81 protein-coding genes, 1 tRNA gene, 1 pseudogene and 1 riboswitch (2 of these 84 cut by a window edge) are annotated in these 115,343 nt (G+C 58.9%); of the genes and pseudogenes, 64 read left to right on the forward strand and 19 right to left on the reverse strand.

The genetic code is table 11. The annotated features are described in order from the left end of the window. The 11 genes from VQ071_RS17645 to VQ071_RS17695 form a co-directional block, all read left to right on the forward strand. Positions 1–999: the 3' portion of a Gfo/Idh/MocA family protein gene (locus tag VQ071_RS17645; RefSeq protein WP_340515423.1), read on the forward strand. The gene continues 54 nt to the left of window position 1, outside the view; only the last 999 of its 1,053 coding nucleotides appear in the window; the start codon falls outside the window, past its left edge; the stop codon is at positions 997–999. Between the two features lie 291 nt (positions 1,000–1,290). Next, entirely contained in the window at positions 1,291–2,625 is a 1,335-nt protein-coding gene (locus VQ071_RS17650; protein WP_340515424.1) for an extracellular solute-binding protein, read from the forward strand. Between the two features lie 303 nt (positions 2,626–2,928). Next, complete coding sequence (locus tag VQ071_RS17655; protein WP_340515425.1) at positions 2,929–4,407, forward strand: extracellular solute-binding protein; 1,479 nt, start codon at positions 2,929–2,931, stop codon at positions 4,405–4,407. 75 nt (positions 4,408–4,482) lie between these two features. Further along, complete coding sequence (locus tag VQ071_RS17660) at positions 4,483–5,430, forward strand: carbohydrate ABC transporter permease (protein WP_340515426.1); 948 nt, start codon at positions 4,483–4,485, stop codon at positions 5,428–5,430. 12 nt (positions 5,431–5,442) lie between these two features. Further along, complete coding sequence (locus VQ071_RS17665; protein ID WP_340515427.1) at positions 5,443–6,279, forward strand: carbohydrate ABC transporter permease; 837 nt, start codon at positions 5,443–5,445, stop codon at positions 6,277–6,279. 19 nt (positions 6,280–6,298) lie between these two features. Then, positions 6,299–8,335, forward strand: a complete 2,037-nt coding sequence (locus VQ071_RS17670; RefSeq protein ID WP_340515428.1) for a hypothetical protein — start codon at positions 6,299–6,301, stop codon at positions 8,333–8,335. Positions 8,336–8,367: 32 nt separating this feature from the next. Continuing rightward, positions 8,368–9,348 (forward strand): Gfo/Idh/MocA family protein, encoded by a 981-nt coding sequence (locus VQ071_RS17675; protein WP_340515430.1) that lies wholly within the window; start codon positions 8,368–8,370, stop codon positions 9,346–9,348. A 12-nt stretch (positions 9,349–9,360) separates the two neighbouring features. Next, positions 9,361–12,012, forward strand: a complete 2,652-nt coding sequence (locus tag VQ071_RS17680) for a hypothetical protein (protein WP_340515432.1) — start codon at positions 9,361–9,363, stop codon at positions 12,010–12,012. A 75-nt stretch (positions 12,013–12,087) separates the two neighbouring features. Then, positions 12,088–13,089, forward strand: a complete 1,002-nt coding sequence (locus tag VQ071_RS17685; protein WP_340515433.1) for a Gfo/Idh/MocA family protein — start codon at positions 12,088–12,090, stop codon at positions 13,087–13,089. Positions 13,090–13,137: 48 nt separating this feature from the next. After that, a complete protein-coding gene (locus VQ071_RS17690; RefSeq protein ID WP_340515434.1) occupies positions 13,138–14,070 on the forward strand; it encodes a carbon-nitrogen hydrolase family protein in 933 nt (310 codons plus the stop codon). 132 nt (positions 14,071–14,202) lie between these two features. Then, a complete protein-coding gene (locus tag VQ071_RS17695; protein ID WP_340515436.1) occupies positions 14,203–15,090 on the forward strand; it encodes an SMP-30/gluconolactonase/LRE family protein in 888 nt (295 codons plus the stop codon). Positions 15,091–15,283: 193 nt separating this feature from the next. On the opposite strand, the gene VQ071_RS17700 is transcribed toward VQ071_RS17695, so the two are convergent. After that, positions 15,284–15,601, reverse strand: coding sequence for a hypothetical protein (locus tag VQ071_RS17700; protein WP_445293306.1), 318 nt, complete (start codon positions 15,599–15,601; stop codon positions 15,284–15,286). Between the two features lie 258 nt (positions 15,602–15,859). Here VQ071_RS17700 and VQ071_RS17705 point away from each other — a divergent pair, with 258 nt between their 5' ends. Both VQ071_RS17705 and VQ071_RS17710 read left to right on the forward strand, forming a co-directional pair. After that, positions 15,860–16,651, forward strand: coding sequence for a hypothetical protein (locus VQ071_RS17705; RefSeq protein ID WP_340515437.1), 792 nt, complete (start codon positions 15,860–15,862; stop codon positions 16,649–16,651). 616 nt (positions 16,652–17,267) lie between these two features. Then, a complete protein-coding gene (locus VQ071_RS17710; RefSeq protein ID WP_340515438.1) occupies positions 17,268–18,653 on the forward strand; it encodes a catalase in 1,386 nt (461 codons plus the stop codon). Positions 18,654–19,007: 354 nt separating this feature from the next. Here the strand turns inward: VQ071_RS17710 and VQ071_RS17715 are convergent, their stop codons facing one another. Together VQ071_RS17715 and VQ071_RS17720 are read right to left on the reverse strand one after the other, a co-directional pair. Then, positions 19,008–19,730, reverse strand: a complete 723-nt coding sequence (locus VQ071_RS17715; protein ID WP_340515439.1) for an amino acid ABC transporter ATP-binding protein — start codon at positions 19,728–19,730, stop codon at positions 19,008–19,010. Next, positions 19,723–21,255 carry an ABC transporter substrate-binding protein/permease gene (locus VQ071_RS17720; protein WP_340515440.1) on the reverse strand — a complete coding sequence of 511 codons (1,533 nt, stop codon included), beginning with the start codon at positions 21,253–21,255 and terminating at the stop codon, positions 19,723–19,725. Before VQ071_RS17720 ends, VQ071_RS17715 begins: the two co-directional genes overlap by 8 nt. 267 nt (positions 21,256–21,522) lie before the next feature. On the opposite strand from VQ071_RS17720, the gene VQ071_RS17725 reads away from it, so the two are divergent. The 9 genes from VQ071_RS17725 (at position 21,523) to VQ071_RS17765 (ending at position 33,756) form a co-directional block, all read left to right on the forward strand. Continuing rightward, complete coding sequence (locus VQ071_RS17725) at positions 21,523–22,167, forward strand: YkoP family protein (RefSeq protein WP_340515441.1); 645 nt, start codon at positions 21,523–21,525, stop codon at positions 22,165–22,167. A gap of 181 nt (positions 22,168–22,348) precedes the next feature. Then, on the forward strand, positions 22,349–23,404 hold the full coding sequence (locus VQ071_RS17730; RefSeq protein ID WP_340515442.1) for a GGDEF domain-containing protein: 1,056 nt from the start codon (positions 22,349–22,351) through the stop codon (positions 23,402–23,404). 91 nt (positions 23,405–23,495) lie between these two features. Further along, a tRNA-Leu gene (locus VQ071_RS17735) sits at positions 23,496–23,582 on the forward strand. Between the two features lie 378 nt (positions 23,583–23,960). Next, entirely contained in the window at positions 23,961–24,995 is a 1,035-nt protein-coding gene (locus VQ071_RS17740; protein ID WP_340515443.1) for a substrate-binding domain-containing protein, read from the forward strand. A gap of 182 nt (positions 24,996–25,177) precedes the next feature. Continuing rightward, positions 25,178–26,491, forward strand: a complete 1,314-nt coding sequence (locus VQ071_RS17745) for an ABC transporter substrate-binding protein (RefSeq protein ID WP_340515444.1) — start codon at positions 25,178–25,180, stop codon at positions 26,489–26,491. A gap of 61 nt (positions 26,492–26,552) precedes the next feature. Beyond that, positions 26,553–27,440 (forward strand): carbohydrate ABC transporter permease, encoded by an 888-nt coding sequence (locus tag VQ071_RS17750; RefSeq protein ID WP_340515445.1) that lies wholly within the window; start codon positions 26,553–26,555, stop codon positions 27,438–27,440. Then, positions 27,437–28,261 (forward strand): carbohydrate ABC transporter permease, encoded by an 825-nt coding sequence (locus VQ071_RS17755; protein WP_340515446.1) that lies wholly within the window; start codon positions 27,437–27,439, stop codon positions 28,259–28,261. The genes VQ071_RS17750 and VQ071_RS17755 overlap by 4 nt, the downstream gene beginning before the upstream one ends. 17 nt (positions 28,262–28,278) lie before the next feature. Further along, entirely contained in the window at positions 28,279–30,942 is a 2,664-nt protein-coding gene (locus VQ071_RS17760) for a glycoside hydrolase family 2 protein (RefSeq protein WP_340515447.1), read from the forward strand. A 21-nt stretch (positions 30,943–30,963) separates the two neighbouring features. Beyond that, complete coding sequence (locus VQ071_RS17765) at positions 30,964–33,756, forward strand: alpha-mannosidase (RefSeq protein WP_340515448.1); 2,793 nt, start codon at positions 30,964–30,966, stop codon at positions 33,754–33,756. 326 nt (positions 33,757–34,082) lie between these two features. On the opposite strand, the gene VQ071_RS17770 is transcribed toward VQ071_RS17765, so the two are convergent. Continuing rightward, a complete protein-coding gene (locus VQ071_RS17770; protein WP_340515449.1) occupies positions 34,083–34,577 on the reverse strand; it encodes a hypothetical protein in 495 nt (164 codons plus the stop codon). A 143-nt stretch (positions 34,578–34,720) separates the two neighbouring features. On the opposite strand from VQ071_RS17770, the gene VQ071_RS17775 reads away from it, so the two are divergent. The 26 genes from VQ071_RS17775 to VQ071_RS17900 all read left to right on the forward strand — a co-directional run bounded on the left by VQ071_RS17775 (position 34,721) and on the right by VQ071_RS17900 (position 68,181). Beyond that, entirely contained in the window at positions 34,721–35,077 is a 357-nt protein-coding gene (locus VQ071_RS17775) for a hypothetical protein (RefSeq protein ID WP_340515451.1), read from the forward strand. Between the two features lie 24 nt (positions 35,078–35,101). Next, positions 35,102–35,638 (forward strand): cyclophilin-like fold protein, encoded by a 537-nt coding sequence (locus VQ071_RS17780; RefSeq protein WP_340515452.1) that lies wholly within the window; start codon positions 35,102–35,104, stop codon positions 35,636–35,638. Positions 35,639–36,096: 458 nt separating this feature from the next. Next, entirely contained in the window at positions 36,097–36,354 is a 258-nt protein-coding gene (locus tag VQ071_RS17785) for a hypothetical protein (protein WP_340515453.1), read from the forward strand. Beyond that, complete coding sequence (locus VQ071_RS17790) at positions 36,351–36,752, forward strand: retropepsin-like aspartic protease (RefSeq protein WP_340515454.1); 402 nt, start codon at positions 36,351–36,353, stop codon at positions 36,750–36,752. The genes VQ071_RS17785 and VQ071_RS17790 overlap by 4 nt, the downstream gene beginning before the upstream one ends. A gap of 508 nt (positions 36,753–37,260) precedes the next feature. After that, positions 37,261–39,603 carry a helix-turn-helix domain-containing protein gene (locus VQ071_RS17795; RefSeq protein ID WP_340515455.1) on the forward strand — a complete coding sequence of 781 codons (2,343 nt, stop codon included), beginning with the start codon at positions 37,261–37,263 and terminating at the stop codon, positions 39,601–39,603. A 537-nt stretch (positions 39,604–40,140) separates the two neighbouring features. Next, on the forward strand, positions 40,141–41,148 hold the full coding sequence (locus VQ071_RS17800; RefSeq protein ID WP_340515456.1) for an ABC transporter permease: 1,008 nt from the start codon (positions 40,141–40,143) through the stop codon (positions 41,146–41,148). 19 nt (positions 41,149–41,167) lie between these two features. Beyond that, on the forward strand, positions 41,168–42,064 hold the full coding sequence (locus tag VQ071_RS17805) for a carbohydrate ABC transporter permease (protein WP_340515457.1): 897 nt from the start codon (positions 41,168–41,170) through the stop codon (positions 42,062–42,064). 172 nt (positions 42,065–42,236) lie between these two features. Next, the gene (locus tag VQ071_RS17810) at positions 42,237–43,934 is read left to right on the forward strand and encodes an extracellular solute-binding protein (RefSeq protein WP_340515458.1); all 1,698 of its coding nucleotides are present in this window, start codon (positions 42,237–42,239) and stop codon (positions 43,932–43,934) included. 94 nt (positions 43,935–44,028) lie between these two features. Next, a complete protein-coding gene (locus tag VQ071_RS17815; RefSeq protein WP_340515459.1) occupies positions 44,029–45,354 on the forward strand; it encodes an alpha-L-fucosidase in 1,326 nt (441 codons plus the stop codon). 47 nt (positions 45,355–45,401) lie between these two features. Next, on the forward strand, positions 45,402–49,547 hold the full coding sequence (locus VQ071_RS17820; protein ID WP_340515460.1) for a GxGYxYP domain-containing protein: 4,146 nt from the start codon (positions 45,402–45,404) through the stop codon (positions 49,545–49,547). 24 nt (positions 49,548–49,571) lie between these two features. After that, positions 49,572–51,599 (forward strand): alpha-amylase family protein, encoded by a 2,028-nt coding sequence (locus tag VQ071_RS17825; RefSeq protein WP_340515461.1) that lies wholly within the window; start codon positions 49,572–49,574, stop codon positions 51,597–51,599. 583 nt (positions 51,600–52,182) lie between these two features. Next, positions 52,183–52,341, forward strand: coding sequence for a hypothetical protein (locus VQ071_RS17830; protein ID WP_340515463.1), 159 nt, complete (start codon positions 52,183–52,185; stop codon positions 52,339–52,341). 22 nt (positions 52,342–52,363) lie between these two features. After that, a riboswitch (cyclic di-AMP (ydaO/yuaA leader) is annotated at positions 52,364–52,507 on the forward strand. 206 nt (positions 52,508–52,713) lie between these two features. Then, entirely contained in the window at positions 52,714–53,196 is a 483-nt protein-coding gene (locus VQ071_RS17835; protein ID WP_340515464.1) for a hypothetical protein, read from the forward strand. A 138-nt stretch (positions 53,197–53,334) separates the two neighbouring features. After that, complete coding sequence (locus tag VQ071_RS17840; protein ID WP_340515465.1) at positions 53,335–54,615, forward strand: mechanosensitive ion channel family protein; 1,281 nt, start codon at positions 53,335–53,337, stop codon at positions 54,613–54,615. A gap of 70 nt (positions 54,616–54,685) precedes the next feature. Continuing rightward, positions 54,686–54,832: a hypothetical protein gene (locus tag VQ071_RS17845; protein ID WP_340515466.1), complete on the forward strand. Its 147-nt coding sequence runs from the start codon at positions 54,686–54,688 to the stop codon at positions 54,830–54,832. A gap of 319 nt (positions 54,833–55,151) precedes the next feature. Then, positions 55,152–56,483, forward strand: a complete 1,332-nt coding sequence (locus VQ071_RS17850) for an ABC transporter substrate-binding protein (protein ID WP_340515467.1) — start codon at positions 55,152–55,154, stop codon at positions 56,481–56,483. 115 nt (positions 56,484–56,598) lie between these two features. Then, positions 56,599–57,486: a carbohydrate ABC transporter permease gene (locus tag VQ071_RS17855; protein WP_340515468.1), complete on the forward strand. Its 888-nt coding sequence runs from the start codon at positions 56,599–56,601 to the stop codon at positions 57,484–57,486. Beyond that, positions 57,483–58,316 (forward strand): carbohydrate ABC transporter permease, encoded by an 834-nt coding sequence (locus tag VQ071_RS17860; RefSeq protein WP_340515469.1) that lies wholly within the window; start codon positions 57,483–57,485, stop codon positions 58,314–58,316. Before VQ071_RS17855 ends, VQ071_RS17860 begins: the two co-directional genes overlap by 4 nt. Before the next feature lie 36 nt (positions 58,317–58,352). Continuing rightward, a complete protein-coding gene (locus VQ071_RS17865; RefSeq protein WP_340515470.1) occupies positions 58,353–60,182 on the forward strand; it encodes a cache domain-containing sensor histidine kinase in 1,830 nt (609 codons plus the stop codon). Then, the gene (locus VQ071_RS17870) at positions 60,176–61,006 is read left to right on the forward strand and encodes a response regulator transcription factor (RefSeq protein ID WP_340515471.1); all 831 of its coding nucleotides are present in this window, start codon (positions 60,176–60,178) and stop codon (positions 61,004–61,006) included. The genes VQ071_RS17865 and VQ071_RS17870 overlap by 7 nt, the downstream gene beginning before the upstream one ends. Positions 61,007–61,020: 14 nt before the next feature. Then, positions 61,021–62,784, forward strand: a complete 1,764-nt coding sequence (locus VQ071_RS17875; RefSeq protein WP_340515472.1) for a glycoside hydrolase family 35 protein — start codon at positions 61,021–61,023, stop codon at positions 62,782–62,784. A 24-nt stretch (positions 62,785–62,808) separates the two neighbouring features. Further along, on the forward strand, positions 62,809–63,978 hold the full coding sequence (locus tag VQ071_RS17880; RefSeq protein ID WP_340515473.1) for a Gfo/Idh/MocA family protein: 1,170 nt from the start codon (positions 62,809–62,811) through the stop codon (positions 63,976–63,978). After that, on the forward strand, positions 63,975–65,183 hold the full coding sequence (locus VQ071_RS17885) for a trans-sulfuration enzyme family protein (protein ID WP_340515474.1): 1,209 nt from the start codon (positions 63,975–63,977) through the stop codon (positions 65,181–65,183). The genes VQ071_RS17880 and VQ071_RS17885 overlap by 4 nt, the downstream gene beginning before the upstream one ends. Positions 65,184–65,338: 155 nt before the next feature. Then, positions 65,339–66,361, forward strand: coding sequence for a D-alanyl-D-alanine carboxypeptidase family protein (locus tag VQ071_RS17890; RefSeq protein WP_340515475.1), 1,023 nt, complete (start codon positions 65,339–65,341; stop codon positions 66,359–66,361). A gap of 40 nt (positions 66,362–66,401) precedes the next feature. Further along, positions 66,402–67,100 (forward strand): response regulator transcription factor, encoded by a 699-nt coding sequence (locus tag VQ071_RS17895; protein WP_340515476.1) that lies wholly within the window; start codon positions 66,402–66,404, stop codon positions 67,098–67,100. Beyond that, positions 67,093–68,181: a HAMP domain-containing sensor histidine kinase gene (locus VQ071_RS17900; protein ID WP_340515477.1), complete on the forward strand. Its 1,089-nt coding sequence runs from the start codon at positions 67,093–67,095 to the stop codon at positions 68,179–68,181. The genes VQ071_RS17895 and VQ071_RS17900 overlap by 8 nt, the downstream gene beginning before the upstream one ends. A gap of 17 nt (positions 68,182–68,198) precedes the next feature. Here the strand turns inward: VQ071_RS17900 and VQ071_RS17905 are convergent, their stop codons facing one another. From VQ071_RS17905 to VQ071_RS17930, 6 genes are all read right to left on the reverse strand, one after another. Then, positions 68,199–69,020 carry an alpha/beta hydrolase gene (locus tag VQ071_RS17905; RefSeq protein ID WP_340515478.1) on the reverse strand — a complete coding sequence of 274 codons (822 nt, stop codon included), beginning with the start codon at positions 69,018–69,020 and terminating at the stop codon, positions 68,199–68,201. Continuing rightward, positions 69,017–70,078, reverse strand: coding sequence for an ABC transporter substrate-binding protein (locus VQ071_RS17910; RefSeq protein WP_340515479.1), 1,062 nt, complete (start codon positions 70,076–70,078; stop codon positions 69,017–69,019). Before VQ071_RS17910 ends, VQ071_RS17905 begins: the two co-directional genes overlap by 4 nt. A gap of 56 nt (positions 70,079–70,134) precedes the next feature. Beyond that, positions 70,135–71,322 carry an AraC family transcriptional regulator gene (locus tag VQ071_RS17915; RefSeq protein ID WP_340515480.1) on the reverse strand — a complete coding sequence of 396 codons (1,188 nt, stop codon included), beginning with the start codon at positions 71,320–71,322 and terminating at the stop codon, positions 70,135–70,137. A 117-nt stretch (positions 71,323–71,439) separates the two neighbouring features. Next, on the reverse strand, positions 71,440–72,738 hold the full coding sequence (locus VQ071_RS17920; protein WP_340515482.1) for a serpin family protein: 1,299 nt from the start codon (positions 72,736–72,738) through the stop codon (positions 71,440–71,442). A 150-nt stretch (positions 72,739–72,888) separates the two neighbouring features. After that, a complete protein-coding gene (locus tag VQ071_RS17925; RefSeq protein WP_340515483.1) occupies positions 72,889–75,957 on the reverse strand; it encodes a peptidase domain-containing ABC transporter in 3,069 nt (1,022 codons plus the stop codon). After that, positions 75,954–76,739: a peptidylprolyl isomerase gene (locus tag VQ071_RS17930; RefSeq protein WP_340515484.1), complete on the reverse strand. Its 786-nt coding sequence runs from the start codon at positions 76,737–76,739 to the stop codon at positions 75,954–75,956. The genes VQ071_RS17925 and VQ071_RS17930 overlap by 4 nt, the downstream gene beginning before the upstream one ends. 175 nt (positions 76,740–76,914) lie before the next feature. Here VQ071_RS17930 and VQ071_RS17935 point away from each other — a divergent pair, with 175 nt between their 5' ends. Then, positions 76,915–77,073: a hypothetical protein gene (locus VQ071_RS17935; RefSeq protein ID WP_340515485.1), complete on the forward strand. Its 159-nt coding sequence runs from the start codon at positions 76,915–76,917 to the stop codon at positions 77,071–77,073. A 646-nt stretch (positions 77,074–77,719) separates the two neighbouring features. On the opposite strand, the gene VQ071_RS17940 is transcribed toward VQ071_RS17935, so the two are convergent. Further along, the gene (locus VQ071_RS17940) at positions 77,720–78,415 is read right to left on the reverse strand and encodes a response regulator transcription factor (RefSeq protein WP_340515486.1); all 696 of its coding nucleotides are present in this window, start codon (positions 78,413–78,415) and stop codon (positions 77,720–77,722) included. Continuing rightward, the gene (locus tag VQ071_RS17945) at positions 78,390–80,495 is read right to left on the reverse strand and encodes a sensor histidine kinase (protein ID WP_340515487.1); all 2,106 of its coding nucleotides are present in this window, start codon (positions 80,493–80,495) and stop codon (positions 78,390–78,392) included. The genes VQ071_RS17940 and VQ071_RS17945 overlap by 26 nt, the downstream gene beginning before the upstream one ends. Before the next feature lie 326 nt (positions 80,496–80,821). Here VQ071_RS17945 and VQ071_RS17950 point away from each other — a divergent pair, with 326 nt between their 5' ends. The 10 genes from VQ071_RS17950 to VQ071_RS17995 all read left to right on the forward strand — a co-directional run bounded on the left by VQ071_RS17950 (position 80,822) and on the right by VQ071_RS17995 (position 96,492). Beyond that, complete coding sequence (locus VQ071_RS17950; RefSeq protein WP_340515488.1) at positions 80,822–81,625, forward strand: hypothetical protein; 804 nt, start codon at positions 80,822–80,824, stop codon at positions 81,623–81,625. 139 nt (positions 81,626–81,764) lie between these two features. Next, a complete protein-coding gene (locus VQ071_RS17955; protein ID WP_340515489.1) occupies positions 81,765–82,976 on the forward strand; it encodes a GTP-binding protein in 1,212 nt (403 codons plus the stop codon). A 215-nt stretch (positions 82,977–83,191) separates the two neighbouring features. Continuing rightward, complete coding sequence (locus VQ071_RS17960; RefSeq protein ID WP_340515490.1) at positions 83,192–84,097, forward strand: LysR family transcriptional regulator; 906 nt, start codon at positions 83,192–83,194, stop codon at positions 84,095–84,097. 170 nt (positions 84,098–84,267) lie between these two features. Then, positions 84,268–86,556: a 5-methyltetrahydropteroyltriglutamate--homocysteine S-methyltransferase gene (gene metE, locus VQ071_RS17965; protein ID WP_340515491.1), complete on the forward strand. Its 2,289-nt coding sequence runs from the start codon at positions 84,268–84,270 to the stop codon at positions 86,554–86,556. A gap of 673 nt (positions 86,557–87,229) precedes the next feature. Then, a complete protein-coding gene (crcB, locus tag VQ071_RS17970; protein WP_340515492.1) occupies positions 87,230–87,637 on the forward strand; it encodes a fluoride efflux transporter CrcB in 408 nt (135 codons plus the stop codon). After that, positions 87,634–87,996, forward strand: coding sequence for a fluoride efflux transporter CrcB (gene crcB, locus VQ071_RS17975; protein ID WP_340515493.1), 363 nt, complete (start codon positions 87,634–87,636; stop codon positions 87,994–87,996). The genes crcB (VQ071_RS17970) and crcB (VQ071_RS17975) overlap by 4 nt, the downstream gene beginning before the upstream one ends. A 143-nt stretch (positions 87,997–88,139) precedes the next feature. Beyond that, positions 88,140–90,668: a hypothetical protein gene (locus VQ071_RS17980; protein WP_340515494.1), complete on the forward strand. Its 2,529-nt coding sequence runs from the start codon at positions 88,140–88,142 to the stop codon at positions 90,666–90,668. Between the two features lie 15 nt (positions 90,669–90,683). Then, the gene (locus VQ071_RS17985; RefSeq protein WP_340515495.1) at positions 90,684–92,750 is read left to right on the forward strand and encodes a beta-galactosidase; all 2,067 of its coding nucleotides are present in this window, start codon (positions 90,684–90,686) and stop codon (positions 92,748–92,750) included. A 221-nt stretch (positions 92,751–92,971) separates the two neighbouring features. Continuing rightward, positions 92,972–95,326 carry an AraC family transcriptional regulator gene (locus tag VQ071_RS17990; RefSeq protein ID WP_340515592.1) on the forward strand — a complete coding sequence of 785 codons (2,355 nt, stop codon included), beginning with the start codon at positions 92,972–92,974 and terminating at the stop codon, positions 95,324–95,326. A gap of 482 nt (positions 95,327–95,808) precedes the next feature. Further along, a complete protein-coding gene (locus tag VQ071_RS17995) occupies positions 95,809–96,492 on the forward strand; it encodes a DNA-binding response regulator (RefSeq protein ID WP_340515496.1) in 684 nt (227 codons plus the stop codon). Positions 96,493–96,751: 259 nt separating this feature from the next. Here VQ071_RS17995 and VQ071_RS18000 read toward each other — a convergent pair whose 3' ends face one another. From VQ071_RS18000 to VQ071_RS18020, 5 genes are all read right to left on the reverse strand, one after another. Next, positions 96,752–98,320 (reverse strand): ABC transporter substrate-binding protein, encoded by a 1,569-nt coding sequence (locus tag VQ071_RS18000; RefSeq protein WP_340515497.1) that lies wholly within the window; start codon positions 98,318–98,320, stop codon positions 96,752–96,754. 123 nt (positions 98,321–98,443) lie between these two features. Then, positions 98,444–99,322, reverse strand: a complete 879-nt coding sequence (locus tag VQ071_RS18005) for a carbohydrate ABC transporter permease (RefSeq protein ID WP_340515499.1) — start codon at positions 99,320–99,322, stop codon at positions 98,444–98,446. Between the two features lie 17 nt (positions 99,323–99,339). Continuing rightward, positions 99,340–100,332, reverse strand: a complete 993-nt coding sequence (locus VQ071_RS18010) for an ABC transporter permease (protein WP_340515500.1) — start codon at positions 100,330–100,332, stop codon at positions 99,340–99,342. A 116-nt stretch (positions 100,333–100,448) separates the two neighbouring features. Further along, a complete protein-coding gene (locus tag VQ071_RS18015) occupies positions 100,449–101,435 on the reverse strand; it encodes a hypothetical protein (RefSeq protein WP_340515501.1) in 987 nt (328 codons plus the stop codon). A 70-nt stretch (positions 101,436–101,505) separates the two neighbouring features. Further along, a complete protein-coding gene (locus VQ071_RS18020; RefSeq protein ID WP_340515502.1) occupies positions 101,506–103,860 on the reverse strand; it encodes a helix-turn-helix domain-containing protein in 2,355 nt (784 codons plus the stop codon). Positions 103,861–104,297: 437 nt separating this feature from the next. On the opposite strand from VQ071_RS18020, the pseudogene VQ071_RS18025 reads away from it, so the two are divergent. From VQ071_RS18025 to VQ071_RS18040, 4 genes and pseudogenes are all read left to right on the forward strand, one after another. Further along, positions 104,298–107,648 (forward strand): annotated as a pseudogene (locus tag VQ071_RS18025) (fibronectin type III domain-containing protein); the annotation flags it as partial. Positions 107,649–107,765: 117 nt separating this feature from the next. Beyond that, positions 107,766–109,991, forward strand: a complete 2,226-nt coding sequence (locus tag VQ071_RS18030) for a right-handed parallel beta-helix repeat-containing protein (RefSeq protein ID WP_340515504.1) — start codon at positions 107,766–107,768, stop codon at positions 109,989–109,991. A gap of 127 nt (positions 109,992–110,118) precedes the next feature. Then, positions 110,119–112,566, forward strand: a complete 2,448-nt coding sequence (nirB, locus tag VQ071_RS18035; protein ID WP_340515505.1) for a nitrite reductase large subunit NirB — start codon at positions 110,119–110,121, stop codon at positions 112,564–112,566. 14 nt (positions 112,567–112,580) lie between these two features. Further along, positions 112,581–112,943 carry a nitrite reductase (NAD(P)H) small subunit gene (locus VQ071_RS18040; protein WP_340515506.1) on the forward strand — a complete coding sequence of 121 codons (363 nt, stop codon included), beginning with the start codon at positions 112,581–112,583 and terminating at the stop codon, positions 112,941–112,943. A 76-nt stretch (positions 112,944–113,019) separates the two neighbouring features. On the opposite strand, the gene VQ071_RS18045 is transcribed toward VQ071_RS18040, so the two are convergent. Beyond that, a complete protein-coding gene (locus tag VQ071_RS18045; protein WP_340515507.1) occupies positions 113,020–114,192 on the reverse strand; it encodes an oxalate decarboxylase family bicupin in 1,173 nt (390 codons plus the stop codon). A gap of 294 nt (positions 114,193–114,486) precedes the next feature. After that, the gene (locus VQ071_RS18050; protein WP_340515508.1) at positions 114,487–114,615 is read right to left on the reverse strand and encodes a hypothetical protein; all 129 of its coding nucleotides are present in this window, start codon (positions 114,613–114,615) and stop codon (positions 114,487–114,489) included. 258 nt (positions 114,616–114,873) lie between these two features. Here VQ071_RS18050 and glpX point away from each other — a divergent pair, with 258 nt between their 5' ends. Then, on the forward strand, positions 114,874–115,343 hold the start of the coding sequence (glpX, locus tag VQ071_RS18055) for a class II fructose-bisphosphatase (protein ID WP_340515509.1). Its footprint extends 550 nt past the window's final position; only the first 470 of its 1,020 coding nucleotides appear in the window; the start codon lies at positions 114,874–114,876; its stop codon lies off the right edge, out of view.

Here is a 115,343-nt window from a genome sequence, read left to right on the forward strand (position 1 = left end):
GCAACGTTCAAGCAGGTGGACGACGCCGTAGTCGCAGGCATTGCCGACGCTCATCTGCCGCTCGCGCAGAAGGCTGCCGCCCAGTTGGGCATCGAACGCGTCTTCGACTCGGCCGAGCAGATGATCGCGAGCGACGAGATCGACGCCGTAGTCGTAGGCGTCCCCAACAAATGGCATGCCGATCTGGCCATTCAGGCGCTTGAAGCCGGCAAGCATGTGCTGCTCGAGAAGCCGATGGGCATCAATGCGGAGGCGGCCGCCCGTATTCAGGAGGCGCATCGCAAGTCCGGCAAGACGCTGATGATTGCCCATCAGCTTAGATGGGTGTGGCCGGTGAGGCAAATCAAGAAGCTGATCGAGGAAGGCAAGCTGGGCACGATCTACTATGTCAAAGCCAACTGGCTGCGCCGCAAAAATATTCCCGGCTGGGGCTCGTGGTTTACGCGGATGGAGGATTCCGGCGGCGGACCGCTCATTGATGTCGGCATCCATCTGCTCGATCTGGCGTTGTATCTGATGGGCAATCCGACGCCGGCGAGCGTATCGGGCTCTACCTATGCGAACTTCGGCCCCCGCAAGCTCGGCATCGGCAACTGGGGAACCCACAACTGGGACGGCTTCTTCGACGTGGAGGACCTCGCTACGGCGTTCGTGAAGATGGACAACGGCGCTACGCTGTTGTTTGACGTGAGCTGGGCCAGTCATAACGGCAACGAGGACGGCATGCTGCTGCAGCTTATGGGAACCGAAGGCGGGGCCACGATCAAGCTGGATTCCGGCACGCTGCACGCCGAGCTTTTCGATCGCAAGGTCGATATCGAGATGACGCCTGACGAGAAGATCGACGAGCGGCTGCTGTTAAGCAAGCACTTCGTAGCGTGCGTCCGCGAAGGGAAGGAGCCGCTGGCCTCTGCCGGCACCGGATACCTCAACAATTTGATTATCGACGCCATCTACGAGTCCTCCAGGTCAGGCCGTGAAGTACGGATGGAGAGCTAGGGCAATTACCGCAGGAAAATAGTAAAAAAGTACAGCAGTCCGATTAAAAAGCCGTCGTGGCGTAGGGGAGATACATCTCTGCGCCGCTCCGGCTTGTTTGCGTTGCGCCGAAAAGTAAGAAGTTATACAGCAGATTGCTTTACTTTGACGGTTTTTTCGTTTAGATTTAAGAAAAATGCTTTTAATGCGTAGCAAAAAATAAAACATGCGTCTGGAAAGCTGGTGGCTCATATCCATATGGAAAATCAAAATAAATCGGGTCGCACCAAATTCCGGTCCCGGTTGAAATTTATGATTGAAAAGCTGCGCGACCGGATTTTGGACGGCACCTACAAGCCGGGTGAATTTCTTCCTTCGGAGTCCGAGCTGGTACAGCAGTACGGATTGAGCAACAAGTCCGTCAGGAAAGGGCTCGACGAGCTGGTGGCCGAAGGTCTGATCGTCAAGGTGAACCGGGTCGGAAGTAAAGTAACGGAAAAAAGCCACGAGTCCACCGTCGTCACGCTGGGCGTCAGCTCTTCGATCGAGAAGGACATCCTTCTCTCGAAGTTGCTGGACGACTTCAGCGAGCTGTACCCGCATATACGCGTGAAGATCATGACGATCACGATGACCAACTACACGAGCCAGATCAAGAGCTATCTGGACAACGGATTAATCGATGTGTTCACGCAGAACAGCCTCCACTTCCAGGAGCTGGCGGAGAGCGGCGCGCTGGACATGCTCGAGCCGCTGAAGGCGGAGAAGGACATCTATCCGTTTTTAAACGACGTGTTCAGCTACCGATCTCTGCAGTATGCCGTCCCTGTCGTATTTTCCCCGATCGTGCTCGCGTACAACCGGACTCATTTCAGCGAAGCGCAAGTGCCCGAACCGGACGGGAGCTGGACATGGGAGGACGCGCTGGCGCATGCCGGGACGCTGTCGAGAGCGGCGGCCGGGCGGCTGGGACTGTACTTCATTATGGTTTCCTCGCTGCGCTGGCCGGTGTTCCTCATGCAGAGCGGAGAAAACATCGAGCCGCATCCGAGCGGCGGGTTCCGGCTCGAAGGCAGCAAGCTGCTCGAGAGCATACGATTGTGCAAGCGGATCATCAAGGCGCAGGACAACTACCTCGGATTTCTGATCGAGGACAACAAAGACGTCATGGATCTGTTCCGCCAGGGCAAAGTATCGATGATGCTGGCGAGCTACATGGCGTTGAACGAGCTGAAGGATTCGGCTATCGACTTCGATCTGTCGCCGGCCCCGTTCATCGAGGCGCCCGCGACGATGCTCCACACGATCGGGGTCTCGATGCGCAAGACGGATCATGTGGCGGCCCGTCTGCTGGTCGATTATATGGCTTCTCCGAGAGCGCAGGGCATGATCCGCAAGTGGTCGAACAGCATACCCGCAGTCAGAACGGTGAACGAATCGCGATTGGAGGAGCGGGACGCGATCAACCGACCGCCCCGCTATCCGCTCTATCGCGAGATTATGGCTACGTACAGCACGCGCAGCCGGTTGAACATATCGGCCGAAGCGTTCCACCAGCTAGGCAGGCTGCTGAAGCGGTATTGGTCGGACCTTATCACCGAGGAAGAGCTGTGCGCCAAGGTGAATGAACTGCTTGTCCAAGGATAGGGGGGAGGGAGCGATCCCTCCTTTTTGCTGTACATTTTCTTTGTAAATTCCTTTTTTAAGTCAATCTGCTGTACATGATGAGAAATTTAATTTGACATTCGAGCGACATTTGCTTAAGATTGACCTAGGAAAAGTAAATCAAATATACAGCAGTTTGCGCGAGGCGCAATCGGTTCCGAGCTGGAGGGAGCCTACACGGGAGGTGAGCCGCGCGTCGAGTACGCGGAGTACGTGTAAGAACAAGCATTTATACGAACGCTATTTCAGCTAGACCATTGCTTCTTACTTCCAAGGAGGGTCCACATGAAATCGGTTTTGAAAGCGACTTCAGTATCACTTGCGTCGATCGTCGTTCTTACTTCCCTAGCAGCTTGCGGCGGCAATTCTTCGAATAACACCGCCAGTCCTTCCGCCACGGCCGGTGCCTCGGCCGGCGCATCCGCCGGCGCTTCCGACGCGGCCGCCCAGGTTTATCCGGAGAATGGCCTGCCGAAGGACGAGAAGGTAAAGCTCAAGGTCGGCTTTTTTGAAGGCGGCATGGGCCGCGAATGGTTCGATACGGCGTTAGCGTCCTTCAAAGAGAAATTTCCTAACGTATCGTTCGACGTCACGTACTCCCCGACGATCTCGCAGGTCACGCAGACGAAGATTGCGGCGAACGACGACAAAGACATGTTCGACCTGTTCTCGGGAAGCATACCGGGAGGCATCGCCAGCTATGTCGAAGCGGGCAAGCTTGAATCCGAAGAGGACCTGTGGGATCACAAAGCTTACGACGGCAGCGGCAAGACGCTGAAGGAAGTTTCCTTCGAAGGAAGCTTCGACTCGTCTCCCCGCACGAAGGGCAATACGTATGCCTTCCCGATCTCGGCCAGCGGCTCCGGTCTGATGTATAACAAAGCGTTATTTGAGAAAAATGGCTGGAATGAGAATCCGAAAACGTGGAGCGAGTTCATGAAGCTCTGCGAAGATATCAAAGCGGCCGGCCTCTATCCGATTACGTTCCCCGGCGTCTATCCGGACTACATCACCAATGCGTTCGGTCAGCCCAAAGTATACGAGCTGGCGGAGGAGAGCGGTACGCTCGACAAGGTGTTCGAGGATTATCACAAGTTCAATCTGCCTTACTTCCTCGCTCCCGAAAACCTCGAGCGCTGGAACCGGATTTACGACATGGGCAAAAAGGGTTACTTCCCGAGCGGTCTGGCGGCGCTGAACCATACGCAGTCGCAAATGCAGGTCGTACAAGGCAAAGCGGCGATGGTGGCGACAGGCACCTGGGTCGAGAATGAGATGAAGCAGTCGACGCCGGAAGGCTTCAAGTGGGGTTATATGACGGTCCCTATGGCGGAGAAGCCCGACAACACGAAGTGGATCACATTCACGCCGGGTTCCGGCTTCCTGATCTGGGCGGCCAAGCCTGACCTGAACAAGAAGTGGTCCAAAGAATTTATCGCCTGGCTGTGGAATCTGGACAATCAACTGCAAATCGCGGAGAAGGGCGGCATGATCCCGCTGAGAGCGGACTTTGCCGACGATGCGTCCCGCCTGGCCAAGCTTCAGAGTCTGCCGAGCGCATTCCTCGCTTATATGAAGGACAACAAAGTGAAGATGGACTCCGGCGCCGCAGACGTCACCTTGACGGACCCCGCATTCGAGCAGGCGAACAAGGTCATGTCCGAATCGATCACGCAGATCGCGACGGGCAAGCAGGATCCGCAGCCGAAGCTGCAGGAAGCTGAAAATTACCTCAAAAAAGCGATCGAGGCACAGGGCAAGTAAAAATTTATCCGCCGAGGAGGGGGGACGCTCCCCCTCCTTTCTTATCGGCTGATCTCAGGAAAGGAGCGCTGAACCTTGACTACGCTTCGAAGCGATCGCGACCGGAATGGACAGAAACGAAGCAGTGTGCTGCAAAAAGCGAATGTTCAGAAGTGGATATTTCTTGCTTTTGCCGTAGTGCCGACCTTTGGCGGTTATTTGCTGTTTGCGCTGTATCCCAATGTGCTGTCGATCTATTACTCGCTGCTGGATTGGAACGGCATTACAAAACCGAAGTTCATTTACTTTGAAAATTACGTTCGCCTGTTCAAGGATCACTACGTATGGCGGGCGCTTGGTCACAATTTGTTTTATATGGCGACCGTGCCGATTTGCGTCATCCTGATTTCCCTCGTGCTCTCCTACCTGCTTACGAACAAGGGGTACAAGGGAACGCCCGTCTTTAAAGTGCTTTTCTTCTTTCCGAACGTACTGTCCACCGTGGTCGTCTCCTTGCTGTGGGCGTTTATCTACGACGGCAGCTTCGGCCTGCTGAATGCGTTCCTGAAGCTGTTCGGCATCGACATGGACGGATTTTATTGGCTCGGGGACACCCGGACTGCGTTGTATGCGGTTCTGCCTCCGTACGTATGGGCGGGCGTCGGGCTGTATATCGTCATTTTCATGAATGCGATGACTACGATTCCCAAGTCGCTGTACGAGTCCGCCATCCTGGAGGGCGCGGGGCATATGACCCGGCTGTTCCGCATTACGATCCCGCTCATTACGCCTTTGATCCGGGTGAGCGCCATTTTCCTCGTGCTCGGCACGCTGAAGAGTCTCGATCTGGTCCTCATCCTCACGCGCGGCGGTCCGGCGGGCTCTACCGACGTCATCGGCCTGTATATGTTCAATATGGCCTTCGGGGAGCAGGTCCAGAACTACGGCTACGCTTCTGCGATCGGCATGTTCTTGTTCGTCATTCTTGTCGGAGCCAAGCTGATCGTCGACAAGCTGTTGCCGGACCGCGGTTACGAATATTAAAGGTGGTGGACCATGAAGGAGCGGCGCAATTTTATCGACCTGATCTGGTGGATCGTACTCATCGTCTGGTCGTTAACCATTCTTTTTCCGATTGTATGGGATTTTTATGAATCGCTGAAGACGAATCCGGAGTTTTTCCAAAACGTATGGGCTTTGCCGGATCAGCTCCAGTGGGCGAATTACAAGAAGGCTTGGCTTAACTATCATCTGCTGAACGCGATGCTCAATACGCTGTATTACGTCGGAGCGAGCCTGTTGATCGGCACGTTCCTGACCGCCCTGAACGCCTACGCGCTCACCCGCATCGAGTTTAAGGGCAGGAAGTTCATCTGGGGCATGATTATGCTCTCGTTGTTCCTTCCGGGCATCAACGCCCTCATCCCGCAGTATATTCTCATGCGCGATCTGCATTTGACCAACAGTCTTACGGGCCTTATTGTGCTCAACTGCCTGGGAGAGAGCGTCTTTTTCCTCATGCTGCTCGGCGGGTTCATGCGGGCGTTGCCGCGTGAGTTGGAGGAGAGCGGGACGATCGACGGCGCGTCGATTTTTAAAATGTTCATTCGCATCATTATGCCGCTCGCCATGCCGGGTGTCGTCACGGTAGCGATCTTCAAGTTTATCGGACTGTACAATTCCTTTTTGGAGCCTTTCATCTATTTGAGCGATTCGAGCAAGTATACGATCGGCGTCAACATTTATCATGCCAACATGCTGATGCAGTACACCAACGATTGGGTGACGTTGTTCGCCGGCGTCATCATTACGATGATTCCTTCCGTATTGATCTTCATGTTTTTCCAGAGATGGATTATGGAAGGGGCCACGCTCGGCTCCGTCAAGGGGTAAGCGGTCAGGAGGAATCCCGATGTTCGAAAATCAAGCAAACGAACGTGCCGGCGGCGGAGCCGGACAGAACTTCCGCGAACGCACGCAGCAATTCATGGCGCAGGCGGTCCAGGCCGCAGGCCAGTGGTACGACCGCGAAGGAGCGTGGCTGGCCGACACTACGCCGCCCCACACAAGGGAGCGATACTGGCTGGCCGGCGCCATGTACGCAGCGGGCGAAGCGAAGTGGGCGGATGCCATCGTTGCAAGAGGCGAGACGGAAAGCTACGGCTCGATCCGCTTCAATATTTTCAACACCAACATCGCCGCCAGTCTGTTAGTCTCTCACCGCGACAAGATGTCGGCAGCCGTTCGCGGCCGGCTCGAGTCTCTCGTACGGGACGGCTTTTCTTTCAAGCCGGGCAACCGCCAGCCGGATTTTCAGTTCCACGGCTACAACGACAACATGCCTGCCAAGGCGACGGCGGGGCTGATTCTGGGCGGAGAATTGCTCGGCTGCCGTGAAGCGGTCGACTACGGCCTATGGAACCTGCGGCAATTCAGGGCGATGCTGGTGCGGGACGGCATCAATAGCGAGTTCAACTCGCCGACGTATTCGGGCCTGACGATCCGCTCCATGGGAGACATCGCCGCGCATGCGCAGGACGAGGAAGCGCGTATGATAGCGGCCGGGATCGAGCAGCGGCTATGGATCGACCTGGCCGCCCGCTTCCACCCGGAGATGGGCGTGCTTGCGGGGCCATACTCGCGCGCCTATACCGTGGACACCGCAGCGCATGCCAGTTGCATCTCCAGCCTGCTGTGGTTCTGTCTGGGCGACCTTGTCCATCCGTCTCCGCTGCTGCTGTTCGACAAGCCGGACGATCTCGTCCTTCACCATATGGGCGACGTTCCGTTTAACGTCGCGCAGTTCTGCTGGTTCGCCGGCGGCGAGTACCATATCCCGGACACGGCCTGGCGGCTGTTCGACGCCAAGTCCTATCCGTTCAGCGCGGTTGCCTCCTGTGAATTGGGGGCGGGCGAAGGCACGGACTTCCTGGCGCGGACCAGCCGGATCGAGACGGCGCTGTTCCCCGACTTCGCGCTCGGCACGTCCAGCGCGCCGTTCGGCAGCATGGATCAGAACAACAGCTACTTTGTCGCCTACAAGCGGCAAGAGCAGGTCGCGTCCTATCGGGATATCGGCACGATCTTCACGAAGCTTGCGGTTAACGGCGACAAGCCGGGAACGGTAGTCCGGGCGAAGGACGGAGATCGCGAATATTCGAACGTCGGAGAAGTCGACATTGTCGGCTCCTGCGCCAATACGCTGACGATCCAGTCCGGATCGACGGCTCTGGTGCTCACGCATCCGCATCCGTCGTTCGACGAGGCGGCGGCGCGCAAGCCTCTGTCGGCGATCAGCGAGCAGATCATCCTGTCGACGCACGGCGGAGACGTGGAGGAGCTGATCGTCGGCGGCGTCCCGAGGCAGGACTGGTCGGGAGAGGTGAGGCATGGGGAATGGATCGTCTGCCGCACCGGACGATTGCTGTCGGCCTTCCGTCCGCTGGTCTACACGCGAAGCGGGCAGCCGGTATCGATCAGCCTGGAATCGAACGCGAACTACAAATTCATATGCTCCCGCTTGTACGAGGGGGAAGCACGATGCTTCACCCGTGACGAGCTTCGATATTTATTCGGCGGATTCGTAGCCGAGCATGCCGGCGTCTCGGATTATGCCTCCCTCGCAGCGTTCGCGCAGGAGCTTGAAGCGGCGCAATTCACCGACTATTACTGGACTACGCGCCGTGTGCGGTACAGACGCCCTGCCGGGCAAGGCGGACAGCCGCTGGAGCTGGAGACATCCTGGAGTCCGGGAGCGATGTCGCCGCGATATGCGACGATTAACGGCGCCCGCATCGAGCAGCCTCTTGTGGCCATTGACGGTGTGAGCAGTGAGGAGCTGCCGTTTCTGAACGAGCCTTTTACGTCGATTCCGTCCTTTTTCCCTTGGGAGGATCTGTCGGTTGCGTGGGGAGAATGTCCTTCCGCCATCGGCGATCGCGAGGAATGAGGCGAAGCGACAAGTTATTTTGGAGGTGAACGATGTACAAGGCGGCCATTATCGGAGCCGGAGCCATCAGTTCGTTGCACTTGCAGGCTCTGGCGGAGATGAAAGAGATCGAGGCGGTTGCGATCGCCGACATCGACGAGAAGCGGGCCACAGACGCCTCCGCACAGCATCATATTCGCGCGTATACCGATTACCGGCATATGGTCGACATCGAGCGGCCGGATATCGTCGTTATTACGCTGCCGCATAATTTGCACAAAGATTGTGCGATCTGGTGCGCGCGCAGCGGCTGCCATATTTTGCTGGAGAAGCCGATGGCCATCTATGCCTACGAATGCGATGACATATTACAGGCGGCAAACGACAGTCGAGTCAAGCTGATGGTCGGTCACACCCAGCATTATTTTGCCGAAAATATGATCGCGAAGAAAATCGTGCAAAGCGGTCAGCTCGGCAAACTGGTCATGATTAACGATGTGCGGCATGTCGATTATTACGCCGCGAGCCGGCCGAACTGGTTTTTCGAGAGCGCCAGGTCGGGAGGCGGGATCGCGATGAACCTCGGGTCGCATGCCGTCGATAAGATTCAGTGGCTGACGGACAGCAAAGTTGCGCAAGTCAAAGCTTCGGTCAGCCATTACGGCGCCAAGGGAGACGTTGAAGGCAGCGTGACGGCATTCGTCAAAACGGATCAAGGCGTACCGTGTACGATCAGCCAGAGCGGGTACGGCGGCGTGCACAGGGACGAGACGGAAATCATTTTTACGCAAGGCATGCTGAAGCTGCGTACCGGGGTGGGGCTATGGATTAGCGAAGCCGGCGAATACCGGCAACTGGAGGCTGTGCAGGCGGCTCCTCCGTTTGTCCTTCAATACCGCGATTTGCTCGGCAGCATCCGTACGGACACCATTCCCGAATGCTCCGGTGAATACAGCAAAAGCGTCATTGCTGCGGTACAAGCGATGTATGCGTCGCACCGCAGCGGGCAGGAAGTTGTTGTACAACAGCAGTAAGGGGGATTTAGCGTGCTTAACAGCGATTTGATCGCATATTTGCAGCCGTCTCCGAACCGGTTCAACGGAACGGAGTGGCGCGACGTGACCGGCCGGATCACGGATATCGAAGCGGACGCCGATATGCTGCTTCTGAGCGTATCCTTGCCGCCGGGTCTCTATCGATGCAGGCTGCAGACGCTGGACGGCGCTTTTGACATGAATACGGCGATGATCCCGATGGTGCGGGTGCCCGACGGCAAGCTCGAGCCCGTCGGGCCTTGGGACTTCGATCATCTGAGCGGCGTCATGGCGATGCCGATGGCCAGAACGTACGTGAACGGCCGATTGGTAGGCGGCATGTGGTTCGACATGCCCGGACCGGAGGATATCGCGAATAGCCGGCTCAATGCCGACTTCGGCTTCGAGGCCGGCAGCGGCGAGACCGAATTAAGGCTTGAATTCGTCGAGCGCGATCGTACGCGGATCGACTGGCAGCGCATCAAGTTCATCGAGATCAGGACGGACGACCGTATGCCGCTGGAGCTGAAGCCTGTAGGCGCAGGCCATCCGCGGGTGTATCTGAATTCGGACGAAGCGGATCGGCTGCACCGCAGACTGGCAGGCGATCCCGCCTTCGCTGCGATCGTGGAGCGAATCAAAAACAGCCCGCCGGGCAGCGTCGAGTTCGATCTCGTCTGCCTCGCATACCTGGTGACGAAGGATCGGGACATCGGGGAGTCCGTAAAGTCGAAAATCGATGAACTGTGCCGCATGCCTACCTGGTCGGGAAAAGCGGACCCGCTCGTCATGGGCGGAGAGAACGACCGCGGCATCGCCCTGAAGCTGTATGCGATCGGGCTCGCCCGGGATTGGTGCTCCGATCTGTTCGACGCGGACGAGCAGTCGCGGATGAAGGAAAAGGTCGGAACGTATATCCGGAAACTGTACGACTTCACAGTTTTGCAGCGAGCTTATATGGGCTGTCCGACGCCGGAGCCTCATTCGCTCGGCACATGGAACGGCACGGCGATCGCATGTATGGCGTTTTACGACGATCTCGCGGAAGCCCGCGCGGCCCTTCCGTTTTTCCACGGGCTGTTTGTCCAGAGCCTCCGCTTGTTCCCGCAGGACGGCAAAAACGTATGGGTCACTTATTTTCCTTTTCATCTGATTCGTTATTTGGCGGCGGCGCATACGTTTGGCGGGCAGCGTCCCGAGCTTGGACAGAGCTCCTTCCTGGATCGTCTCGGCCACGCGATGCTCGCTTGCTTCAACGCGCCCAACAGCCAGGAATTGCAGCGGGGCTTGCGCACGCGGGAGCATCGCTACCTGGCGGCGTATTTGAACCGGTTCCATCCGACGGCGGGCATCGATTCGATCTATCGGACGTTCGCGGACCAGGAACGTACAGCGGCTGGGGACGTCGAGCTTGGCCTGTTCGATCTGTTGTATGCGCCGCAGCAGCAAGGAGCGGCTGCGCCGTATCCGAAGCGGCCCTTCTACGCCAAAGATATCGGCGTAATTACATTTGCGTCCGGCGGACGGATCGCCGGCACGTTTGTCGCCGGGCTTAAGGCGGGCCGCTCCGTAAGCTTCAACATCCAGACCCATAACCGCGAATTCCCGCCGGCGATGGGAGGCATCCAGCTCAATGCGGACGGCGGTCCCGTGCTGGTCGACATCGGCTCCTACGGATTGGACAGCTCCCTTTGCAATGCGATGTGCTTTGACGACGGGGGCTGCTACACGCAAGGACAATACTTGAACGGCAACGTCGGACCGGAAAAAAGCTCGTACATTCGCCGCTGTCTGGTCGGCGAGCGGTTCATCTATGCGCATGCCGTCATTACGAGCGAGCTTCATCCCCGGCATCAGGTGAAGCGCGCGGAGCGGATCATCGTTGTCGATCAGCATACCGGCGCCATCGTCGTCTCCGATTCGTTCGAGGGCGACCGCCCGCTCCATTTTGCGACGCATCTGCATTGCTCGGGCTCCGTGACGGATCTCGGAGCGGGACAATATCGTCTTACGGGCGGGCAAGCCAACCTTATCGCAGGCATCAAGGACGGCGACAAAGGTCTGAGCGACGACGAGAAGGGCGAAGTGTTCGTCAGCGTCCTGGACGGACCGGACGACCGGAGCGTCCGGATCGAGGAGCCGGTATGGCATCCGACTTATATATACGGCTTGAACGGCAACGCCGGCGAGCAGGATATCGAATACGGCCGCTTTCCGCATTACCGGCGCTGGCGTCTTGCTTATCCGTCGCAGGTCAAGCAAGGAACGTTCCTGTTTGCCATCACGGCGGCTCCCGGTCAGATCGCGCTGCAAGACGGCGTCATTTCATTTGAAGGCGGTGCCGGTCTGCAATTCGGAGCGGAGCGGCTCATGCGGCTGCAAGGCTGCGAGCTTCGGTCCGAAGCGGTCATATCGGACGCGGCGCATCGGCGCTTGACTGCGCTCGGCTTGCGCGAATTGCGGATGGGAGAACGCGCGGCGGTCTTCAAGTCCCCGGTGGACATCGAGCTGGAGCTTGGCGATGACGGGCTGCGGGGGATGATATTTGCTTCAACGAGCCGCTGCATGGAGTCGGCTATGGGACTGGAGGCGAGCGAGTGGACGCATGATCCGTTGAACGCCCGCAGCCATAGCCCGTGGCAAGCCTTTCTTCGAAGCGTCTGATTGTGTCCAGGTTGTCAGAGTCGGGGTCGAACAGCTGCGGAATATTACATGCTCTGAAAATGGGAGAGATCAACGTTGCGAACTTTTAGAGCCGGACTCATCGGTTGCGGACAAAACGGTAAAATTCATACGGAATACGTCCGCCAGTTGGACGGCATGGATATGGTCGCTTTTTGCGACGTAAACGAGGATCACGCCCGGAACTTGCTCGAGGAGTTCGGCGGCGACTATGCGACCGGCGATGCGGAACGGTTGTTCGCCGACGAATCGATCGATGCGATTTATATATCCACCATGCACAATACGCATGCCGATTATTGCATCAGGGCACTGGACGCGGGCAAACATGTGATGGTGGAGAAGCCGCTGGCCATGAATGTGGAAGACTGCCTGCGCATCGACGATGCCGTCAAGCGAAGCGGCAAAAAGGTGATGACGGCGTTCAAGATGCGTTATTATGATATGCTGTTAAAAGCGAAAGAACTGATCCCCGAGCCGCTGCTCGTCAGCATGCAGATGATGGACGACAAGTGGCCGGCGGATATATGGGCCAACGATCCGACGTTCGGGGGCGGCAATGTGTTGTCCCAAGGCTGCCACTCGGCCGATATTATGCGGTTTATGGTCGGCAAGGACCCGATCGACGTCTACGCGGCCGGAGCGAACTATTATCAGCAAAATGCGAAAGTGGACAATATGGCCGCGATATTCCGCTTCGACGACAATGTCGTCGGCAATTTGATCCAGGGCGATTGCAAGTGTCCGCCCTTCACGAGCAAGTTTTTTATGCAGCTATTCGCAGAGAACAAAACCGTGACGATTTCCGATAGATTGACGACTTTGACCTACAGCGAGGATGGCAAGGACCCGGTCGTCTATCACGGCAAGGAAACCGGCATTCTCGAAGAAAATAAAGCATTTATCGAAAGCCTGAGACAGAATACGGAACCGCCGATCAACCATTTGGACGGTCTGTATGCGACGTTGATGATGCTGCAGGCGGTAAAATCGGTGAAGAGCGGGAAGCCCGAGCCGATCCGATCTCTGATTCAAAGAGAGCAAGCCGTCCTGCGCTAACCGGTCAATGCGTCAGCATGAAGCCCGGGCAAGAAGGGAGCTTGGATCATGAGCAATTATGTCAAGATCAGCACGATCGGCAGCCGCGAGTTCAACGTCGACGAGCAACTGGCGGCTGAGGAGATCGTAGATCGGATGATTGAGCATCTGCGGCAGAAGCTGAGTCAGGTGCTTCCCGAGCAGCCCGATATTATCGTGCTGCCTGAATTTTGCGACATTCCCTTCAATGTCTTTTTGTCGCCTGCCCGCACGCACGACTACTGCCAAGTACGCGGAGAGCGGATTTTGCGTTTTTTATCCGATATTGCGAGCGAGCACGGCTGCTATATTGCGTATCCGACATTGCGGCTGCAACAAGATCAGTCCTGGCGCAATTCAATCGCGCTGCTGGATCGAAGCGGCGAGATCGTGGGCGAATATGCCAAAAACCATCTGACGCTGGGGGAAATCGAGGATTACGGCGTCGCTCGCGGCACCGAGGCCCCGATCATCGCTTGCGATTTCGGGCGGATCGCCTGCGCGATTTGTTTCGATCTGAACTTTGACCGGCTGAGACTGCAATATGCAGAGGCGAAGCCCGATTTGATTATATTTTCCTCGATGTACCACGGCGGGATTATGCAGCCTTATTGGGCTTATTCCTGCCGGTCTCATTTTGTGGGCGCCATCGGGGGCGGCCAGCCGAGCGCGGTGCTGTCCCCGGTCGGCGAGGTGCTGGCCACGAGCACCAACTATTTTGATTATGTCACGACAACCGTCAATCTCGACTGCGCGGTTGTGCACCTCGACTACAACATGGAGCGGCTGAGCCGGCTCAAGGCCAAGTACGGGGCCAAAGTCAAAATCGCCGATCCCGGCTATTTGGGTTCCGTCCTCATCTCCTGCGAGACGGACGAATGCACGATCGAGGACATCATTCAACAGTTCGATATCGAACTGTTGGACGATTATTTGAAGCGGGCATCCGCATGTCGTCCCTGAGGGGGCATGACTTTAATCGCCAGTCACAGACAGTTGGTTTAGATTCGCGCTTTGGCAAGAGCTGAATAAGGTTGCGCATTCCCCGAGCCGCAAGGTACGATGTACACACAATAGGCGGGGGAGATGAGGCGCATGAAGCAGCAGGCAGAGGCGATTGACGTAGAAAAGTCGGTGCTTGGCGAAGGACCGTTGTGGCTTCCGGAGAGCGGGCAGCTCGTGTGGGTGGACATCGAAGGAATGAAGGTTCGGATGTGGAATCCGAACACGCGCGAGGAAAAGAGCGTTGCCGTCGGGCAGCGCATCGGCGCGATCGTGCGGGCGACGGACGGGCGAATGGTGTGCGCGCTGGAGCACGGATTTCATTATCTTGATCTGACGACGGGCGAGCTGGAGCCGATCGTCGATCCGGAGGCGCATTTGCCGGGCAATCGGTTCAACGATGGCAAATGCGATCCGGCCGGTCGGTTCTGGGCCGGTACGATGCCGATGTCCGGCGGAGAGCCGGTCGGAGCGCTGTATCGGCTGGACGCGGACGGCTCTGCGCATCGGATGGTCGGCGAGGTCGGTTGCTCGAACGGCTTGGGCTGGAGCCTTGACGGCAGTACGATGTATTACATCGATACAGGGACAAGGCGAGTTGACCGGTTTGATTATGACGCTGTCAGCGGCAGCATCTCCAACCGCCGCGCCCTCGCGGTTATCCCCGCCGATCAGGGCCACCCCGACGGCATGACCGTCGACGCCGAGGGCAAGCTGTGGGTCGCGCACTGGGACGGCTATGCCGTCAGCCGCTTCGATCCCGACACCGGCGCATGCCTGGAACGTATCGAGCTGCCCGTATCCCGAGTCACCTCCTGCTGCTTCGGCGGTGACAATCTGGACGAGCTGTACATCACTTCCGCCAGCATCGGACTGAGCGAAGAGCAGCTCCGGCAGGAGCCGCTGGCCGGAAGCCTGTTTGTGTACAAGCCCGGCGTGAAGGGGCGGCTCTCCTACGACTTTAAGGTTCGGAGCGAGTAGGAGCCGACGATCGGCGACGATAAGCGTTACGCATTAATAAAAAACAGATGCCAGACGACATTCTGAACTGTGAGCCAGTTTGTGGACAGGCTTAAGCTGTAAGCAAGTGACTCCTGAATTCATCATACATCAGGGGTCATTTGCTTTAATGTCCATTGATAACGTTCTGAATGGTAGTCAGCAACGCGGGCCTTCACCTCATCGATGGTTCGGCTCGGCAGTCCAGAAGCTGCACATCATCTCTGAGGTGGCCGAAGAATGATTCCATGGACGCACTGTCCCAACAGTTCCCGTTTCTCGACATCGACTGTTTGAACCCGGCTTTCTGAATTGGCAGCCGGACATTAGGATGGGTGTAGTGCATGCCTTGATTGGAGTGTAGCACGGCTTCCGGATGCAGGTTGCCGTTCAGGCGCTCAAGTAAACGATCTAGTGTCCGTTCAACGAGGGTGAGCTCGAGCGTCGAACTCACGCACTCCGATAAGATTTGACGGACTGCACCATCCTTCACACAAGACAGATAGGCCCATTGGCCGTTGCCGTAACGCAGGCAGGTAATATCGGTCAGAAATGGATGTTGTCATTATATTTGACACACTGGATGTTTTTCAAAATCCATCATCCAAAAGTGCGATTACTTCTAATACTCGATTGGATACTGCTGGCAAAAGAGCAACACATAACATTTTCTTTAATATTTAAAGATAGCATTTAAGGGGGAAGCATCCTCATGCTTCCCTTTCCGACTATTATCACGGAGGGAATTCATGTGATTGGAAAGAAAATGATAACTGCACTTGCAGTTGTGTTGCTTCTAAGCGGTTGTTCAACTACCTTAAAAAGCAATAATCCTACTCATTCAGTAGGGATGAACGCGGGTCATTCAGAAATCTCCCCAAACATTAGTTTAGACAGCGCAAAAAAAGCTTTCAGTGAATATATAAATTATCGTTTATGGTGGTATCCCAATGAAACAGATAATCAAATTAATTTTGAAGCCTATATCGGAAAAGAAATAGAAGCTGAAGTGCGGATATATGAATCGGATCCCCAATCAGCCTATATTCATACAACGTTAGGAGATTGGTTGGCCAAGATAGTTTACAAGGACGGATTCGTTTACTGTGATGGGTTTGTAAGACAGGAAGAAAACATTTATCCACAAGGAGACTATAAGAAGGTTGATACTTTAAATATAATAGTGGAGACCCCGCATAAGCCGAATTACGGCTCTTCACCTCGTAAAAATAAAATGATTCAAGCTGTAGAAAAATATGTGGATTTTAGATGTAAGGATTTTGCTGCCGGGACAGATGCGGACTTATGGAAGGGCGTTAAAGTATATATCGCAGATTTTTATGAATACGAGGAGGTTGTCAGTGTTTGGTTCGTCAGACAAGACGGATATGCCGCGAATATGCCTGTCCAATTAACTGAAAAAAATAACGAATTTGAAACACAGGGAGACAAGGGGACTCACATACAGGATATTAAAAAAGAAAAGGACTTCAATTTTCAGAGAGAAATCGATGATGCAGTTAAGCAATTCGAGTGTGATTAATTGTACATGCGTGACCGCTCAATGAGGCCTGTAAGGCGGCCAAGATCGACGGTGCGGGCAAGCTGAAGCAGATCCGGACGATCACGCTGCCGCTTCTATAGCCTACCGTGAAGGACTTGGCCGAATGGCTTGTTCCGTCGCAAGCGGGCTTCCCGAGAAGTTTGTCGACGCCAGATAGCCGTTCGTTAATCTGTAGCAAAAGGCACCCGCTTGGGTGCCTTTTGCTTGTCGATGCGTCCGCCGTAGCGGGTCTCTCGACTGCGCTAGGCTTTGGTAACTGGAGACTCCCCCACATCGGGCACGGTAGTGCCTAATTGTTTGGAAAGCTCTGCGCCAATTTCACGGCTTATACGGGCGAGCGTCGGGCCTGCTGGTGAATAATACGCCGTATATGGTTCCGGGCACGCAGGGCGGGTTTGTCACTTATCCATCGGCCGTAGATGGACATCAGCAACAGCTTGCCGATCTTGCGCCAAGGAAAGTCTTCTTCCGGCTAAAAGGCCCGAAGTGACAAGCAGATATCCAGGCCGATAGCGTGCCGATATTGGACGCGCATTCATAACAACGTCCGGCTATTCATATATATGATGAGAATATGGCACGGGGAGGTAGAGGAATGGACGAACAGAACGCTCGTGGTCCGATAAACAACCCAAATGGGCAAGGCGCCGCTCCTTCGCAAGGGATAGGCGGCTCGCAGCCCTCGCGTTACTCGCAGACGGTCGGGGAGCGCGGTCCGATTGTGGAGCAAGACACGATGCTGCACGAGAAAAACGAAACCTTTATCCATGGGACGATAAGAGAACGCCCGTTGCACGTGAAGGGCTTCGGGGCATTCGGCTATTTCGAGACGGTGAACGCCATGACGGCTTATACGAAGCTTTGTTTCCTGCAGCGTCCGGGCCAGCAGGTCCCCGTTGCCGTCCGCTTCTCGCTGGCGGCCAGCAACAGGGGGACGCCGGATACTTCGCGCAATGTGCGCGGCTTCTCCACCAAGTTTTATACCGAGCAAGGTATCTTCGACCTGATATGCAACCATCTGCCCGTATTTACGGTGCGGGACCCGATGCGGTTCGTAGAGACGGTCAGCGCCTTTAATCCGTCGCCGGTCAACAACCTGATGGATCCCAACCGGTTCTGGAGCTTCTACGCGAACAATCCGGAGGCGACGCATTTTGTACTGCAGCTATACTCGGACCTGGGGACGGTCAAGAGCTTCCGCCACATTCCGGGCTACAGCGTGAGCACGTATGTATGGAAGAATGAGCAGGGCGTCCGTACATATGTGAAATACAATTGGATCCCGCTGGCCGGCGCGCAGTACATCGATAGCCAGGAGGCAGCGCGGCTCGCCTGCGAGAATCCGGATTATGCGGGCAAGGATCTCTATGACACGATTGCGCAAGGGAAGACGGTGGAGTACGGACTGTATGTGCAGCTCATGAATCCGCAGGACGAAGCTGCGCTGCCGTTCGATCCGCTGGACGATACGAAGGTATGGGATATGAGGCAGTACCCGCTGCTGCTGGTCGGCAGGATGGTGCTGAACCGCAATCCCGACAATTATCGAGACCAGGTGGAGAAGCTGGCCTTCTCCCCGTCCAATATGCTGGAAGGCGCCGAGTTTTCATTCGACCGCGTGCTGCAAGGCCGAGCCAATATTTATACGGATTCGCAGCGGTTCCGATTGGGACCGGAGTTCCGCAGCATCCCGATCAATCAACAGGCGAACTGGAAGCCGTCGGACGAGGTGACAAGCGGCACCGGCAGCTATGTGGCAGGGCGGCTTGAGCGCACTGCACCCACTAAAGGCGATGATTTCACGCAGCCGGGGCAATTTTACCGCTCGCTGGCGCCCGTACATCAGGAGCAATTGGTCCGCAACATTGCCTCCGATCTTGGCGCTGCCGTGCCGGAGCTGCAGCGGATTGTGATCGGCTATCTAAGCCAGGCTTGCCCTGAGCTGGGACAGGGCGTAGCAAAGCAGATCGGGGTATCCTAGAATTGAACAATGACAGCGACGGGCAGGATAGCCGCCTATCTGGCATCGGGCCGCAGCCATGCGCCGTTGCTGAATATGCCGTTGGCCGCTCTGGCGGCTGCCGAACGGGGCGGCGGCCTCGTTCAACAATTTTTACGCCGGCATTTAAGCCTCTGTAAAGTTAAAGACTCTTACCGGAAACGACTTATTTCCGGTAAGAGTCTTATTTTTGACCAGGCTCCCGCTCTGGCTGCATGGCCTGAATTCGATCGTGGCGTTCGCATTCGGCAGTGCATATCCAAGCTCGATTGCGGATACTCCTGCCGACCTCGCGCTCGGGCCATGCCGAACCGGATAAGCGCATGCCGCGCCGGGCTACAGCACCTGCTCGAGGAAGCGGGCGGCGCGCTCGCTCTGCGGCCGGACAAAAAACTGATCGGGCGTCGACTTCTCCACCAGCCTGCCGTCGTCCATGAAGTAGATGGTGTCGGCGGCTTCGCGCGCGAACTTCATCTCATGTGTCACGATCAGCATCGTCATGCCGGAGCTCGCCAGCCCCTGAATGACGGCCAGCACTTCCTTGACCATCTCCGGATCGAGCGCCGAGGTCGGCTCGTCGAACAGCATGATGTCCGGCTCCATCGCCAGGCTGCGGGCGATCGCCACCCGCTGCTTCTGTCCGCCCGACAGCCGGGATGGATAGCTGTCCGCCTTGTCGGCGAGTCCGACGCGCTCGAGCAGCGCCATCGCTTTGTCGCGGGCCGCGTCCATGGACAGCTTCTTGACCTTGCGCTGCGCAAACGTAATGTTGTCCATGACCGTCATGTGCGGGAACAGATGGAAATGCTGGAACACCATGCCGATCCGCTGCCGGACCGTCTCGATCCGCACATGCTTGCCGGTCAGCTCCACATCGCCGATCGTAATGATGCCCGACGTCGGCCGCTCCAGCAGATTGAGGCAGCGCAGGAAGGTGGACTTGCCGGAGCCCGAAGGGCCGATCAGCGCGACGACCTCGCCCTGTGCGACCGAGGTGGTGATGCCCTTCAGCACTTGATGCTTGCCGTACGTTTTTGTGAGCTCGGTGACATTAATCACTGCGGCGCAGCCTCCTTTCCAGCAGTCGTGCGAGCGATGTCAGGACAAGCACCAGCACGTAGTAGATCGCCCCGGCGAACAGCAGCGGCTCCAGCGCATGGAACTCCGTAGCCTGCACGACGCTCGCCCGGCGCATGATGTCCTGCACGCCGATGACCGAGACGAGCGAGGATTCCTTGATCAGCGCGACGCATTCGTTCACGAGCGCCGGCAGAATCGACTTCACCGCCTGCGGCAGGATGATGTAGAACATCATCACCGGATACGAGATGCCGAGCGCCATCGCCGCTTCGCGCTGTCCCTTGTCCACGGCCATGATGCCGCCGCGGATCGTCTCCGACAGGTAGGCGGCGGAGTTGAGGCCGAACGCGAGGCCGGCCGCCATCAGCGCCGATATTTTATATTGGAACAACTGCGGTACCGAGTAATAAATCAGGATCAATTGCAGCAGCAGCGGCGTGCCGCGGAACACCGACGTATAAGCGGTGGCGAACCACTCCAGCGGCTTGATGCCGGACAGCTTGAACAGCGACAGAATCGTGCCCCATATGAACCCGAACAGCGCCGACACGAGCGTGAACAGCAAGGTCACGTACACACCCTTGAGCATATAAGGCACGTACGCCTTCATAATGCCGAAGTCCAGGTTGAGGAACTTCCCTTCCTTCTGATCGCCGTTCTCCTCGAACCACTTCTTCGTTATCGCTTCCAGCTGTCCGTTCTCCTTCATCTCCCGGAGCGCCGCATCGAACGATGCGACCAATGAAGAGCCCTTGGGGAACGCGATCGCGTAGCCATCCTCGGCGTTGCCTGCCGGCAGGAAGTTCATGACGAGATCCGGATTGGCGGCCGTCATGTCCAAGGCCACTGCGTCTTCGACGACGGCCGCGTCGATGCGGCTCGACTTCAATTCCTGAATGATATCGGGAACGCGGTTCAGCTTTTTAAGCGTCACATTCGCGAGCGTCTGGGCGTACTGATCCTGCGTGGAGCCCAGCTGCGTGCCGACCGTCTTGCCGGATAGCGATTCCGCCGTCGTCAGCGGCGCGTTCTTGCGGGAGACGATCGTATTGCGCGCCGTGTAATAGCTGGATGAGAAGTCGACGCTCTGCTTGCGCTCGTCGGTCACCGACATGGCGGACATGACGAAGTCGACGCGCTTGGTCTGCAGCGCGGCGATCAGTCCGCTGAAGTCCATGCCGGAGATCTCCAGCTTGTAGCCGAGCTTGTCGGCGATCGCCTTCGCGATGTCGACGTCCAGGCCGACGATGTCGCCGCCGCTTTTGGCGTCGATATTTTCGTAAGGCGGATAGTCCGGCGAAGTACCCATGATCAGGGTACCCTTTACGCCCGGCAGCGGAGCGGGGGCTTCGCCCGAAGCGGCGGACAAGGCGTCCGTTCCTTGCGGGGCCGCCGCGGCGGCCTGCTGCCCGAGGCCGCCCGGAACCGCGATGATGGCGAACAGGAACAAGGCAAGCAGCGCGAGCGCCGTCCGTTTAGATTTTCTGAGCATGGAATTTCGCATGTTGACCTCTTTCGTATGACATGGGATCAGTTGTCGAAAGAAAAGTATATAGGAAAGTTCGGGAAGCACGCAATGTCCAAAAAACAACAGGTCCGACACTGCATTGCGGCTGCGCTGCGCATGCGTGCACCCGACTGCGGTCCAGTTCGGTTCACGACCAAAGCAGGGCTTGAGTTCACGACGCGGGACGATGGGAGGCAAAGGCGGCCTGGGCTACAATCATAGAGACAGACAAAAGACAGAGTCGAAGCATGGGAGGGAATTCATATGGGCGGCAGCAAGGTGGAATTCGCGATCGGCGGCTTGGCCGATACGGTCCAGCGGGCGGGAGCACGATATTCGATGCGGCAGCGGACGTGGCTCGCATGGGAGCGAATCGTGTGGCTCGGGATGGAATGGCGCAGCGAGGGCAAGCTGGATTACGGCATCTGCAAGCTGCTGATCAAAAAACACGCAGGCGCGCCTATCGTATGCGCGGACGGCACGCGGATCGAGCGCGGCGACCGGGTCGGAGAGCTGCATCTGGACAATCGCGTCATGCTGGAGCTGGCGCAGTCGGTCGGCTCCGACCGGGCCGCGCTGAAGACGGCCAGGCTGGCCCGCGCCGCGCTCAGGCGAATCGCCGAAGCGATGGAGGACGATCCGAGGCTGGCCGGGGTGAAGGGTCTGCTCGGCACGACGCTGCTGCACCGCGGGCTCGTGCACGGTCTCGGCTTCGAGTGCCGGGCGATGAGCTCCCGCCGGCTGGAACGGTTGACGACCGTTTATTTGCAGCTGCTGTTGAGCTTCCTTCACCCGGACGGGCGCTCGCGGACGAGAGAGAGCAAGGACAAGCTCGTGCCGATGCAACTTATTCATTCGCGCCAGTCGCTCAGGCAGTCGATGAGGATCGACAAGCCCGCGGCGATGTGAGAGAGGGACTCATTCTTGCAAAAAAAAAGTTGGCCGAAAGGAAGGGGGTATATATTCTTTGTCGAAGTATGTATAGTTCGATACATACAACAAGAAACGGTAAGCGTGGTGGAAAATGAGGAACAGATTTCTTTCCAGCCCTTCATTTGCGGCAATCGAGAAGCGGCGGCAGGTCCAGTATGTGCGCGGATTCATTTTTACCTATTGGACCGTCATCGCCGGACACTTCTTTGCGCAGCTGTTTTCCTTTTTATTCCTCGACTACAAGACGAGCGCGCCCTTTTTTTATTCGCACATTCTGATTTTTCCCACGCTGCTGATGTGCTCGGTTACAGCCGTCGCCCACCTGGTTCTGTACAGAGCAGAGCGGTACTCGTTTTATTCGTTGTTCGCGGCGGGGACGATCATCGCGATGGTCATTATCCATTTGAACATGGACATTCATATTATTGCCGCCGTCATGCTGCTGCCGATTTTTGCGTCCACGATTTTTTACCGGCTGAGCTTGACCTGGTTCACGTCGCTGCTGCAGATCGTCGCTTTCGGCTGCATGTATCAATGGGATCACTGGTTCCGCTCGTTTATGGGTTCGTTCGACCTGGTCGCGATCATTTTGTTTTTTGCACTCAGTACGTTTGCCGCCAGCGCGGTGATCGTCAGCGGACGCGATCTTGTGCATGATCTGGAGTCGGCCATGAGGAGCCAGCAGCAGCTGCTGGTCGAGAATACGGTCATGTCGCTGCGGTCCAAGACCGACGCTTTGACGAGTTTGTACAATCATATGTCCTTTCACGAATTTTACGACAAAGCGCTGGAGTTTGCGGATCGAGGCGCTCTTTTCCACCTGGCGCTCATCGACATCGACAATTTCAAGACGATCAACGATACGTTCGGGCACCGGGTCGGAGACACCGTGCTGTCCGAGGTGGCGCGCGTCATCAAGGAACGAATATCGCCCGCGGACATTGCCGCCCGCTACGGAGGAGAAGAATTCGCGCTGCTGCTGTTCGAGCAGACGTTCGAAGATGCCTACAACCTGGTGGACCGTATACGCGCGGAGATCGCCGAGACAGGCCACGCCGAGCTTCAAGGCAGGAACGTCACCATCAGCGCCGGCATCAAAAGCTACTCCAGCGCATCGAGCAAAGAAAGCTTGTTCGAGCGGGTGGATGCGCTGCTGTACGAAGCCAAGCGAACCGGCAAAAACAAGGTCGTATCCGCCATGCAGCACGTTTGAAGAAATAACGAAAAAGAGCTTTACTTTGTGGCGGATAGCCTGTATAATCTGATTTATCGTCTTGAGAGAGCAATCGAACGAGACAGCATATGCGGTCGTGGCGGAATTGGCAGACGCGCTGGATTCAGGTTCCAGTGGTAGCAATACCGTGGAGGTTCGAGTCCTCTCGACCGCACCACCTTAACAAAAACTGGCTCTTGATTTCGTCATTGCGACGATTCAGGAGCTTTTTGCATTAAAAGATGATCTATTCTTCGCCCAGTTTTCTGGAGATGCAAAATTTTTCCGTTTTCCAACAAGAGCCGGACCAGGTTTATCTCGACACTGGAATTACGACAGCGAAGATCTACGTGAATGTCGGGCAAATGAGCTTTGCGGTGACAAACAATAAAGGTGTTCCCGATGTATGGCTGAACATACAAAAGTAATGCTCATATTTCAATAAAAGTCCAAAACGGTTTCCGCCGTTTTGGACTTTTGTTGAAATATTTGTTGAATTATAGTTCCATTAGCGTGTATGATGCGATTATATACATGATGTAAAAGGAGAACTATTATGGCCAAGAAAGTTACGATGCAATCGATAGCGGATGAGCTGCTGCTATCCAAATCATTGGTATCCAAGGCGCTGTCGAACCAACCGGGTGTGAGCGAGGACACGAGGGAACGAGTGCGGCTGACGGCAATGAAATTAGGCTATCCGATTAACTCTTCCATTTTGTCCGTCCCCTCCGCGAAAACGGGGAACATTGCTGTGCTGTTACCGCGAGAAGATTTGAAGGATTTCGAATACTGGGGGAAAATCTTGCATGGAATCGAAAAAGAGCTGAGCGAGAAGCAGTTAAGCATGATTGTAGGCGGACTCGATGCCTCACTGCCTACGAATGAAGGGATGCCCAGTTGTATTGCGGACCGAAGAGTGGATGGAGCACTTATTCTTGGGCTTGTTCCTCTCGGCTATATACTGGCGATCAAAGCAAGCGGGATACCGATCGTACTGGTCGATTCGCAAAATTATCAGTTAAAGCTCGATCATGTGTTTGCGGAAAACTATATTGGAGGATACGAAGCGACACGCTTCCTATTGGAAAAAAAACACCGAAAAATAGGTTTTCTAGGGGATGTACAATATTCCGCGAGCTTTACCGAGAGATTCCGCGGGTTTACCGCGGCGATTCAGGACTATCGTGCTGACAACCGGACAGAGATCGAGGAATTTCATTTAACAGCTTCCAAGCGCGAAAATTTCTTTCCTTACTCCATCCGGCAATTAGAAGAGATACTGGAGAAAGGCCAACGTCCAACCGCCCTCTTCTGCGGCAACGATCCGGTTGCCTTCGACGTTCTTCAACAATTGGAGAAGCGGGGGATGGCAAGTCCGATCGATATTTCCTTAATTGGCTTCGACAACGTACAAAAATGCGAATGGACGACTCCCAAGTTAACTTCGGTAGACGCCTGCAAGGAGACGATGGGGGTCAGAGCGGTACAACTGCTACTGCGAAGAATGGAGAATCCGGACGAAAGGTCTGAACACGTAAGGATTACGACGGATATTATTGAACGCAATTCCGTATTGGGATTGATTTGATCCAGGCGGGGATGCAATTGAAAAGACAGATCGGACTTATGGTTCCGTCTGTCTTTTTTTGTCCAATAAAACGTACACAATTTTAAAGAAACAAATTTCCAAAAACGTGTTGACATCTAAAGTTGTTGAAGTCATAATTACGAATGTAAACGTTTTATTATTGAATTTAGGGGGATCGTTCAGTGAGAAAAAAAGGATGGTTAGCTTCATTTTGTTTGTTTTTGGCATTTGCATCGGTTGCTTCTGGCTGCGCAAAATCCAGTGACAACACGCCTGCGTCGTCGGAAAGCAGCCCCGCCCAGTCGGCCTCGGCCAGTGAGACAAACAGTACTCCTGCGGAGAAAGACGTCGATTTAAAGATCATTAATTTCCGTGTAGAAGACAAAGCGTTTTACGATCAAATCAATCAAGCTTTCCAAGAGAAATATCCGCACATTCATGTGAAATATGATGTTGTGGCTACAAAAGATTATCAGCAGCTCAAAACGGCCCGCACCGCAGCGGACGATGTTGATCTAATTGCCAGCGGCGGCGAATCCGAATTAGCCGATCCAAATCATCGCGACCTCTTGGCGGATATGAACGGGCAGCCTTTTCTGGAGCATTACATCCCGGATGCTTTGACAGCCGGACAGTATGAAGGCAAACAGCTTTTCCTGCCGACCAGTTCTACCACTCTGGTTACCTTCTATAACAAAAAGGTATTTAACGATCTGGGTTTGCAAGTGCCGACGACCTGGGACGATTTCGTCAAGGTTTTAGAGCAAATAAAAGCAGCCGGCATCGATCCGATTATGTTTGGCGGCAAAGACCAATGGCCGGTCAATATGATTTTGGATGAATTGGAAGCAGGCATCGTGCGGAGCCAAGACAAAGATTTCTATCTCAAAATGCGTACTGAAGAAACGAAATTCGATCCCGCTTGGGTAGAGGTGTATCAGAAGCTCGGCGTTCTAGGCAAGTTTTTCATCAAAAACGCCGTCGGTCTGGATTATGGTCAGGCACCTGGTTTGTTCGCGCAAGGCAAAGCAGCCATCATGATCGATGGATCTTGGAGTCTGGCGCAGATCGAAGACGCCAAACCTGAATTTGAAGTGGGCGCATTTTTGCTTCCTGGCAGCAACGATCCGGCCGCAAATGGCATTGCGACAACCAAATTCGGTTTCGGCTGGACTGTATACAAAAATTCGAAAAACAAGGATGCCGCCATGAAATATCTTGAGTTCCTGTCGGAGACGGAAAACTACAAGAAATATAACGACATGGTAAGAATGCTCCCGACACAAAAAGATATACAGAATGCTTCACCGATTGCGCAAGAAATTTCCGTATTGCTCGCCAAACAGATGCCGATTTGGGAAAACCTCATTATTCCGGGGGCGAAGTACAATTATACCCAATATGGTATGGAAGTGATCCTGGGGTCACTCACTCCAGAGGAAGCCGCGAAGAAAATGCAGGCTGATCTCATCGGAAGCAAAGATTCTTGGAAGTAAGCCGGAAGACGGGTCCAAGCTTTTGGCTTGGACTCGTATTCTTCTAAGAAGGGGACATCTCATGCTCAATAGCAACCGAATTTCGCGAATATGGCCTGTCTTAGTCGTTCTGCCAGCGCTATTCCTGTACATTTTGTTCGTTCTGCTCCCCACTTTAAGCAACTTATTTCTGTCCTTCACTGACTTTACGGGGAATCTGCATAAACCTTTGCATTATATCGGCATCAATAATTATTCAAGAGCATTCCATTCGGATTTCCAAAGTATCGGCGGCGCGATCCGGAATACGCTTATTTTCTCGGTTCTGGTCACGCTGGTCCAGAATATGGCGGCAGTGCTGCTTGCGGTGCTGGTAAACTTGAAGTTAAAGCTGCGCAACATTTATAGAGCCATCCTGTTTATGCCGAATGTGCTAGGGGTCGTCATCATCGGCTTGGTTTGGACGCTCATTTTCGACCCTATTTCTGGGCCGATCGTCAAAGGGTTTGAGAGAATGGGGATCGATACGGCCCTGCTTGGGGATCCGGGGTGGGCGTTATACCTTGTTGTTTTCGTGACCATATGGGCTAATTTAGGTTATGCCATGGTTATCTATATTGCAGGACTGCAAAGCATCCCGGAGGAGATGTACGAGGCTGCAAGGATCGACGGGGCAACGACAACCGATACGTTCATGAAAATTACACTGCCGCTCCTGCAGCCCGCGATTACGATCAACATTTTGATCAGTCTGATCGGCACGCTCAGCACTTACGACTTTATCATGGTATTGACCAACGGCGGGCCGGGAACTGCAACAATGACGCTAAGCTTGTTCGTTTTTAAGAACTTGTACAACGGCGAGTCCCAAGGGTATTTGGCCGCTCTTTCGATGATCCAGTTTGCGTTTATTTTCATTATCGTAGTGGTAGTCCAACATTTCCTGCGCAAACGGGAGGCGGAGTTATGAGTATGAGACGAAAATGGGGGCACGGCTTGGCGAACTTACTGCTGGCTGCAGCCTCTCTTTGCATACTGGCACCTGTCTTGCTAATCGTGAACGTGGCGTTAAAAAGCAACAACGAATTTCTGAATCGGCCGTCTTCGTTTGTGGAGTCATGGGAGTGGGAGAATTTCGGAGAAGCTTGGAAGCAGGCGGAAATGGGGCTGTATTTTAAGAACAGCGTCCTGTTCACCGTAGTCGTAGCGCTAGGCACTTGTATCATCGCGACGATGGCTGCTTACCCTATCGCGAGAAAACACTTTCGGGGCACCAATGTGTTGTATTTGATGTTTTTGTCCGCATTGTTCTTGCCGGTTGCATTGGTGCCGCAGGTCATGCTCATGAAGTATTTGGGCTTCCTTAACACGTACCACGGCTTTATAATGCTGAAAATCGGCGGATCGCTCGCCATCGCTATCTTTATTTTGACCGGGTTCATCAAAGGACTGCCGAAGGAGCTTGACGAGGCAGCGGTGGTCGATGGCTGCGGGTATCTGAGGTATATTTTTACGTTCGTGTTTCCGCTGACCAAATCGGCCTTATCCACCGTTGCCATGTTGACCGGGATCGGTACTTGGAACGACTTTATCAATCCCTTTCTTTTTTTAACGGATAAGGATATGAGACCTTTAACGGCGGGGCTGTATATGTTTTTTGGACAATATTCCACGAATTGGACCATTATGGCGGCGGGGATTATCGTGGTGGCTTCACCACTGATGGCCGCTTACTTCCTGTTGCAACGCTATATTATATCCGGGGTGACGAGTGGTGCGGTCAAAGGTTGAACCGGTCGGAGTGGCAAATGGAATTGGATTGGGAGGAACCGGAGTTGGATATATTGTTATCGCGCCAGAGTTGGCAAGTCAAAGGTTATTATCCGTACGTTCCATTGCTGTCGAAAAGTCAGGAAACAGGTCTGGTTTTGAATGGGGTAACGGGTTGGATTCCTGCATCCGTGCCAGGCGGAATCCATTATGATTTATATCGGGCTGGGTACATCCCTCATCCTTATAGAGACCAGAACAGCATTTCATGCGAATGGGTGGAGAATCGTTGGTGGATGTACAAGACAGTAGTTCACAAGCCCGAACATACGGGACGAAAACTGGAATTACTGTTCAAGGGATTGGATTATAAAGCAAGGGTCTACATGGACGGGTGTTTGCTAGGAAATCACGAAGGGATGTTTCATCCTGCCGTTTTTGACGTGACGGAGCACTTTCGGAATCAAGAAATGGCTACTTTGGAAGTGCTGTTGGAGCATTCTCCGGACGAAATGCACCAAATCGGCATCACATCGCGTACGGTAACCCAAAAAAGCCGCTTCAATTATAAATGGGACTTCAGTACGCGGCTTGTCAACATTGGGATTTGGGACGATATAATACTTCGCGTACGGGACGAGTATGCTCTGGATGACATCCGGATTGTCACTGACGCAGCGGACGGCAAGGGAACGATTGATGTACGTACCGTTGTTGGTCAAGTTGAAGCAGGCCAAGCCTGTTTGATGCAGGAAGGATACGAATTGATCGCGGAATGTTACGATCCCGACGGCATTCTGGTCGAACGGCAATCCCGGCCGGTGAATGGTGCAGGCGATTTCCGTTTTCTGTTCCAACTCGACCGTCCTTTGCTCTGGCACCCGAACGGACACGGCGAGCAGCCCCTGTATGGATTGGAACTGCAAATCGTTCGTCAAAATATGAGCATCGACAAGCGTTCGCTCAAGACTGGCGTCAGGCGCCTCGCCTACGCGATGAATCGGAACAGCCCAGAGGGGGCGTTCCCGTACACTATTGTCATCAATGGAAAAAAGATATACATCAGAGGAGTAAATCTGCCCCCGCTTGATTTAATGTATGGGAACGTTAGCGAAGGCAGCTATGAATGGCTGATTTATTGTCTGAAGAAAGCTCATATCAATTTGGTGCGAGTTTGGGGCGGCGGCATTATTGAGAAGGAAGTTTTTTACCAGCTTTGCGACCGTTATGGCATTATGGTTTGGCAGGAATTTATCCAATCCAGTTCCGGTCTGGACAATGAACCGTCCAAGGTGCCTTCCTTCCTGGATTTGTTGGAAAAGTCTGCTGTACATGCGATCAAGTCACGACGCAATCACGTTTCCTTGGCGGTATGGAGCGGCGGCAATGAGTTGACCAGCGCGTTCAACAAGCCTTCAACGTTGGAAGACCCGAACTTATCGATGCTGCAGGATCTAGTTCGTTTGCACGATCCCGAGCGAATGTTTTTACCGACTTCAGCATCCGGACCAGTAGAGTTCATTACGAAAGAAAAAGGAATTAGCCACGATGTACACGGGAATTGGAAGTACATGGGCCAAGATGAGCATTATGAATTATACGGCGAAGCCGATCATCTCTTTCACAGCGAGTTTGGCGTAGATGGCATGAGTTCCGTGAAGAGCATCCGTAAATTTTTCTCCGAATCGCACCTGGCTCCGTTTTCGATGGATGACAATCTGGTTTGGCGGCATCATGGGGAATGGTGGGACACCTATGAGCGGGACAAATCCTTTTTCGGTGAGCCGCAAAACCTGTCGGTATATTCGGAATGCAGCCAGTGGATTCAGGCGGAAGGGTTGCGTTTTATTCTCGAAGCCAATCAGAGACGAAAATTCGAAAACAGCGGCAGCATCATTTGGCAGGCCAACGAGCCATGGCCGAATGTGTCCTGCACCAACTTGATCGACTATTTCGGGGAAGGCAAAATGGCTTATTATTGGGCGCGCAAAGCTTTTTCACCGCTTCATGCTTCGCTCGACTATCGACAGTTGAATTATGGAATCGGTGAGTCCTTTGCCGGAGGCGTGTATGTGTACTCTAATGATATAACCGGGCCTGTGACGGTTACGGCGGAGGTGCTGAATCCACAGGGGCTTGTGCTGCACAGACAGCAGTTTACAGGAGACATTCCCGAGGAAGAAGCTTTGATGATTGGAGAACTTCGGTTTAAGCCCGATGATAGCTATATGGATATTTATTTTATCCGGCTGCGTGCCGAGACGGTTGGGTGTGTGTCGGAAGAAAACGTTTATTTCTTCACCACACGGAATCGGTTATGGTATGAACCTGCACTTACGCTTGAAGGAGTCGTTCTGCGCATACATGCCATGGGGTCTTGGCATGAGCAATCGGAAGCAGACGGAGAGAATGGCGGGTTTGTACGCTTGGTGAAAACATTCGAAGTCGAAAACACAGGCACGACGGTAGCTCTTCATGTTAGACCGGAGGAGACCACGAACGGCTTTTGGATGGAAGCCGAAGGGGCCTTTGAAACGATTTTCCCTGGAGAATCAAGAAGGATGACGATCGCCTGTGTCCGCAAGAGCGGTGGAGGGTTTCTGGAGGAGGATCGGCCGCAGGTTGATCCGGCGGAACCGGCTGTTGTTTTCAGCCATTTTGCCGCCAATGTGCAATCGGGAGCAATGGCCATGAGCAAATAGCAGAGGGAAGGGACGAGCAGATTGGACAACGGAAAAGACAGAACAGGAGCGAAATCGCTGCATACCGTCAATGTCGTCTCTCATACGCATTGGGACAGGGAATGGTATCAGGATTTTCAAGGCTACCGTGCAAGGCTAGTCTACATGATGGACGAATTGATCGATACGATGGAGAAGGAACCGCGCTACCGCTATTTTTTCCTAGATGGGCAGACGATTATGGTGGAAGATTACCTGGAGATCCGACCCGATCGTCGAGATCGGCTGATGGCGCTGATCGTGGCCGGAAGAATACAGGTTGGTCCCTGGTACGTGATGCCGGACGAGTTTCTGGTAAGCGGGGAATCGCTCATACGCAACTTGATGCGAGGTTTTCGGATGGCCCGTGCGTGGGGGACGGAGGCTGTAAAATCGGGATACATCCCCGATGTTTTCGGCCATAACAGCCAATTCCCTCAAATTTTACATGGATTCGGAATAGACAACGCAGTGTTGTTTCGCGGTTTCCATGGAGACGGAGATCCGTTCGAGATTATTTGGGAGGCAGCGGACGGCAGTCGTGTACTCGGTTTAAAACTTGACGAGGATCGTTCCTATAGCGACTTTTATTTCTTTTTCCGCTGGCCGTTCGTCGATCGGGACTTCCAGTACGAGTCCGAGGAATTAATCGCACGTGCGCGAACTATGCTCGACTACAAGCAGAGGCGCTCAATCACAGGCGTATTGCTCGGGCTGGACGGAGTTGATCATGGTGAAATTGAACCTCAGCTGCCATGGATGCTGGAGCAGTTGAATCAGGCTGCGGAATTAACGGGCGTTCGGTTTGAACATACGCATTTGGAGGATTACTTGGGCAAGCTTCGTTCAGCCGTCAGCGGATCGACAAGCGGTTTGTTGCCCGTGTTTCGCGGGGAACAGCGGAAAGCTGGCTATAATGGGGTCAACAATTTCGTTCTGGCCAATGTACTTTCTTCCCGTATTTATCTTAAGCAGCGTAATCAACAAGGCGAGAAGCTGCTGGAACAGTGGGCTGAGCCTTGGGGCGTGTTTGCGGCGATCGAGGGACGGGAATATCCGCAAGGCTTCCTGGATAAAGCGTGGGAATATCTGTTGCAGAATCACCCTCACGATTCCATCTGCGGATGCTCAATCGATCAGGTGCATCGAGACATGCTGTATCGGTTCGATCAAAGTCGTCTGATCGCGGAACGAATGATTGAGGAACAGCTCGCTTTCATTGCTGGTCATATTTCCGCAGATCATATTGGGGGCAAGCTAAGCATTATTGTCTTTAATCCTTCCCAGGTTGCGGAACGGGGGGTCGTTACGCTGGACATTCCGTTGCCCGTCGGTACGGACGCTGCGGTTACCCTGCCTTTGCTTGGAGGTACAAGCTTTCGTCTGTTTGACGATGCGGGCTGCGAAGTACCTTACCAGACCATTCGTTTACAGCGGAACGCTACGGAAAAATGGCGCCCGTACCGGGATATTCCACATGGCCGTCAGGTCGACCGTTTCACGGTAGCCCTGATGACCGATCTGCCTCCATGTGGCTACCGGACCTATACTGTCCAGCCATATACGATCGACATGCCGAAGGACGGGGATTATGCTTCTTCTTCTTGGCAGGCACCGGTCCGCAGCAGGGGAAGCATGCAGGTCGCGGCGAATGTCTGGGATAACGGACGAATTCGGGTGACCATCCGGGAGAATGGAACTTTTGATCTTACAGACCAACAGACAGGCAGGGAGTTCCCGAGTTTACTGCTCTTCGAGGACGAAGCTGATATCGGCGACGGATGGAAGCATATCGCTCCTATCAGCAATGAGGTCGTTCGGTCCGCTATAAGCGCGGCAACCCTATCCGTACTATGCGACGGGCCGATGCTGACACGGATCCGGATTTGTTTGCGACTCACGGTGCCGGCGAGGATAGACGCAGATCAAACCCGTCGCAGCGAAGAAAAAACGGAGATCACGATTGACACCATTCTGGAGTTGCGAAAAGGAGATCCGCTGCTACGCGTCACGACTACTGTGGGAAATACGGCTCGTGATCACAGGCTTCGGGTGCTTCTGCCGACTGGTCTTGGGGCGGAATATTACCAGACGAGTACGCCCTTCGATCTGGTGAGCAGGCTGGTTTCGCCACCGGACTATTCAACGCATCTCGAGAACGATTCGGGAGTTGCTCCGCATAATGGTATCATTGCCGTGGAGGACGAAGGCCAAGGTATTGCCGTATACAGCAAAGGACTGTACGAGATGGCCATGAGAGAAGCGAACCATACGATTGCGCTGACACTCTTCCGCAGTACTCGCAACGAAGTATTGACAGATGGCGGTGACGGAGGACAACTTCTGGGCGACTTGGTTTTCGAATATGCCATTCGTCCATTTGCAAGTCACGAAGCGTCTGCTTCAGAACGATGGATGGACTTGCAACGCTTTAACGGCGGCATCCGCTCTGCGGTGCGACAACCGGGACGCTTCATGTACGAGACGCCGCATCGCAGGCAGTCCGATTTGTCAGCTTCGAGGAGCTACTTAGAAGTGGAGGGAAGATTGATTCTCTCTGCGCTGAAGCAGGCGGAAGACCTGAAAGATGCCGTGATCGTCCGTCTGTTCAATCCTGAGGATACCGAGACGACAGGTATGTTGAAGTTCGCGCAGAGCATTGCGGCAGCTCAGCTTGTCGGCCTGAACGAGCAGCCTTTGGAACACATACAGGATTCGTCTTCAATTGAGAACGGCAGGGTTGTCCTGAGGGTGGGACCTAAGCGGATTGTGACGTTGCTCTTGCGTTTCGGATAGCAGAATAAAGTGAGGATAATTTCGCTTGGAGAAGGCATGCTGGGGCCGCAAGCTCGTCGATGCGGAAATGAAGCACATTGACTCTTTAGATTGCGGTTTATTAGAAGAGACCAAAAGCAAAAGGGAAGCGGTGGGTTGTTTAATAGCTGATAATCTTACAGGTTTGGCTGTTTATCATCCTGCACTCTGTGCATTCTTCAGATGATCGAGACTATAGCCGGATATTGATTCGTGTATGGAAGCGAGCGGTTTTTTAATCAGCTACTCAAAACGTATGAGGTCTCGGCCTCGACAGTCTGCAGATGAACAAACCGCTGCGAGGCCAGTCATGACAAAGCTTTCGGCGGTTGTGGATGATTTCGTGTAGTGCTCCAGATTTCAAGGGTCAAATCGGTGAAATGCCCCATAATACCGCAGGGTTGACCTGTAAAACGATTGCAAGATGTTGCTCCTCTGAAATTTGACGATGGCAGTGGAGCAGGGCTGCTTCGAGTGGCTTTCACTCCGAGTTCTCTCAAACGTCCAATTTTGGCCGCTTTCGATGATTTCCCGAGATGCCTTGTGGCACCAGGGGAAGGCGATGGGGAAACGCCGAAATCCCTTGGTTTTATAGGATTTTCTCGGTTACTGGTTCCTCTAAAGGGATATGATTTCCGTTGGGTTCCCTTTAGTGCGCTGGATTCAGGTTCCAGTGGTAGCAATACCGTGGAGGTTCGAGTCCTCTCGACCGCACCACCTTCATCAACAATAGGTTTCTGTTCTGCATATTTTTGCAGATCGGAGCCTTTTTTATTTGTCAGGATATTCAGAATTTCATTCATCACCTGCGCGGAGGTAATCTTAACCGTTTATTCATTATCCATTGTGCTGATGTCGATTACAAAACGATACCGAACATCTAAACTTGTTAATTAACTTATAGAAGATTTGGTGGGATAGATGGTGGCTAAGGTGGATCGGAGAATTGTTAATCGGGCTGCTGCTCGCTTTTGTCACGACCACCGTCATCCTCATTGTTGTTTTGTCGCATGGACCGTTCTTTGCTTTGTTTCTGGCCATCTTCATGTTTGCGGCATCGATCGGCATTATCGGTCCGATTTCCTTTACGCTGGCGATGGAATCGCAAGGACATATTGCAGGGAGCGCTGCCGCTATATTAGGCTCGCTACAATTTGCACTGGGGGCTGTCACTTCTCCGCTCGTTGGACTTGCCGGGGAAAATTCCGCAGTACCTTTTGGAATTACGATTTTTATGACCAGTGTATTGGCTGTAATCTCTTACGTATTGCTGGTTAAAAAGCGGGCCCCAGCTTCACAGTAACTGTCTTAATTGAGGAGGACAGTAATGAAAAAAACAGTTGCTGCAATGCTGCTCGCATTCCCTTTAATCACGATTGTCGGTTGCAATAAGGAATCCGAATCGACCGTGGCGCCAACCGTGGTGCCAAGTTCAACAAAAAATAATGAGACAACCGCTTCGACTAAACCGTCATCCTCAGCAGAACCAACTCCAACAGAAGATCAAACATCGGGTAAGAGGATTCAGATTATCGCAGGCGAGCATGTTGTCACCTTTCAGCTTAACGACTCGACAGCCGCCCAAAATCTCTATGCGCAATTGCCTCTGTCCTTGAAGATTGAAAACTATAGCAGCAACGAAAAAATCTTTTACCCGCCGCAACCGCTGGACATTAGCGATGCGCCTCAGGCCGGCGGCGGTTTTGGTGTCCTGGCGTATTATGCCCCCTGGGGCGATGTCATTCTGTTTTACGATGACTTTAGTCCCAATGGCAGTTTATACGAGTTGGGGCAGGCGGTATCCGGCAGCGAGCATATTCAGTCGATAGAGGAGGGCACGATTACGATAGAATCAGTTCCCTGAAAGACATTGCATACGAGGAGATGAAATGATTTCCCCCCTGTTTCTTTAAACATATTGCCTTTAACAAATAGATTTTTATTGCGTTGGCTGTACCTGACTTGCAAGCGATCGAGTCCGATCCAGAAGCGTTTGCGAGCAAACTTCAAGCTGTGGGTGAGGAGTTTACGGTAACTAATGAAAAAGTAGACTAAACGACTTGTTTTGATATTGGAGAGCGAATGTTAAAAAGCGCGGCGGAATTCCGACTGCATCCGCTGCACATAAGTGATAGCATGGTATGAATTCAAGGGTATATCTTACAAAGGAGTCTCTATTATGTCCACTATGTCCGACCGCCGAATGCTCGGAAATGTACTTGAAATGAAATTGAAGGTTGAACTGATGTGTCACACATTATTGTTTTAAGCGTATATGAAGGATAATAAAATAAAGATAATGATGCCGAAGGGGTGGTAGCTATGTTATGGTCGGAAGTGAGGGATCTTTTTCCTGATCAATTTGTATTGGTGGAAGAATTGAAATCTCATTACGAAGATAATAAGCTCCATGTAGAAGAAGTGGCGGTCATTAAGCCCATTCCAGATCCGAAAGCAGCATGGAAAGAATTATTTACCGCAAAAAATGAACGTTTTGTTTATCATACATCAAACGAAGCAATCGTCGTGGAAGTTCGGGACAAGCCCTTGATCAGGAGAACGTCAACACATGAATCTTGATTATATCAACGGACTGTTGTTTTCAAGCATTACCATCAAGCATTACCATCAAGCATCATGGCAAAACAATAATCATTCCTGAAGTGGTTGTTGATACAGGGGCAGCAGAATCCATCCTTTCGATTGATGCTGTAGAGGCGTTATTTAATGACTGCGAACCCGAGGACCAGATTCGCTTTATGACAGGAATCGGGGGCAGGGAAGCTTCCGTTCGCAGGATGATCGATCAGGTGAAGTTTCATTCATTTCAAATGAAAGATGTTCGAATTGATTTTGGACGAATCGGGGAATATTCCGAGATTAATGGTCTGATCGGTTTGGATATATTGATTCCGGGGAAATTCATCATTGATTTGAATCGGTTACGGATATACGCTGCAGGCAATGAGGAAGTTTGAATACTGGTTTCCTTATAGACAGCGGTGTTACACCGGAAGTGGCATGGCATCCATTTCATTTTTATCATTTCGGATAAACGAAAGGGGCTGTCCCAAAAGGGTGTTGTGCTATTTTCGAATGTAATGTTTCGACAGATCGAAAAACTTGGTCTAAGCATCTCTTACGATTATAACGAACGTATCCTGTCTCAGAGTAGTCAGAAAGTCAAGTATATGAATAATGCCGTTAGAGCCGTCTATGGATTAACAGAAGACCATACGTTGTCCAGCTTCAAGGGGTCGCACTTTCTCCAATAACAAGATAACCCCAAGGATATCGCCCTTCATTCGGGAGGACGATATCTTTGGGGTTTGATTTTGTTTGTTCTACTTTATCTGGCACTTCACCGTCGCAAAAAGTGCCGTCCGCGGGACTCCGTCACGGCAGACCGGAAAAAATCCACTTCAGCTTTGCCGGAGCGCGTGATAAAGTTAAGGTCTGAATCGGGGCGAGAGGGGGAGAAGCCGCATGGTTCGAAGGGTGCCCAGCATCCGTGCGGTGTTCACGCGCTTCATCATCCACTACATTATCTTACTTATCGTCATTTCGTGCATCGGGGGATATGTGTACAATCGCTCGTATGAGCTGTCGAAGAGCGAAGCGATCGAGTCGGGAATCGTCAGGCTGGAGCGCAGCATGGCGTTGATCGAGACAAGGCTGAACGAGGTAGAGAGCATCGCCACGCAAATTGCGCTCGACGCCCGCGTCGGCAGTCTGATGAGCGCGCAATGGCCGTATGAGGGCGAACAATACTACGGAATGAAGGCGCTTTCAGACAATTTGGCCAACTATAAAATCGGCAATCGGCTCGTTCGCGAGGCTTTTGTGTATCTGAACAAGGGGGCGTTCATCTCGTCCTTCCATCCGACCGCCGACGTGGCGTCCTTCTACGGAAAATTGCTGCAATTCGGTGATTTGACCTACGAGCAGTGGCGGCAGTCGATGCTTGAGGATTACCGCTATGCCGCTTATTTTCCCGAATCGTCCGTCATGGCGAACGGGACCCGCTCGCGGGTCATCACCTATGTCCAGTCGATCCCGATCGGGGCGCTCAACACGTACAAGGGTGCCGTCGTCGTGCTGCTGGACGCCCGCGAAGTGCAAGCCATGCTCGCGGGAGCGGTTCCTCCGGGCGAAGGCTGGGCCTATATCGCGAAGTCCGACGGCAGCATCGTGACAGGATTCGGCAACCCTTCGCCGGAGCAGCTTCGCGAGGCTGTGCCTGCGAGCGGCAGAGGGTACGAGGAAAAAACGATCGACGGCGTCCGAATGATCGTCATGCGCACGACACCTGGAGCGAACGGATGGCAGTATGTGGCCGCCATTCCCCAATCAGTTATCGCCGACAGCGTCGCGTATATCAAGCGGATGTATGTATACACGATGATCGTCACTGTCATCGCCGGCTTGCTGATCGCGGTTGCTTTCTCGTATACGAGCAGCAGACCGATCATGAATTTGCTGCGCAAGTTGCGCTCGGGCTTCGGCGAGTCGGCAGCGAACGCGCCGCTGAGGTCCGCTTGGGATTACCTGGACGGCACGATCACCGAGTTGATCGCCGAGCGGGCCAACCTGAAGCGTGACCTGAACCGCCAAGTCGACATCGTCAAGGCGACGTTCCTCGAGCGGTTGCTGCGCGGCGGCTTCACCAAAGAGCCGGACATCGAAGCGATGCGGGCTTATCTCGATCTCGATCTGGAGGGGGACCGGTTCGTGGCCGCGGTCATCGGCATTTCCGGCGCGGAAGCGACGACGCTCACGCCGGACTTGCTGCAGCGGCTCGATCTGGCCAAGCTGATCGTGCAGGAGAAATTCTCCGGACTGCTGCCGGCAAGCCTGAAAATCTACCCTCTCGACGAGCGCAGGTCCGTGCTGTTGATCGGGATGAACGAGGGGGACGTTCAAGCTTTTCGGCACGAGCTTGAAACCGCGGCGGAGCATGCCTTGGAAGCGCTTGCTGAATCGCTCGGTGAAGGAGTCGGACTCGCGGTCGGCGTCGGCAAGCCTTGCGAGCATCTGATCCGCATCCGCAACTCGTTCGACGAAGCGCTGCAAGCGCTGGAGGCGTCGGAGCAGAGCGGTAAGCCTTCTTCCGGGCAGAGTACGCTTGCCTTCTACGGCGATATCCGGCAGGAGCAGGACATCTATTATTATCCGACGGACGTAGAAACCCGGCTGATGAACCTGGTCAAGGCGGGAGACGAGAACGAGGTGCGGCGCATTGTCGACGAGCTTCGCGAGCGCAACTCCGGCGAGACGAAGCTGGACCCGGAGATGATCGCTCAATTGGCGTTTGAGATGCGCGGAACGGCGGTAAAGCTGCGCAAAGCGGTCGGCGCCGCCGACCCTTCGCAAGCGGAGGAGCTGGAGCCGATGATGGACGACCTGATCGGCCATCGGTCGGCGGACCCGCTGTTCGAGCGCGCGGAGACTCTGTTTGCCGCGCTGTCCGCGATAGCGCAGGAGCGCCTGCCTGGCCAGAAGGATCATTGGAGGGAAAAAATTCTCACTATTATGCACGATCGCTTCGATCGGGACGATCTGTCGTTGACGACGCTCGCCACCGAGCTCGGCATCAAGGAGAAATATGTTTCGCAGCTATTCAAGGAGCAAATTGGCGAAAGCTTCACGCAATATCTCGAACGTCTGAGAATGGACCGGGCCGCGCAACTGTTAGACGACCCGGCGGTCCCGGTGCAAGATATCTCCCGCCTGAGCGGTTATGCTACGCCGAATACCTTCTACAAAGCGTTCAAGCGCCATTACGGGATCAGCCCGTCCGTGTACCGGCAGCAGCAGATTAAACGGTAGTTGGCAGAAATCGAGGAGGCCTATGCGCATGCGCATAGGCCTCTCATAGATCGGGTATAACTTTATCTATAACTAAACTTTTAGGAAAACTTCAAAAGTCCAAAATGCTCGTCCGGATGAAGATGACCGTCGTGTAACGGTGTACTTGATTCAGGTACGGCATGGCGATGTCATAGCGCCAGGCTGTCCGGAATCCGTCATGGATGACTCTTGTTCTTGCCTATGGAATCACCTCCCCAGACATAATACATGTCGTCTCGTCCGCATGCAGCACGGTCTGGCGCAGCATGTGCTTGAGCGTCGACGGCGAGCCGAATTCTCGGAATACGGACGAATCGGTCACTCCACCGGAAACATTCCCCCCTCTCCCCACAGGAATCGTTCATGCCAATCCGGCGATGTTCCACTATCGGGCCTTCCTCTGCCGTGATAAGTTTGAACCGTTCCATCGATTGCAAGCGGTTACAAGAAAACGGCTGCGTCGCCGCCTTCCTGCATTCCCGACGATCGATCATCTCACTTCAAGGAGGTAAGCACATGAACAACTCCGCATCCGCCCGCACCACCGAACTCGACGTATCGGCGGCAACCGCGCCGGCGTCGCAGCCCGACCGTCGCTGGTACAGCGCCCGCAGCCTTCGCAAAGAAGCGCGCAACAACTACCAGCTCTACCTGATGATGCTGCCCCCGCTGGCCTGGCTGATCATCTTCATGTACGTCCCGATGTACGGCGTGCAGATCGCATTCCGCAGCTTCCGCGCTGTGGACGGCATATCCGGCAGCCCGTGGGTCGGGCTGAAATACTTCAAAAAGTTTTTCCACAGCTACGACTCGATGCAGGTGCTGGCGAACACGTTTGAGGTGTGCTTCTACACGCTGCTCGCCGGCTTCCCGCTCTACGTGCTGCTGGCGCTGCTGTTGAACAACACGAACCGCCGGCGCTTTCGCCGCTTCGTGCAAATGTCGACATTCGCCCCGTACTTCATCTCGATCACGGTCGTCGTCGGCATGCTCATCCAGTTCCTTTCGGTACAGGACTACGGCATCGTCAACAATATCATCCGCTTTTTCGGCGGCGAGCCGATCCTGTTCATGACCAAGCCGGAATGGTTCAGCAGCATCTATACGTGGTCGAACATCTGGCAGGGAGCCGGGTTCAACGCGATCATCTACATCGCCGCGCTCGCCGGCATCGACCAGGAGTTATACGAGGCGGCCGTCGTCGACGGCGCGTCCAAGCTGCGGCGCATGCTGCACATCGACCTGCCCGGCATTATGCCGACCGTCTCCATCACCTTTATCCTCGCGATCGGGCAAGTGATGAACCTCGGCTTTTTCGACAAAATCTATCTGATGCAAAACTCGCTCAACCTGGATCGTTCGGAGGTCATCTCCACCTACGTGTACAAAACCGGGCTCGCTTCTTCCCTGCCCAACTACTCGTACGCGGCCGCCATCGGACTGTTCAACACGATGATCAATCTGGTGCTGCTGCTGCTCGCCAACCGCATCTCGCGCCGGGTCAACCAAACCAGTCTATGGTAAAGAAGGAGCCAACACGCCCATGAGAAACTTGTATGCTACACGCGGCGACCGAAGGTTCACGGCGGTGATCGACGCGCTGCTGCTGCTCGTCCTGATCGTCACGCTGTACCCGCTGCTCTACATCGTCAGTTCGTCGTTCAGCGCGCCTTCGGCCGTCACTTCCGGCAAGGTATGGCTGTGGCCGGTCGACGTCAGCGTTGCCGGATATCGCGCCGTTTTCCACTACGGCGGCATCTGGCAAGGCTTCGCCAACACGCTGTACTACACCGTCGTCGGTACGCTGATCAGCCTGGCGCTTACGGTGCTCGCCGCCTACCCGCTGTCGAGGCCCGATTTTCGCGCAGGAACGCCACTGATGCTGCTGTTTACGTTTACGATGTTTTTCAGCGGCGGGCTCATTCCGACTTACCTGCTGGTAAACCAACTGGGTCTTTACGACAATCGGATGGCGATCATCCTGCCGTCGGCTTTGGCCATCTACAATCTGATCATCACGCGCACCTTTTTCCAGACCGGCATTCCCAAAGAACTGCTCGAAGCGGCGAAAATCGACGGCTGCAGCGATTTCTCGTTCGTGCGAAGCGTCGTGCTGCCTCTCTCGGGTGCGATTCTGGCGGTGAATGCGCTGTTCTATGCGATTGGCTACTGGAACAACATTCAGAGTGCGCTGATCTTCCTGAAGTCCAACGACAAAATGCCGCTTCAGATGCTCCTTCGCTCGATTCTAATCCAGAATCAAGTCGATCCCAGCATGACGGCGACGCTCAATACCGCCGCCCTTGCCGAACGGGCTAACCTGCGGGAACAGCTCAAATACGCGCTCATCGTCGTCTCGAGCCTGCCGGTGATTCTGCTGTATCCGTTCGTTCAGCGGTATTTTGTCAAAGGGATCATGATCGGTTCGATCAAAGGCTGAGCGCGCGGCGCTCGGGAGAGGGGGGATGCTTGTCGCTCGGCGGCTTTCGCTGTCCGGCACGATCGGTTGCGATCGGGATACGGAAATGGAGAAGCCAGGCGCCCGGACGGGATACGTTGCGGGATCACGGAGAAGTCGGCACGATACACATTCCATTCTGGAGGGGCGACACATGGTCAAATTCGCAAAAGCGGGGCTTGCCGTGCTGCTGGGAGCAACGGTGCTGCTGGCAGCCTGCAGCAAGGACAACGGAAACCACGAGGCCGCGGGGACAAAATCTTCGGGCACTGCACCGTCATCGGCTGCAGGTACCCAGACGGCAGCGGATTCCAACCTGACGGAGCCGGGCACATTCCCGCTTGTCAAGGAGAAGGAGACGCTGAAAGTATGGGCGGACCCGCCGAGCTGGATCGGCGATCTGGATGACAACTGGTTCACGAAGTATTTTGAGAAGAAAACGAATGTCCATGTCGAGTGGGTGCGGGCGAACATGGAGGATCATGCAAACAAGCTGAACCTGCTGCTGGCCAGCCAGACCGACCTGCCCGATGTCATCATGTCTTGGGGAGTCAGCAATGCGCAGCAGATCGCCTACGGCGGACAAGGTCTGTTCCTTCCGCTGAACGATCTGATCGACAAGTACGGCTATGCGACGAAGCAGGTGTTCGCGTACAATCCGCTGATCCAGAGCACGATTACCGCCCCGGACGGCAAAATTTACGGACTTCCTGCCATCAATGAATGCTATCACTGCACGTACAGCCATAAGATGTGGATCAACAAAACCTGGCTCGACAATCTTCACCTGTCCATGCCGACGACGACGGAAGAGTTCTACCAGGTGCTCAAGGCGTTCAAGGAGCAGGATCCGAACCGTAATGGGAAAAAGGATGAAATCCCCCTTACCCGAGCTTCCTGGCAAGGCGGCATCGACTTCTTCCTGATGAATTCGTTCATCTATAACGGTGCGGGCAACCGGCTCATGCTGCAGAACGACAAAATCGTACAGGCGCCGACGCAGCCGGAATGGCGCGAGGGGCTGCGCTACCTGAACAAGCTGTACAAGGAAGGTTTGATCGATCCCGAGTTCCTCCTTCAGGACGACAACAAGCTGAAAATATTAACGGGCTTAACCCGCGAAGGCAATCGCGTAGGCGCCGTAGCCGGAGGAACGCTGGCATTCGTCGATTCGAGCGACAGCAATCCGGTGAAGGACGACTATGTGGCGCTCGCGCCGCTTAAAGGGCCGAAGGGCGTCGCATTCGCCAAAGAGTACGCCTTCGGTATGGGCGTCGGCAACTTCGTCATTACGAAGCAAGCGAAAAACCCGGATCTGGCGATGCGGTTCGCGGACGCGATCTACCAGCTGTATTTAGAAGGCGACTACAACGTGTTCGGACCCGAAGGTGACGTCTGGGTCAAGGCTGAGGCAGGCGAGGTCGGACTCGATGGCAAGCCGGCCAAGTACAAGGTGCTCAAGAGCGGTCAGGAGCCTAACAACTTTACCTGGGGCGACGGCCTGAACGCGTTCATGACGTCTGATTGGCGCAATTCGCAAGCGGTAACGCCGGGAGTATGGAATCAGGAAAAAATCCTTTACGACGAAACCAAGAACAAATACGACGGCAAGGGCCCCGCGCAGGTCATGCCCAACAGCTTCATGATGCCGGAGGAGGATGCGGTGGAGTACGAGGAGTTGAACAACGCCGTCATCAAGTACTTGGACGAAAGTGTGGCGAAGTTCGTTACCGGCAATCTCGACGTCGACAAGGATTGGGATTCGTATCTGGCCACCCTGTCCAAGATCGGCTACGACCGGCTGACGGAGCTGACCCAGAAGGCTTACGATCGGCAATATAAAGGTAAATAACAACAAGCAGACAAGCGGATAGGCGGGACCACCGGCGCGTTCCGGCGTCAGTCGTGTCCCGCTCGTCCGCATTGCGAAGGGACGGGAGCATCATATGGTCAAGGGTTCATGGGAAAGTATTGACGAGCGGCCGATTCCGGCCTGGTTCGACGAAGCAAAATTCGGCATTTTTATACATTGGGGCATCTACTCGGTTCCGGCGTGGGGGCCGAAGCGGGACAGCGTGGACGTGTCCGGCGAAGCGTACGCGGAATGGTACGGCAGCGCCGTGCACCGCGGCGGCAGTCAGTACGAAGCGTTCCACCGCCGCGTGTACGGCGACAAGGTCAAGTACGAAGATTTCGTCGCCGGGTTCAAGGCCGAGCTGTTCGATCCCGACCGGTGGGCGGAGTTGTTCCGCCGGGCCGGCGCGAAATACGTCGTGCTGACGGCCAAGCATCACGACGCCTTCTGCCTGTGGCCGAGCGAATACCGCTGGAACTGGAACAGCAAGGACGTCGGTCCGGGCCGCGATCTGTACGGGGAGCTGTCGCAGGCGGTGCGGAAGACGGGACTGCAGATGGGCGCGTACTATTCCTTGCTCGAATGGCATAACCCGCTGTATTTGCGCTCGCCAGGGGAGTATGCGCGCACGGTGATGATCCCGCAAATGAAGGAACTGGTCGAGGCTTACAAGCCTTCCCTCCTGTTCACCGACGGCGAGTGGGAGCACAGCAGCGAGGTATGGGCCAGCCGGGATTTTCTGACGTGGCTGTTCGAGTCGTCGTCCGTCTCGGGGGAGATCGTGGTGAACGACCGCTGGGGCCAGGAAACGCGCGGCTGGCACGGCGGATACTTCACGACCGAATACGGCGAGGTCGGGTACGGGCCGGAAGGCCAGGTGCTAACGATGAGCCGGGAGCGCAAGTGGGAGGAATGCCGCGGAATCGGCACATCGTTCGGCTACAACCGCAATGAGACACTCGACGATTACATGACGGAGCGCGAGGTCATCCACCTGCTTATCGACACCGTGAGCCGGGGCGGCAATCTGATGCTGAATGTCGGACCGACGGCAGACGGCCGCATCCCGGTCATTATGGAGGAGCGGCTGCGGCAGATCGGCGATTGGCTTGCCGCGAATGGAGAAGCCATCTACGGCACAACGCGCTGGAGGCGGAGCGCCGAGGGCGACAACGTGCGATTCACGGCGAAGGGCGACGCGGTATACGCGATCTGTCTGCGTTGGCCCGGCCGCGAGCTGGCGCTGGAGGCGGACGGCTTGCCGGATGAGCCGACGGTGGAGCTGCTCGGCTGGCCCGGCGGAGCTTCGCTCTCAGCGCGCAAGGAGGGCGGCAAGCTGCTGATCGCGCTGCCTGACATCGCGGAAGCCGCCGGTGACGGGTTCTCCCGGCCTGCTTACACGTTCCAAATAAAATAAGCGGTTCCTGAGCTTGAAGGATACGACCTTTCAAGGAGGAATAATGGATGCGACTTACGAGTGAAGGGTGGGGAAAGAGCGCATTACGGACATTCGGCGCACTGGCGCTCGGGCTCGCCGCCTGGGGGCTGCTCGGAGCGGTCCGGCATGCAGAAGCTTCCGTGTTCCCGCGGGCGTCCCAGCAGCCTGATACGACGATCAGCTATGTCAATCTGGAAGGCGACAGTCTCGCGGACGTGTTCATGATGACGTCGCTGCAGGGCAACGTGAACAGGACGAAGCCGCAGATTTACTTGGTTAACGGACCCGTCGTCGACTACAACGCCCACAGCAACGTCAAGACGGGGCAATACTGGCTTGACAAGCTGACCGGCTATACGAAGACGGAATACACGGACAAGTACGAAATGATCGCGAATTTCGCCGACAGCCTGGACGGCTGCATCCTGTACGACGGCAACATTTTCGACTACACGGGAGTGTTGAAGCAGTTCCAGCCCTCCGACAACGCGCTGGCCACGATGAACTTCGCGGCGATGCTGAGCTCCCGCTACCATGCGCTCGTGCTGACCGAGGAGCAGCGCGAAACGCTGATCGATGATTACGGCGTCACGCTGCCGATTCTGTTCGATACGACGACATCCGACTACGACACATGGCAGGAAGTATACGATTATGCGCTCGAGAATCTCGCTCCTTATCTACGCACCGACATTACGGCGCATGACGGGCATTTCTTCCTTGCGGATATGGACTATATCATCGCCCAAGGAATCTTCACGTACAATCGCGTGCTGCACCCGAACCCGGCGCAAGCCGCGGACGAGAACGAGATTCTGGAGCTGGGCGGCGACAACACACCCGTCATCGGCGCCTGGCATCTGCAGCAGGACGAAGCCGGACTCGTGACGGAGGTGACAGGGCACGGGCGATTCTACACCGTCACTTACGAGACGTGGAACCTCAGCTGGACAAGCGGTTTGCCGGAAGCGACGCTGACCGGCCGGACTCCGACCTCTCCGGCGCCGGTGCCGGACGAGAACAAGGTGTATATCAGCTTCAACGTGACCGAGGGCGACAACACCTCCTTTCTCTATCATACGCTGCCCGTGCGGTACGACCAGACGGAGCGCGGCGATTATCCGATCGGCTTCGAGATGGTCAATACGCTGAACGAGCTGGCTCCGAATATGGCAGCTTATTATTACGGCAGCCGCTCGAACAGCAGCCTGATTACGCCGGCTTCGGGCGTCGGGTACACGAACTACTTGATCCCGCAAGCCTATCGCAACGACTACCTTGCGCTTACCGACGACTACATGGCCGCAGCGCACAGCACCGTCGTCCGCACGATGTGGAACGATTTTGGCTCGGCGCTGCCTTACGCGTCATTGAGCCACGCGAGCGGCGTGCTGGTCGGATATCGCGGCGCCCAGATGGGCGGAGGAGAGCCGACGGTTGACGGTGCGGCGACGAGTCATCTTCTCTATCAGGGCAAGCCTTTTCTGAAAAACTACGACTTCGCGCATATGAACGACATTCTGAGCTACGAGGGACCGACACCGGCCTTCTTCAGCGTCTCCGCGCTCGGGTGGAATGTGTCTCCGGCGGAGATCAAGGATATCTCCGACAAGCTTCCCGCGAACTTCGAGGTCGTGTCGCCGGAGGATATGATCGCCCTGTACGGCGCTTATTACACGCCCAGGTTCGCGGATGTGACGGAAGCCGCGTTCAAGCCGCTCATGACGGCGGACGAGGCGGGCTTCCTGCAGGCGGCGCAAGGCTCGAACGTGATCACTGCCTCGGGACTGCGTTATGCCGACGGGGCCGGTTATTGGACGTATAAGTTCGATCTGGACGATGACGCGGCGGCCGCGTGGCTTCAGATGGATCTTGCGAACAACTACCGCGTTTACGCTTCCAAGGACAACGCGACGTGGACGCTTGTCGCCGCGGCGGCATCGGACGTGCACGACGAGAGCAACCGTTCGGTCGTGTCGGCGGACTTGTCGACGCTGCTTGCCGGCAATGCGGGAAAGACGGTTTATGTCCGGTTCACCGACGGCTCGACCGGCGACGGCTGGGGCCCCGCGCTGCGGCAGCTGAAGCTGTTCACCGACAAGTCGCAGCTGCGCTCGCACCGGATGGCGACGAACGGAGACGGCGAAGAAGCGCCGTTCCTGTATGCCGATTCGGGCTCGTTCGTCGTGAACGGCACGACCCGCGTGGCGGACGGAACTGAATCTTTCGTCTACCGCTTCGACCTGGCCAACGATGCTGTCCATGCCGTCGCGACGCTTGATCTGTACAACAATTACCGCGTCTACGCTTCGGCCGACGGCGTCGCCTGGACACCCGCCGCCGCCGCGGCGTCGGACGTGCATGACGGCAGCAACCGCGCGGACGTGAATGTGGATCTGTCGGCGCTTTTGGCTGTCGGCAATGCGAGCAAAACGGTCTATCTCAAATTCGCCGACGGCTCGACCGGCGACGGTTGGGGCGCCGCTCTCAGCCGCCTCGAGCTGTTCACCGACACCGGGGATATCATGGACGCGGACTTCAAGACGGTCGGCAACGGCGCGGAAACGCCGTACCTGCTGCGGGATGACGGCTCCTATCTGGTCTATGGCAATCAGCAGGGCCGCAGGGTGGCGGATGGCGGAGCTTCCTTCGTCTATCGGTTCAACCTGGAGGATGACGCTGTTCGGGCCAGCGCAGTCATGCGGCTGGAGAACAATTACCGCGTGTACGCTTCGGCCGACGGCGCCGCTTGGACGCTTGTCGCCGCTGCGGCTGCGGATGTGCATGACGGCAGCAACCGCGCGGACGTGAACGTGGATCTGACGGCGTTATTGGCCGGCGGCAATGCGAGCAAGACGATCTATCTCAAGTTCGCCGACGGCTCGCCTTCGGACGGTTGGGGCGCCGGACTCGGTCGCATCGCGATCGTGACCGACCTTTCGGAGGCTTCGTCCGTTCGCTTTGTACCGGACGGTCAGGGTGCGGAAGCTCCGTATTTGCATGCGGATAGCGGATCGGGCATTTATGCGGGTCAGGCGCGCTATGCGGACGGAACCGGCTATTGGGTGTATCGGTTCGACCTGGACGATGCAACGAATCGTGCCCACGTCCTGCTCGACCTCGCCAACAATTACCGCGTATCGGCGTCTACGGACGGCTCGACATGGACTTCTGTGCTGGCGGCAGCTTCCGACACGCATGACTTGAGCAACCGCGGCTGGCGCGCGGTCGACCTGACAGCTTACGCGACAGCCGGCGCTTCCCGCACGGTGTACCTGAAGTTCGCCGACGGCTCGACCGGCGATGGCTGGGGACCGGCCCTGTTCGGACTGGAGCTGTATACGGACCGCAGCCAGCTGGAGAGCGCTGCCTGGGCGGCGAACGGCGACGGCCGGGAAGCCGCGTTCCTGGAGACGCAATCCGGCTCCTACGCGACAGGCGGCGATCACCGGGTGGCCGACGGCAACGCGTACTGGATCTACAAGCTTGATCTGCAGGATGCGGTCAAGCGGCTGGCCGTCCATCTGGATATGATGAACAATTACCGCGTCGCCGCTTCCAAGGACGGCACGAACTGGACCGTCGTGGCTGCCGCAGCTTCCGATGTGCACGACGGCAGTAATCGCGGCATTGTGAAGCTGGACCTGACGAATTACCTGGATCTGAACGACGGCGGTAAAACCGTGTATCTCAAGTTCTACGACGGTTCGCCTGCGGACGGCTGGGGCGCGAGCTTGTATCGCTTGGAGCTATACACCGACCGCACGCAATGGTCTTCATTCGACTTGGCTGCGGACGGTAGCGGCGACGAAATTCCGTTCATCGAGGGGGATTCGACGGAGCTGTCGGGAGGCGCCCGAATCACGCCTTACGGCAAAGGCATCACGTATCGGTTCGATCTCGACGATCGGACGAACTCGTTCGCGCCGGTGCTGGACATCGCCAATAACTATGTCGTTTATGCAACTGCCGATCCGACGGCCGCCTATACGAAGGTCGCGGAAGCGTCCTCCGCCGTGCACGACGAGAGCAATCGCCAGCTGCTGACCGTCGATCTGAGCGCATTCCTGATCAACAACCCATCCAAGACGGTGTATCTCTATTTCGGGAATGCCGATGCTGAGCAGGATGCCGTCGGCGGCAAGCTCTGGAGCCTAACGTTCAATCCTTAACGGGATAAAAAGGAGAGTTACTACGTGTTCGATCGCAAAAATGCTTTTTTCGGTTTGCACTTTGATCTTCACCCCGTCCTCGAGGACACGAGCCTTGGCGCGGACGTAACGGGGACGCGCGTTCGGGAGCTGCTGCTGCGCATCGCGCCCGACTATGTGCAATACGATTCCAAAGGCCACTTCGGCTATGCGGGCTACGAGACTGCCGTCGGCACGCCGTCTCCGGGCATCGTCCGCGACGCGCTGGCGATATGGCGAGAAGAGACGCGCAAGCTGGGGATCGGGCTGGGCGTTCATTACTCGGGTCTGTATGATTATCTGGCAGTCCGGCAGCATCCGGAATGGGCGCGCATCGGCCCGGAAGGAGAACCGGACGCCGAAGCGACGAGCGTGTTCGGCCCCTATGTCGATGAGCTGCTTGTTCCGCAGCTCGTGGAAATCGCCGACAGGTACGACGTGGACAATGTCTGGCTGGACGGCGAATGCTGGGGCGCGAAGCTTGACTACTCGCCTGCCGCTCTGGCGGCCTGGAAGGCGGAAACCGGCTGGGACGACGCGCCGACGGACCGTGGCGACAACCGTTGGCCGCAATGGAAAAGCTTCCACCGGGCAGCGTTCGAGCGTTATCTGCAGCATTGGACAGGGGAGCTTCGCCGGCAGCGGCCGGAGGTGCAGATCGCCAGCAATTGGGCGTACACGACGATGTGCCCCATCCCCGTCGCGGCGCCGATCGATATCGTCTCGGGCGATTACGATCCGATGCTGTCCGCGGATCGGGCGAGAACGGAAGCCCGTTATCTGACGAACGTCGGGATGCCGTGGGAGCTGCTGTCCTGGGGCTTCGACAGCGCCGACGGCCAGGAGGAGCTGCTGAAGTCGCCGGCGCAGCTCAAGCAGGAGGCCGGCGTAGTCCTTATGCACGGCGGCGGGTTCATGCTGTATTATTTGCCGACGCGTTCGGGCTACATCGCCGACGAGATCGCAGACACCGCGGCCGACGTCGCCGCGTTCTGCCGGGCGCGGCAGGCGCTGTGCCATCGCAGCGTCTCCGTACCGCAGGTGGCGCTGCTCCATTCCGCCGCCAGCCAGTTCGACGTATCCGACCGGGTGTACACCTGGTGGGATACACCGCTGCAGGAGCTCGAGGGCGCGCTGCATGCGCTGCTCGAGTCGCACTATTCCGTAGACGTGCTGACGGAATATATGCTGATGGAGCGGCTGGACGAATTCCCGCTGCTTGTCATTCCTGATTCGCCGGTGTTGGAGGAGAGTTTCCGCGAGCGCGTGCTGCGGTATGTCGAGAAAGGCGGCAAGCTGCTGCTGCTCGGGGAACGCTGCGCACGGCTGTTCGCGGAAGCGGATGACAGCCGCGGGGAGGCGGGCGACGGTGGCCCGCTCGGCGCTCGACTGGTCGGGGAGCCGTGCGAGGTGCGGGCGCAACTCGTGTCCGGTGCGGGCAAGATCGGCTGCCCGGGCCGGTGGCAGGCCGTCGAGCCGCTCGCGGCGGAGACGCTGTCGCTGCGCTATCACGGCGAAGGCGTGCAGGAGCGCAGCGCCTATCTGGATGTGCGTGCCGAAGGCGTATCGTCGGATCATCTCGCGCTGCGGCACGAAGCCGTCGCCGCGACGCTGCGCCGGTACGGTCGCGGGGAGATCGCCGCCGTGTACGGGCCGCTCGCCGACCGCTATTATCACAGCCATCATCCGTTCATGCGCCGCTATATCGGCGATATCGTCCGCCGCCTGTTCCCCGCTCCCGAGGTGACGACCGACGCCCCGGCCTGCGTCGACCTCGCGCTGCGGCGTTCGGCGGACGGCGCGCTGTGCGTGAATCTGCTGAATCTGGCAGGAATGCCCGTGTCCAATCGGCGCGGCTTTCCGGATTACATCCCGCCGATCGGTCCGATTCAGTTATCGGTTGCGGCGGCTATCAAGCCGACCTCGGTCGTGTGGGAGCCGTCGGGTCAGCCGCTCGATTACGAATGGCGCGACGGACGCGTGGAGTTCGTCGTGCCGGAACTCGACATTCACGGTGCGGCGGTCATCCGGTAGCGCCGGGGAACAAAGCCCGAACAGCGCCGCCTAATGCTCGCAAGAAAAAATCCCCCGTACGGCGACAGATGAAAGGACATCTGCGGCCATGCGGGGGATCATTTTTTTCGTTTTTTTGACGATGCCTCTTCCCTACTGAACCTCGATCATTGCTTTCCAATTGTCAGGATTAATAATCCATCCCGATGAAAATGCCTCCACGAAAATATCTTTCGGATGTCTCATCTCCACCTTTTGATAATCGCCATGCCCAAGGTTTCAAGGGCTTCCTGATTTGCTTCTCGACTGGATCGGTGCCACAATCCAACTGGAGCAGGCCGGCTCCAATACACCCGCAATGTCCGATATAATTTGAAGCATGTAAAGGTTCGAATCCCGAATCCCTAATCCCGAATCCAAACAATCCGGACATCGAATCTATGAAATCCGCACTAGGCATTCCTTGACGAATTCGTTAACGTGATAAAACTACATTTATATAAGACGGGCATTGGGCATATGAGATGGATATCGCTGTTATGGATCCCGTTCCGATTTCATCTCGAGTTCGATTACGAAGCCGCTTATTCTGATCAAGAAAATGATGGTCGACTGGAACAGAGGCGCGAGGGAGTTCGACGGCAAATTTTCGAAGGACGAGGTCGGTACGATCGGAGAGACGTTCAAGCGAATCTCGTCGGAGAACGAAGAGCTGGCCAGGAGGCTCATTCGTTCGGAGTTAAAGGAGAGGGAAGCGGTTTGACATTTCTTATCCTTCTCTTTATCATATAGGCACGCTTAATTTCCGGTTGCAATGTCCGGAAAGCGGGGGAACCCAGTCAAGTGGGGCGAATCACTTCGCATGAAGTGTAGGGTACCATCTTACCCGAGTCCGTCAGCTAACCTCGTCAGCAATGGATGGGTCTATTTTTTCTTTTCTTTACAGGTAAATCCCGGACCCTATTATTCAGGGTCTTTTTGCGTTCTGCGGACCCTGCTGGCATTTATCATCGGACTGGTTCAATACAGGAGAGAGGAGGCTTCTACATTGCCGTTTCACACGAATCCCCAGTAGAACACGAAAAGGAGAGTGCTAAAATGGCGAAAGCAAAATACATAATAGGCGGGATCCGGCATGCGTGATAGCCGGCATGTCCGTTTTCTCGTTTCCGCTCCGAATCAGGACGGCCGATCGTTCGTCAAACAGTTGATTCGACGAGAATTGCCATATGCGCTGCTCACGAACAACAAAAAGGAAAAAAGCAGGCTGCAGCGGTCCAAGCATGCGCAGCTGGTGCAGGTGAAGACGGCCGAACCCGACACTTGGCGGCCGCCAGGCCTCGATGCCGATCTAATCATCCTATTTGAGAGAAGTCCTGCGCTGTCTTGGCGGTACGTTCAGTTTTGCCGGACATGGACCGAGAGCCCCATCCATATTTTTACCTGCAGGGGCAGCTTCATTTCCAAGCGAAGAGAGATGGATATCCAGGTTCATCAACATATCGCGGGTATTGATCCCGCGTACCTGGATATGAAAATCGACTCTTTTATCGGTTGTGTCTCCGGGCGTGCGGACGAGTTATGGCAGGAAGCATATATAAATGAAGGAATCCGCTGATCGTCAGCGGCATTCCTTCGCGACCGGGACATACGTCATTGACCGGTTGGCCGGATTTCGGTAACATCGAATAACAAGCTCCCTGGCGCATGGGCAATCTCGTCAGGCGAGCCTTTCTTTTATTTTGGGGAGGAAGAGATGAATTCAATCCAACAACTGATCGCCGATCTGGGCGTCGCGTCCGGCCTGTCCGCCGATCTGGCGAATGCTGTCCTGATTGTCGGCATTGCGGCCCTTAGCATCCTCGCGCATTATGTCACCAAGAAGGTCGTGCTCAGCATCACTTCCCGATATATCCGCAGCAACCGCTATAAGTGGGCAGATCATTTCCTCCGTCGGAAAGTGCTTCAGAGACTGTGCCACATCGTTCCCGCCATTATTATTTATTCCTTCTCGTACAGCTTCCCTGGCTATCACCGTCTGATCGGGCAGGGAATCGCAGTCTATCTGACGATCGTGGCGATCATGGTGCTCGACGCGCTGCTGAACGCCATGAACGATATATATACGACCTACGAGATCTCCAAGAGCCGCCCGATAAAGAGCTACATTCAGGTCGTAAAAATATTTTTGTTCGTCATCGGCGGCATTGTGGTCATCTCCAATCTGATCGGACAGAGTCCGCTCATCCTGCTCAGCGGCATCGGCGCGCTGTCTGCGGTCATGCTGCTGATCTTCAAGGACTCACTGCTGGGCCTAGTCGCAGGCGTCCAACTGTCCTCCAATGATATGGTGCGGGTCGGCGACTGGATCGAGATGCCCAAGTACGGTGCAGACGGGGACGTGATCGATATCTCTTTGAACACCGTCAAGGTGCAAAACTTTGATAAGACGATTACGACGATCCCCTCGTACGCGCTCATCTCCGATTCGTTCAAAAATTGGCGGGGGATGCAGCGGGCGGGCGGACGGCGCATCAAGCGCTCGCTATATATCGATATGAACAGCGTAAGCTTCTGCAAGCCCGAGATGCTCGAGCGGTTCGAACGCATTCAGTATCTAAGCGACTACATTCGGGAAAGGGCTATGGAGATCGAGCTGTACAACCGGGAACGCGAGATCGACCGCACCGTGAAGGCGAACGGTCGCGCGATGACGAATATCGGCGTATTCCGTGCCTATATCGAGCGGTATCTGGCGCAGCATCCCAGGATTCATCGTGATATGACGCTCCTCGTTCGCCAGCTGCCTCCAGGCGAGAACGGTCTGCCGCTGGAGATCTACGCATTCACCGATACGACCGTATGGAGCGAGTATGAAGGCGTACAGTCCGATATCTTCGATCATCTGCTCGCGGTCGCGCCGGAGTTCGGGCTCGTCGTGTTCCAGAACCCTTCCGGCCACGATATGCGCGAAATGTTCAAGCACGAGCCTATGCGCTCACGCATCGCATCGGGAGGAGACGCTCCCTATCGGTAATGGTCGGCTGGGGCCATAAGGTTCGGTGAGCGCGCACGTCTGGCACAGAGCAGATCAATATGATATCCCGATGAATAAACAAGCCCCTGTACCTGTCCTGGCGACGGTGCAGGAGCTTGTTTTCGTGCCGAGCATGGCCCGGCCGACGATGCTCCGGAACTTCTTCATGCCCCGTCTGAGACTGTGGGAACCGGCGCATGACGGCAGCCATGAATGACGGCGAGAAAATGCCGGGTATGATAGGCATGCTGGGCGAGCTACTTCGCCGCGGCTTGCTTCACGGCAGGATGGAGAAATTCACATTGCAAATTTAGTGTCATTATACTTAACATCGTGAAAACGCCTTCCAATCAACGCGAACGTTTCCGAAATATGTAAGCGAACACATCACAATTGAATTCATTCGCCGCCGCCGCAACAAACAAAAAATAGCTAACAAAAACAAAATGCGGCCATTTGAATGTGACTTTAATTAACATAGTATGGACTTAGGCAATCGGCAACAACCGTACAAGCAAAACGGGGAGGGCAAACAAATGAAAAAGAAAAATGTGGCAGTAGGTCTGGCAATGACACTCGGAGTCGGGTTGCTGGCGGGGTGCGGCAGCTCGAACGACGATTCGAGCGCTTCGCAGTCGGCGGGCGCTTCGGCGAGTACGGGCGCCAGCGCCAGCGCGTCGGCCAGCTCGAGCGCAAGCGGCGAAGCTTCGGGCGGCGAAAATATCAAGGGTACGATCACGTGGGCGACGCACCGGACCGAACTGGTCGATACCGACCTGAAGAAGTATGTCGAAGCGTTCGAAGCCAAATACCCCGGAACCACGGTCAAGATTGAAGGACTGAAGGACTACGAGCAGACGATCCGCGTACGGATGGCTGCGAACGAGTTGCCGGACGTACTCTCGCTTGTCGAGACGACGCAGTCGGACTTGCCGAAGTTCTACGAGCCGCTCGACGATCTCGGTCTGGATGACAACATTTACTTCAAGGACTACAACTCCTATGACGGCAAGCTGTACGGCATTACGCAGCAGGTGGCGATCAACGGACTGCTGTACAACAAGCAGGCATTCGCCAAGGCCGGCATCGCCGAGCCGCCGAAGACGCTTGACGAGCTGTTCGCCGATGCGGACAAGCTGAAGGCTGCAGGCATCGTGCCGATGGCGACCGCCTTCAAGGACGCCTGGACGCTCCAATACTGGACCGACCCGGCCGAGTTCATCTACGGCAGCACGAACCTGCGCAACGACAAGATCAAGACGGATACGCCGTTCACGGTCGACGGCGCATACGGTCAGGGTCTCGGCATCCTGAAGCAGCTCTATGACAAGGGCTATCTCGAGAAGGATGTCTACTCGGCGACGTGGGATCAGACGCAAAAGGATCTCGCCTCCGGCAAAGCGGCGATGATGTACATCGGCAACTGGGCGATCTCGAACCTGCTCAGCAACGGCCTGTCGCTCGATGACATCGGCTTCGTCCCGCTGCCGTACGACAACAGCGGCACGTACAAGGGCATGATGCGCAACGACTGGGCGTACGCAGTCAGCGCGACGAGCAAAAACAAGCCGCTCGCGAAGGCGTTCATCAAGTTCCTGCTCGAAGAGTCCGGCGACTACAAGGATCACATGATCATCTCGCCGCTGAAGGATCAGCAGCAAAGCTTGAAGCAGATTACCGACTTCATGGCCTACAAGCCGGAGATGCTCGAAGCGCAGTCGATCGGCGAAGACGTGAAGGCCGTCGAGAACAAAATGCAGTTCGATCCGTTCAAGTTCATTCAAGAAGTGACGGTCGGCAAGATGCAGGACGTGTTCGACAGCTACAACAAGAAGTGGAAGTCGACGAAGGCGGCGCTCGGCAAGTAACGGGACCGGCGGGCGCAATTGCGGCATGACCGACAGAAGCGGATGGCCGGTCCTACGGACATCCGCTTCTGTCGTGTCCAGCCCCGTCCGTCGTTTAGGAAAGGAGTGCTAGCGGATGATCGACAGCCTGTCGTACAGCCTGCAGAAGCGGATTTTGATCGTCCTGTTCCTGCTCGTACCGATCGCGCTGATGGCGGTATTCTCGCTGTATCCCACCGGGTATCTGGTTTTTCTCAGCTTCATGAGCTGGGACGGCTTCAGCCCGGAGAAGACCTGGGTAGGTATCGCCAATTACAAGGAAGTGTTCCAGACGAAGGAGATCTGGCAGGCGTTCGGCCACAACTTCGTCTATGTCATCTGGGGCCTGCTCCAAAATGCGCTCGGCCTGTTCTTCGCGCTGGTGCTTAACTCGAAGCTGAAGGGGCGCAACGGTTACCGGGTTATGCTGTTCATGCCTTATATTATGAACGGCGTCGCCGTCGCTTATATGTTCAACTATGTGTTCAACTCGGAATACGGCTCCTTCAATATGATGCTGCGCGGCATGGGACTCGATTCCCTCGCGATTAGCTGGTTCGGTTCGCCGAAGGCGGTCAACCACGTACTGGGCTTCATCACGCTGTGGAAATTCATGGGCCTCAACATGGTCATTTATCTCGCCGCGCTGCAATCCGTTCCTTCGGAAATCATCGAAGCCGCCAAGATCGACGGCGCTTCGCGCTTCCAGACGACGATGCGCGTCGTATTGCCGAATATCACCCAGGTCATCGAGCTGAATCTGTTCCTGACGATTATCGGTACGCTCGAGATGTTCGATCTGCCGTTTATTCTGACAGGCGGCGGACCGCTTGGCGCGAGCGATACCTTCCTGACGAAGACGGTCGCTACGGCATTCAAGTTCAACAACTTCGGGCTCGCGTCCGCCATGAGCATCACGCTGATCGCGCTGGTCGTGGTCGTGCTGGGCATCCAGCGGCTCGCAACACGGAGGTGGTCGGAATGAGCGAGAAGCGCTTCGCGCCATTGTCCGTGTTCCAGCATCTCATTTTGTGGATCGCCGTCCTTGTGATCGTATTTCCGCCGTTTGTGCTCGTGCTGAACGCGTTCAAGAGCAAGACGGAGTTTGCCCAGACGAGCGTGTTCAAGCTGCCGCACAGCTTTCTGAACTTCGACAACTTTGCCGCGGTCATTACGCGGGCGCATCTCGACCGCGCCTATATGAACACGCTGTTCATCATCGTGATCGCCGTCATCGGCAATGTGGCGCTCGGCACGATGGTGGCGTATGTGCTCGGCCGGTTCGATTTCAAGCTGAAAAACCTCATCATGGGCACCTATATCGCACTGTCGTTCGTACCGACGATTACGACCCAGGTCGCGACCTTTACCGTCGTGAAAAACCTGCATCTGTACAACACGCTATGGGCGGCCATCGTCCTGAACCTGGGCACAAGCGTGCTGCAGCTCTTTATCTACTTGCAATTTCTGCGGAATATTCCGAGGGAGCTGGACGAGGCCGCGATGATGGAGGGCGCGTCGCTGTTCCGCATTTACCGGACCATCATCTTCCCGCTGCTGACGCCGGCGACCGCGACCATCGTCATCATCAAGACGATCGGCATCTACAACGACATGTTCACCCCGTACCTGTACATGCCGGCGCAGAAGCTGACGGTCGTATCGACCAGCCTGATGAACTTCTCGTCGGAGCGGAGCACCGAATGGGAGATGATGTCTGCGGCGATATTGCTGATTATGCTGCCGATCATCGTGCTGTACTTGTTCTTCCAGCGGTATGTGTTTGCCGGGATCGTGAACGGTGCAGTAAAATAGCTGTACTCGCACGGTCAGACAACGGGAGGAAGCGGCATGGTGAAGAAGGGTTGGAAAATCGCCGGACGGGCGATCGACAAGCTATGGGTGGCGTTTGCGAATCTGAATATGCAGCAGAAGCTGCTAATCGTATTCCTGACGCTGGTCTGCCTGCCGCTCTTCATGATCAGCTACGCTTCTTCCTATTACTATGCCCGTTCGATCAAGGCGAACACGACGTCGTACGCGACCGAGATCACCTCGAAGACGCTGCTTAAGCTCGACGATTACGTGACGGACCTGTACAATATGTCGGCGATGCCGCTGTACAACAAGGACTTCCTCGACTGGCTCGCGGACCCGAATACGGGCCTTGCGAAGGAGCAGGGGATGGACCTGTATATCTCGAATCTGAACAAAATCAAGCCCGATACGGTATCGGTCTATGTGTTCGATAACTACGGGCACGTCAAATACAACATCAAAACCGGCGGCATGCGCAACAACCTGTCGGAGGTCGAAGGCGACTGGACGAACATCGCGAAGGCCGCGGACGGCAAGCCGGTGCTCGTCAGCACGCAGGAGGTCTCGACCGGGAAGGACAACTACTACGCCTTCTCCGTCATCCGGGAGCTCAAGCAGGTGAAGTTCGATCTCGCGCCGATCGGCTTCATCGTCTTCGACACGAACATTACGGCGTTCGAGCGCCAGTTCCGCGATCTCGACGACGTGACGAAGGGGCAGACGATTCTCGTCGACGAGAACGATAGGGTCGTCTATGCGACCGACCGGTCGCTGCTCACCCGCAATCTGTCGGGCGAAGAGGCGATCCGGCGCGCGACGTCGACCTCCGGCTCGTTCCCGAGCGAGCTGGGCGGCGAGTCGTACATTACGACGTACGCGAAGTCTTCGCTGACGAACTGGAAGCTGCTCGTCTTCATCCCGACGCAGGAGACGACCCGTCAGGCGTCGGTCACCCGCAACGTGACGCTGCTCACGTCGGGCCTGTTCGTGCTGCTGGCGCTCGGCATCGCGATCGCGATCTCGTATGCGCTCACCCGGCCGCTCAGCAAGATCAAGGCGCTGATGCAGGAAGTACAGACGGGCAATCTCGACGTCAGCTTCAACCAGCGTTATCGCGACGAGGTGGGCATGCTGGGCAGACACTTCAACATTATGGTGACGCGCGTCCGCGATCTGCTCGAGGAAGTGAAGACGACGCAGACGCGCAAGAAGGAAGCGGAGTACGCGGCGCTGCAGAGCCAGATCAATCCGCACTTCATCTACAATACTCTCGAGACGATCCGGATGAAGGCGGAGCTGAACGACGACGAGGAAGTGGCCGACATGACGTTTACACTCGGGAAGCTGCTCCGGTACGGCGTCAACCACGAGGAGCAGCTCGCGACGATCGGGCAGGAGCTCGAGCATCTGGGCAACTACATCGCGCTGCAGAACGTGCGGTTCTCGAACAAGTTCAGCATGGTCGTCGACATTCCGGAGCGGGATCACGGCATCGGCTGCGTCAAGCTGATGTTCCAGCCGGTCGTGGAGAACGCGATTCACCATGCGTTCAAAAACCGGCTGGGCACCGGCACCGTTCGGATCGGCGTCCGCCATGAAGGCACGGACGTCGTCTTCACCGTCGCCGACGACGGCTGCGGCATGAGCGGGCGGGAGCTGAAGACGCTGCGCGAACGCGTGGCCGGCCGTCTCCCGCCGGCCGTGCCGGGGCGCGGCATCGGCCTGCGCAACGTGCGTGAGCGGATCAAGATGCAGTACGGCGAGGCGTACGGCCTGCGCATCGACAGCCGGGAGGGCGAAGGCACGGTAGTCGAGATTCGGCTGCCGGTGCCGACGGAGCGAGAGGAGGCGGAACTATGCTGAAGATTATGGTCATCGACGACGAGGAGCAGATCCGCCTCGGCATCGCGAAGATTGTGTCCAAGTATCCGGGCGGCGTCGAGATCGCCGGCCAGCACGGCAACGGGCTGGAGGCGATGCTGCAGCTGTCCGGCATGGGGCCGGACGAGCTTGACGTCATCATCACCGATATCGAGATGCCGATGATGGACGGCCTGCGCTTCATCGAGCAGGCGAAGGCGAAGCTGCCGAACGTCGTTATCATTATGCTGAGCGGATACAATGACTTCGAATATGCCAGACGCGCGTTGCGTGCGGGCGCGACCGATTATTTGCTCAAGCCGATGGACAAGGCCGAGGTGTTCAAGCTGCTGGACCGGTGCCTGGAGGCGAAGAAGGCGGATGGGCAGCAGGCGGCTGCCCCCGGTTCGGAGCCGTCCGGGGAGGTGCGCGATGCGGGCGATACGGACATGCAGTCTGCCGCGACCGCCGTTGCCGCCGCCGCGCCGCCGTACAGTCTGGCCGCGGCGACCGCCGACCGGATTTGCAAGCTGATCGATCAGGCATACAACCGCGACATCGATCTGACCTATATCGCCGACACGGTCGGCTTTAACGCGAGTTATATCAGCAAGCTGTTCAGCCGCGAGAAGGGCGAGACGATCACCGACTACCTGAACCGGGTCCGGATGGACAAGGCGAAGATGCTGCTGCGCGACCATCCGGGGCTGAAGGTGTACGAGATTGCCCACCTTGTCGGCTACGGCGACAAAGTTTATTTTCAGAAGCTGTTCAAACGAACGGTCGGCGTGACGCCGCTCGAATACCGTGCGGGCACGCCCGACTAGCGGAGGAGAACGAGATGGCCACATTCGAGATTGACGGCGACGGCTTTGCGTTGGACGGCAAGCCGATTCGTCTCATCAGCGGCGCGATGCACTATTTCCGCATCGTGCCGGATTATTGGGAGGATCGCCTCCGCAAGCTGCGGGCCTGCGGCTTCAACGCGGTCGAGACCTATGTCGCATGGAATCTTCACGAGCCGCAGGAGGGCCGATTCGTCTTCGAGGGCATCGCGGATGTCGAGCGATTCGTGCGGCTGGCGGGCGAGCTGGGGCTTCACGTCATTTTGCGCCCAAGCCCTTATATATGCGCGGAATGGGAATTCGGCGGTTTGCCCGCCTGGCTGCTCGCCGACCCCGAGCTGCGGCTGCGGTGCAGCGATCCCAAGTTTCTGGCGAAGGTCAGAGCCTATTACGACGAGCTGCTGCCGCGGCTGAAGCCGCTGCTATGCACGGCGGGCGGCCCGGTCGTCGCGCTGCAGATCGAGAACGAATACGGCAGCTACGGAAACGATTTAAATTATTTGAATTTTCTGAAAGACACGATGATCCAAGCCGGGATGGACGTGCTCCTGTTCACCTCGGACGGCTCGGAGGACTATATGCTCCAGGGCGGCACACTGCCGGGAACGCTGGCGACGCTGAACTTCGGCTCGAACCCGGAGCAGGCGTTCGCGAGGCTGCTCGCCTGCCGGCCTGAATCGCCGCTCGTCTGCATGGAATATTGGAACGGCTGGTTCGATCATTGGGGCGACGAGCATCACGTACGGGGCTACGCGGATGTCGTCGACGTGCTGGACCGCATGCTTGCGGCCGGCGCTTCGGTCAACTTTTACATGTTCCACGGCGGGACAAACTTCGGCTTCTACAACGGGGCGAACCATATCGAGTTCTACGAACCGACGGTGACGAGCTACGACTACAATGCGTTATTGTCCGAATCGGGCGATCCGACGGACAAATATTGGGCGATCCGCGACGTAATCGGCCGGTATTCGGAGCTGCCCGACATGCCGCTGCCTGTCGCATCGCCGAAGCGGAGCTACGGGGAAGTGCGGATGACGGAGCGCGCTCCGCTGTTCGCGTCGTTCGACCGGCTCGGCACGGCCATAGCGTCCGTCTATCCCGAGACGATGGAGCGGGTCGGTCAGGATTACGGCTTCCTCTGGTACGAGACGGATGTATTCGGTCCGCGCGAGCGGTGCGAAATAATCGTGCAGGACGTTCGCGACCGGGCTTCGATCTATCTCGACGGACAGTTCGCGGGCGTTGTCGAACGGTGGGGGAGCGATGCCGTCACCGCCGATATTCCCGCAGGGGGGGCGAAGCTCGGCATTCTGGTGGAAAATATGGGGCGCATCAATTACGGCTCGCGGCTGCGGGACGTCAAGGGGATTACGGAGGGCGTCAAAACCGGTGCGAAGCTGTACAATCACTTCCTGTTCAACTGGACGCTTCGCCCGCTGCCCCTGGACGACCTGTCGGGACTTGTCTACGAGCGCTGCGAGACGAACGGTTCGAGACGCGATGAACCGGCTTTTTATCGGGGGACGTTTACGGTTGACGAGCCGGCGGACACGTTCCTGAAGCTCGAAGGCTGGACGAAGGGCGTCGCTTATATCAACGGATTTAATCTCGGCCGCTATTGGGAGCGCGGTCCGCAGATGACGCTGTACGTGCCGGCGCCGCTGCTGCGGGCGGGCGTCAACGAGCTGGTGCTCTTCGAGGTGCACGGTACGGCTCGCCCGGTCGCGCTGCTGCAGGATGTCGCGGAGCTGGGGTAACGGTCGGAAGAAGGAGGAATTACGGTGAGGGTCGGCATTATCGGGTACGGAACCCGCATTCATTATTTTCTGGATCGGCTGCTGGAGTTGGAGCAAGGGGTGCACGTAACGGCCGTCGCCGACATCAATGTCGGCAAAGCCAGAGCGATGCTGGGGCAAAAGGGAAGCGCGGCCGCAGGTATTCGCTACTATGAGCGCGCGGACGACATGCTGGCGGCAGAGGAGCTGGACGGCGTCATGATCGGCACCCGCTGCGCGCTGCACACCGAGATGGCGATCAAGGTAATGGCGCGCAACCTCCCGCTGTTCCTCGAGAAGCCCGTCGGCATCACGCTGGATGAACTGGCGAAGCTTCGCAGGTCGTCGGCCGGCTCGTCGTCCGAGGTCGTCGTCTCGTTCCCGCTGCGCAATACGCCGGCGGCGCTGCTCGCTAAGGAGATTATCGATTCTGGCCGTCTCGGCTCGATCGAGCATGTGCAGGCGGTCAACAACGTGCCGTACGGCGGCGTCTATTACCACGACTGGTACCGCAATGAAGCGGAGACCGGCGGGCTGTTCCTGCAGAAGGCGACGCATGATCTCGACTGCCTGAACTTCCTGCTCGGCATGGAGCCGGTGGCGGTGGCGGCGATGGAGTCGAAGCGGGTGTTTACGGGCGACAAGCCGGCGGGACTGCGCTGCGGCGACTGCGACGAGTATTATACATGTCCGGAAAGTCCGTACGTGCTGAAACACGTCGCGCAGGCGGAATCGACCGGCGACGGCTGCGCCTTCGCGGTCGACACGGGCAACCACGACTCCGCCAGCATTCTGATCCGCTACGAGACGGGGATGCATGCCGTCTATTCGCACAACTTCTATGCGCGGAAGGGAGCCGGACGGCGCGGCGCGCGGCTTATCGGCTACAAAGGCACGGTGGAGTTCGACTGGTATCGTGACGAAGTGAAGGTGTTCATGCACCACACGCCGCGGACGGAAACGTACAAGCTCGAAGCGGCGAAGCTGCCGCACTTCGGCGGCGATTCGGCGCTTGCGGCCAACTTCCTTCGCGTCATGCGCGGCGAGGAGCGCTCGGCGACGCCGCTTGCCGTGGGCATCTCCAGCGCGCTGCTGTGCCTCAGGGCGGAGCAGGCGGCGAAAACCGACGTCTACCGGACGATCGTTCTGGACGACGGGCAAGGAGCCGTCTCATGAGCGGCCGCCGCGACGCCCATACAATTGTCGCGCACGACGCTTACGACGGCAGGCACTACGGCGCCGTGCATACGCCGGTCTACGACACCAGCCTGTTCGCCTTCCCGACCGTAGCCGATATGGACCGGGCGGACGGCGACACGGGCAGCTTCATCTATTCGCGCGGCAACAACCCGACCGTCCGCGCGCTCGAGTGCAAGCTCGCGGAGCTGGAGGGCGGCGAGGACGCCCGCTGCTTCGCGACCGGCATGGGAGCGATCTCGGCGGCCGTGCTCGCCTCCGTACAGGCGGGCGACCATATCGTCTGCGTCGATCAGGCTTACGGCCCTGCCCGGCGTCTCATCGGCGACTATGTTCGCCGCTTCGGCGTCGAAGCCGACTTCGTGGACGGCGCCGATGTTGCCGCGATCGAAGCGGCCTATCGGCCGAATACGAAGCTGCTCTATCTCGAGAGCCCGACGAGTCTCATGTTCGAGCTGCAGGATTTGTCCGTCTGCGCGGCGTCCGCACGCGCGCGCGGCATCCGCACGATCGTTGACAATACATGGGCTTCGCCCGTCTTCCAGCGGCCGCTTGAGCTCGGCATCGATCTCGTCGTCCATTCGCTGACGAAGTACGTCGGCGGCCACAGCGATGCGCTCGGCGGGGTCGCCATCGGCAGCGCCGCCGCGATCGCCGCACTGAGCGGTCGCGAGCTGGTGCTGCTCGGCGCGGTGATGCTGCCGCAGACGGCCGCGCTGCTGCATCGCGGGCTGCGGACGCTGCCGCTGCGCATGGAGCGGCATCAGGCCGGTGGTCTCGCGGTCGCCGCCTACCTGGAATCGCTGCCGTTCGTCGACCGTGTCCATTGCCCCGGTCTGGCATCGCACCCGCAGCATGCGCTGGCTCGCGCGCAGATGAGCGGCTGCGGCGGCCTGCTCTCGTTCGAGGCGGGCGCCGATCGGGAGCGGCTCGCCCGCTTTGTCGATGCGCTGCGCTGCTTCCGCATCGGCTTCAGTTGGGGCGGCTACGAGAGTCTGGTCAGCCTGCAGGAAGGGAGACGCAGCACACCGCGCCAGGGGGTACCGGTCGTGCGCCTGCACATCGGCCTCGAGTCGCCGGACGAGCTGATCGGCGATCTCGCGCAAGCGTTCCGCGCGGCGGGCTTTGTTGCGGCAGACGCCCGGGGCGAGAGCGCGGGCGGCGGCGGCGCGAACGGCGACTAACGGCAACTAACGGCAACTAACGGCAACAGGGCGAGGTGGCGGCGTCGGCGCGAAGCCGCATGCGCTTTTTTAAGAATTATTTAATATTCACCCTCCGATTCGTTTAAAAAGTGTGTCCTATTCTTGTTGTATAGAGAATTAGGAGGACACCGTACATGAAATCGAAACTGTGGCTGCTGCTGCTCGCGCTCGTACTCTGCTATACCGTGGCCGTGCACAAGGGGGATATGCTAAGCGCGGCGCAGCGCCTATGGGGGCATCCGTCCGGAGCGGCAGAGACCGTGAACGGCGCAGGCACGATCGATGCCGGCCAGGAGACAAAGGGCGGAGATGACGAGGCGACAGAAGAAGAAACGAAAGAAAAGGAGGAGAAAGAAGGCGGCCTCGTGCTGGCCGCCGACCATCTGTACAGCTCTCATGCGATCCTGGTCCGGCTCGACGACGGCAAGACGCTGATGGAGAAAAAACAAAACGAGCGTGTGTATCCGGCCTCGCTCACCAAGATCATGACGGCGATCCTCGCCATCGAGCGGATCCCGGACCTGTCGACACCGATCACGCTGGATCCGGACATGTTCGCGAAGCTGCAACAGGAAAACGCATCGGTGGCGGGCTTCCTCCCCGGCGAGCGCGTGAGCGCGATCGATCTGCTCTATGGCGTGATGCTGCCGTCGGGCGCGGATGCCAGCATCGGACTTGCGACGCATATCGCAGGGTCGGAGAAAAAGTTCGCCGCGCTCATGAACAAAAAGGCAAAATCGCTCGGCATGAACAACACGCACTTTGCGAACGCGACCGGCCTTCACGATCCGAATCATTATACGACGGTCCGCGACCTCTCGGTGCTGCTCGCCTACGCGCTCAAGAACGATACGTTCCGCGAAGCGTTCACAGCTTCAAGATATTCCACGAGGTCAACGAAGCTGCATCCGGACGGCATCACGCTGAACAGCACGATGTTCGACGAGCTGCCTACGAACCGGTTCGACGGCGGCGAGATCGTCGGCGGCAAGACGGGTTACACGGAGAAGGCCGGCTTGTGCCTCGCCAGTCTCGGACGCAAGGACGGACGCGAATACATCCTGATCACGACCGGCGCCAAGGGCAATCATCGGACGGCTGCCTACAACGTCGCGGACGCGCTCGCCGTCTACGGCGAATTAGGCAATACGCTCTGATATCCGCTACAATGAGAGTTGCAAAGGAGCGATGCGGCCGATGAACAACGCCACCATACTGATCGCGGACGACGAGCGGGAGATCGCCGATCTGATCGCGCTTCATCTGGAAAAGGAAGGGTATCGAACCGTTCAAGCCTTTGACGGCGTCGCAGCGGTTCGTGCGATCGAATCGAAGTCCGTCGATCTCGCGATTCTGGACATCATGATGCCCGGCATGGACGGCTTCGAGGTCGTCCGGCACATCCGCGAGCGTCATCGGCTGCCCGTCCTGTTCGTCAGCGCCAAGACGTCCGACTTCGACAAGATCGCGGGCCTCGTCATCGGTGCGGACGATTATATGACCAAGCCGTTTAATCCGATGGAGCTGGTCGCCCGCGTGCAGGCGCTGCTGCGGAGATCCCGGAGCCTCAGCCAGACCCGGACGGACGAGCCGGTCACGATCGTGTCGGGCGGGCTGACGATTATTCCCGAACAGCGCCATGTGAGCATTTACGGCGAGACGATCGAGCTGACGCCCAAGGAATTCGACATTTTGTGCCTGCTGGCCAGCCATCCGAAAAAGGTATTCGGGGTCGAGCAGATTTTCCTGCAAGTATGGGGCGAGGCCTATTACGAGGTCGGCAACAACACGGTCATGGTCCATATCCGCACGCTGCGCAAGAAGCTCGGCGAGGACAAGAACAAGGACAAGTGGATCAAGACGATCTGGGGAGTGGGATACACGTTTAATGGTTAGCGGCATCAGCTTTCGTTCCAAGATGGTCGTGTTGTTCGGTCTGAGCATGCTCGTATCCGGCTTGATCACTTTTTTATTTTACAAAGGGCTGCAGGCTTACTATCGCCAGAACGCGTTCTACGGCGATTCTTTGAGTTTTTTCCGCAGCGCGATGCGGTCGATCGGCGACATCAACGTGTTTTTGGTCATTTTTATTCCGCTCTCCATCCTGTTCTTTTTCTTGTTCACCAAGCCCTACGCCAACTACTTCGACCGGATCTCGGGCGGCATCCATCGCCTCGCGGTCGGCGACTTCGACACGCCGGTGCGGATCTCCTCACAGGACGAATTCCAGACGATCGCCGAGGACATCAACATGGCCGGAGAAAAGCTGCGGGAAGCGATCGCGCGCGGCGACTTCGCGGAGTCGACCAAGGACCAGCTCGTGCTGAACCTGGCCCACGACTTGCGGACGCCGCTCACGTCGGTGCTCGGCTATCTGAACTTTATGCTGCAATCGGACAACTTGACGGAGAGCCAGATCCGGCATTATACGACGATCGCCTATACGAAGTCACAGCGGCTCGAGCGGCTGATCGACGAGCTGTTCGAGATCACGCGGATGAACTACGGCATATTGCCGGTCAAAAGAGAGCCGATCAACCTCGGCGAGCTGCTCGTCCAGCTGAGCGAGGAGCTGTATCCGGTGTTCGAGAAAAACGGGCTTGCGGTGCGCGCGGACATCAAGACCGATCTGGACATTCGCGGAGACGGCGAGCAGCTCGCCCGCGTCTTCGAGAATCTGCTCAGCAATGCGGCCCGCTACGGCACCGACGGCCAGTATATCGACATTAGCGGAGTGTGGGAAGACGAAGCAGCGGTCATCCGCGTTGACAATTACGGCGACCGCATTCCGGAGGACGAGCTGCCGCGGCTGTTCGAGATGTTCTTCACGGGCGACCGCGCGCGCACGCAGCGGGAGGGCGGCACGGGCGTCGGTCTGTACATCGTCAAAAATATCGTGGAGCGTCACGGCGGGTCGGTCGAAGCAGAGAGCGGACCGGTCGTGACCCGCTTCACGGTGCGTCTGCCGAAGGGATGAGCCCGCGGCGCGCTCCGTCAATCCGCGGTCGCCGCCAGCGCGAACCGGATCGAGCGGCTGATCGCCGCCGGCAGCACGCTGACATGCTCCTCGTCGGCGAATCGCACCAGCTCGGCCGTCCAGGCCGAATCGACCTGCCGAAGCCCGCCCAGCCGGTTGTGCAGCGATACGGCGTCCGCTACCATATGCGCCAGCTCGTCCGCGCCGACCATCATCAACAGCCGGCTGCGCTTGCCGGCGTCCGCGCGTCCGGCGAACGCCTCCATCTCCCGCAGGACGGCATAATCCCCCCACCAGATCGACGGGCTGCCTGCCGCATAACCTGCGAACTGCGCGCTTCCGGCGAAAAAAGCGTGAAGCGCGAGCAGCCCGCCGAGCGAATGGCCGTACAGCGTCCGCCGCCCGGGATCGGTCTTGAAGCGGCCGTCGACGAACGGAATCAGCTCGCGTTCGATGAAGCCGAGGAACAGATCGGCGCCGCCGTGCTCCGGCCAAGGCCGCCCGTCGGGCCGCTCGGGCAGCGTCCCTCCGGCGGCCGGCATCGTGAAGTCGTAGCAGCGCCGCGTCATATCGAACGGCTCGCGCGAAGGATAGCCGATGCCGACGACGACGGCGGGATCGTAGCCGTGCGGGCGGCGCGTCTGCAGCCGCACGGCTTCGGCCATCGTGAGAAAGGTGGCGTCCGCGTCGAGCGCGTACAGCACCGGGTAGCCGCGCGCCGGCGGTTCATCCGCCGGCAGCGCGATCTTGATTACGTATTCCCGCCCGTTGGCGCGCGCCGTCAACGTATGCTCGGCGATGCCCGCCATGCGGAGCCCGTCCGCTGCCGCGCCGCTCATGGCGCGAGCAGCCCGACCGTCTGGTCGATGACTTTGCCGCTGGCGATCAGGCCGCCGCTCAGCCACGATTCGTCGACCACCTCGTACGTATGGCCTTCCTTGACCTGCTTCATGTTTTTCCAGAGCGCGCTGTCGGTCAACTCCTTCACGAATGCGTCGCCGGAGTGAGAGTCGTTGACGAGGAAAATATAGTCGGCGTCCAGGTCGGGCAGCAGCTCGAGCGACATGTCCGCACTGCTCTCCTTCTCCACCGGCTTCACTTTGCCGAAGCCGAGATCGTGCGCCAGCACGTAGCCGCCGAAGTAGTCGCCGCCGACCAGGAACATTCCTTTGGCGTTGAAGCGGATGATCGCCGCTTTTTTGCCCTCGGCGAGCGCGCCGAGCTTCTGCTTCGCTTCCTCCGCCTTGGCGCGGTAATTCTCCAGCGCCTTCGTCGCTTCAGCCTCCCGGCCCAGCAGTGCGCCGAGCTGCCCGATCGAGCTCGTCAGATCGGTAGCCGCGTTGTTGAACACATACGTCGGCGCGATTTTCGAATACTGCTCGTACACGCCGTTCTCCGCATAATACGAATTGTTCAGCACGATCAGGTCCGGCTTGTAGCCCATGACGGTTTCCGGCGAAGGCAGTCCGCCCGAGAAGTCCGCCTTCGGGACGCCGGCGAGCTGGTCCTGCAAGTAATCCTGGACGTTGCTCCCGTTCGCCCACTGCGCGACGGGCACGACGCCCAGCGAGAGCAGGGAGTCCTCCATGGAAGGCGCGAAGATGCGGGCCGGCACGGCGGGCAGCGTCAGCTCGTGGCCGAGCTCGTCCTTGAACACGCGCGGATATTCGGCCTGCGAGGCTGTCGCCGAGGCGTCGGCGACAGCGGAGAGCGATGCGGATGCACTCGCAGGCGCGCTCGCGGAAGCCGAGGCGCTTGCGGATGGCGAAGCGGCGGACGCGCTAACGTCTTTGCCGTTGCCGCAGCCGGACAAGGGCAGCGCCGCGAGCGCTGCGGCCAATGCGATCGACCTGCATGCCGATCGGGTGTTCAGAAGCTGTCGGTACGAAGCTAACAAAATAAATCCCCCTCTAAGTGATAATAATTCTCATTTAATGATTATAGGACGACACTTTAGAGGGGGCCATGGACGGAATTCGGCATGTCGCTTGTACTTTTTCCGGTTAACAGGAGCGACATATCGTCCGCCATCCGGTCGACGGATGTTGCCGAATATTCGTACCACGGATCGGAGGGGAGCGGGTATACGCGCGCTTGTCTGACCGCGCGCAATGCGCGCCAGCGCGGCTCATGCTGAAGCCCCAGCCATGCGGTCCGGGTATCCGCATCCGGACAGACGAACAGCAGGAGCCCGTCGGGATCGAGCCCGCAGAGCGTCTCCAGGTCGATCCGCTTGTTGTACAACTGCTCCCCGGAATAAGCCGCCGCGAGTCCGAGATCGCGGTACACGACGTCCCGGATGCCGCAGTTGCAATACAGGAACAGCGCATCCCCGTACATCCGGACCGCGGCGAACGTATTCGCTCCGACGATGTCGCGGACGCGGGGACGCAAGCCCGCAATCTTGTACTCGTAGGCCGCGATCCACTGCTCGCAGTGCTCCGTGCGGTCCGCGAACGCGGCGATCTCCCGCAGCTGCGCGCGCCAGTCGTCCTGTCGTTCGGGCGCGAACCAGGGCAGCGCCCATTGGTCCAGCTCGGGCAGGAAGCGCTCGACCAGATGCCGCTCGTGGCCGACGACGGCGTCCGGCCGCGCCCGGATCAGTCCGTCGAGGCTGCGGGCCTGATTGTCGTCGCCCGGCATCAGATGCACGTCCACCTCCGATGCGTGCCGCTGATAGTAATAGGCGCTCCACTTGGCATGCAGCGGCGCGGCCACAGGCACGATGCCGAGCGCGAGCAGGTAGCCCGTGGCCGTCGCGGAGAGCGCCGCGAACCGCCGTTTGCCGCGCCGGGGATAGGCGGAGGGCGCCATGCCGACCGCCTTCTTGAACTTGCGGCTGAAGTAGTACTCGTCGCTGTAGCCCACGCTGCGCGCGATGTCGCGCAGCTTGTCGTTCGTCTCGCGCAAATATTGCTTGGCGCGGTTCATGCGCAGCTCGGTCAAGTAGTCGATGGGACGCTGGCCGTATCGTTTCTTGAACAGCTCGCCCAAGTATTTGGGACTCAAGCCGACGAGCTCGGCCATCCGCTCCACGGACAGATCCTCCGCATAATGCTCGGCCATATAGACGCGCAGCCTGGCGATGAGGATGTCCGAAGGGGCCGACCGGGATTCGCCGCTGTTCGCCTCGCGGATCATCTCGCAACCTACTCTCCATTCGTTTAATTGAGAACGATTATCAATATTATAAATGGATGTCCCTCCAAATACAACGCCCGATACGACTGAGCGTACCGGGCCGATGCCGATCCAATATCAAGACAATTGCGCCATGTCGGTCAGCGCGCCGATGAATACCGGCAGCTTCGTCGCATTGTCGACGATCGCGTAGACGAACGGACGGTTCAGCTCGATGACGATCGGTTCGACAGCGCGCGCGGACGTCGCTGCGATTCCGACCTCGGTGACCGCCGCCGCCTTCGTGCCCTTCTCGTCGACCGAGATGAATGTTTTGTGCACGACTTCGCTGATGTACAGATTGCCGTCCGCCGCCTTGCCCATACGGTTGAAGTCGGCCCGTCCCGGCTCGAAGGCATCGGTCATGCCGAACGCTGCGAGCGTTTTTTTCAACTCATGCGAGTCGCGGTACTCGAACTTGGGCAGCGATGCCCGCACGTCCGCGGACTGCTCGCTGTCCATGAGCTTCAGCCACGAAGCGCCGGTCAGCGAGCTCACGTAGGTGCCGATCGGCGTCCCGGCCGCGGGCAGCACGGCGGCGAAGCTGAAGCGCCCACCCGCATACGGGCGGATGAATCCGACCGCATGACCGTCCGTCACATAGACGTTCTCGGCGGAGTTCATCATCTGTACGTCCCGTCTCTCTCCGTTGGCGGCGGCGAACTTGCCGTCATGCACGTTGCGGCTGTCGTAGGGCCGTTCCCAGTCCGCATCGAAGGCGACGGCATTGATGAGATACATTTGCGCCTCCGGAGGAATCTCGGCCAGTATCTTCGGGATCATTCCCTTCGTCCGGTCGGACACCCAGCCGTTGATATCGGCCACCGTGCGTTCGTCGAACTTGGCTTTGTAGGCAGGGGCACCGTAGTAATCGGCGGTCCGCTGGAGAAAATCGGGAGAGATCGCGAGGCGCTCCGCATCGTCGCGCAGCCAGATGGAGTTGCCGAGCGACAGCTCGCTGTGCCCGCCGTCGCCCTGAAGCGCCGCGGAATAGTCGTGCAGGTAGGCGTCGAGCTCGGCGATCGGCATGCCGCCGCCGAGCGTCCGCTCCATCTGCGCCAGCGTATCGCCGTCCGCGCCGCCCGCCGTCATGCCGAGCGCCAGCATGACCGACAGCGGGGAGACGAGCGTGTTGGCATTATCGGCATAGCTCTTCTTGAACAGATCGACGGCAAAGTCGGCCGCGCTGCCCGTAAATACGGCGTCGGCTTGTTTGCCGTTGACGGGCCGGGGCTTGAAGCTGCCGCTCAGATCGGTCGCCTCCACCTTCCGCTGACCGTCTGTCGCAGGCAGGACGAGCGCCGTCGTCAGCGCGATCGCGCCTGCCAGTATGACCGCCGACCCTGCATACCATCTTTTTTTGATTTTCGTATCCATCCCAATTCCCCCCGCATGAGCACGTCTTTCCATTCAAGACGTGTGTTGCGGTGCGATTGTTGCGACGGTGCGCACGGCGTACGAACCGGACTGCGTGCTGGACTGCGTGCTGGACTGCGAGCCGGACTGCGTGCCGGACTAGGTGCCAGACTACGTGACAGATTGTCGTCCGACCAGATGATGATACAGTCCCTGGCGCTCCAGCAGCTGCTCATGGGTCCCGCTCTCGGCCACCGCGCCTTGATCGAGCACGACGATCAGGTCCGCCTGCCGGATCGTGCTGAGCCGGTGGGCGATGATCAGCATCGTCCGGCCTTGGCGCATCTCGTCCATGTTGCGTTGGATGATGCGTTCGGATTCCGTATCGAGGGCGCTGGTCGCCTCGTCGAAGATCAGAATGCGCGGATCGTTCATGAGTGCGCGTGCGATGACGATGCGCTGCCGCTGGCCGCCGGACAGCCGGATGCCGCCTTCGCCGATCATCGTGTCGTAGCCGAGCGGCAGCGCTTCGATGAATTCGTGCGCGCCCGCGAGCCGTGCCGCCCGCTCGATGTCCTCGCAGGGGGCCTGCTCGCCGCCCGCCGCGATGTTATCCCGCACGGAGCCGCGGAACAGCATCGTGTCCTGCTGCACGACGCCGACCTGCCTGCGTATGGAGGCGGCATGGGCCTCCCGCAGCGGATAGCCGTCGACATAGATCGTGCCGCCGGACGGCTCCAGCAGCTTGAGCAGCAGGTTCGCGATCGTCGACTTGCCGGAGCCGCTCCGTCCGACGAGCGCCACCGTCTGTCCGGGCTTCAGTTCCAGATCGAGATTTTGCAGGATCAGCTTGCCGCCCCGGTAATATTGGAACGACACCCGCTCGAAGCGGACATGGCCTTGAATAGCGGGCAGCATCCGCATCTTGTCCGGCTGCGGGTGCTCGGGCGTCGACTCGAATACGTCGTTCAGCCGCTCCATGGACACCCGCGCCTCGGCGATCTCGCCGCTCCGCTGGGAGATCATCTCCAGCGCATACAGGAAGGACGTGAACAGGACGGTATACGCGACGAGCCCGCCCTCGGTGAGCCGCCCGTCCAGCACGTACCGGGCGCCGAAGTAGAGGAGCGCCACCTGGCCGAGCGAGCGGAGGCCCGCAGCGGCCGCCCGCGCCGTCGCTTCGATCCGGTTGCCTTCCAGACGCAGCGCGAGCAGCCGGTTCAGCTTGGTCATCAGCTTGCGCCTCACGCTTCGTTCCATGGACAATCCTTTGACGACTGCGATCGTCTGCACGGCTTCTACGATCTGCGTCTGAGATTCCCCGTCCGCGATGAGCTGCCGGCGCAGGTTCCGCCGCTGTCTGGGCAGCAGGTATGCGTACAGCCCGATATAGAGCGGGATGAGCGACAACGAGACGACCGCGAGCCCCGCCTGGTAATACGCCATCAGCGCGCCGTATACGAGCAAGGTCAATACGTCCAGGCACAGCTCGACGGCATGATCGGTGAGCACCCGCCGGAGCTTCTCGTTCTCGTGGACCCGGGTCAGAATATCGCCGGACGTACGCCGGGCGAAGTAGGCATATGGCAGGCGGAACAGTTGCCGGTAGAAATTGTCCATCATCGACCGGTCGACCGCATTCGCGAGCCGTCCGAGCAGCAGCTGCCGAATGGCGATGCTGGCGACCTGGAAGCAGGCGAGCACGAGCATCGCCACGGCGATCAGACGAAGCAGCGGCCAGTTCGACGCTCCCAATACCCGGTCGAATACTTGCTGGGTCATCACGGGGAACGCGAGAAAGACGGCCTCGATCGCCAGGGCGAGACCGAACGCGGACGCGAGCAGCTTTTTGAACGGGGAAAAGTACCCGAGATAGCGTCGCCACAGCACTTCCCGGTCCGCCAGAGGCGCGAGCGGGCCGGCCGGCTTCAGGTCGATCGCATATCCGGTCCAATGACTGCGCGCCTGATCGAGCGGCACGGTGTCCACATAGCCCAGCGCAGGGTCCGCCACGACAAGGCCGCGTTCGCCGACTTCGTACACGACGACATAGTGATTGCCGTTCCAATGCGCGATAAAAGGCGTCGTCAGCTCATGCGCGAGCGAGATCGTCGTCTTCAGCCCTCTTGCCTCGAATCCGAGCGATTCGAGCGTCTCGACAAGCCCGAGCATCGACGTGCCTTCGGCGCCGACGTCGCAGCGCTCGCGCATCCGGTTGACGCCGGCATGCAGCCCATAATAGCGGGCGATCATCGTCAGACATGTCGGCCCGCAGTCCATCTCGCTCTGCTGCATGAGCGCCGGGTATTTGCGGCGCCAGCGCCATGCCTTCAGCGGATTGACGGCGGGCCTGGCTACCGGCGAGAGATCGGCAGCCTCGTCCGGACGGCCCGGTACGGATTCGGGCTCCGCCTGTTCCGGCGCCGTATCTTGAACCATCGCCCGGGACGAATAATGGGCGGAGATGCGGCGCATCGATTCGAGCAGGAGCGGATAGCGGCCGACGAGCGCCTCGAAGTCCGTCTTGGAGAGGCGGAACGCCGTCACCGGCTCGGCCGCCCGGATCGTCGCGCGGCGCGGCTCTCCCGTGAGGAGCGCCAGCTCCCCGAAGAAGTCGCCCGCATACAGCCGGTTGACGACCTGCGCATCCGGATCTTTCTCCACATACGCCGAGCCGGTCTTCAGAATGTAGAAGGCGTCTCCGTCATCTCCCTCGCGGACGAGGAGGGCGCCAGGCTCGTACGCGCGGACCTCCAGCCGGTCGAGCAGCGAACGAAGCGCGGCGTGATCGACATGTGCGAGCACGGTGTTGTTCTTGAGAAAGGAGCGGATCACGTCCGAAGCGATATATTCGCGGAAATAGCTGTCGATCGCCGGATGCTGCTCGACCATCTCCCGGAACTGGCGGCGGTCGATCCGCAGCGCTTCCAGATCGGTCGAAGCGCGGATGATCAAGGTCGACCCGGACTCGTCGCCGAGCAGTCCATGCTCGCCGAAGTGCTCGCCCGGCCGCAGCAGGCCGAGATTCGTTTCTTTTCCTGCGGCGCCGATGGCGATCTTGCGGGCGTCGCCGGACAGGATGATGTAGAATGCGTCCGGCGAGTGCTCGCGGCTGACGATCGACTGTCCCATCGCATACGCGACGGGCCGGAACTGACCGGCCAGCAGCTGCCGTTCTTCCGGCGTGAATACATCGAAGAGCGGCAGACGGCTTAAAGCATCCAAGACATTGTCGTTCACGGTGTCTGTTCCTTTCCTGCGCTCTGGACAATCTCGTCGATCTCGAGCGTGCGGCCGTACGCTTCCAGCTTGTCGCGAAAAATCCGCTCGCGGATATCCGCCTCCGTCTTTCCGTCCAACTCGGCCGGATACAGCGCCTCCACCAGATAAAGCATGTATTCGCGTCTGCGCTCGAACGGGCCGACAACGTCGCCCGCAGACGCATGGAATACCGCTGCCGCCGCTTCCGGATCCAGCTCGCCGCGGCCGATGAGGCCGACGTATCCCCCCGACTTGGCGCTCGCCGCATCCGACGAGTACGACCGAGCGAGCGCGTGGAAGTCCGCGCCTTCCTCCATCCGGAACAGCAACTCCTGGGCGATGCCGTATTCCGCCGTCGCGATGACCGAGATCTCGGCGCGATCGAACAGGTGGGAGCATTCGAGAAAATGGAGCCGGATCTCCTCGGCCGTCACGAGCCGGGAAGCAAGCGCCGCCCGCAGCGCTTGCGGCTTCAGCATAGCGGCGAGCTCGTCCAGCGTCATGTCCCGGGCTTGCAGCCAGGCCACGGTATGCTCTGCCGTAAACAAGCCGTGCGCGCGGCGGAACCGGACGAGCAGCTCCTGCAGTCCTGCGGCGTCGGCCGCCAGTCCGAGCGCTTCCGCCCAGCATTCGAGCGCCAGATCCTCCCGGCAGCGCTCGATCGCCGCCAGCGAGACGTCCGCGCGGAGCCTGTGAAGCAGCTGCCTCAGGGTCAGCGTCCGGTTATGGACGCGCATCAGGCTTACGGTCGACGTATCCACAGTCGTTTCATCTCCACTATCGCTTCATCTTTACTCGTTTCATTGCTGCGGTCGGCCGTGCTTATGGCCGTATTTTATCATCCGCAGCGGCGGGCGCGGAGAAACTTAATCAAAACTTAAAACAAGTCCTATATAATGGCTATGGCATGACGCTAACAGAGGAGGGGAACCCGAAATGACGGATAAGAACGAGAAGAAGCCGGGCGAGGAAGCGGTCCTGGAGCTGCACGATCTGGCGCAGGAAGCGTCCGAGGAACAACTGAAGGACGTGCTCGGCGGAGATCTGATGACCAGCTCCAGACCGATCGTCAAGAAGGTCGTCATTCGGCCTTAATCTTGAAAAGCGCATGAAAGCCCTAAGCCGGTAGCTGCCGGCTTGGGGCTTTTCGGCATGTTTATAGCTTTGCGGGTGTGGGGGGAAGCGCGCGGCATAAGTGTCAGGGCGCGGCTACAGGAGCGGGCGCATGCTGCAAGCGAGAAAAGCACTGTTACTCAAGTGACGAGTGTGCGGGACCGTGCTGCAAGCGCGAAATGCGCCGCTACAGGAGCGCCCGCCCGCTGCAAGCGAGAAATGCAGCGCTACAGGAGTGGCGAGTGTGCGGAACCGTGCTGCAAGCGAGAAAAGCGCGGCTACAGGAGCGGGCGCCCGCTGTAAGCGAGAAAAGCACCGCTACAGAAGTGACGAGTGTGCGGAACCGTGCTGCTGCAAGCGAGAAAAGCGCGGCTACAGGAGCGCCCGCCCGCTGCAAGCGAGAAAAGCACCGCTACAGAAGTGACGAGTGTACGGGACCGCGCCGCAAGCGAGAAATGCGCCGCTACAGGAGCGGGCGCCCGCTGTAAGCGAGAAAAGCACCGCTACAGAAGTGACGAGTGTGCAGGACCGTGCTGCAAGCGAGAAATGCGCGGTTACAGGAGCGCCCGCCCGCTGCAAGCGCCCAAAACCAATGTTACTGAAGCGACAGCGGCGTCGGATTTTGTGGTCATCGCTCTCTGCCGAACTTGTAGCCGAAGCCGCGGACCGTGACGATATAGGCGGGGTTCGCGGGATCTTTCTCGATTTTTTTGCGCAGATGATGGATATGAACCATCACCGTACGCTCGTCGCTGATGCCGTCGAGCCCCCATATTTTCTCGTACAGCTGCGCGACGCTGAACACCTTTTTCGGATGCTCGAGCAGGTACAGCAGCAGCTGCAGCTCTTTGGCCGGCAGAGACGCCGGCGCGCCGCCTACGAGCACCTCGAGCCCTTCCTTGCGGACGGCCAGCCAGCCGTCGTCCCATACGGCTTCGCCGCCGTCATCTGTCCTGCGGCCCCGGCTGCGCCGCAGCGCGGCCTTCACGCGCGCCACGAGCACCTCGGGCTCGAACGGCTTCGTAATATAATCGTCCCCGCCGATGCCGAGCCCGGCCACGATATCCTGCGGTGCGATCCGGCTCGTCATGAACAGAATCGGCATATCGGAGCGCTCCCGCACGGCCTTCACCAGCTTCATCCCGTCCATGCCGGGCAGCATGATATCGGTGATGAGCAGATCGTATGCCGAGCGTCCCAGCATATCGAGTCCCTGCTCCGCACTCTTCGCCGGATCGACGCGGCAGCCTTCCCGCCGCAGGTAGATGGCCACGAGATCGCGAATATCGGCATCGTCTTCAACCAGCAGTATACGTGTGCTCATGCGATTGACCTCCTTCCGCGTCGCGCGCGAGCGCGGGGAGCGTCAGGAAGAAGTCGCTTCCCGCCCCCGGCCGGCTGCGCGCGCCGATCGTGCCGCCGTGCCGCTTCACGATTTCTTCGCAGATCGCCAGTCCCAGGCCGCTCCCGGCGCCGGCCTGCGTATCCGGCACCCGGTAGCGCCGCTTGAAAATATGGGCCAGCTCGGACTCGGCAATGCCCATCCCGGTGTCGGTCACATGGACCGTGACGCGATCGTCATGCGGATGCTCGCCGGGCCCGTATTCGGCCCATACGGTGATTCGTCCATCGCCAGGCGTATACTTGACCGCGTTCGAGACGAGGTTGGCGAATACGCGCTCGAAGCGCACCGGGTCGAGACGGACGACAATCTCCCGGTCGGGCGGCGGCCACGCATCCGGCTCCTCCCAGATCAGGCCGATGCCGGCTGCGTCGGCGTCGGCCTCGTACCGGCGGCACAAATGGCGCAGCAGAGGGAGCAGGGGCGTCTCCTCGAACCGGAACGGCGCGCCGCCCGCCTTCAGCTCGCTGAGCTCGACGACATTGTCGATCAGCTGCTCGAGGAGCAGGCTCCGTTCGTAGACGCGGCTTGCGTAATGCGGCGCTTCGTCGGCGATGACGCCTGTCATGATCGCCTTCGAGAAGCCTTTGATGGAGGTGATCGGCGTCATCAGATCGTGGCGGACTTCGGCCAGCAGCGCGCTGCGCTCCTCCTCGATCCGGCTCAGCTCCCGATTGCCTTCCTCCAGCTTCCGGTTCAGCGCCTGCAGGGAAGAGGTCCGCTGCCGGATCGTCTCCTCCTGCGACTCGATCGTCTTGCGAAGCTCCGACGTCAGCCATTCGGACTGCGTGATCGCTCTCGTGAACGTCTGCGATACGTTCAGCAGCTGGGTCATCAGGAAAAAAAGCAGCCCGAACGTGACGAGCCCGCCGAACGGAACGAAGCCGGTGTAGTAGAGCACATCGTAAATAACGGATGCGAAAAAGACCGTAAAGCCGACAAAATTGGCCCGCGACCCCGCTCTTCGGCGCAGCGCGGCGCGAACGTATACATACAGGACGTACAGGAAAACGGGCAGCAGCAGCAGCAGAACGTACGGCACCATGTAGAGCGTATACACCTTGGCGGGCGTTACGAGCACGAACGCGGCGAAGGCGGCGAGCGCAGCGCCGAACGCGGGAAATACGCGCCGGATCGCCTCCTGCGGATACTGCTTGTTGACGAAGGCGGCGATCCCGAGAATAGTGACGATCTCCGACCAATATTCCAGCTTGACCCCCCAGTCCCAGGAGAGCCACGGGAGCAGGGCGTAGGCATACGATTCTCCGAGCAGCGAAGAACGGATGCAGATGGCCAGGCAGATCAGCCCGAACCAGAGCGCGGCGAGATCCTTTTTGCGGAACAAGTAGAGGAAAAAGGAGAATACCGCCATAACTGTCAAGCTGCCGGCGGCGAACATCCAGGTCAGCACATTGTTGCGGTGCAGCGAGGCAATCTGCTGCGCATCTCCGAGCTCGATGCCTTCCCAGATGCCGCCGGTGCGCTGTGAAAAGTTGGACACCTGGATCACAAGCTCGTTGTCCCCGGTCCGCGGCACGAAAAAGTAGACGTTCGGATAGCTGCGCGGGATCATGCGGGCGGCGTCCGTGCCGACGGTCCCGATGCCGCCCGCCGGCGCGCCGTTAATCCACAGCCGATAGGCGGAGGCGACATTGTGGACATACAGGCCGAGCGGCTGCGACGAAGCCTCGTTCGACAAGGAGAAACGGATTGTGTACGTCGCGAAGCCTTCGTTGGAAAGGGCGTGTCCGCCTGTCTTGTAGGAATGCCACTCGGCGGGCACGGTGACGGACATCGCGTCTGCCGGAGAGCCGGACGCGAAGTCACCCGGTTCAAGCAGCCGATTCCAGTACAGCTCCCAGGGTCCGTGCAGGTACACGATGCCGTCCTCACGCGGATGCCATAGCTCCGAGTCTCGGGCATCGAGCGACTTCGCCCAAGCGGAGGACGCGCTGCCGCACCCGATCAATAGCCCCATCAGCAAGCAAACGATGTATCTCACGATGCCCACTCCCCGGCCCAAGCTGCGATATGTAAAAATATGCATAATAGAAAAGTGATTTGGCAGACATTATGTCTGGAGTATTATCCTTAAATATGCGGCGGATTTCAAGCGGAAATTCGACATTTTATGAAGAGACGCGCCAGATTGGGGGCGGTACTGAACGCCGTCGGAGCAGGCGACCGTTGCCGTCTTGACGCCGCGATGCGGCCATAGTAAGATTTATGCAAACAAAGGCCATGTAACCTTAGGGTTCAACCTCGCTGAACGATGCGCGGTTGGGCCCTTTTTATTTTGATCCGGCCTAGGCTGAGAGGAGACGAACGATGGATCGAAAGCAGGCATTGCTGCAACGGATGGACGATATTGGCCGCTCGCTGGCCGCGAGGGGGGATGTGCTGGCCGTGTTCGGACTGGGCTCGGTAGGGGTGGAAACGGACCGCATCGACGCGTATTCGGATCTTGATTTTTTTGTGGTGACGGTTCCGGGCAGCCAGCACAACTATATCGAGCGGCTGGATTGGCTGGAGGAAGTTTGTCCGATGGCGTATCATTTTAAAAATGCCGACGTCGGCCACAAAATTTTGTTCGAGGACGGCATTTACGGAGAATTCGCGGTGTTCGAGGAGGCGGAGCTGGCGCAGGCGCAGTATACGGGCGGCAGAATGATCTGGCAGCATCCTTCCTGCGCCGGCGATGACATCGTCAACGGGCAGGCCGTCATTCCGAGCAAGCGCGGGCAATCGGTCGACTACGTCGTCGGAGAAGCGCTGACCAATCTGTATGTCGGGCTTGGCCGCTACGCCAGAGGCGAGCGGCTGTCCGCGATGCGCTTCATAGAGAGCTATCCGATCGACGGCCTGCTGTCGGTGATGCATCTGCTGGAGCCGGAGGTGCCGTATTATCCCGACCGGTTCGGCAACGAGCGCAGGGCGGAGGCGAGGTTCCCCCGGTTCGCCGCCCGCCTGCCGGGCCTGCTGCAGGGCTATGAACGGCTGCCCGAATCCGCGCTGTGCCTGCTCGCCTATCTGGAGGAGATCGCAGCGGTCTCCCCGAGAATGAGCGCGGAGATCAAGGCGCTGGCCGAGCACTGCATGCTGAAGCGCGGGGAGCGGGACGGCTCACGTTGAGCGGATGGGGCCGCGTGAGATTCAATACGATTCTGAATAAAGCGGCTGTGGACCGTCCGTGCGGGAATTGACGGGCGGTTCTTTTCTTGTTATCCTTTAATCGTAAATATTACAATTTAATATTGATTCGGAGGCTGCGATGAAATTGAACAAGCGTATTCCCGTCACGGTGCTGAGCGGGTATCTCGGCGCAGGCAAGACGACGATTCTGAACCATGTGCTGAACAATCGCGACGGCTTGAAGGTTGCGGTCATCGTCAACGATCTGAGCGAGGTGAACATCGACGCGGATCTGATCCGCGACGGCGGCGGGGTGTCGCGCACGAACGAGACGCTCGTGGAGATGTCGAACGGCTGCATCTGCTGCACGCTGCGGGAGGATCTGCTGCAGGAGGTGGAGCGGCTCGCCCGCGCAGACCGGTTCGACTATATTCTGATCGAGTCCACGGGCATCGGGGAACCGCTGCCGGTCGCGCAAACGTTCAGCTACATCGACGAGGAACTGGATATCGACCTGACGAAGCTGTGCCGGCTCGATACGATGGTGACGGTCGTGGACGCGTACCGCTTCTGGCACGATTATTCGTCGGGGGAGACGCTGCTTGAGCGGAGCCAGGCCGCCGGCGACAACGATACGCGGGAAGTGTCGGACCTGTTGATCGACCAGATCGAATTTTGCGACGTGCTGGTGCTCAACAAATGCGATCGTCTGGACGCGGACAGCCTGGACGAGCTGGAGCGGGTGCTGCGCGCGCTTCAACCGACCGCGCGGTTCATCCGCGCGTCGGGCGGGCAGGTCGAGCCTGCCGCGATTCTGAACACGGGGCTGTTCGACTTCGACCGGGCGAGCCGGTCGGCGGGCTGGATCCGCGAGCTGGAGCGGCCGCATCATACGCCGGAGACGGAGGAATACGGCATCGCCTCGTTTGTGTACGAGCGGGTGCGGCCCTTCCATCCCGCCAGGCTGATGGCGTGGATGTCCGACTGGCCGCCGGAGGTCGTGCGGGCGAAGGGGACGCTGTGGCTGGCGACGCGCAGCGACATGGCGCAGTCGCTCAGCCAGGCCGGGCCGTCTATCCAGATGGGACCGGCCGGCTACTGGATCGCAGCGCTGCCGCAGGCACAGCGGGAGCAGATGCTCCGCGAGGAGCCGGAGCTTCGCCGCGGCTGGCATGCCGAATACGGCGACCGGCTGAACCAGCTGGTGCTGATCGGCATCGACATGGACCGCCGCTCGCTCGAGGACGGGCTGGACGCGTGCCTGCTGTCCGATGCCGAGCTGGCTTCGGATTGGCGCCGGCTGGCCGATCCGTTCCCCAATGCGCAGGCGGAGCTGCTGGAGCAGCGCTAAAGCCGAGGCGGGCGCGGAGCTTGTCGGTCGCCGGGCGGGCGGGTGGCGCTGCGCTTGCCGGATGAGGGTCGGCAGTTGAGTCACGGTCGGCAGTCGATCCGCGGTCGACGGCCTATCCCGGCGACGGGCAGGGCAGACCGGCGGCGCCGGTTCGTGGTATCATGAAGGCAACAATGAAGGCAGCCCGTCCGCCCGCCTGAAAGGAACGATAAGCCATGACGCTCCAGCAACTGCGCTACGTCATCGAGGTCGCGAACCGCGGTTCGATGAACGAAGCCGCCAAGCGCCTTTTCATCTCGCAGCCAAGCCTCTCCAACGCCATCAAGGACCTGGAGGAAGAGCTGCGCATCACCATCTTCGAGCGCACGAACAAGGGCATCTCGCTGTCCAAGGCCGGGGCCGAGTTCCTCGGATACGCGCGGCAGGTCATCGAGCAGGCCGAGCTGCTGGAGAACAGGTATCTGGGCGCGAAGCCCGCGCCGCAGCATTTTTCCGTATCGACGCAGCACTACGCATTCGCGGTCAACGCATTCGTCCAGCTCGTGCGCGAGCATGGCCAGGACGAATACGAGCTGGCGCTCCGGGAGACCAAGACCCACGAGATCATCCAGGACGTGAAGAGCCAGCGCAGCGAGATCGGCATCCTGTACATCAACGAGTTCAACGCCAAGGTCATCACGCGGCTGCTGCGGGACGCCAACCTGAAGTTCACGAGCCTGTTCACGGCCAAGGCGCATATCTTCGTCAGCGTGAACAATCCGCTCGCCCGCCACCCGTTCGTGACGATCGACCAGCTCGACGACTACCCGTACCTGCATTTTGAGCAGGGGGAGTACAATTCGTTCCACTTTTCCGAGGAGATATTGAGCACCCTGTCCCACAAAAAAAGCATCAAGGTGAACGACAGAGCGACGCTGTTCAACCTGCTCATCGGACTGAACGGCTACACGATCTCGACCGGCGTGCTAAGCGCGGACTTGAACGGCAACGAGATCATCCCGGTTCCTCTCGCCAGCGATGAGACGCTGCATGTCGGCTGGATCAGCCACCAGAACGCCGCGCTCTCGAAGCTCGCCGTCGCGTACGTCGAAGCGCTCCATCAGGCAATCGCCGTAGAGTGAATCGCGCGGATGGCCGGTATAGCCATTAGCTATAACCAGCAATAGTATATTGAAGTTACGCTATAACCAGACGCCTGTGCTATCTTTCAATTAGCAAGCGAAGCGCTCTAACGGCACGGGCCGCGGGCGTCTCGCTCTACATTGGAATGGCAGAGGAGAAGAAACATATTATGAAGAGCGGCAACCTGGGCTACCCCCGCATCGGAGCGGACCGTGAGTGGAAGAAGGCGCTGGAGGCATATTGGGCAGGCAAGCTGGACGAGGCTGCGCTGCATGCGGCGTTGAAGACGATTCGTCTGGACAATTTGAAAAAACAGCGGGACCTTGGCATCGACCTGATCCCTGTGGGCGAGTTTACGTACTACGATCATATTCTCGATACTTCTGCAATGTTCGGCCTGATCCCCGAGCGGTTCGGATATACGGGCGGCGAAGTGGCCTTGGCGACCTATTATGCGGTTGCGCGGGGCAACCGCGAGTCGGCCGCGAGCGAGATGACCAAGTGGTTCAACACCAACTACCACTATATCGTGCCCGAGCTGACCGCCGGCGTCAAGCCGCAACTGACCGTCAACCGTCCGCTTGAAGCGTATCGCGAGGCGAAGGCGGAGCTGGGCATCGAAGGCCGTCCGGTCATCGTCGGCCCGTACACGTACCTGAAGCTGTCGAAGGGCTACGCGCCGGGCGAGCTGGACGCATGGATCGACCGGCTGCTGCCGCTCTACGGCCAGGTGCTGCGAGAGCTGGCGGCCGAAGGCGTCGCCTGGGTGCAGGTGGACGAGCCGATCCTGGCGACGACGCTGGACGAGTCCGATCTGGCGCGCGTGAAGCGCATCTATGAGGCGCTCGCCGGCGAGGCGCCGGGCGTCAAGCTGCTGCTGCAAACGTACTTCGAGTCGGTCGACGACTACGACTTCGTCGTCTCGCTGCCGGTCGGCGGCATCGGCCTCGACTTCGTACACGACGGCGGCCGCAACCTGAAGGCCGTGCGCGAGCGCGGCTTCCCGGCGGACAAGGTGCTCGGCGCGGGCCTCATCGACGGCCGCAACATCTGGAAGGCAGATCTGCGCGTCAAAGGGGAGACGCTGCAGTCGCTCCTCGCGATCGTGCCGGCCGAGCGCATCGTCGTGCAGCCTTCGAGCAGCCTGCTGCATGTGCCGGTCAGTCTCGCGCTCGAGACGACGCTTCCGCAGGAGCTGCGCGGCGCGCTCGCCTTCGCCGACGAGAAGCTGGCCGAGCTGGCGCTGCTTGCCAAGGCGGGCAGCGAGGGCGCGGACGCGGTAGAGGCGGAGCTGGCGGCAGCGGATCGCAGCCGGGCCGCGCTGCAGCAATCGCCGGCGCGCACCAATGAGCGGGTGCGGACGCGCATGGCGTCGTTGGCATCGGAGCCGGCTGCGCGGGCAAGCGTGTTCGGCGTCCGACGCGGCGTGCAGGAGACGCGGTGGCAGTTGCCGCCGCTGCCGACGACGACGATCGGCAGCTTCCCGCAGACGCCGGAGGTGCGCGGCGCGCGGCAGAAGTGGCGCAAGGGCGAGTGGAGCCCCGAGCAGTACGAATCATTCGTGCAGGCGCAAATCCGCGAGTGGATCGACATTCAGAACGACATCGGACTGGACGTGCTCGTGCACGGCGAGTTCGAGCGCACCGACATGGTCGAGTTTTTCGGAGAGAAGCTGTCCGGGTTCGCCTTCACGGCGAAGGGCTGGGTGCAGTCGTACGGCTCCCGCTGCGTGAAGCCGCCGGTCATCTACGGCGATGTCGAGCTGCCGCAGCCGATGACCGTCGCCGAGACCGTCTACGCGCAGTCGCTGACGAGCAAACCCGTGAAGGGCATGCTGACCGGCCCGATCACGATTCTGAACTGGTCGTTCGTGCGCGACGACAAGTCCCGCGAGGAAGTCGCCTACCAGATCGCGCTCGCGCTGCGGGACGAGATCGAGGCGCTGGAGACGGCAGGCATCGGTATGATCCAGGTCGACGAGCCGGCGCTGCGCGAAGGCTTGCCGCTGAAGCGCGAGCAGTGGGCGCATTATCTCGACTGGTCCGTGCGGGCGTTCCGCCTGTCGACCTCGACCGTGCGCGACGAGACGCAGATTCATACGCATATGTGCTACAGCGAATTCCACGACATCATCGACGCCATCAGCGCGCTGGACGCGGACGTCATCTCCATCGAGACGTCGCGCAGCCACGGCGAGCTGATCGAGATTTTCGAGGAGCATACGTATGACAAGGGCATCGGACTCGGCGTCTACGATATCCACAGCCCGCGCGTCCCTTCTTCGGACGAGATGAGCCATATGATCGACCGCGCGCTCCGCGTGCTCGATCCCGGCCTGTTCTGGATCAACCCGGACTGCGGGCTCAAGACGCGCGGACGCACGGAGACCGTCGACTCGCTGCGCAACATGGTCGAAGCCACGAAGGCGGCGCGCGAGCGGTATGCGGTGAAGCAGTAATATATAGTAGGAAATGATTCGATTCGGGGGGCGTCGGCTGACGCTCCCTTTTTGGCATTCTTATTTGCTGGAAGAGCGGTCTCGCGGTCGGGATAGCGATGTGCGACATTCTTATTTGCTCGAAACCCGGTTCTGGGCACGTAATAGCGATGTGCGACATTCTTATTTGCTCGAAACGCGGTCCTGGGCACGTAATAGCGATGTGCGACATTCTTATTTGCACGAAACCCGGTTCTGGGCACGTAATAGCGATGTGCGACATTCTTATTTGCTCGAAACGCGGTCCTGGGCACGTAATAGCGATGTGCGACATTCTTATTTGCACGAAACGCGGTTCTGGGCACGTAATAGCGATGTGCGACATTCTCATTTGCACGAAACGCGGTTCTGAGCACGTAATAGCGATGTGCGACATTCTTATTTGCTCGAAACGCGGTCCTGGGCACGTAATAGCGATGTGCGACATTCTTATTTGCACGAAACGCGGTTCTGGGCACGGAATAGCGATGTGCGACATTCTTATTTGCCCGAAACGCGGTCCTGGGCACGGAATAGCGATGTGCGGCATTCTTATTTGCACGAAAGTTCGCATCCTGTCGTTCGCCCCCCGATTGACGAGAGGCCGCCGCGATGGCTAAGATGAAATTGTTCATTAAGACGGCGGAGGTAGGAAATGAAATATTGGTGGGCAGTAGGCCTGACGGGCAGTGCAGGCGCTGTGCTCCGCTACGAGGCGGGGCTTTGGACGCATTCCTGGTGGCATTCGTTTTTCCCGCTCGGCACGCTGTTGATCAACTTGACGGGCAGTCTGATTCTCGGCTGGTTCACGGCTTGGGCGGTCCGCCGGCCTGCGCTGCCTGAATGGCTGCGACTGGGCTTCGGCACGGGGCTGATCGGCGCGTACACGACGTTCTCGACGTTCAGCGTGGAGACGCTGACGCTGCTGCAGGAAGGACGAGCCGGCTCGGCCGCGCTGTATGTGGCATCGAGCTTGATCGGCGGTCTGCTGCTGGCATGGGCGGGCTTCAGACTTGGCGAGCGGCGTTCGGTCACAGGCACGCGAGTGGAGGCGGGCCGATGATCGGGCATGTAGGCTGGGTGGCGATCGGCGGTTTTTTTGGCGCATGCGCACGGTACGGGTTCGGTGTGTGGGGCAAGGCCAGATTCCGGACGGCGCTGCCGCTGGCGACGATGCTCATTAATCTGTCGGGCTCTTTCCTGCTCGGCATGCTGGCGGGCGGAGATTGGGGCAGCGTCGTCTCGCTTCTTTTCGGCACGGGCTTCATGGGCGCGTACACGACGTTTTCCACATTTAATGTAGAAAATATCAATTTGATCCGAAACAAAGCCTGGCGTGTCCTGCTGCTGTACGTCGCGGGCAGCTATGTCCTCGGCATCGCGCTCGCCTGGTGCGGCTACGAACTCGGCCTGCGGATGTAGAAGCGGCGGCATGGCAGAGACGACGAATCCAAGGCGATATTGCGGCTATGCATAGCTATGCGTACTATTCATAGTTTTGCTTTTGCTGGCGTCGTGATTTAATGGTTCCGTTCCGATTGTATACGGAAGGGAGCGGGCAGATCATGGAGCAGCAGTCGTCAACAGGCAAAGATCGAATCCGGCATGCGGCTGCGCTCGACAGCGCGGGCATCCGCCTGGCGTTCGCGTCCCTGAGATTCAACGGCTCCACGCCAGCGGGCATGACGCGCGCCGAGTATAGGGGATCGACGGACGCGGTTGCGGGCACGATCCTCGACAGCGGCGCAGGCGGCGAATGGCGCATCCGCACCAGCGAGACGGCACTGCCCGGCCCTTGGGGCGGCCTTGCCCTCGAGACCGACTGGCTGCACTGCGGCACCTCGCGGCAGACGGCCGCGGAGGTCCGCTTCGAGATCGCGGCCTGGTCGCGGAACGTCTATGTGCTCGTGCCGGGCGCGGTGTACGGCGGCAACCGGTTCGAAGCGCGTCAGCTCAGCTATGCGCCCTGCTGGACGCGCATTCGGGAGCGGGGGCCGGACGCCCCGGCGCTGATCACGGACGTCCCGCGGCTCGCGACAGGCGATGGCGCCTCGTCGCTGCAACTGCTGACGGGCGACGCCTCGACGCCGGCGGTCGGTTATTACGATCCCGCTGCGGGGCGCGGCTGCATCATTTTGACGGAGCAGCGGACCCGGTTCGGCGAGACGTCCGTTCATATTCGCGAGGCCGAAGATCGCGGCAGCGCGGTCATTTCTTTCCGCGCGCCCGGCGTGCGCGCCGGTACGAAGTACGAGATGTGCACGACCGACGCGTCGTCGCCGGACCGGGGAGCGGACTATGCCAACGCCGACCGCCTGACGCTTCGATATCACGTGTACTTGTTCGATTGCAGCGGCGTGCCGTGCCTGTTCGAGGCGTTCGCGGCCGTGCGGCAATCGTTGTCCGGCCCGCCGGAGCTGACCGCGTCCGTGCCGTTCTCCGCGGCTTGGGATATTCAGGAGGCCAAGTTCAATGCGATGAACTGGAACGAACCGTACGGCTACTATGCCGTCGGCACGGTGGATGAGAAGCATCAGGACTGGCAGCTCGGCTGGGTCGGAGGCGGCATGTCGAGCTACGCGCTGCTGCTCGAGGGCGGGGGCGCGTCCCGGCAGCGGGCTTTGCATACGCTCGATTTTATATTCGGCGGGCAGACGGCGGCGGGATTTTTCCCCGGCGTATTCTACCGGGGCCGCTGGTACGGCGACGAGTTCGGGGACGACCCGGACCGGGAGGCGCCGGAGCGCTGGCATATCGTGCGGAAAAGCGCGGACGCGCTGTACTTCGCCGCGAAGCATCTGATGGCGCTGGAGGCGACGCAGCCGGAGTCGGCGCTCGGAGCGGCTCAACCGGGGCAGGCGGTCGGAGCGGCTCAACCGGGGCAGGCGGTCGGAGCGGCGCAACCGGAGCAGACGGTCGGAGCGACGCAACCGGAGCAGGCCCTTGAAGCGGCGCAGCCGGAATCGTCGCCCGAAGCGGCGCAGCCGCAACCGGCACCTCCGGGGCGGACGTCCGAACCGCCCCGCCCAAGCCCCACGCCCCACCCACGCCCCACGCCCCACGTATCCTGGCTGCAGGGCCTGCGCAAGCTCGCCGACGCGTTCGTGCGCCTGTGGGACACCAACGGGCAGTTCGGGCAATGGGTCGACCACGATACGGGCGAGCTGCTGGTCGGCGGCTCGGCCGGCGGCGCCATGGCGATCGGCGGACTGGCGCTGTGCGGGAGGCTGTTCGGGGAGGCGCGTTATACAGAGGTCGCGCGCGCGGCCGGCGAAGACTATTACCGCCGGTTCACGCTGGCCGGCATTACGACCGGCGGTCCCGGCGAGATTCTGCAATGCCCGGACAGCGAGTCCGCCTTCGCACTGCTGGAATCCTACATCGCGCTCTACGAAACGACGGGCGACCGTGCGTGGATCGAGCGCGCAGAGGAGGCAGCCGACCAGTGCATATCCTGGTGCGTGTCCTATGACTTCGAATTTCCGGCCGCATCCACGTTCGGCCGGCTCGGCATGCGGACCGCAGGCTCGGTCATCGCCAACGTCCAGAACAAGCACAGCGCTCCCGGCATCTGCACGCTGTCGGGAGATGCGCTGCTCAAGCTGTTCCGCGCGACCGGCAAGCCCCGGTATTTGATGCAGCTGCGGGAGACGGCGCACAATATGACGCAGTATTTGTCCCGCGCCGACAGGCCGATCCGGGGCTGGGACGGCCAGGACATGCCCGCGGGCTATATGAGCGAGCGGGTGAACATGAGCGACTGGGAGGGCGCGGAGCTGGTCGGCGAAGCGCTGCCGCTATCGTGCTGGTGCGAGACGTCGAACATGTTGACATACGCCGAGGTGCCCGGCATTTATACGCAGCCGGACACAGGCTTGATCTGCGAGCTGGACCATGTGAAGTGCGTGCTGGAGACGGCTGCGGACGGCGGGAAGGCGCTGCGCATCACCAATCCGACCGCTTGGCCTGCGACCGTGAAGCTGCTGGCGGAGCACGCCCCCGAGGCGGCACAGCCGCTCGGCGTCTGCGCATCGCCGTCCTGGCCGCGCATCCGCATCGGGCCGGGCGAGACGCGTATCGTGGCTTTATCGTAGAGGAGGAGAAGCGCAATGGAACGCAAACTGGTGTCGGACGCCTTCACGCTCGGCGTCTGTTATTATCCCGAGCAGTGGGACGAGCGGCTGTGGGAAGACGACTATCGGCGCATGAAAGAGATGGGCATGGATATCATCCGGGTCGCCGAGTTCGCCTGGACGATCTTCGAACCCGAGGACGGACGGTTCGAGTTCGGCCTGTTCGACCGCGCGCTCGACCTGGCGCATGCGCATGGCCTCCGGGTCATCATGAGCACGCCGACCGCGACGCCGCCGGCCTGGCTCACGCACGCACATCCCGAGGTGCTCAACAAAACGCAGGACGGCCTGACCTATCATCATGGCATGCGCCGTCACTATACGTACAATTCCACCGTCTACCGCGAATACTGCGCCCGCATCGTGCGGCAGCTGGCCGAGCATTACAAGGATCATCCCGCCGTCGTCGGCTGGCAGATCGACAACGAGCTTAACTGCGAGACGGACGTCTTTTACGCCGACGCGGACCACGACGCCTTCCGCGCATGGTGCCGGGACAAGTACGGCACACTGGACGCGCTTAACCGGGCATGGGGCGCCGTGTTCTGGAACCAGACGTACACCGCATGGGAGCAAGTCCATCTCACGCGCAAGACCGCGGCCGGCTCTCCCAATCCGCATCAGGCGCTCGACGAGAAGCGGTTCATATCGGACAGCGCGATCTCGTTCGCGAAGCTGCAAGCGGACATCCTGCGCGAGGTCGCGCCCCGTCATTGGGTGACGACGAACGGACTGTTCGGCAATCTGGACAGCCACCGGCTGACCGACGAGACGCTCGACTTCTTTTCCTACGACTCGTACCCGCTGTTCTACACGATGTTCGGCGACGCCAGCGAGCCGGAGCCGATGCGCGACCGCTGGTGGAGCCTCAATCTGTGCGGCGTGCGGGACATCTCCCCGAACTTCTGCGTCATGGAGCAGCAGGCCGGACCCGGCGGCTGGACCAACCGCATCCAATTGCCTGCGCCCTATCCGGGGCAGATGCGGCTGTGGACGTACCAGTCGATCCTGCACGGCGCGGATATGGTGCTGTACTTCCGCTGGCGGACGGCGACGTTCGGCACGGAGATTTACTGGCACGGTCTGAACGACTACCACAACGGTCCGAATAGAAGGCTCCGAGAGGCGGCGGCGGTCGGGGAGGAGCTGAGGCGGGTCGGAGAACGGCTCGTCGGCCGCACCTACCGGGCGGACGTCGCGCTGCTCGAGGACTACGACAACGAGTGGGACGGCCGGCTCGATACGATGCACGGCGTCCTGCGCGGGCCGAGTATGAGCGCCTGGTTCAAGCGGCTCCAATATCGTCACATGCCTGCGGACAAGATCAAGCTGCGCGGCGATGCGACGGCGGACGAGCTGTCCGGCTACCGTCTGGCCGTCTATCCGCATCCGACGATTATGTCGGAGCGGACGGCCCAGATGCTGGAGGCTTACGTCCGCCAAGGCGGCATCCTGGTCCTCGGCGCGCGCACCGGCTACAAGGACGAGACCGGGCGCTGCCGCATGATGCCGTTTCCCGGCGTGGCGGCTGCGCTGTGCGGCGTTCACGTCGACGACTTCACGCTGATCGCGGGCGACCGGGAGCCGGCCAACGTCGCGCTCGCGGACGGCTCGGGCCGCATGTTCAAGGCGCCGCTGTTCAACGAGACGCTGTCGGTGCAGGACAGCGGGACCGAGATCATAGCCGCGTACGCCTCCGGCTGGTATGCCGGCAGCCCTGCGCTGACCCGCCGCAAGCTCGGAGCGGGCGAGGTCTGGTACTACGGCGCGTCCTTCTCCGAGGGGGCGGCCGAGGCGATCCTCGACCTGCTGGACCTGCCTTCTCCGGCCGCGGATTGGGCCAGGCTGCCGCGCGAGGTCGAGTTCGGCATCCGGGAGGACGCAGCCGGCGGCCGGTGGGCTTACCTGCTCAATTACGCCGACCGCGAAGTCGACATTGAGCTCGTCCGCGACTGCGTCGATGTGCTGACCGGCGAGCGATTGTCCGGACGGACCGTCATGCCGGCGTTCGGTGTTCGCATTCTCGAACCTGCTCCACAGTGACGTTTGTCCTCGTTGCTTTGCGGACCGACAGCCCCGATCGCCTTGCGGCGACCGGGGCGATTTTTGTTTTTCACCCGTCAGATCCGTCATTATAGCCCATGTTCCGCGTCAGAACAGCATTTCGAACATTGTACAGTAGAGCGCCGGGCATCGTTGTGAGATGCTGAATGACGACGGCACATTGTCACCAAAAAAGTCCGCCGGGGGGATCGCGCGTGAAGATGCTGCAAGCGTACAAGTCCAAAAAATATTTGACGCGGATGCTGTTGTCGGTAAGCGTGCTGATGATGGCCGTGCTGATCTTCGCCTCGCTGGCGCTTCAATACAACGCCGAACGCAGCTCTGTCCGCATGCAGCAGGATTCGAGCCGCAAGGTGATGAACCAGATTCAGTACAACGTCTCGTACATGACGGAGGTGCTGAACAATCTGGCGTTGACGCTGTACCTGGACCCGAATATTATGCCGCTGTTCACGCTGCCGAGCTACGACGAGATGACGGTGATCCGTTCCATGAACTCGCTGAAGCAGGCTTATTTGTCCTCGTCATTCCTGCATTCGATCGTCGTCTACAATGGCTTCGACGACCAGTTGTACCCGGTCGGCCAGCTCGGCGCGAACAAGCCCGAAGCCGGGATGGCGGACCGGCTCGCAACGCTGCTCAAGCGCGAGGAGAAGCTGCCGCGCATGAAGCTGATCCCGATGAACTTCAGCGGCCAGGCGGGTCAGGTCGATTTTTTCTCGCTGGTCGTCTATCAGAACTTCGGAGCGGTTAACAGCGGCCGCGAGAGCGCGCTGGTCGTGAATATCAAGCCGGAATGGCTGTATGACAACCTGCAGTCGGTCAACGTATTCGACGATCCGGCGCGGTCGGGCCTGTTCCTGTTGGACGCTGGCGGGAATGTGATCATGTCGGGCGGCGGCGGCGCGATCCCGGCGGATGCGGGACGGCTCGGCGAGGCGCTGGTCAGTCACGCGGGTACGGGGGCAGCCGAGACGTTCGGGTCGTTCACCGGCAAGCTGGGAGAGGACGGCAAGCAGCTCGTCACGTACATGAAGCTGCGGGATTCGGACTGGATGATCGTCAGCGTGCAGCCTTACGAGGTCGTGCTCGGCGGCATCCGGGAGATGCGCGCGACTTCGATCGCGGTTATCATCGTTGTGCTGCTGCTGGGCGTGGCGCTGTCGTTTCTGATCGCGCACAAGCTGTACCGGCCGATCGAGCGGCTGATCAGCCAGATCGGCCTGAAGCCCGGGGAAGGGTCGGCGGGCGAAGGCGGGCCGCGCGTCGGCGACGAGCTGTCGGCGGTCGCGAACGTATACAGCTCGATGCTGCAGAAGCTGCATTGGGCGTCGAGCGAGCAGGACAAGCAGAAGCGGATCGTCAAAAATTATCATCTGCGCACGCTCGTAGCCAACAGTCCGTCGTTGTCCCGCGCCGAGTTTGAGGACAATATCGCCTTGAACGACCTGCAGATCGACCCGAACGGCCCGTACAGGCTCGTCGTAATCAAGGTGGACGGGTACGCCGATTATGTCCGCGGGACGACGTCGGGGCAGCGTTCGCTGTATTCTTTTGCCATCGCCAATATCGCGGAGGAGCTGATGGAGCCGGGTCCGTACCGCTGCGAGATCGCGGATATGCGCGGCGATCATGTGGCGATGCTCGTCAGCCCGGCGGCGGGCACGAGCGCCGATACGGAGGCGCTGACGCAGCTGCTGCGCGGCATCCAGGAGGTCGTCGGCAGCTACTACAAGCTGTCGCTGTCTATGACGGTCAGCGGCAGCTGCGACAGCCATGTCGGCATTACCGAGCGGTACGGCGAGGCGATCCGGCTGTCGCAGTACAAGCTGCTGCTCGGCCATCGTGCGATCATCACGCCCGAAGCGGTCGATGAGCGTGCCCGGGAGGCGGAGTACGAATTCCCTGCGGAAGCGGAAAAGAAGCTGGTCGAGAGCATCCGCGCGAATCACCCGGAGGAGTCGGAGCGGGCGGTCGAGCTGATGCTGGACCGGCTGACCGGTTGCCAGTACGACCATATCGTGCACGGCATTCTGCATCTGGTCGACCTGCTGAAGTCGGCTGTGCGCGATCTGAACCGCAACCGCATCGTGTCGCTGCCCGTCGATCTCGGCTCGCTCAGCCGGGAGGCGCTGGAGAAGGAGACGATGGAGGATGTTCGCGAGCTCATCCTCGGCGTCTGCCGCGAGGTGCATGACAAGCTGAGCCGGGCAGACGGGGACAAGAACGCCGCGCTGACCGACGCGATCAAGGAGATGATCGAGGCGAACTACAAGGACAGCAATCTGAGCCTCCAGGGGATCGCCGCGATGCTGCACCTGACGCCGGCCTACGTCGGCCGCATCTTCAAGACGAGCGAATTCGTGTCGGTCGGCGAATACATGAACGAGGTGCGGCTGCGGCACGCGCAGGCGTATCTGGAGACGAAGGGCTTCAGCATCAAGGAAGTGATGGAGCTGGTCGGTTACGTGAACGAGAGCACCTTCTTCAAGCTGTTCAAAAAGACGTTTGGCGTCACGCCGAAGGAGTATCGGCTGAAGAAGGTGCTGGAGTAGGGGGGGCTGGTGAGGCGATGGCTTGAGGCGTGGATCGCCATCGCCTGCACTAGGAGAGGCGATCGGCTACGCCCGTATGCGTGGAGCGCCATCGCCTGCACTAGGAGAGGCGATGGGCCTCGCTCGTATGCGTGGATCGCCATCGCCTGCACTAGGTGAGGCGATGGGCCTCGCCCGTATGCGTGGATCGCCATCGCCTGCACTAGGAGAGGCGATGGGCCTCGCTCGGGCACGCGGAGCGCCATCGCCTGCACTAGGAGAGGCGATGGGCCTCGCTCGTATGCGTGGAGCGCCATCGCCTGCACTAGGAGAGGCGGTGGGCGCAGGTTTGTAGAACCGGGCGCTGGTTAAAATGCCAGTAAAACTTGCCATGGTTTTTATTTGCATGTTATGATTTTAATATAATAACTGCCTGAAGCACAGGTCGTTCACTCCGAAGATTCGGATGAGCGGCCTATTTTATTTTCCGGGAGGTTACGGAGATGTCGGATGTGTTGTTTGAGAAAGCTTATGATGAATGGATGTTTCGTGTAATGCGCCAGAGCACCGGAGAGAGGAAACGGAGATTACAGGACATGGACCATTACAACGAACGTTTATTACTCAAGAATATGTGGTGGCCCGCCATCGGTAACTTCGATCATCTTCATCCCGAGTGGGAAGTATCTGATTTTAAAGATGGGAGGCGATTTGTCGACTTTGCCTATATGCCCTTTGGCCTACATGTCGGATTAGTTCTAGAAGCTGATGCTTTCGGAACGCATCTTCGCGATGTGAGCCGCTTCAGGTTCGGCGATAATTTGGAGAGACAGAATCACTTGTTAATGGATGGCTGGCATATGCTCCGGTTTTCAAGAGACGATTTGTTGGAAAAGCCCAAAAGATGTCAGCAAACGTTGCTTGCGGCACTTTCTGCGTGGGGATACGGTGCAGGGAAAGAAGTAGAGTCATTGACACTGTATGAGCGGGCGATTCTCCATTGGATTGGGAGACAAACGAGCCTGATCAAGCCAGTAGACGTCATAGGCACTTTAAAGATCAGCTTTAAACATACGACAATCAGCCTGAAGTCGCTCGAAATGAAAGGTTACTTGAAAGCCAACCGCTCAGCACAGGGGAAAATTATGAGCTATATGGTCATGCCGAAGTCACAAAAAATAAACTAATCAAAACGAATTGAGCTTCAGCCATCGCCTTCCCTAGGAGAGGCGATGGGGCTCGGAGCGATGCGTATGGAGCCATCGCCTTCCCTAGGAGAGGCGATGGGGCTCGGAGCGATGCGTATGGAGCCATCGCCTTCCCTAGGAGAGGCGATGGGGCTCGGAGCGATGCGAATGGAGCCATCGCCTTCCCTACGAGAGGCGATGGGTCTAACGCAACAAAGCGACCGCCTCCCGGCGGTCGCCCCTGCTTCGCCTATCGGCGTTACCTCAAGCCTTTGCCCTTCAGGAATGCGTCCCATTGCCCGGCGACATCGGCTTCGTACTTCTCGAGGCCGGAGGCTTTGAGCTTGTTCTCGAACTCGGGGAGCATCTTGCCCGGATCGACGGCGCCGGTCTCGAGCGCGGTCAAGTATTCGTTTTTGACGGCATTGATGTTCGCGCCCTCTGCTTTGACCTTTTCTTCGTTGAAGGAAAATCCGTTGCTGGCCGGCACGATGGCGCTGTCGTTAAGCTGGATCGTCTTTTCCCAGGTGTCGGGGTCCATGCCCGGCTTCAGGTAGGCGTTGAACTGGTTGCCGAATACCCAGTCGCCGTTGGGCGCATAGCCGGAGCCTTCGATCGGTGCGATGAACTTGTCGTCGGTCTTCGTGTAGTGCTTGCCTTCGATGCCGTTGCAGATGAGGTTATACAAATACTTGTCGGTGTTGAGCAGGTTGATCAGCATGAGCGCGCGCTCGGGATTTTTGGAGTTTTTGTTGATGACATGCATGGCGCTCGCGATGCCGGTGAAGTAGCTGTCCGAGATCGGCACGTAGACGACATCGTTGCCGCCGTTGATCGCCTTCTCGCCGATCTCTCCGCCCGGCTTGGACGTGAATTCGATCGATACGGCGACATTGCCTTTGCCCTTCAGGTCGTTGATATTCTGAAGTACGGGCGCGTCCTTGTTGATGTAGCCGGCCTGGTACCAGCTATGCAACGTTTGGTAAAAGTCTTTTTTGACTTCGAGCGAGTCGATCATGCCGATCATGGCGTAGGACGAATCGTCCTTTTTGTACCCGACGCTGGCACCGTCCGGCGCTACGGCGTTCGGGTCGACGAACAGGCCGTTGGAGTTCTGGGCGAGACCGAGCGGGACGATGCCCTTCTCGTTTTCCTTGAGCGTCTTCAGAAACGGCTCGATGTCCTTGTACGAGTGGATCGTGCTGACGTCGAGATTGTACTTGTCGATAAACCGTTTTTGGATGATCAGACTCTTCTGCTTGGCGGCGATCTGGTAGATCGGGAAGCCGTACACCTTGCCGTCCGCGGCCTTCATGTCCGGCCAGAACTTGTCGGGGATGTTGGCGCGCGCATCCGGCGCGTACTTCGCGATCATGTCGTCGGGCAGCTCGAGATAAGCGCCCTTGTCGATATAAGGCTGGTAGTTGCCGAGCCAGCCTTTGGAGCTCCAGGCGATGTCGAAGTTTTCGCCGGCCGCCAGCATGGCGTTCAGCTTCGGCTCGTACTCGTCGAATGTCAGCGGTTTCAAGTCGACGGTCGCGTTGATTTTATCCTTCAGGTACTTGTTGATCTCGTCGTTGACGAGCTTCTGGTCGGGGCCGGGATTGGCGGCGACGGGGTAGATGAAGGTGAGCTTCGCCTCCGGCAGCTCCGCCGAAGTCGGCTCGGCGCTTGCGGACGCGGAGCCGGAAGCACTCGCCGTCGCCGAGGCGCTGCCGCTGTCTGTGGCGCTGGGACTGGCCGTATTGTTATTGTTGTCGCCGCAAGCTGCGAGCGCAGCCATCGAGAGCAGCAGCATGTATTGCGGAATCCGTTTTCCTTTTCTCATCTCGGAACCCTCCATTATGATGACCCTATTATTAATACGCCAAGCGATCCTGTCTGACCTGCTGCCGCCTAACGACGATCACCTCCTTCAAGTGGTGACGGCAGCCTTATGGTGAATCCGGCTCTAGCCTTTGAGCGAGCCGACCGTAATGCCTTTGACGAAGTATTTTTGGAAGAAAGGAAAAACGATCAGCATCGGCCCGCTGGCGACGATCGCCATCGCCATCCGCACGGACAGCGTAGGGAACTGGGCGAATTGGAGCTTGTCGGATATTTGCGCCATCGGCGAATTCGCCAAGAACTCGGCCTGCGACAAAATGCGGACGAGCAGCAGCTGCAGCGGAATGTACTTGTCGTTGTCGATGAATAGCAGCGCGTTGTACCATTCGTTCCAGTAGCCGAAGGCGATGAACAGGCCCAGCGTAGCGAGCGCCGGCGTCGAGAGCGGGAGGATGATCCGGAAGAAGATGCGGTACTCGCGCGCCCCGTCGATTTTGGCCGACTCGATAATCTCGGGCGAGATCTTGTCGAGGAAGCCCTTCATGATCATGATGTTGAACGGACTCATCAGCGCCGGGATAATCAGGGCGGCCAGCGAGTTTTTCAGATGCAGGTACTGTGTCATGAGAATGTAGAAGGGGATGAGGCCCCCGTTGAACAGCATCGTGAAAAAAACGTAAAACGTAAGCGGCCGGTTGTACCGGAAATCCCTGCGCGAGATCGGGTAGGCCATGAGCGCGGTCAGCAGCAGCGAGAGAACCGTCCCGATGACCGTGATCATGATCGTGACGCCGTAGCCGCGCAGAATCGTATCCGGCTTCTCGAACACGATCCGGTAGGCTTCTCCGCTCCCTACCCTGGGGATGAACTGGTAGCCGAATTCGTACAAGCTGTCCTCCGACGACAGCGAGATCGAGATGACCAGGATGAACGGGGCGACGATAAGCACACAGACGACGATAAAGAAGACGTTGATGAACAGGTTGTTCGATTTGGCAGTCATGGCTGGATCACCTCCGTTTAGAAAAGCGCGTTGTCCCGATCGATCCGGCGTACGATGTAGTTGGCCGACACGACGGTGACGAGTCCGACGACCGACTGGAGGAAACCGACGGCGGCGGCGGCGTTGATGTCGCCCAGCTTCGTCAGTGCGCGGTATACGTAAGTATCGATGATATCCGTCGTCGGGAAGTTCGGCCCGACATTGTTCGGAATGAAGTAGTGCAGACCGAAGTCGCCGCGGAAAATGTTGCCGAGTCCGAGAATAAACAAAATGATGACGAGCGGCTTGAGCAGCGGCAGCGTGATCCGGGTCATCATCTGAATGCGAGTGGCGCCGTCGAGCTTGGCGGCCTCGTAGTATTCGGTGCTGATCCCCGTCATGCCGGCATAGTAGACGAGCGTCGAGAAGCCGACGCCTTTCCACAGCGCGATCAGCGGCAGAATATAAATCCAGGGCCCCGTCTCCAGATACCAGTTGTGCGTGGGCAGCCCGAGGAATGCGAGCACCTTGTTCGCGAAGCCGTTCTCGAAGTCGAGGAACGCATTGCCGATATAGCCGACGAGCACCATCGACAGGAAGAAAGGAAGAAACATCACGGTCTGATAAATCTTCATCAGCCGCCCCGACAGCTCGTTGAGCAGGAGAGCGAGGATAAGCGCGGCGATCGTGCCCGTGATGATGTAAGCGAAGTTGTAGAGAAGCGTGTTGCGGATAATCCGGTACGCGTCCTGCGCCTTGAACAAAAACTCGAAGTTGCGGAACCCGACCCACGCGCTGCCGAATATACCCTGGTCGTACCTGAAGTTTTTAAACGCGAGAATCAGTCCGATCATTGGCAGATACGCGATGACAAGCTTGAATAGGATGCCGGGCAGCGCGAGTACGACGAGCTCCTGATTTTTGCGGAACAGCCGAAGCTCGTTGCGGAGCCAGCCGCCGGTCTTCGCCTGCGTCTTGCCAGGGACGGGGGAGTCCGCGGCGCTCAGCTTGACCGGTTCTGTCTTGGCCATGGGATTCACCTCCATCTTGGATATGACCCCATCATGCCATGAGCGGCCGGCCGAATATACGATTCGATGTTCGAATAACTGTCCGCGGCAGGTGTATTAATTGCGAATTCATATGCTTATTGGGAAAAAGGAGCGGAATCGCGAGCTGCGGCGGCGAGAAAAACGCAAAAAGAACGAAGCGAGCTATCCTCGGCTTCGTTCTTGCAAAGTGGCGGGGGCGAATAAGAATGTGCCACATCTTTATTTCGCCGGATGTGCCGCAGCTGCGCCGAATAAGAATGTGCCACATCTTTATTTCGCCGATCGAGCCGCAGCTCCGCCAAATAAGAATGTGCCACATCTTTATTTCGCCGGATGAGCCGCAGCTGCGCCGAATAAGAATGTGGCACATCTTTATTTCGCCGGATGCGCCGCAGCTGCGCCAAATAAGAATGTGCCACATCTTTATTTCGCCGGATGAGCCGCAGCTGCGCCAAATAAGAATGTGGCACATCTTTATTTCGCCGATAGAGCCGCAGCTCCGCCGAATAAGAATGTGGCACATCTTTATTTCGCCGATCGAGCCGCAGCACCGCCGAATAAGAATGTGCCACATCTTTATTTCGCCGAATGAGCGGCAGCACCGCCAAATAAGAATGTGGCACATCTTTATTCCGCCGGATGAGTCGCAGCACCGCCGAATAAGAATGTGCCGCATCTTTATTCCGCCGGATGAGCCGCAGCTCCGCCGAATAAGAATGTGCCACATCTTTATTTCGCCGATCGAGCCGCAGCTCCGCCGAATAAGAATGTGCCACATCTTTATTTCGCCGATCGAGCCGCAGCTCCGCCGAATAAGAATGTGCCACATCTTTATTTCGCCGGATGAGCCGCAGCTGCGCCAAATAAGAATGTGGCACATCTTTATTTCGCCGGATGAGCCGCAGCTGCGCCAAATAAGAATGTGGCACATCTTTATTTCGCCGATCGAGCCGCAGCACCGCCGAATAAGAATGTGGCACATCTTTATTTCGCCGGATGAGCCGCAGTCCCGCCGAATAAGAATGTGCCACATCTTTATTTTGCCGATCGAGCCGCAGCACCGCCGAATAAGAATGTGCCACATCGCTATCCGCCGTCCCGGTGGCCGCGCCGTCCCGCTTCCCCGCCCGCTCTATGACGTATCCCCCTCGTTCAGGAGGATATCGACCGCTTGATCCGGTATTCCTTCGGCGTGCTGCCGAACTTGCCTTTGAACAACCGGAAAAAGTAGCTTTGGTTCGAGTAGCCGCATTGGTCCATGATCTCCGCGATCGTACCGTCGGTCTGCAGCAGCAGCTGACGTGCGTGGGACAGGCGGACCTCGTTGATGTAGTCGGTCACCGTCGTGCCGCATTGGTCCTTGAACAGTTTGCCGACATAGGCCGATGTCAGCTTGACGCTTGAAGCGATCGACTGCTGGCTGAGGTTCGGGTCCTGGAACTTCTGCTCGATGAGCGCCTTGACCGTGCCGACGATCCATTCGTAGCGCTCCGCGCCGGGCGCGCGCTGCGCCTCGCAGATTTGCGCGCATACGGACAGGAACGACAGATAGATGTCATCGAGACTCCGGTCGCCCTCGGTAATTCGCGGGATCTGCTCGGGATCGACGGGGAGCGACGCGAGTCTGTTGTTGATCATGTCGGCCGCCGTATTTTTGATGGCCCAGGCGAGATCGGATACGGCCCGCTTCATGTCGTCGTACTGGAATTCGGACAGCAGCGCGAACGCTTTTTCCAGCTCGGCGCCCGCGTTCGTCGGCTGTCCTTTTTTCAGCGCCTCCGTCAATCTGCGCTCGATATCCGAAGGCAGTGTCCGCCGGCCGCCGGACAGATGGCCGCGTATGTCCGCCGGCGCGATGATCGACCGGTAGCCTTTGGCGAACATATACAGGCTCAGCTGGTACGACTGGCGGTAGGCGGCGGACAGCTGGCTCAGCCTGGAGACGGGATCGCCGATGCCGCATGTGAGCGACAGCCCGTAGTACCGCTCGAGCGTTGCCTGAATGTCCGCCACGATCGGACGGGCCGTATCGGCTGCGCCTGCGCCCGCCTCGCCTCCGGACAGCAGCAGCACCGCATGACCGTCCTGCATGTCGACGGCCTCGCATCGGTACGTCCCGGCCATATGCTCCTGGGCGATATTGAGGATGGCGAAGGCATGCAGCCGCCTGACGGACGAGGACGTGGCGCGCTCATAGTCCGCGTACCGGTCAATGCGCAGTACGCATACGAAGTACGGGCCAACATCTGCGATATGAAGCCCGTGCCGCTCGATCAGCTGCGCCATATCCGCCTCGGGGATGCTGCCGCCGTCCGTCAGGAATGTGCGCACATAGTGCTTGCGTACGATCTGCTCGGAGCTGATCTCCCGCAGCTGCTCGGACAGCCGCATCACATTGTCGCCCATGAGATCGAGCTCGTTCGCGGCGCCGTCGCCCGCCTCGCCCTTAAGATGGGGCCGGATGCGGCGCAGCATCGCGTCGATCGGGCCGTACAGCTTGAAGGACAGCCAGAACGACACGGCCGCCGCGACCAGCAGAAAAGCGACCGTGACGAGCAGCGCCTTCTCGCGCGTCGCCGTCACTTCCTTCATAAGCGGGGCGTAGGGCTGAATATACACAATTGTCCAGTCCCCGATGCCCTTCATATAAGTAACGATGCTTTTCCCCGCACCGGCGTCGCCAACCACGAAGCCCGAGGCCGCAGCAGCCGCCGCATCGCCAGAGCCTGAACCTGAACCTCTGCCTCTGCCGCCGACCAGCGCCGTCACGGCCGCCGGGTCCGGCGCGTAGACGTCCGCCGACTGCCCGTCCGACAGCAAGCGGCCGTCCGGCGTCCGGATATAGATCGCGCCCTGGCCGGCGCTGCCCGCTCCGTTCATCCTGCGCAGGCTGTCGAACACCCAGTCCGGCTTGATGTACAGAATCAGCGCCGACTCCGTGCCGGCGTACGGCTTCAGCACATCGGTCACGACGAAGGCGAACGCATCGACGGCTCCGGCCTCGTCGCCGCTCAGACTGACCGGGATGAGCCGCGAAGTCGGGAGCGGCGCCGGCGACCGGAGCAGCCAGTCGAGCATCCGGCGTTTGGTGATGCCCCCGTCCACGAGGAATTCGCTCGACGAGCCGTACAGCTCCCCGCTGCTCGCATTGTAGACCGCCATCGAATGCAGGAAAGAGGAGCTCTCCATCAGCTTCGCCATCTCGTTGTACCCGCGAATATAGTCCATCTGGGGGAGCGGCTCCGAATACATGAGCGGGATCAGATAGTTGTCGCCGTATGCGAAGGTGGACAGCCGCACGATGATCTCGTTCATATACGACAGATTGTATTGAATCTGCGTCAGCACCTTCAGATTGGAATCCTCCTGCACGCTGCGCACGGATCGCTCGAGCACGTAGGAGTTGACGACGGACAAGCCGGTCAGGATGAGCGCCATGGCGATCATGATCGAGAATAGTACGCGCTGGAAGTATCGCCGGGACTTGTAGAACCCGATCCCTCTCATGGCATCCTGCTCCTTTCCGCTGCAAGTTACTGATTTCTCTATTTTTAAATGGAATCGAACCGGATTGCAACCGGTTTCTTCAAATCATTTGCGAGTTCTCCATCCGGAGGAACCGGAGCTTTTGACGATTTTCATAGCCCGCGAAGCTTGTTTTTCTTACTTTGTATAGTTTATCGGACGCGCGATCCGTGGCACGATGTTGTTACGAAGGAGGTGAGCGCGTCGCCGCCGAACATAAAGCCTGCAGCGCAGGCATGCGATACGGAGCGAGCAGAATCATACCAAACGATGAGAAAAGAGGGATTTTTACGATGCCAACGAACAACGGCGTGTTCGCGGGATGGAAGCGCAAGGCGACAGGCGCCCTGTGCGCGCTGACGCTGCTGGCCTCTGTCGTTCCGGCCCCGGCGGCATTTGCCGCCACGATTAATGTAACCGCTTACGGTGCGAACGGCGGAGACAGCGCCGACGACCTGACGGCCATCCAGAACGCGATCAACGCGGCGGCGAGCGGGGACACGGTCTATGTTCCATCGGGCACGTACTACCTGTCAGGCAGCCTCCAGGGCAAGACCGGCATCAAGCTGCTCGGCCAGGGCCGGGACACGACGATTCTCAAGTACAACGGCACCGGGACCGGCGCCATGGTCTCGCTGAACAATACGAACAACGTCGAGATCGGCGCGCTCACGCTGGATGCCAACAACAGCACGACGCTCGATGCGGGCATCTGGAGCGAGCCGGGCAGCGGACACAACATTCACGACAACCGCATCAAAAATCTGGCCAAAACGTCCGGCTTCGCGCCGTTCGGCATCCTGATGTCGGCGTCTCCGAACGTGACGATCAAAAACAACGACTTCTCGAACATGGGCACCGGCTCGATGTGGGGCGCGGCGATGCGGGTCGGCTGGGGCTCCAATGCGCCGGTCATCGAAGGCAACACGATCGCGAACACCGGACGCGGCGGCATCTTCGTCAACGACGGCGTCGACGGCGCGGTCATCCGCAACAACGTCATCACCGGCTCGGGTATTTTCAACGAAGGACTCGGCATCGAGCTGCATACGAATGTCAACCACTCGATTGTGGAGGACAATCAGGTCGATCACTGGCTGTCCGTCGTCCGCTCCGAATACAACGCGATCCGGCGCAACACGGTGCATACGACCGACAACACGGTCAAGGGCATCGGGCTCGAGATCATGTCCAACCATTCCGTGACGTCCGACAACCTGGTCGACGGCGGCCAGCAGGTCGGCATGCAGCAATCGCCGGGCACCGGCTACCAGCTGTGGAACTACAATACGATCAAAAATATCGTGATGTGGGGCATGCAGCTGCAGGGTGAAGGCACGGGAGAGACGGAGCAGTTCCAATACTTCTATAAAAATACGATCAAGGACGGCCCGATCGGCAACCCCGCAGCCGCCTATCCCGGCTACGACGGCAATGCCGTCCGCATCCACGGCAACTCGAAAAACATCACCTTCGACAGCAACACGATCACGAACAACGGCCGCAAAGCGATCGAGATCACGACGGCTTCGGGCACGGACCGCATCAGCTTCGTCAACAACATCATCACGAACAACGGCGGCCCGTCCATCGACCAGTACCCGTCGTCTGCGTCGGATCTCGAATGGTCGAACAACACCGTCACCGGCAACGGCACCAACACCCAGCTGACGAGCCGCGGCTTCTCGGGCGACGCCAAGCCGACCGCGAACTTCACCGCGCCGACGAGCGTGCAGCTCGGACAGCCGGTCACGTTCACCAACACGTCGTCCGACAACGGCTCGATCGCCGAGAACCTGTGGGACTTCGGCGAAGGCGTGCCGGTCACGACCGTCAGCCCGACCTACACGTATCAGAAGGCCGGCAACTACCGCGTATCCCTCGTCGTCTGGGACAACACGGGACGCGCCAATATCAAGGAGCAGACGATCAACGTCTACTCGGGACCGCCCGACACGACGGCCCCCAGCGCACCGACGAGCCTGACGGCATCGTCCAAGTCCAATGTGACGGTCAACCTGTCCTGGACCGCGTCCACGGATAACGTCGGCGTCATCGGCTACGACGTCTACCGGAACGGCTCGCTGCTCGGCTCCACGACCGGCGCGACGACGTACAACGTGACCGGGCTCACGCCGAGCACGACGTATACGTTCGCCGTCAAGGCGAGAGACGCGGCCGGCAACGTCTCCGCCGCCAGCAACACGCTGTCCGTCACGACCGACGCGGGCGACACGCAGGCGCCGACGGCGCCGACCGGCCTGACGTCGACGGCGAAGACCGACACGAGCATCACGCTGACCTGGACCGCTTCCACCGACAACATGGGCGTGACCGGCTACATGGTGTACAACGGCTCCACCCAGATCGGCTCCACGACCGGCGCAGTATCGATCACGCTGACGGGACTCAGCCCGAGCACGGCGTACACGCTCACGGTCAAGGCGAAGGACGCCTCCAACAACATCTCGGCCGCGAGCAATGCGATCACGGTCACGACGAACCCGCTCGCGAACTGGGTGAACTGCGCGGGCGAGAACAATCCGTGCAACTTCACGGGCACGAAGGAAGTGCGCTACGGCGCGAACGGCAGCTACGCTTACGGCACGTACACGAGCACCGTCATGTGCTCGAACAACGGCTTCGGCGTCGACCCGGCGCCCGGCTACTACAAGACCTGCGACGTCAACATGGCGAGCGGCGGCAGCGGCACCGATACGCAGGCGCCGACGGCGCCGACCGGCCTGACGTCTCCGTCCAAGACGTCCAGCAGCGTCAGCCTGTCGTGGACGGCCTCGACGGACAACGTCGGCGTGACCGGCTACAACATTTACAACGGCAGCACGCTCGCAGGCAGCACGACCGGCGCCACGACCTACACCGTGACGGGCCTCGCGGCCAGCACGGCCTACACCTTCACCGTCAAGGCGAAGGATGCCGCCGGCAATCTGTCGGCTGCCAGCAGCACGCTGTCGGTGACGACCAGCGCGCCTGCCGGAGATACGCAGGCGCCGACGACGCCGACCGGCCTGACGTCTCCGTCCAAGACGGCGAACAGCGTCAGCCTGTCGTGGACGGCCTCGACGGACAACGTCGGCGTGACGGGCTACAACATTTATAACGGCAGCACGCTCGCCGGCAGCACGACCGGCGCGACGACGTACACGGTGACGGGCCTCGCGGCCAGCACGACGTACAGCTTCACGGTCAAGGCCAAGGACGCGGCCGGCAATCTGTCGGCGGCCAGCAGCGCGCTGCCTGTGACGACCAACGCTTCCGGCGGCACGACGCCGACCGGCACGATCATCCGCGAGTACTGGACCGGCATCAGCGGTCCGACCGTCGCCAGCATCCCGCTGACGACGACGCCGACCGGCACGGCCGTGCTGACCAGCTTCAAGGGGCCGACGAACTGGGGCGACAACTACGGCGACCGGATTCGCGGCTACATCGTCCCGACGGTGACCGGCACGTACCAGTTCGCCATCGCCGGCGACAACAACAGCGTGCTGTACCTCAGCACGGACAGCACCGAAGGCAACAAGGTCAAGATCGGCGAAGTCGTCGATTGGACCAATGAAGAAGAGTGGGCGCGCAACGCCTCCACGCAGCAGTCCGGCTCCATCACGCTGACGGCCGGCCAGCGCTACTACGTGGAAGTACTGCACAAGGAAGAGGGCGGCGGCGATCATGTCGCGGTCGGCTGGAAGACGCCGGGCGCCAACTCGTTCGTCGTCATCGACGGCGCTTATCTCGCGCCGCTGCAATAATCGAATCTGCCTGATCTGACGGAGGCAGCCGGCAAGCGGAGCATGACGGGCCGCCTGTCGGCTGCCTCGTGGCGGTGAAGGGGCATGACGGCATATGCCTGGGAGGAGAGGACCGAGATGGACGATTGGAAAAAGGAACCCGCGGACGGCGGGAGCGACAGCATGGTACGGGAATATGTCGGGTGTGAGGGCGGCGACGTCAAGCAAATCCACGTCGCTGCAGGCGGCACGGGCGACGCGGCGGACGGCAGCGCGGCGCGTCCGTACCGTACGATACACGCCGCGCAGGCCGCCGCCCGCGGGCTGGCCGCAGACGGCTACGCAGGGCGGATCGAGGTCCGCATCGGCGCAGGGCTGTACGCGCTGCCGGAGCCGCTGCGCCTCGGCAGCGCGGACACGGGCGGCGGGCGCTGCACCGTCGCGTACAGCGGCGGCACAGCGGGCGACGCCGGCGCGCCGCTGCCCGTCCTGAGCGGCGGCGTCGCGATCGCCGGCTGGGAGCCGTGGCGGGACGGCATCTGGCGGGCGCCGCTGCCCGCGGGCGTTCGACCGCGCACACTGTACGCGGACGGCGTCCGCATCGCCAAGGCGCGGCTGCCGGCCGCCGGCTATTACGAGACGGCCGCCGCCGAGCCGGGCGGCCAGCGGGACGGCATCGTCGCCGGGGATATCCCGGCGGACGACGCGGCGGCGTTCGAGGCCGCCGCCCGGGAGAGCGCGGCCCTGCAGGCATTCGTATGGCCGGGCGAGGGCGAGTGGAACTGGTTTTCCGAGACGATCCCCGTCCGCGGCATCGACCCGGCGACCCGGCGAATCGCCTTCGCTCGTCCGGCCACCTGGGGCATCGGCGGCGGCTCCCGCTATTATTTACAGGGCGCGCTCGCTTTTTTGCGGGCGCCGGGCCAGTTCCATGTCGACGAGGCCGCCGGCATGCTTTACTATCGGCCGGTGTCGGGGACACCGCTTGAGCAGCGCATCGTCGCGCCGCTGCTGCACCGCCTGGTCGAGATCGTCGGGGACGGCGAGGACCGTCCCGTCTCCGGCATCGCCGTCCGCGGACTGGAACTCGCCTGCACCGACTTTTACGACGATTACCGGATCGTCTCGGACGAGGAGGCCGCCAACACCGAGCCCGACGATCAGCGCCACGGGCTGGTCTACATCCGCGACGCCGACGGCGTGGAGATCGACGGCTGCCGGCTCCTCCTGTCCGGCTCCTCCGGCGTGTTCCTCGACCGCTGCGCCCTGAACGTCAAGCTAACGCACAACTTCATCGGCCACGTCGGCCAACACGGCATTTACGCCGTAGGCTACGCGCCGGGAGAGGGCAGCTTCGCGCTGCCTTCCGACGCCGATCTGAACAAGGGGCATCTGATCGCGGACAACGAGATCGTGAACGGCGGCGAATTGGTCGGCCACGGCGCGGGCATCCAGCTCTATCAGTGCGGCGGCTGCGACATCGCCCACAACCGCATCGCCCATATGCCCAGATACGGCATCTCGATGAAGGGCGTGCGCCAGGGCACGATGCCGGCTTCGTTGTGGGGCATTGCGGTCACCTGGGACAATCACTACGACTTTTTGTTCGCGCGGGACAATCTGATCCGGTACAACGACATCTCGGACGTCATGACCGACAGCCAGGACGGCGGCATGATCGAGTCGTGGGGCGTGGGCCTCGGCAATCGGATACACGGCAACAGGCTGCACCACAGCGGCATCCGATTTTCGTTCGGCTTCGGCATTTATCTCGACGACGCTTCGGACGGCTTTACGGTTACGCACAACGTGCTGGATCATCTGTACAGCGCGAACACCGGCAAGCTGTGGATGGCGATATTTTCCAAGGGCATCGGCAACGTGATCGCGAATAACCTCATCGTCGACAGCCCGGACGCGGTGAACGCGATCGGCACGCAGGAGATGGTCGGCGAGGCGAACCGGGACATCGTCGTCGAGCGCAACATCGTGTCGAACTCGGGCCGCATGTACTGCTTCGTCAACTGGAGCCCGGAGCGGCTCGCGCGGGCGGACCGCAATCTGTACTGGCGCGGCGGGGCGCCGCGCATGGTGTCCGGCGAGCTGCCGGCCCCGGCGGCAGCCGTCGGCGTCAATCCCGCATGGGGCTTCGACTACGATTGGGACACTTGGCTGACGACGTCCGAAGGCCGCTTCGAAGCGAACTCGCTCGTCGCCGACCCGCTGTTCGCGGCTGGCGAGGAGGGCGGCTACCGGCTCGCTCCCGAATCGCCAGCCTACGCGCTCGGCTGGCAGGACATCGACTGGTCGCGGATCGGACCGCGGCGTCGTGCGAGCGGCAGACAGATCGGAGTTCGTCTATGACGGATATCACATCGCGGCCATGCCCTCGGGGTATAGAATAGTAACAGGATGACGGCCGGAGCCCCGACGAGGATCGACAGATCGGATCGGGGGGACGGCCTACTCTATACCGAAGGGAAGTTATGCCATGCAGCACGAGAACAAGCGTCTCCGACTCGTCGTCGTCGGCAACGGAATGGCGGGCATCAACACAGTCGAGCAGATTCTGAAGCTGTCGCCGGGCGCCTACGACATCACGGTGTTCGGCAGCGAACCTTATCCGAATTACAATCGAATCCAGTTATCATATGTGCTCGAGAAGAGTAAATCGATCGACGAGATCATCCTGAACAGCCGGGAATGGTATGCGGCAAACGGGATCGAGCTGCATACGGGCACGACGGTCGCGTACATCGATACGGCGGCGAAGACGGTGACGACATCCGACGGCGCCGCGGCGCCGTACGACAAGCTCATCATCGCGACCGGCTCCAAGCCGTTTATGCTGCCTGTGGCGGGTGTGGACAAGCAGGGCATCGTCGGCTTCCGCGACATCGCCGACTGCGAGACGATGCTGCGGGCGGCGGGCCAATACCGCAAGGCTGCGGTCATCGGCGGCGGACTGCTCGGCCTCGAAGCGGCCAAGGGGCTGCTGAAGCTGGGCATGGACGTCACGGTCGTGCATCTGATGGAGGACCTCATGGAGCGCCAGCTCGACCATACGGCCGCGCTGCTGCTGCGGCAGGAGCTTGAACTGCAGGGCCTCAAGTTCGCGATGGGCAAAAAGACGGAGGAATTCCTCGGCGAGACGCGCGTGAGCGGACTGCGGTTCAGCGACGGCACAACGCTCGATGCCGAATTCGTCGTCATGGCGGTCGGCATCAAGCCGAACGTCGAGCTGGCGAGGAGCAGCGGACTCGAGGTGAACCGCGGCATCGTCGTCGACGACCTGCTGCGCACGTCCGCCGAGGATGTGTACGCGGTCGGCGAGTGCAACGAGCACCGGGGCGTATGCTACGGTCTGGTCGCGCCGCTGTTCGAGCAGGGCGCCGTGCTGGCGAAGCATCTGTGCGGGGTGGACACCGTCCCGTACGCAGGCTCGGTCGTATCGACACAGCTGAAGATCTCGGGCGTCGAGGTGTTCTCCGCCGGCGAATTCATGGATGCGCCGGATCTGACCGTCGTGCGCATGCACGACGAATGGCGCCGCATCTACAAGAAGGTGCTGATTCGCGGCGGCAAGGTCGCCGGCGGCGTGCTCATCGGCGACAGCAGCCAGTCGGCGCGGCTGCAGCAGTGGATTCGGACGGGCACCGTCATGACCGACGACATCCATGCGACCATCATGGGGACGGCAGTCGCCCAGCCGGGAGGCGGCGCGGCGGAGCTGGCCGACGAGGAGATCGTCTGTGGCTGCAACGGCGTCACCAAGAAGATGATCGTGGACGTCATCCGCGAGCGCGACCTCACGACGGTCGACGAGATCAAGATGGCGACGGGGGCGACGCGCTCCTGCGGCGGCTGCAAGCCGGTCGTCGAGCAGATTCTGAAGCTGACGCTCGGCGACAAGTACGACTCGGCGGCGGCCAAGAAGCAGGGCATCTGCGACTGCACGACGCTCAGCCGGGACGAGGTCGTGGCCGCGATCAAGGAGAAGGGGCTCATCACTTCCAAGGAAGTGCGCTATGCGCTCGATTGGAACAACAAGGAAGGCTGCTCCAAGTGCAGACCGGCGCTCAACTATTACCTCGGCATGATCTGGCCGCAGGAGCACGAGGACGAGAAGGATTCGCGGTTCGTCAACGAGCGGATGCACGGCAACATCCAGAAGGACGGCACGTTCGGCGTCGTGCCGCGCATGTACGGCGGCGTCACGACGCCGGAGGATCTGCGGCTGATCGCGGACGTCGCGGTCAAGTACAACGTCAAGCTCGTCAAGGTGACGGGCGGACAGCGGCTCGACCTGCTCGGCGTGAAGCGGGAGGATCTGCCCGCCATCTGGTCGGACCTGGGCATGCCGTCGGGCTATGCGTACGCCAAGGCGCTGCGGACGGTGAAGACCTGCGTCGGCTCGCAGTTCTGCCGGTTCGGCACGAAGGATTCGATGGGCATGGGCATCGTGCTCGAGAAAAAGTACGAGCGGCTCGACATGCCCGCCAAGTTCAAGATGGCGGTCAACGGCTGTCCGCGCAACTGCGCCGAGTCGTCCACCAAGGATATCGGCATCGTAGGCAACGAGGGGGCCTGGGAGATTTATGTCGGCGGCAACGGCGGCATCAAGGCCCGGCTGGCCGAGCTGCTGTGCAAGGTGCGGACCGACGAGGAGCTGATCGAGATCGTCTCGGCCTTCACGCAGTATTACCGGGAGACGGGCAAGTATCTGGAGCGTACCTCCGATTGGATCGAGCGCGTCGGCCTGGAACATGTCAAGGCGGTTATCGTCGAGGATGCGGCGGGCCGCAAGGCGCTGGCGGACCGGATGGAAGCCGCGCTCGAGCGCGTGAGAGAGCCGTGGCAGGAGATTCTCGACAATCCGAATCTGCGGGATCGGCTGTTCGGGGAAATTAAAGTGCCGGTCGGCGGACAGACCGAGTAGGAGGCGCAGCCAACATGACGAAGAGCGAACTGGAAGCAAGCGGCTACTATCGGATCGGCGCTGTCGGCGACTTTCCGGAGCGTATGGGCAGACTTGTCCATATCGGCGCGGCCGAGATCGCCGTATTCAAGACGTCGGAGGGCGCGATTCATGCGCTCGCGAATCGCAGCCCCGGACCGCGCGGCGGCACAATCGTGGACGGCATCGTATCGGGCGACGTCCTGTACGATCCGATCTGCGACTGGCGCATCGGCCTCGCGGACGGCGCCGTGCGGGCGCCGGACCGCGGGCAGGTCGCCGTCTACCCGGTCCGGATAGTAGACGACGAAGTCTACCTGGGCCCGGTACCGGAAGCGCGGCCGCAGACGGAAGCGTAGACCAGCGGGCCGCCGAGCGGACGCAATATATAGAAGACGAAGGCGCCCCGCATGCTGCGGAGCGCCTTCATGCCGTTCACGGATACTTCACGACAGGCCACTTGACCTTGCGCAGCGAATCGAGCAGCTCCGGCGATGCGTTCAAGTTCGCCTGGACGAGGTCGCGCGGCGTGAGCGCCATCCACTGGTTGAGCGAGACGTCGGCGAAGCGGTCGCTGCGGAACATCTCGAGGAACCACAGCGTCTCGCTGCCCGTGTTCTGCACATAGTGTCCCATCGCGAACGGGACGTAGCCGACGTCGCCCGCCCGGACGTCGTACGTTCTGGCGATGCCGTTGCCGCCGAACACGGTCATCCGGCCTTGCCCCGACAAATAATATTGCCACTCGTCGTCGTTCGGATGCCAGTGCAGCTCCCGCATCGCGCCGGGCTCGATCTCGACGAGCGCGGCCGCGATCGTCCTGGCGGCCGGGAAGTTGGACGAATCGGCGATCCGTACGCTGCCCCCGGGTGTCCGCAGCGGCGGCTGGGCGAGCAGCTTGTGCTTGAACGACAGGGGCACGGCACCGTACGGGGACTCGACGGCTTCAGCCGGGAGCGGACCGGGCACCCGGTCCTCGAATATATACACTTGTCCGTCCGGCAGCCCGTCGAACGCTTCGGCGGGCACGCCGAAGTTGGCTGCCAGCACGTCCCTGGGCGTATGTGCGAACCAGTCCGAGATCGACAGCGTATTGAGGTCGGAGAAGGTGCCGTCGTCGAATACGAGCAGAAACTCGCACCCCGCCTCCAGCGCTTGAATCGAATGCGGCAGTCCGGCCGGGAAATACCACAGCTCTCCTTTTTCCACATCCGCAATGAAGTTGCGGCCCTGCGCGTCGACCGACGTGATGCGGGCGCCGCCCCAGATCATATACGCCCACTCGGCCTGCTGATGCCAGTGCAGCTCGCGCACCCCGCCGGGCACGAGACTCATATTGACGCCGGCCAGCGTCGTGGCGATCGGCAGGTCCCGCACCGTGATCTCCCTGGACCAACCGCCTTCGTTCAACTGCATATGCGTATCCGAAAACGAAAATCTCATGTTCGGCAGCAGTCCGGCGTCCGTGGCGGGCGGCACGAGCATATCCGGGTTTTGCAGATCCCTCAGCACGTCGCGCGGCCCGAAGTCGGGACCGCCCGCGCCGTCCTTGCGAACCGGCTGCGGCACTCGGCCCGGTACGGCCGGGTTGCGGGGATCGTTGGCCATCCGTCGTCAGCTCCTTTTGTATGGATGCGCAGTGAATCGTCTCGACACATATGTATGTGGTCCGGCTTGGGCCGTATGCGTGCGCCGAGTGGCCGATCGCGAGATGCAAATATCGCAACCCGAATTTTCTGTTTTGCAGAGGAGAGTGCAGATCGTGCACGTGGCGCCGGGATTGCCTGCATCCCGCATTTCCTTCGACAGCTGGTAGGAAGTTCCGGTCGGATCACCGACGACATCGTAGACGGCCTCTTCGCCAATCAGGATGCCCCCGAGGCGTTATTATGACGTCATTATTCAGCTGTCCAACGATCCGAGCTTCACGACCAGCACGACCGTCTTCAGCAACGACGCCGACAATACGGCGGGCCAGGGTGCGGGTACCGATTCGCTGTATTGGGAGACAGCCGGCGGCGAGAGCTTCACATTTTCTGCGACTACCGCGAGATATATCCGATTGTGGGCCGACGGGAATACAAAAAAACACCTCGCTGCATTATGTAGAAGTGCAGGTTTGCGGGGCTCCCGATTACGACATGGGTGCCGGAAGGCAACGCAGAAGCGGGAAAGCGCGGAGCTGCGCCCTTTCTTTTTATTCTATTTTCTTTATATATGTTGCACTAATTATTTATTAGAGTGTATTATATACAAAAAATGCACACTATATATTGCGGAGGCTATGGCATGGAGAGAGAACTGGCGCTTGAAATTGTACGAGTAACTGAACTGGCGGCGCTTGCGTCCGCACCTTGGATGGGCCGGGGGGACAAGCATCACGCCGACGGGGCGGCGACGTCCGCGATGCGCGCGATGTTCGATTCCGTATCGGTACGAGGCACCGTCGTCATCGGCGAGGGGGAGATGGACGAGGCGCCGATGCTGTATATCGGGGAAGCGGTGGGCAGCGCCCATGGGCCGGAGGTCGACGTGGCAGTCGATCCGCTCGAGGGAACCGAGATCGTGGCACGCGGGCTGAACAATGCCATGTCGGTCATTGCCGTGGCGGGCAAGGGCAGCCTGCTGCATGCGCCGGATATGTACATGGAGAAGCTCGCGGTCGGTCCGCAGCTCGCAGGCAAGGTCCGCCTGTCCGATCCGCTGGAGACGACGCTGGCTATCGCGGCGGCGGAGCTCGGCAAGCCGGTGAGGGAGCT

The organism is Cohnella sp. 56 (assembly GCF_037963805.1).
GTDB lineage: Bacteria > Bacillota > Bacilli > Paenibacillales > Paenibacillaceae > Cohnella.

What these genes read in the sequence shown, in the direction of transcription:
- VQ071_RS18000 (WP_340515497.1), bottom strand. Translation starts at nt 98,320, where the DNA reads ATGAGAAAAGGAAAACGGATTCCGCAATACATGCTGCTGCTCTCGATG.
- VQ071_RS18045 (WP_340515507.1), bottom strand. Translation starts at nt 114,192, where the DNA reads ATGGCCAACGATCCCCGCAACCCGGCCGTACCGGGCCGAGTGCCGCAG.
- VQ071_RS17915 (WP_340515480.1), bottom strand. Translation starts at nt 71,322, where the DNA reads ATGATCCGCGAGGCGAACAGCGGCGAATCCCGGTCGGCCCCTTCGGAC.
- VQ071_RS17850 (WP_340515467.1), top strand. Translation starts at nt 55,152, where the DNA reads ATGAAAAAGAAAAATGTGGCAGTAGGTCTGGCAATGACACTCGGAGTC.
- VQ071_RS17950 (WP_340515488.1), top strand. Translation starts at nt 80,822, where the DNA reads ATGGATCGAAAGCAGGCATTGCTGCAACGGATGGACGATATTGGCCGC.
- VQ071_RS17800 (WP_340515456.1), top strand. Translation starts at nt 40,141, where the DNA reads ATGAACAACTCCGCATCCGCCCGCACCACCGAACTCGACGTATCGGCG.
- VQ071_RS17960 (WP_340515490.1), top strand. Translation starts at nt 83,192, where the DNA reads ATGACGCTCCAGCAACTGCGCTACGTCATCGAGGTCGCGAACCGCGGT.
- VQ071_RS17720 (WP_340515440.1), bottom strand. Translation starts at nt 21,255, where the DNA reads ATGCGAAATTCCATGCTCAGAAAATCTAAACGGACGGCGCTCGCGCTG.
- VQ071_RS18030 (WP_340515504.1), top strand. Translation starts at nt 107,766, where the DNA reads ATGGACGATTGGAAAAAGGAACCCGCGGACGGCGGGAGCGACAGCATG.
- VQ071_RS17740 (WP_340515443.1), top strand. Translation starts at nt 23,961, where the DNA reads ATGGCCAAGAAAGTTACGATGCAATCGATAGCGGATGAGCTGCTGCTA.
- VQ071_RS17865 (WP_340515470.1), top strand. Translation starts at nt 58,353, where the DNA reads ATGGTGAAGAAGGGTTGGAAAATCGCCGGACGGGCGATCGACAAGCTA.
- VQ071_RS17870 (WP_340515471.1), top strand. Translation starts at nt 60,176, where the DNA reads ATGCTGAAGATTATGGTCATCGACGACGAGGAGCAGATCCGCCTCGGC.
- nirB (WP_340515505.1), top strand. Translation starts at nt 110,119, where the DNA reads ATGCAGCACGAGAACAAGCGTCTCCGACTCGTCGTCGTCGGCAACGGA.
- VQ071_RS17840 (WP_340515465.1), top strand. Translation starts at nt 53,335, where the DNA reads ATGAATTCAATCCAACAACTGATCGCCGATCTGGGCGTCGCGTCCGGC.
- VQ071_RS17985 (WP_340515495.1), top strand. Translation starts at nt 90,684, where the DNA reads ATGGAACGCAAACTGGTGTCGGACGCCTTCACGCTCGGCGTCTGTTAT.
- VQ071_RS17805 (WP_340515457.1), top strand. Translation starts at nt 41,168, where the DNA reads ATGAGAAACTTGTATGCTACACGCGGCGACCGAAGGTTCACGGCGGTG.
- VQ071_RS17920 (WP_340515482.1), bottom strand. Translation starts at nt 72,738, where the DNA reads ATGGATACGAAAATCAAAAAAAGATGGTATGCAGGGTCGGCGGTCATA.
- VQ071_RS17695 (WP_340515436.1), top strand. Translation starts at nt 14,203, where the DNA reads ATGAAGCAGCAGGCAGAGGCGATTGACGTAGAAAAGTCGGTGCTTGGC.
- VQ071_RS17940 (WP_340515486.1), bottom strand. Translation starts at nt 78,415, where the DNA reads ATGAGCACACGTATACTGCTGGTTGAAGACGATGCCGATATTCGCGAT.
- crcB (WP_340515493.1), top strand. Translation starts at nt 87,634, where the DNA reads ATGATCGGGCATGTAGGCTGGGTGGCGATCGGCGGTTTTTTTGGCGCA.
- VQ071_RS17770 (WP_340515449.1), bottom strand. Translation starts at nt 34,577, where the DNA reads ATGAATGAAATTCTGAATATCCTGACAAATAAAAAAGGCTCCGATCTG.
- VQ071_RS18040 (WP_340515506.1), top strand. Translation starts at nt 112,581, where the DNA reads ATGACGAAGAGCGAACTGGAAGCAAGCGGCTACTATCGGATCGGCGCT.
- VQ071_RS17665 (WP_340515427.1), top strand. Translation starts at nt 5,443, where the DNA reads ATGAAGGAGCGGCGCAATTTTATCGACCTGATCTGGTGGATCGTACTC.
- VQ071_RS17980 (WP_340515494.1), top strand. Translation starts at nt 88,140, where the DNA reads ATGGAGCAGCAGTCGTCAACAGGCAAAGATCGAATCCGGCATGCGGCT.
- VQ071_RS18020 (WP_340515502.1), bottom strand. Translation starts at nt 103,860, where the DNA reads ATGAGAGGGATCGGGTTCTACAAGTCCCGGCGATACTTCCAGCGCGTA.
- VQ071_RS17690 (WP_340515434.1), top strand. Translation starts at nt 13,138, where the DNA reads ATGAGCAATTATGTCAAGATCAGCACGATCGGCAGCCGCGAGTTCAAC.
- VQ071_RS17905 (WP_340515478.1), bottom strand. Translation starts at nt 69,020, where the DNA reads ATGAGCGGCGCGGCAGCGGACGGGCTCCGCATGGCGGGCATCGCCGAG.
- VQ071_RS17860 (WP_340515469.1), top strand. Translation starts at nt 57,483, where the DNA reads ATGAGCGAGAAGCGCTTCGCGCCATTGTCCGTGTTCCAGCATCTCATT.
- VQ071_RS17900 (WP_340515477.1), top strand. Translation starts at nt 67,093, where the DNA reads ATGGTTAGCGGCATCAGCTTTCGTTCCAAGATGGTCGTGTTGTTCGGT.
- VQ071_RS18005 (WP_340515499.1), bottom strand. Translation starts at nt 99,322, where the DNA reads ATGACTGCCAAATCGAACAACCTGTTCATCAACGTCTTCTTTATCGTC.
- VQ071_RS17650 (WP_340515424.1), top strand. Translation starts at nt 1,291, where the DNA reads ATGATTGAAAAGCTGCGCGACCGGATTTTGGACGGCACCTACAAGCCG.
- VQ071_RS17810 (WP_340515458.1), top strand. Translation starts at nt 42,237, where the DNA reads ATGGTCAAATTCGCAAAAGCGGGGCTTGCCGTGCTGCTGGGAGCAACG.
- VQ071_RS17795 (WP_340515455.1), top strand. Translation starts at nt 37,261, where the DNA reads ATGGTTCGAAGGGTGCCCAGCATCCGTGCGGTGTTCACGCGCTTCATC.
- VQ071_RS17785 (WP_340515453.1), top strand. Translation starts at nt 36,097, where the DNA reads ATGTTATGGTCGGAAGTGAGGGATCTTTTTCCTGATCAATTTGTATTG.
- VQ071_RS17875 (WP_340515472.1), top strand. Translation starts at nt 61,021, where the DNA reads ATGGCCACATTCGAGATTGACGGCGACGGCTTTGCGTTGGACGGCAAG.
- VQ071_RS17935 (WP_340515485.1), top strand. Translation starts at nt 76,915, where the DNA reads ATGACGGATAAGAACGAGAAGAAGCCGGGCGAGGAAGCGGTCCTGGAG.
- VQ071_RS17990 (WP_340515592.1), top strand. Translation starts at nt 92,972, where the DNA reads ATGCTGCAAGCGTACAAGTCCAAAAAATATTTGACGCGGATGCTGTTG.
- VQ071_RS17895 (WP_340515476.1), top strand. Translation starts at nt 66,402, where the DNA reads ATGAACAACGCCACCATACTGATCGCGGACGACGAGCGGGAGATCGCC.
- VQ071_RS17755 (WP_340515446.1), top strand. Translation starts at nt 27,437, where the DNA reads ATGAGTATGAGACGAAAATGGGGGCACGGCTTGGCGAACTTACTGCTG.
- VQ071_RS17955 (WP_340515489.1), top strand. Translation starts at nt 81,765, where the DNA reads ATGAAATTGAACAAGCGTATTCCCGTCACGGTGCTGAGCGGGTATCTC.
- VQ071_RS17855 (WP_340515468.1), top strand. Translation starts at nt 56,599, where the DNA reads ATGATCGACAGCCTGTCGTACAGCCTGCAGAAGCGGATTTTGATCGTC.
- VQ071_RS17760 (WP_340515447.1), top strand. Translation starts at nt 28,279, where the DNA reads ATGGAATTGGATTGGGAGGAACCGGAGTTGGATATATTGTTATCGCGC.
- VQ071_RS17670 (WP_340515428.1), top strand. Translation starts at nt 6,299, where the DNA reads ATGTTCGAAAATCAAGCAAACGAACGTGCCGGCGGCGGAGCCGGACAG.
- VQ071_RS17890 (WP_340515475.1), top strand. Translation starts at nt 65,339, where the DNA reads ATGAAATCGAAACTGTGGCTGCTGCTGCTCGCGCTCGTACTCTGCTAT.
- VQ071_RS17820 (WP_340515460.1), top strand. Translation starts at nt 45,402, where the DNA reads ATGCGACTTACGAGTGAAGGGTGGGGAAAGAGCGCATTACGGACATTC.
- VQ071_RS17835 (WP_340515464.1), top strand. Translation starts at nt 52,714, where the DNA reads ATGCGTGATAGCCGGCATGTCCGTTTTCTCGTTTCCGCTCCGAATCAG.
- VQ071_RS18010 (WP_340515500.1), bottom strand. Translation starts at nt 100,332, where the DNA reads ATGGCCAAGACAGAACCGGTCAAGCTGAGCGCCGCGGACTCCCCCGTC.
- metE (WP_340515491.1), top strand. Translation starts at nt 84,268, where the DNA reads ATGAAGAGCGGCAACCTGGGCTACCCCCGCATCGGAGCGGACCGTGAG.
- VQ071_RS17830 (WP_340515463.1), top strand. Translation starts at nt 52,183, where the DNA reads ATGGTCGACTGGAACAGAGGCGCGAGGGAGTTCGACGGCAAATTTTCG.
- VQ071_RS17780 (WP_340515452.1), top strand. Translation starts at nt 35,102, where the DNA reads ATGAAAAAAACAGTTGCTGCAATGCTGCTCGCATTCCCTTTAATCACG.
- VQ071_RS17995 (WP_340515496.1), top strand. Translation starts at nt 95,809, where the DNA reads ATGTCGGATGTGTTGTTTGAGAAAGCTTATGATGAATGGATGTTTCGT.
- VQ071_RS17815 (WP_340515459.1), top strand. Translation starts at nt 44,029, where the DNA reads ATGGTCAAGGGTTCATGGGAAAGTATTGACGAGCGGCCGATTCCGGCC.
- VQ071_RS17675 (WP_340515430.1), top strand. Translation starts at nt 8,368, where the DNA reads ATGTACAAGGCGGCCATTATCGGAGCCGGAGCCATCAGTTCGTTGCAC.
- VQ071_RS17845 (WP_340515466.1), top strand. Translation starts at nt 54,686, where the DNA reads ATGAATAAACAAGCCCCTGTACCTGTCCTGGCGACGGTGCAGGAGCTT.
- VQ071_RS17655 (WP_340515425.1), top strand. Translation starts at nt 2,929, where the DNA reads ATGAAATCGGTTTTGAAAGCGACTTCAGTATCACTTGCGTCGATCGTC.
- VQ071_RS17885 (WP_340515474.1), top strand. Translation starts at nt 63,975, where the DNA reads ATGAGCGGCCGCCGCGACGCCCATACAATTGTCGCGCACGACGCTTAC.
- VQ071_RS17710 (WP_340515438.1), top strand. Translation starts at nt 17,268, where the DNA reads ATGGACGAACAGAACGCTCGTGGTCCGATAAACAACCCAAATGGGCAA.
- VQ071_RS17750 (WP_340515445.1), top strand. Translation starts at nt 26,553, where the DNA reads ATGCTCAATAGCAACCGAATTTCGCGAATATGGCCTGTCTTAGTCGTT.
- VQ071_RS17725 (WP_340515441.1), top strand. Translation starts at nt 21,523, where the DNA reads ATGGGCGGCAGCAAGGTGGAATTCGCGATCGGCGGCTTGGCCGATACG.
- crcB (WP_340515492.1), top strand. Translation starts at nt 87,230, where the DNA reads ATGAAATATTGGTGGGCAGTAGGCCTGACGGGCAGTGCAGGCGCTGTG.